Annotated in this window: 89 protein-coding genes; 38 read left to right on the top strand and 51 right to left on the bottom strand. The window is 60.5% G+C overall.

Features of this window, described 5'->3' with window-relative positions; translation table 11 throughout:
- Window positions 1-524 precede the first annotated feature (524 nt).
- The 13 genes from VSR72_RS34455 to VSR72_RS34395 form a co-directional block, all read right to left on the bottom strand.
- Complete coding sequence (locus VSR72_RS34455) at window positions 525-2,084, bottom strand: tripartite tricarboxylate transporter permease (protein WP_342956726.1); 1,560 nt, start codon at window positions 2,082-2,084, stop codon at window positions 525-527.
- Entirely contained in the window at window positions 2,081-2,563 is a 483-nt protein-coding gene (locus VSR72_RS34450; protein ID WP_342956725.1) for a tripartite tricarboxylate transporter TctB family protein, read from the bottom strand. The genes VSR72_RS34455 and VSR72_RS34450 overlap by 4 nt, the downstream gene beginning before the upstream one ends.
- Before the next feature lie 261 nt (window positions 2,564-2,824).
- Entirely contained in the window at window positions 2,825-3,979 is a 1,155-nt protein-coding gene (locus VSR72_RS34445; RefSeq protein WP_342956724.1) for a tripartite tricarboxylate transporter substrate binding protein, read from the bottom strand.
- Window positions 3,980-4,561: 582 nt separating this feature from the next.
- Window positions 4,562-5,701 (bottom strand): porin, encoded by a 1,140-nt coding sequence (locus VSR72_RS34440; RefSeq protein WP_342956723.1) that lies wholly within the window; start codon window positions 5,699-5,701, stop codon window positions 4,562-4,564.
- Between the two features lie 1,183 nt (window positions 5,702-6,884).
- Window positions 6,885-8,240 carry an MFS transporter gene (locus tag VSR72_RS34435; protein WP_342956722.1) on the bottom strand — a complete coding sequence of 452 codons (1,356 nt, stop codon included), beginning with the start codon at window positions 8,238-8,240 and terminating at the stop codon, window positions 6,885-6,887.
- Window positions 8,241-8,381: 141 nt separating this feature from the next.
- Complete coding sequence (locus VSR72_RS34430) at window positions 8,382-9,179, bottom strand: carboxymuconolactone decarboxylase family protein (RefSeq protein WP_342956721.1); 798 nt, start codon at window positions 9,177-9,179, stop codon at window positions 8,382-8,384.
- 196 nt (window positions 9,180-9,375) lie between these two features.
- Window positions 9,376-9,798 (bottom strand): cupin domain-containing protein, encoded by a 423-nt coding sequence (locus VSR72_RS34425; RefSeq protein WP_342956729.1) that lies wholly within the window; start codon window positions 9,796-9,798, stop codon window positions 9,376-9,378.
- Between the two features lie 91 nt (window positions 9,799-9,889).
- Window positions 9,890-10,438, bottom strand: coding sequence for a carboxymuconolactone decarboxylase family protein (locus VSR72_RS34420; protein WP_342956720.1), 549 nt, complete (start codon window positions 10,436-10,438; stop codon window positions 9,890-9,892).
- Window positions 10,439-10,449: 11 nt separating this feature from the next.
- Entirely contained in the window at window positions 10,450-11,343 is an 894-nt protein-coding gene (locus tag VSR72_RS34415) for an oxaloacetate decarboxylase (protein WP_342956719.1), read from the bottom strand.
- A gap of 17 nt (window positions 11,344-11,360) precedes the next feature.
- A complete protein-coding gene (locus VSR72_RS34410; protein WP_342956718.1) occupies window positions 11,361-13,136 on the bottom strand; it encodes an NAD(P)/FAD-dependent oxidoreductase in 1,776 nt (591 codons plus the stop codon).
- A gap of 677 nt (window positions 13,137-13,813) precedes the next feature.
- Complete coding sequence (locus tag VSR72_RS34405) at window positions 13,814-15,436, bottom strand: GMC family oxidoreductase N-terminal domain-containing protein (RefSeq protein WP_342956717.1); 1,623 nt, start codon at window positions 15,434-15,436, stop codon at window positions 13,814-13,816.
- A 693-nt stretch (window positions 15,437-16,129) separates the two neighbouring features.
- Entirely contained in the window at window positions 16,130-16,591 is a 462-nt protein-coding gene (locus tag VSR72_RS34400; RefSeq protein ID WP_342956716.1) for a hypothetical protein, read from the bottom strand.
- 132 nt (window positions 16,592-16,723) lie between these two features.
- Window positions 16,724-18,901 carry a malate synthase G gene (locus VSR72_RS34395; protein ID WP_342956715.1) on the bottom strand — a complete coding sequence of 726 codons (2,178 nt, stop codon included), beginning with the start codon at window positions 18,899-18,901 and terminating at the stop codon, window positions 16,724-16,726.
- A 296-nt stretch (window positions 18,902-19,197) separates the two neighbouring features.
- Between VSR72_RS34395 and VSR72_RS34390 the strand changes: the two genes are divergently transcribed.
- Together VSR72_RS34390 and VSR72_RS34385 are read left to right on the top strand one after the other, a co-directional pair.
- Window positions 19,198-20,535, top strand: coding sequence for an MFS transporter (locus VSR72_RS34390; protein WP_342956714.1), 1,338 nt, complete (start codon window positions 19,198-19,200; stop codon window positions 20,533-20,535).
- A gap of 243 nt (window positions 20,536-20,778) precedes the next feature.
- On the top strand, window positions 20,779-21,993 hold the full coding sequence (locus VSR72_RS34385) for a multidrug effflux MFS transporter (RefSeq protein ID WP_342956713.1): 1,215 nt from the start codon (window positions 20,779-20,781) through the stop codon (window positions 21,991-21,993).
- Window positions 21,994-22,281: 288 nt separating this feature from the next.
- Here the strand turns inward: VSR72_RS34385 and VSR72_RS34380 are convergent, their stop codons facing one another.
- From VSR72_RS34380 to VSR72_RS34370, 3 genes are all read right to left on the bottom strand, one after another.
- Window positions 22,282-23,190: a LysR family transcriptional regulator gene (locus VSR72_RS34380; RefSeq protein ID WP_342956712.1), complete on the bottom strand. Its 909-nt coding sequence runs from the start codon at window positions 23,188-23,190 to the stop codon at window positions 22,282-22,284.
- 570 nt (window positions 23,191-23,760) lie between these two features.
- Window positions 23,761-24,603 (bottom strand): SDR family oxidoreductase, encoded by an 843-nt coding sequence (locus VSR72_RS34375; RefSeq protein WP_342956711.1) that lies wholly within the window; start codon window positions 24,601-24,603, stop codon window positions 23,761-23,763.
- A 69-nt stretch (window positions 24,604-24,672) separates the two neighbouring features.
- Window positions 24,673-26,493, bottom strand: a complete 1,821-nt coding sequence (locus tag VSR72_RS34370; protein ID WP_342956710.1) for an NAD(P)/FAD-dependent oxidoreductase — start codon at window positions 26,491-26,493, stop codon at window positions 24,673-24,675.
- Window positions 26,494-27,033: 540 nt separating this feature from the next.
- Here VSR72_RS34370 and VSR72_RS34365 point away from each other — a divergent pair.
- Window positions 27,034-27,267, top strand: a complete 234-nt coding sequence (locus VSR72_RS34365) for a hypothetical protein (protein ID WP_342956709.1) — start codon at window positions 27,034-27,036, stop codon at window positions 27,265-27,267.
- 413 nt (window positions 27,268-27,680) lie between these two features.
- Window positions 27,681-29,018: an MFS transporter gene (locus VSR72_RS34360; RefSeq protein WP_342956708.1), complete on the top strand. Its 1,338-nt coding sequence runs from the start codon at window positions 27,681-27,683 to the stop codon at window positions 29,016-29,018.
- Between the two features lie 365 nt (window positions 29,019-29,383).
- Here the strand turns inward: VSR72_RS34360 and VSR72_RS34355 are convergent, their stop codons facing one another.
- The 4 genes from VSR72_RS34355 to VSR72_RS34340 form a co-directional block, all read right to left on the bottom strand.
- Entirely contained in the window at window positions 29,384-29,773 is a 390-nt protein-coding gene (locus VSR72_RS34355; RefSeq protein ID WP_342956707.1) for a carboxymuconolactone decarboxylase family protein, read from the bottom strand.
- Window positions 29,774-30,382: 609 nt separating this feature from the next.
- Window positions 30,383-30,886 (bottom strand): H-NS family nucleoid-associated regulatory protein, encoded by a 504-nt coding sequence (locus VSR72_RS34350; RefSeq protein ID WP_342956706.1) that lies wholly within the window; start codon window positions 30,884-30,886, stop codon window positions 30,383-30,385.
- Between the two features lie 384 nt (window positions 30,887-31,270).
- Complete coding sequence (locus VSR72_RS34345) at window positions 31,271-31,555, bottom strand: H-NS histone family protein (protein WP_342956705.1); 285 nt, start codon at window positions 31,553-31,555, stop codon at window positions 31,271-31,273.
- A 272-nt stretch (window positions 31,556-31,827) separates the two neighbouring features.
- Window positions 31,828-33,327, bottom strand: coding sequence for a G1 family glutamic endopeptidase (locus VSR72_RS34340; protein WP_342956704.1), 1,500 nt, complete (start codon window positions 33,325-33,327; stop codon window positions 31,828-31,830).
- Window positions 33,328-34,333: 1,006 nt separating this feature from the next.
- Between VSR72_RS34340 and VSR72_RS34335 the strand changes: the two genes are divergently transcribed.
- Window positions 34,334-36,754, top strand: a complete 2,421-nt coding sequence (locus tag VSR72_RS34335) for a hypothetical protein (protein WP_342956703.1) — start codon at window positions 34,334-34,336, stop codon at window positions 36,752-36,754.
- Window positions 36,755-37,067: 313 nt separating this feature from the next.
- On the opposite strand, the gene VSR72_RS34330 is transcribed toward VSR72_RS34335, so the two are convergent.
- Entirely contained in the window at window positions 37,068-37,943 is an 876-nt protein-coding gene (locus VSR72_RS34330) for an HAD domain-containing protein (protein ID WP_342956702.1), read from the bottom strand.
- A gap of 52 nt (window positions 37,944-37,995) precedes the next feature.
- Window positions 37,996-38,325, bottom strand: coding sequence for a hypothetical protein (locus VSR72_RS34325; protein ID WP_342956701.1), 330 nt, complete (start codon window positions 38,323-38,325; stop codon window positions 37,996-37,998).
- Window positions 38,326-40,695: 2,370 nt separating this feature from the next.
- Between VSR72_RS34325 and VSR72_RS34320 the strand changes: the two genes are divergently transcribed.
- The 13 genes from VSR72_RS34320 to VSR72_RS34260 all read left to right on the top strand — a co-directional run bounded on the left by VSR72_RS34320 (window position 40,696) and on the right by VSR72_RS34260 (window position 58,185).
- Window positions 40,696-41,988 (top strand): hypothetical protein, encoded by a 1,293-nt coding sequence (locus VSR72_RS34320; protein ID WP_342956700.1) that lies wholly within the window; start codon window positions 40,696-40,698, stop codon window positions 41,986-41,988.
- A gap of 221 nt (window positions 41,989-42,209) precedes the next feature.
- Window positions 42,210-43,004, top strand: coding sequence for a hypothetical protein (locus VSR72_RS34315; RefSeq protein ID WP_342956699.1), 795 nt, complete (start codon window positions 42,210-42,212; stop codon window positions 43,002-43,004).
- Window positions 43,001-45,349, top strand: a complete 2,349-nt coding sequence (locus VSR72_RS34310; protein WP_342956698.1) for a hypothetical protein — start codon at window positions 43,001-43,003, stop codon at window positions 45,347-45,349. Before VSR72_RS34315 ends, VSR72_RS34310 begins: the two co-directional genes overlap by 4 nt.
- A 1,111-nt stretch (window positions 45,350-46,460) precedes the next feature.
- Window positions 46,461-47,795, top strand: coding sequence for a hypothetical protein (locus VSR72_RS34305; protein ID WP_342956697.1), 1,335 nt, complete (start codon window positions 46,461-46,463; stop codon window positions 47,793-47,795).
- A 118-nt stretch (window positions 47,796-47,913) separates the two neighbouring features.
- Window positions 47,914-49,506, top strand: a complete 1,593-nt coding sequence (locus VSR72_RS34300) for a hypothetical protein (protein ID WP_342956696.1) — start codon at window positions 47,914-47,916, stop codon at window positions 49,504-49,506.
- A complete protein-coding gene (locus VSR72_RS34295; RefSeq protein ID WP_342956695.1) occupies window positions 49,503-50,300 on the top strand; it encodes a hypothetical protein in 798 nt (265 codons plus the stop codon). Before VSR72_RS34300 ends, VSR72_RS34295 begins: the two co-directional genes overlap by 4 nt.
- The gene (locus VSR72_RS34290; protein WP_342956694.1) at window positions 50,293-52,710 is read left to right on the top strand and encodes a hypothetical protein; all 2,418 of its coding nucleotides are present in this window, start codon (window positions 50,293-50,295) and stop codon (window positions 52,708-52,710) included. The genes VSR72_RS34295 and VSR72_RS34290 overlap by 8 nt, the downstream gene beginning before the upstream one ends.
- A 175-nt stretch (window positions 52,711-52,885) precedes the next feature.
- Window positions 52,886-53,836 carry a LysR family transcriptional regulator gene (locus tag VSR72_RS34285; protein WP_342956693.1) on the top strand — a complete coding sequence of 317 codons (951 nt, stop codon included), beginning with the start codon at window positions 52,886-52,888 and terminating at the stop codon, window positions 53,834-53,836.
- Between the two features lie 116 nt (window positions 53,837-53,952).
- Window positions 53,953-54,474 carry a 2,4'-dihydroxyacetophenone dioxygenase family protein gene (locus tag VSR72_RS34280; RefSeq protein ID WP_133181145.1) on the top strand — a complete coding sequence of 174 codons (522 nt, stop codon included), beginning with the start codon at window positions 53,953-53,955 and terminating at the stop codon, window positions 54,472-54,474.
- Complete coding sequence (locus VSR72_RS34275; RefSeq protein ID WP_342956692.1) at window positions 54,471-55,208, top strand: SDR family NAD(P)-dependent oxidoreductase; 738 nt, start codon at window positions 54,471-54,473, stop codon at window positions 55,206-55,208. Before VSR72_RS34280 ends, VSR72_RS34275 begins: the two co-directional genes overlap by 4 nt.
- Before the next feature lie 49 nt (window positions 55,209-55,257).
- On the top strand, window positions 55,258-56,559 hold the full coding sequence (locus VSR72_RS34270) for an MFS transporter (RefSeq protein ID WP_342956691.1): 1,302 nt from the start codon (window positions 55,258-55,260) through the stop codon (window positions 56,557-56,559).
- A gap of 27 nt (window positions 56,560-56,586) precedes the next feature.
- Window positions 56,587-57,315, top strand: coding sequence for an SDR family oxidoreductase (locus tag VSR72_RS34265; RefSeq protein WP_342956690.1), 729 nt, complete (start codon window positions 56,587-56,589; stop codon window positions 57,313-57,315).
- Between the two features lie 54 nt (window positions 57,316-57,369).
- The gene (locus VSR72_RS34260) at window positions 57,370-58,185 is read left to right on the top strand and encodes an IclR family transcriptional regulator (RefSeq protein ID WP_342956689.1); all 816 of its coding nucleotides are present in this window, start codon (window positions 57,370-57,372) and stop codon (window positions 58,183-58,185) included.
- A 12-nt stretch (window positions 58,186-58,197) separates the two neighbouring features.
- Here the strand turns inward: VSR72_RS34260 and VSR72_RS34255 are convergent, their stop codons facing one another.
- The 4 genes from VSR72_RS34255 to VSR72_RS34240 all read right to left on the bottom strand — a co-directional run bounded on the left by VSR72_RS34255 (window position 58,198) and on the right by VSR72_RS34240 (window position 60,563).
- Window positions 58,198-58,632 (bottom strand): phosphate-starvation-inducible PsiE family protein, encoded by a 435-nt coding sequence (locus VSR72_RS34255; RefSeq protein WP_342956688.1) that lies wholly within the window; start codon window positions 58,630-58,632, stop codon window positions 58,198-58,200.
- A 103-nt stretch (window positions 58,633-58,735) separates the two neighbouring features.
- A complete protein-coding gene (locus tag VSR72_RS34250) occupies window positions 58,736-59,614 on the bottom strand; it encodes a 4-hydroxy-tetrahydrodipicolinate synthase (RefSeq protein ID WP_342956687.1) in 879 nt (292 codons plus the stop codon).
- A gap of 1 nt (window position 59,615) precedes the next feature.
- Window positions 59,616-59,948 (bottom strand): hypothetical protein, encoded by a 333-nt coding sequence (locus VSR72_RS34245; protein ID WP_342956686.1) that lies wholly within the window; start codon window positions 59,946-59,948, stop codon window positions 59,616-59,618.
- A gap of 99 nt (window positions 59,949-60,047) precedes the next feature.
- Window positions 60,048-60,563 carry a hypothetical protein gene (locus tag VSR72_RS34240; RefSeq protein ID WP_342956685.1) on the bottom strand — a complete coding sequence of 172 codons (516 nt, stop codon included), beginning with the start codon at window positions 60,561-60,563 and terminating at the stop codon, window positions 60,048-60,050.
- A 171-nt stretch (window positions 60,564-60,734) separates the two neighbouring features.
- Between VSR72_RS34240 and VSR72_RS34235 the strand changes: the two genes are divergently transcribed.
- The 3 genes from VSR72_RS34235 (at window position 60,735) to VSR72_RS34225 (ending at window position 63,151) form a co-directional block, all read left to right on the top strand.
- A complete protein-coding gene (locus VSR72_RS34235) occupies window positions 60,735-61,139 on the top strand; it encodes a hypothetical protein (RefSeq protein WP_342956684.1) in 405 nt (134 codons plus the stop codon).
- Between the two features lie 299 nt (window positions 61,140-61,438).
- Window positions 61,439-62,722: a diguanylate cyclase gene (locus tag VSR72_RS34230; RefSeq protein WP_342956683.1), complete on the top strand. Its 1,284-nt coding sequence runs from the start codon at window positions 61,439-61,441 to the stop codon at window positions 62,720-62,722.
- A 42-nt stretch (window positions 62,723-62,764) separates the two neighbouring features.
- Entirely contained in the window at window positions 62,765-63,151 is a 387-nt protein-coding gene (locus VSR72_RS34225) for an MAPEG family protein (protein WP_342956682.1), read from the top strand.
- 29 nt (window positions 63,152-63,180) lie between these two features.
- Here VSR72_RS34225 and VSR72_RS34220 read toward each other — a convergent pair whose 3' ends face one another.
- The gene (locus VSR72_RS34220; protein ID WP_342956681.1) at window positions 63,181-64,539 is read right to left on the bottom strand and encodes a pyridoxal-dependent decarboxylase; all 1,359 of its coding nucleotides are present in this window, start codon (window positions 64,537-64,539) and stop codon (window positions 63,181-63,183) included.
- A gap of 45 nt (window positions 64,540-64,584) precedes the next feature.
- On the bottom strand, window positions 64,585-65,766 hold the full coding sequence (locus VSR72_RS34215; protein ID WP_342956728.1) for an MFS transporter: 1,182 nt from the start codon (window positions 65,764-65,766) through the stop codon (window positions 64,585-64,587).
- Between the two features lie 184 nt (window positions 65,767-65,950).
- On the opposite strand from VSR72_RS34215, the gene VSR72_RS34210 reads away from it, so the two are divergent.
- Window positions 65,951-66,397 carry a helix-turn-helix domain-containing protein gene (locus tag VSR72_RS34210; protein ID WP_342956680.1) on the top strand — a complete coding sequence of 149 codons (447 nt, stop codon included), beginning with the start codon at window positions 65,951-65,953 and terminating at the stop codon, window positions 66,395-66,397.
- 58 nt (window positions 66,398-66,455) lie between these two features.
- Here VSR72_RS34210 and VSR72_RS34205 read toward each other — a convergent pair whose 3' ends face one another.
- The 5 genes from VSR72_RS34205 to VSR72_RS34185 form a co-directional block, all read right to left on the bottom strand.
- Window positions 66,456-67,856 carry an amidase family protein gene (locus VSR72_RS34205; RefSeq protein WP_342956679.1) on the bottom strand — a complete coding sequence of 467 codons (1,401 nt, stop codon included), beginning with the start codon at window positions 67,854-67,856 and terminating at the stop codon, window positions 66,456-66,458.
- 44 nt (window positions 67,857-67,900) lie between these two features.
- Window positions 67,901-69,091, bottom strand: a complete 1,191-nt coding sequence (locus VSR72_RS34200) for an MFS transporter (RefSeq protein ID WP_342956678.1) — start codon at window positions 69,089-69,091, stop codon at window positions 67,901-67,903.
- A gap of 149 nt (window positions 69,092-69,240) precedes the next feature.
- Window positions 69,241-70,029: an alpha/beta hydrolase gene (locus tag VSR72_RS34195; RefSeq protein ID WP_342956677.1), complete on the bottom strand. Its 789-nt coding sequence runs from the start codon at window positions 70,027-70,029 to the stop codon at window positions 69,241-69,243.
- A gap of 48 nt (window positions 70,030-70,077) precedes the next feature.
- Window positions 70,078-70,434 (bottom strand): DUF4148 domain-containing protein, encoded by a 357-nt coding sequence (locus VSR72_RS34190; RefSeq protein WP_342956676.1) that lies wholly within the window; start codon window positions 70,432-70,434, stop codon window positions 70,078-70,080.
- A 284-nt stretch (window positions 70,435-70,718) separates the two neighbouring features.
- On the bottom strand, window positions 70,719-72,605 hold the full coding sequence (locus tag VSR72_RS34185; RefSeq protein ID WP_342956675.1) for a cytochrome c biogenesis protein DipZ: 1,887 nt from the start codon (window positions 72,603-72,605) through the stop codon (window positions 70,719-70,721).
- A gap of 434 nt (window positions 72,606-73,039) precedes the next feature.
- On the opposite strand from VSR72_RS34185, the gene VSR72_RS34180 reads away from it, so the two are divergent.
- The 4 genes from VSR72_RS34180 to VSR72_RS34165 all read left to right on the top strand — a co-directional run bounded on the left by VSR72_RS34180 (window position 73,040) and on the right by VSR72_RS34165 (window position 75,725).
- The gene (locus VSR72_RS34180; RefSeq protein WP_342956674.1) at window positions 73,040-74,020 is read left to right on the top strand and encodes a hypothetical protein; all 981 of its coding nucleotides are present in this window, start codon (window positions 73,040-73,042) and stop codon (window positions 74,018-74,020) included.
- A 5-nt stretch (window positions 74,021-74,025) separates the two neighbouring features.
- Window positions 74,026-74,412 (top strand): hypothetical protein, encoded by a 387-nt coding sequence (locus VSR72_RS34175; RefSeq protein WP_342956673.1) that lies wholly within the window; start codon window positions 74,026-74,028, stop codon window positions 74,410-74,412.
- Between the two features lie 225 nt (window positions 74,413-74,637).
- Window positions 74,638-75,201, top strand: coding sequence for a thioredoxin family protein (locus VSR72_RS34170; RefSeq protein ID WP_342956672.1), 564 nt, complete (start codon window positions 74,638-74,640; stop codon window positions 75,199-75,201).
- 101 nt (window positions 75,202-75,302) lie between these two features.
- Entirely contained in the window at window positions 75,303-75,725 is a 423-nt protein-coding gene (locus tag VSR72_RS34165; RefSeq protein WP_342956671.1) for a GFA family protein, read from the top strand.
- A 5-nt stretch (window positions 75,726-75,730) separates the two neighbouring features.
- On the opposite strand, the gene VSR72_RS34160 is transcribed toward VSR72_RS34165, so the two are convergent.
- The 3 genes from VSR72_RS34160 to VSR72_RS34150 form a co-directional block, all read right to left on the bottom strand.
- A complete protein-coding gene (locus VSR72_RS34160) occupies window positions 75,731-76,138 on the bottom strand; it encodes a GFA family protein (RefSeq protein ID WP_342956670.1) in 408 nt (135 codons plus the stop codon).
- 74 nt (window positions 76,139-76,212) lie between these two features.
- Window positions 76,213-76,740, bottom strand: a complete 528-nt coding sequence (locus VSR72_RS34155) for a cytochrome P460 family protein (RefSeq protein WP_342956669.1) — start codon at window positions 76,738-76,740, stop codon at window positions 76,213-76,215.
- Between the two features lie 11 nt (window positions 76,741-76,751).
- Window positions 76,752-77,795 carry an alpha/beta hydrolase gene (locus VSR72_RS34150; RefSeq protein ID WP_342956668.1) on the bottom strand — a complete coding sequence of 348 codons (1,044 nt, stop codon included), beginning with the start codon at window positions 77,793-77,795 and terminating at the stop codon, window positions 76,752-76,754.
- Between the two features lie 424 nt (window positions 77,796-78,219).
- Between VSR72_RS34150 and VSR72_RS34145 the strand changes: the two genes are divergently transcribed.
- Both VSR72_RS34145 and VSR72_RS34140 read left to right on the top strand, forming a co-directional pair.
- The gene (locus tag VSR72_RS34145; RefSeq protein WP_342956667.1) at window positions 78,220-78,468 is read left to right on the top strand and encodes a DUF4148 domain-containing protein; all 249 of its coding nucleotides are present in this window, start codon (window positions 78,220-78,222) and stop codon (window positions 78,466-78,468) included.
- A gap of 40 nt (window positions 78,469-78,508) precedes the next feature.
- Window positions 78,509-78,931, top strand: coding sequence for an organic hydroperoxide resistance protein (locus VSR72_RS34140; protein WP_342956666.1), 423 nt, complete (start codon window positions 78,509-78,511; stop codon window positions 78,929-78,931).
- 94 nt (window positions 78,932-79,025) lie between these two features.
- Here the strand turns inward: VSR72_RS34140 and VSR72_RS34135 are convergent, their stop codons facing one another.
- A complete protein-coding gene (locus VSR72_RS34135) occupies window positions 79,026-80,060 on the bottom strand; it encodes a 2-hydroxyacid dehydrogenase (RefSeq protein ID WP_342956665.1) in 1,035 nt (344 codons plus the stop codon).
- A 245-nt stretch (window positions 80,061-80,305) separates the two neighbouring features.
- Entirely contained in the window at window positions 80,306-80,668 is a 363-nt protein-coding gene (locus VSR72_RS34130) for a DUF4148 domain-containing protein (RefSeq protein WP_342956664.1), read from the bottom strand.
- Window positions 80,669-80,976: 308 nt separating this feature from the next.
- On the opposite strand from VSR72_RS34130, the gene VSR72_RS34125 reads away from it, so the two are divergent.
- A complete protein-coding gene (locus tag VSR72_RS34125) occupies window positions 80,977-81,102 on the top strand; it encodes a hypothetical protein (RefSeq protein ID WP_266232470.1) in 126 nt (41 codons plus the stop codon).
- Between the two features lie 80 nt (window positions 81,103-81,182).
- Here the strand turns inward: VSR72_RS34125 and VSR72_RS34120 are convergent, their stop codons facing one another.
- Genes VSR72_RS34120 through VSR72_RS34105 form a run of 4 tightly spaced genes read right to left on the bottom strand, consistent with a single transcriptional unit; the run spans window position 81,183 to window position 85,891 of the window.
- The gene (locus VSR72_RS34120; RefSeq protein WP_342956663.1) at window positions 81,183-82,103 is read right to left on the bottom strand and encodes a flagellin N-methylase; all 921 of its coding nucleotides are present in this window, start codon (window positions 82,101-82,103) and stop codon (window positions 81,183-81,185) included.
- The gene (locus VSR72_RS34115; protein WP_342956727.1) at window positions 82,097-82,831 is read right to left on the bottom strand and encodes a MetQ/NlpA family lipoprotein; all 735 of its coding nucleotides are present in this window, start codon (window positions 82,829-82,831) and stop codon (window positions 82,097-82,099) included. The genes VSR72_RS34120 and VSR72_RS34115 overlap by 7 nt, the downstream gene beginning before the upstream one ends.
- Before the next feature lie 53 nt (window positions 82,832-82,884).
- Window positions 82,885-83,931, bottom strand: a complete 1,047-nt coding sequence (locus VSR72_RS34110) for a formylglycine-generating enzyme family protein (protein ID WP_342956662.1) — start codon at window positions 83,929-83,931, stop codon at window positions 82,885-82,887.
- A 10-nt stretch (window positions 83,932-83,941) separates the two neighbouring features.
- Window positions 83,942-85,891: an arylsulfatase gene (locus VSR72_RS34105; protein ID WP_342956661.1), complete on the bottom strand. Its 1,950-nt coding sequence runs from the start codon at window positions 85,889-85,891 to the stop codon at window positions 83,942-83,944.
- 268 nt (window positions 85,892-86,159) lie between these two features.
- Here VSR72_RS34105 and VSR72_RS34100 point away from each other — a divergent pair, with 268 nt between their 5' ends.
- From VSR72_RS34100 to VSR72_RS34080, 5 genes are all read left to right on the top strand, one after another.
- Window positions 86,160-87,686 (top strand): nodulation protein NfeD, encoded by a 1,527-nt coding sequence (locus VSR72_RS34100; RefSeq protein ID WP_342956660.1) that lies wholly within the window; start codon window positions 86,160-86,162, stop codon window positions 87,684-87,686.
- Complete coding sequence (locus VSR72_RS34095) at window positions 87,683-88,456, top strand: slipin family protein (protein ID WP_342956659.1); 774 nt, start codon at window positions 87,683-87,685, stop codon at window positions 88,454-88,456. Before VSR72_RS34100 ends, VSR72_RS34095 begins: the two co-directional genes overlap by 4 nt.
- 197 nt (window positions 88,457-88,653) lie before the next feature.
- Window positions 88,654-90,702: an elongation factor G gene (gene fusA / locus VSR72_RS34090; RefSeq protein WP_342956658.1), complete on the top strand. Its 2,049-nt coding sequence runs from the start codon at window positions 88,654-88,656 to the stop codon at window positions 90,700-90,702.
- 119 nt (window positions 90,703-90,821) lie between these two features.
- Window positions 90,822-91,379, top strand: coding sequence for a TetR/AcrR family transcriptional regulator (locus VSR72_RS34085; protein ID WP_342956657.1), 558 nt, complete (start codon window positions 90,822-90,824; stop codon window positions 91,377-91,379).
- 74 nt (window positions 91,380-91,453) lie between these two features.
- Window positions 91,454-92,374: an alpha/beta hydrolase gene (locus VSR72_RS34080; protein WP_342956656.1), complete on the top strand. Its 921-nt coding sequence runs from the start codon at window positions 91,454-91,456 to the stop codon at window positions 92,372-92,374.
- Window positions 92,375-92,386: 12 nt separating this feature from the next.
- Here VSR72_RS34080 and VSR72_RS34075 read toward each other — a convergent pair whose 3' ends face one another.
- The 3 genes from VSR72_RS34075 to VSR72_RS34065 are packed head-to-tail and all read right to left on the bottom strand — an operon-like array spanning window position 92,387 to window position 93,638.
- Window positions 92,387-93,130, bottom strand: a complete 744-nt coding sequence (locus tag VSR72_RS34075; protein WP_342956655.1) for a response regulator — start codon at window positions 93,128-93,130, stop codon at window positions 92,387-92,389.
- Window positions 93,127-93,258, bottom strand: a complete 132-nt coding sequence (locus VSR72_RS34070) for a hypothetical protein (protein ID WP_268960617.1) — start codon at window positions 93,256-93,258, stop codon at window positions 93,127-93,129. The genes VSR72_RS34075 and VSR72_RS34070 overlap by 4 nt, the downstream gene beginning before the upstream one ends.
- The gene (locus VSR72_RS34065) at window positions 93,255-93,638 is read right to left on the bottom strand and encodes a GFA family protein (RefSeq protein WP_342956654.1); all 384 of its coding nucleotides are present in this window, start codon (window positions 93,636-93,638) and stop codon (window positions 93,255-93,257) included. Before VSR72_RS34065 ends, VSR72_RS34070 begins: the two co-directional genes overlap by 4 nt.
- 314 nt (window positions 93,639-93,952) lie before the next feature.
- Between VSR72_RS34065 and VSR72_RS34060 the strand changes: the two genes are divergently transcribed.
- A complete protein-coding gene (locus tag VSR72_RS34060; RefSeq protein WP_342956653.1) occupies window positions 93,953-94,321 on the top strand; it encodes a cupin domain-containing protein in 369 nt (122 codons plus the stop codon).
- A 30-nt stretch (window positions 94,322-94,351) separates the two neighbouring features.
- Here VSR72_RS34060 and VSR72_RS34055 read toward each other — a convergent pair whose 3' ends face one another.
- Window positions 94,352-95,668, bottom strand: coding sequence for an ATP-binding protein (locus VSR72_RS34055; protein WP_342956652.1), 1,317 nt, complete (start codon window positions 95,666-95,668; stop codon window positions 94,352-94,354).
- Between the two features lie 188 nt (window positions 95,669-95,856).
- Window positions 95,857-96,816, bottom strand: a complete 960-nt coding sequence (locus VSR72_RS34050) for a LysR family transcriptional regulator (protein WP_342956651.1) — start codon at window positions 96,814-96,816, stop codon at window positions 95,857-95,859.
- Between the two features lie 139 nt (window positions 96,817-96,955).
- Here VSR72_RS34050 and VSR72_RS34045 point away from each other — a divergent pair, with 139 nt between their 5' ends.
- Window positions 96,956-97,939: an aldo/keto reductase gene (locus VSR72_RS34045; RefSeq protein WP_342956650.1), complete on the top strand. Its 984-nt coding sequence runs from the start codon at window positions 96,956-96,958 to the stop codon at window positions 97,937-97,939.
- A gap of 69 nt (window positions 97,940-98,008) precedes the next feature.
- Here VSR72_RS34045 and VSR72_RS34040 read toward each other — a convergent pair whose 3' ends face one another.
- On the bottom strand, window positions 98,009-98,752 hold the full coding sequence (locus tag VSR72_RS34040; protein ID WP_342956649.1) for an SDR family oxidoreductase: 744 nt from the start codon (window positions 98,750-98,752) through the stop codon (window positions 98,009-98,011).
- Between the two features lie 99 nt (window positions 98,753-98,851).
- Between VSR72_RS34040 and VSR72_RS34035 the strand changes: the two genes are divergently transcribed.
- A complete protein-coding gene (locus VSR72_RS34035; RefSeq protein ID WP_342956648.1) occupies window positions 98,852-99,757 on the top strand; it encodes an AraC family transcriptional regulator in 906 nt (301 codons plus the stop codon).
- A 21-nt stretch (window positions 99,758-99,778) separates the two neighbouring features.
- On the opposite strand, the gene VSR72_RS34030 is transcribed toward VSR72_RS34035, so the two are convergent.
- From VSR72_RS34030 to VSR72_RS34020, 3 genes are all read right to left on the bottom strand, one after another.
- Window positions 99,779-101,233, bottom strand: a complete 1,455-nt coding sequence (locus tag VSR72_RS34030) for an MFS transporter (protein ID WP_342956647.1) — start codon at window positions 101,231-101,233, stop codon at window positions 99,779-99,781.
- Window positions 101,234-101,280: 47 nt separating this feature from the next.
- Complete coding sequence (locus VSR72_RS34025) at window positions 101,281-103,239, bottom strand: aconitase family protein (RefSeq protein ID WP_342956646.1); 1,959 nt, start codon at window positions 103,237-103,239, stop codon at window positions 101,281-101,283.
- A 94-nt stretch (window positions 103,240-103,333) separates the two neighbouring features.
- Window positions 103,334-104,227 (bottom strand): LysR family transcriptional regulator, encoded by an 894-nt coding sequence (locus VSR72_RS34020; protein WP_342956645.1) that lies wholly within the window; start codon window positions 104,225-104,227, stop codon window positions 103,334-103,336.
- A gap of 643 nt (window positions 104,228-104,870) precedes the next feature.
- Here VSR72_RS34020 and VSR72_RS34015 point away from each other — a divergent pair.
- Window positions 104,871-106,778 (top strand): hypothetical protein, encoded by a 1,908-nt coding sequence (locus VSR72_RS34015; RefSeq protein WP_342956644.1) that lies wholly within the window; start codon window positions 104,871-104,873, stop codon window positions 106,776-106,778.
- The last annotated feature ends 93 nt before the right edge of the window (window positions 106,779-106,871 follow it).

The following is a 106,871-nucleotide window of genomic DNA, read 5'->3' as shown; positions in this document are numbered from 1 at the left end:
AGGACATCCTCACGCGTCTGCCCACGCACAGGGCCAGCGACATTGCCGCGTTGTTGCCGCATCACTGGCAGCCGATACCGACAATCGCCTAACTTCGTCTGTCAAGACGGGATCGCTGGCCGCTTACCTTCATCGCGCATGGCACTGCCACGATAGCGGAGCACACCTGAGAGGACGCTTCGGTGCTCGAGCCTGGCTCCTCGAGCACTTTATGGATGCGCGGCGGTATTGGGAGATACCGCGTACGCATCGTCGGCGCGTACGCGTCAGAGTGAGTCACTTTGGAGCGCGGCGTTGGCGCGAAGCTGGCGCCGCTTGGCTTGTGCGAGCAGATCGGCAATCCATAGCGAGTCGTCGAATTCTGCCTTTGGTCCGGTGCCGTTTCGGGGCCAACGCCGAACCTATTTGCACGAGGCTATCCGTTCAATTGCCTATTCCCCATTCTCAGCAGTTCACTTAAGTCGTATAGCCAGATACCGAACGTCCGTTAAATGTTCCACGCGCCTCATCCGGCACGCCTATCCCTAGTCGTCTATTGCAGCAGCTCCCGACACCTGTGGATACTCCTCAGCACGCACAACCTTCTTACGATTGCGTCGGGAGGCTCGCCATGCAAAGTACAACTGCGCTGCGACAAGAACGAGGCACGCATATGTGAAAAATGCACTGATTGGTCTCTGGACGAAGATCGCCAAGTCGCCATGTGACAGCAGTAGCGAGCGCCGGAAGTTTTCCTCCACCATAGGTCCGAGTACAAATCCAAGGAGGATAGTCGCCACAGGAAACTCAAGCTTAAGCAACACTGCGCCAATAATGCCAAAGACCAGTACTTCCCCTACTTCGAATAGACTGTTGTTGGTGCTGAACACGCCTATCGCTATGAAAAAAAGCGCTGAGGGATACATATAGCGGTACGGCACACGGAGCACTTTCACCCACAGGCCAATCATCGGAACGTTGAGAATTACAAGCAGGACGTTGCCGATCCAGAAGCTCGCAATAAGCCCCCAGAACAGGTCAGCGTGCTCCGTAATCAGCGCGGGACCGGGTTGGTATCCTTGGATCAGTAGCGCACCAAGTAATAGTGCCATCACCGCGTCACCAGGAATACCTAAACTCATGGTTGGGATGAAATCCACCTGCGTCTTCGCGTGCGTCGAAGCCTCGGGGCTAGCGACGCCCTCGATGGCGCCATTGCCGAACCGCTCCGGTGTTTTGGAGATCTTGCGCTCGAGCGCATAAGCGAGGAATGTCGTGATGGTGGGGCCTGTGCCGGGAATTGCACCGAACAGCGTGCCAACCAGAGTGCCGCGCACCATTGGGAAGAAAGATTGTTTCAGTTCGCCTTTCGAAGGCCACATATCGCGGAGTCGCACTTTCGTCGCCATCCCGATAAAGTGCACTCGATTAACGTTGGCGATAAAGTCGGCCACACCGAAAAGTCCCATCGCGAGGGCTACGATCTCTATGTTGTTATAAAGTTCCACAAAGCCAAATGTAAAGCGCGACGTACCACTGTTCACGTCCGTGCCGACGATGCCGAGCAGCAGGCCAAACGTGGTCATTGCAATGCCTTTAAGAGGCGAACCACGCGCCATTGTCGAGCCGGCAAGCAAGCCTAGCAACATGATCGAAAAGATCTCAGTCGGACCGAAATCAAACGCGATCTGCACTAGCAGTGGCGAAGCCACAATCATCACTACGATTCCGAAGGAAGCGGCAAAGAATGACGCAATCATCGTAATACCAAGGGCCGTGCCTCCTTTGCCCTGTTTAGTCAATGGATATCCATCAATACACGTGACCGCATGCGGTGGATGAGATGGCAGATTGAGGAGAATAGCGCCCAAGGCACCACCGTACTGGGAACCATAGAAGATGCCTGCTAGCATAAGCAGCGCAGGGACTGCGTGCATTGTGTAGGTCAGTGGCAACAGCATGGCGATCGCGGACAGGGCGCCCATTCCAGGCAAGACGCCGATGAGATTTCCGATCAGCACACCGAAGAACGACCACAGCAGATTTTGCGGCAGCAGTGCAACGCTGAACCCATACCAAAGATCGTGCAGCGTCTGGCCAATCATGCGAACCCCCACCTGAAAAGCGGCATCTGAATTTTCAACGCCCACCAAAACACGACCACGGCTACTACGACCATGGCTGCGCCTAACAAAGCTGCACTGCGCCACGTGTTCTCTCGATCTCCGAGCGCCGAGATGAACACGACAGCGAACGTCGCAACGACAAGTCCTAAATACTTCGCCGATATCACAAATGCGACGATGCCCAGGCAAATTAGTGTCCACGCCTTCCACTCAGGCGCGAGTTGACTCTTCTCCTGCCTTACATCGGAGTCTACTGACGCTGAATGGTAGCCCTTGGCCGCAAGAGTGATACCCACCACGGCAAGGATGATACCCAAGGCTAACGGGAAGAATCCTGGACCCATTCGGCTGAGTGAACCGATATTGAACGAGGTCGAGTGTAATGCGACCGATATTCCACAGACGAACATTAGAGCGCCACCGACGACGTCTTTGTTCACTTTACGCACGATTGTCATGCGACCTCCCGACTTGAACCTTAGCTGTGTAAAGCTTTATAGCTGTACCTGTATGTCTCATCGCGATTTTCATCTACGGCCGAAACGACCCGCCAGACACCTCGGTTAGGCACCGCAACCACTGACCACCTTTCCTTTCTGCGTACGCGCAGGGTATCCCAACCATAGTTCGCAAAGATGGTACATCAGACGTGATGACCGCTTTGCATCCCGGTGGAGTGGGATATCCGGCTGCGCCAAGGTAGTTGCCCGGTAAAGTCCCTACTGAATCTTTATCTTTACCTTGTTCTGGATTGCACCGTAGGTGTTGTAGTCCTGGGTAAGCGCGCTCCTTAAGTCGGTTGCTGAGCCAGACCACGATGTGAGTCCAACGGTGTTCAATTTCTGCTGGATCTCTGGCTCCGCCATTACTTTCTGGAAGTCGGAACTAAGTCGATCTGCGGCCTCTTTCGCCGTACCAGCTGGCGCGAAAATGCCGACCCATGTCCTAAGTTCCATATTGGGTCCACCAGACTCCATTACAGTAGGAACGTCGGGATATGTCGGGTATCTATGTGGCGCGGCAATCGCGAGAAACTTCAGCTTTTTTGCTTGATACAGCGCGTTCGCCGTAGATGCGGTCGCGAACGACCAATCAATTCTCCCGCCGATAATATCGGTGAAAATTTGCATTGTGTCTTTATAAGGAACGTGCGTCATCTTCACACCGGTCATAGATTCCAGCATTGCGCCACCGAGATGGTATTGACTGCCTACACCGGATGATCCGTACGTCATGTGCCCATCTTCAGCTTTCGCAGCTACGAGCAAATCTTTGACGCTTTTCCATGGTGAGTCTGCCTTAACGACCATGAAATAGTTCGTAGAAAACACTGGAGCTATGGCGACAAAGTCCTTGAATGGATCGTAAGGTAGGTTCTGGTAAAGATGAGGCTGAAGGCAAAACAAAGCCGCATCCACCATAAGAAGGGTATAACCATCCGGCGGTGCAAGTTTGACTGTATTGATGCCTATCCAGCCGTTGCCACCGGGTCTGTTGTCGACTATCACCGGTTGCCCCCACATTTTCGAAAGTCGTTCGCCAACGATCCTCATGACATTGTCAGGGCCGCCCCCGGGAGGGTACGGCAATACAATTCGGACTGGCCTATCAGGGAAAGCTTGCGCGTTGCTTGCGACAGGCAGCATTGCAGCCATTACCAGCGCAAGTGCACAGAGTTGTCTAATGAATTTCAAGGATGTCTCCATATTTTTTGGAACAACACTACCAACAGACCACTCTGTTTGATGCGCTCCTAGTGCGTCGAACAGACCAAGAATCGAACAGCATTCAGACGGAGCGATACGTGGTCTGGGCATTACGCTGAGTAATATGCTCGCTGCAATGCGGCGCAATTCAACGCGGAGGAAATCCATCGAGCAGATTTTCAACGCTTCCTACTACCTCGGGCGCCTGCGCTGTGCCTCATCCTAGCGCTCGCCGCACCGACGGTACAAAAATATGAGTAGGCGGAGTATTACTGTCAAAAATATACTAACGTGAGCTCTTTACCGAGTTGAAGTTTATGGTTTCCCCAATATGACGCCTGGTTATAGCGTTGGGATGACGATGAGTTGACTCTCCTCCCAGGCGCTGTCGCGCCATCTCGCGCACGCGGCGCCGAGATTCGCTACCTCTTGTACGAGCACCAGAAGGTTACAGATTCCCATCCAGTAGGCTTGCAAATTCACGACACTGATGCTTCTTTGATATCGCAGAGACCCAACGCACGCCTGGACTGATGGCACAGGCGCTGCTGTGGATCGTCCCCCTGCATACGATGGGGGCGCGAATCTTGCGTCAATTAAATGCCCGGTCAGCTGCATACCTAGCCACCTACGCTGACCAGACGCGACAGTTGCTCGCAACGCTTACTGCCGCCTCTAGGTCGTGGTCACTGAGTAAACACAGGATTAAATGGGGACGCCGTGGAAATTTTGTATCTTTTAGGTGTCGATTTAAAATTTCTGGCGAAGACCGATTACCCCAATTACTTGGCTGCGCGAAGTCGAGGGTGCGCTGGCAAGCTCGATCCACGGCTGCAGGTGCTTTGATGTTGTTTGATAGACCGCGTTAACGTACACATCGGTTCGTTTGGAGATGAAATATTCTAGACCTGCGTTCGTCTGCCAGTAATTTCCGGAGCCATCTCCCTGTGTCGCGTGAGTATATGTTTCTCCGATTGAACCGACCAGGAATGGCGTGAAATAAAAGCGGAAACTTCCGTCGATATTCTGGAACCGTACAGAGCCGCTCCCCCCTCCACTTCCGGTCGCCCCCGAGAATAGCGACCCGGTGGTCGGGTTCGCAAACAATGAGTTAGTGTAGAGCAAGCCGAATACCGCCCTTCCAGCCGAATATGTGCCACCAGCAGCCCACTGTTGAACCGTTTGAGCGGTAGCGAGAAATGGCGTTGTCGTGTAGCTGTAGAAATTGTCAGATGCGACAGCGCCCGTGGTGTCTTTGTTGAATGCCGGTCCGTTCAATCGTACATATGCGGCAGCCAGCGATAGCGAGCCGCCCGAGTAACTCGCGCCTACGCTGTACGCGCGATTGGTTGCGAAGTTCGTCGAGTTCGAGAACCCGTACATTGCTTCGGCCTGGAATCCGCCATACATAGGCGTCGTATACTTAACAGCGTTGTTTGTACGATATGTCGCCAAAATCGCATCATTATCCATTGGATGGACGGCATAAGCCGTCATCGACACGGTGATCTGCAATGGATCAATGACATCTACAAGCGGGGTGTACTGTCGGCCAAATGTCACCGTTCCGAATTTGTCAGAAGCCATCGCAACCCACGCCTGCCGGCCGAACATACGGCCACCCTGTCCGAGAGTGCCGTTTACCAAGCTAAATCCATTTTCCAGTTGGAAGATCGTTTTCAGTCCGCCGCCTAGGTCCTCAACACCACGAAATCCCCATCGAGATCCCGATTCATTCCCACTTGTCAACTGCCAAGACGAATGGCCGCCGTTGTTGCTGGTGTACACGAGACCGGTATCGACGATACCGAAGATAGTGACACTGCTTTGTGCATGTACAACGCCGGAAAATGTGCTCAGCGCTGCGACCAGAAAAACCGCTTTCTTCATCGACGTATCTCCGTTTATTTATAGTACTACTATTGATTTCGACGACATCATGGTTCAACAACGACGTATAGAGCGGTGTCTTCTAGTGAAGGAAACCGTGTTGCATCGCATACGTCACGTGGTAAAACATACAGCCTCATTTGCTTCGGCCGCCGATCTCCCGATAGGGCGAAGTTCGAGCAGAAATCGGTTGCCTAGGTCAGTGCGATTAGGTATCCAGTCGCCTCAAAAATGGCATACAATCCACTGACATCTGAGACGTTACTTATAAGGATGTGTGGGAGGACCTTGCACTGGTTTGTCTAAGTGAACGATTTCGATGCCGAACTCGAGAAGTACCGCGATGATTGCGCCAAATTTGCTCGTACAGATCTGGTGGCATTGGAGCCGTGCGAATCGATGGCGCTCCAAACTAGCCCTTCCGATTGAGCCTCCAGTACGCAATATCGAGGTAGTGGCCGATTCGACCGTCCGGGATAGTTCCCTCTTTCGCACACGGACGCGTCTTTCAACGCGAAGCGCTTTTGGGAGACGTTATCGCGGAGTCGGAAGCGCCGACAAACCGCCCGTACCCGCCCAAAAGTCGGCGCGTCGTTGTTGGACACGTCGTCGTCGGCCGGCGGAACAGTCTGCGTCGCGTCACCAATCGCGCATGTCGCCCATCGCTCATGACTGTGCTTTCGTCGCCTCGGTCGTGGTCACTTCCCCCTCCGTTGCTCAGCTGCTAGATATTGAGATTTGCTTTGTCCGACATCAGTCTAGGGAACGCTGAGATGGATAACTAGCTTAGGGGCGAATCGGATATGCGCTGTGGTTATAATCTCCTGGCGTGTATCTTGACGCCCAACTGCGTCCACAACACCACCCGCACGACCCGTCGAGTGCCACAATTGAGCGATTTATATTTATATTATTTCTATGTAATACAAAATTAATACTAATAACACGACGGAAGCGAGACCTTCAATCAGGAGGAGCGTGGGAGGGGAAAGAATTGAGCAATCGAGCGGGGGCTGCGATGTGCGTGCACAAGAGGCGCCCCGCACGAACCAGAATCCGGGATCCCGGATCCGCATGAGCGGACCACTCATGGCGTTAGCATGAAAACGGAGTCGCAGTGGATTTCACCATGCAACTCCGGAGTGAGGACTGCCTTTTGGAGCTACGATTCGGGCGAAATCGGTCAGGCCAGATGTGACTCGTGTTCTTTCAGACTGGACAAAGCTAACACGATGGCCACCGCAAGTACGTCCATGATCGCGAGAAAGTAGAGGCCACCGGAGAAACTACCGGTCGCGTCTTTTACGAGACCCATGACCCAGGGACCAGCGAACCCACCCAAAGCGCCAATACAGCTAATAATGGCAATGGCTCCGGCAACCGCTGCCCCGCTAAGGAAGGTCGATGGAAGTGTCCAGAACGCCGAAACACAACCGTATGCGCCGAACGCCACAAAGCTGAAGGCGATCATTTTGACTTCGAGCGTCTGCGTCGACGCAGCGACAATCAGAGCAACTGCGGCAATGAGCAACGGCAAGGCTGTATGCAACCGACGTTCTTTCGTCGCGTCGGACCGGCGGCCGAGCCAAATAATGCCAACGCATCCGGCGATATATGGGATTGAGGAAACCAGCCCAGTCTGCACGTTGCTCAGACCGAAGCCCTTCACGATCTGTGGAAGGAAGAAACCAACGCCGTACACGCTCAGAACGATGTTGAAATGGACAAGCGCCATAAGAAGAACACGCGGCTCAACCATCGCCTGGAGTACAGAGTACTCGCGAACATCTGTCCGTTGCTTTTCCTCGCCGGCAAGCGTCATAGTAAGCCAATCGCGCTCATCCGATGAGAGCCACTTCGCGCTTTTTGGGTTGTCTGACAGCAGGAAAAGGACGAGTCCAGAAAGAAGGATCGCCGGCGCGGCTTCGAGTATGAACATCCACTGCCAACCGCGCATCCCGAAATATCCATCGAAACCAAGAAGCGCGCTTGAGATTGGGGCGCCCAAGAGGAATGACATAGGCCCGGCGACCTGTAGATAGCTAATGGCCCGCGCCCGATAGGCGGCCGGAAACCAAGTCGTCAGGTAGAAGACCATCGCGGGAAAGAACCCGGCTTCCGCTACCCCTAGAAGTGCCCGCATCGTGTAAAAGCCACTCGCACCTTTTACGAAAGCCATCCCCGCTGCCACGACTCCCCATGTGAGCATAATGCGCGCTACCCACCGACGGACGCCGAAGCGCGTCATCAGAATATTTGAGGGGACTTCCATCGAAAAATACATGAGGAAGAATAGCCCTGCACCAAATCCGAATTGCGACGCCGTAATCCCGATGTCTTTGTTCATCTGAAGCGCTGCAATACCTATATTTGTTCGGTCAAGGTACGCAACGAAATAGCACAGGAGCACGAACGGAACGAGCCGTTTTGTCGCTTTACTGATCGTTCGCCGTTCAACGGCACGTGAGTCGGAGTTTCCAATGGCGCTGACGGCTTTAACGCCTTCAACGCTCGCGCTGCCTTGCTCGAGCGCCTGCATAAATCTGTCTCCTGAACGAAATCAAGACCACTTCGCCACGGGCTACTGGCAGCAAAGACGCTTGTCGGCGAACCCAACTTCACGACATAGCCGTTGTCGGGTTCTTAGGGCAAGTTGGACTTAGCTAGTGGCTGCGCGGAATCAGCTTGCAGGCGACTCGAACAAAGCCTCAGCACTGAGAATGTAACCCTCAAGTCCGATCACCGAAGCGAGCTTGAATACGTCCAGGATTTCGCTCGCACTCGCGCCTTCCTTGAGCGCGTTTCGGATGTGGATACGAAGACCCGGCTCGAAGGTATGCGTCACGGTACAGTCAATCGCGACGCAGATAAGCTCCCGTTCCTTGCGTGTCAACGAGCCATCTTTCCATGACACAGTCGAGATCTGCGACAGTTCAGCAAAGTACTCAGGCATCATTCGCGCGAGCAAGTCGCGTTGTTCATTCCAGAAACCACGTTCTCGAATGAAGGCGTCCTTGATCGACTGGGTCGCCGGGGTCAACGGTGGGACTTCGGCGTCCGGGTGCCCGAATTCTTTCAGCTCCCCGAGCAACACAGGCATCGCAAAGTAGAGGGCGTGATTAGCCGCACTTACAATGGTGGTCAATACGTCCACGACGTCCAACGCGCTTGCTCCTGCTGCAATAGCGCGACGTACATGCCGATGGACCGCCTCCGAGTCTAGCGCTGTCACGGTCCCGTGAAGCGCGACAAGGACGAGTTCTTTCATCCGGGGCGAGAGCGCACTTGGTTTGAACGCCATACTCCAGAAATCGGAAGCCGCTGCATGAAGGCTTGGCGCGTTGCGTCGAAGCCCTTTTGGTATCTCGGGAGACTTGAAAACTGCGTCAAGCTCTGCGAGACGGCGGCTTGTCTCATCGTCTAAAGATGTGTCGCTCTGCACTTTCTGATCGGTCGTCATAACAGGATTGGATTTCACCAAAACTCAGTAGAATGTTGATTGTCGTTTGAGCGGAAACTGCCGCCAATAGGTATAGGCCCCCGCTGCAGCAGCGGCAAAAGGCGGTGCACAAGCTATCTTTGCGTGGAGTGGGAAGAACCTTTGCGTGAAGTCGAAAGTCTCAACCATTGCTCCGTGTTCGGCGCGGAACCGGGATGACTCCGCGCCGGATCCCTTAGCTCTTGCTCCAACGAGCTGGCGCAGGAGCCGGGCAAGGGCCGTCCACTCCGACGCTAGAGAAGTCAGCCGGACCGACAATCTCGAGATATTCCATATCCGGCGAATAGTCGAACAAGAAGTGCCGGATTCCGGGTCGCTGGTGAACGCAATCACCTGCCGAAACCAACGTCTCCTGCCCTTCGTACATGAACTTCGCCCAGCCCTTTAGCATGTAAACGATATGAAATTGGGCGTCGTGAACATGCCAGCCCGTTCCTACTTCGGGTTCAGCATTGGCACGGACGAGATGTGCTACCACCTTTCCTTCCGTCGCCTTCGCGATCCCAAGGTCGCGATAAACAAAGAAGTCGCGCAGGCCACCACTCTCGAACGCTGTATCGCTCGGCTTGACATGAGAAAAGTGAGTTGTCGCAGTCATTTTCGTACAGATAGAGTAAGGAAAACTTTGTCTGACCGGCGTGAACCTCGGCCGGAACAGTGTGCTCAAGAGGTACGGATTCCCATATCCGTTACCTACGCTCATCTTCCGGCGTTACGCCTAGCGCCACAAGGAAGCGGGCAACCATGTTGTACGTTGCAATCGACGCCGTAATTTCCACGAGTTCTTGGGTATCGAAACGCTCCTGAAGAAGGACGAACAGAGCATCATCGACTTGTACGTTGCGCGTCATCTGCTCCGCATACCGAACAACCAACGCTTCGTCGTTACCTATCCCTTGGAGCGCATCGTTGTTGTGCGACTCGAGATACGTCTTTAGTGCATCCAGCTCTGCCTGCTTGCCACCGGCCGCCAGAAAGTCTGGAGCATGGTGGTGATACTCGTAACGCGCGCCCGTAATTAACGCCACGGTGCAGATGCCCAACTCGCGAAGCTTTCGACTCACCCCTAGCCCTGTGCGCACGCCTTTCAAATAAACGTTCCAGGCGCGTGCCAGCGGTTCGCTCCAAAGGAGGGCGCGGTCAAGGTCTATCAACTTGCCGCCGCGGCGCTCGAGAATCGCCTCGACGAGTTCCGTTGGCTGTGGCTTTTGTTCCGGTGTCCATTTTGAGATACGCATATGATCAATTCTCAGTTTCGAAATGCTGTCGCTGAAGCAGGTACACCGTATCGCTTTTCAACCTCTTGCAACTCCTTGAGGCCACCGAGCGCGGTGAACTCCTTGAAGGTTGCGCAGCGATCCACCACGCCAGCTACGGTGCCGGTCGACTTGATCTCGGTCAGCACTTCTCTCATCGCTTTAATCGCGGCGAGCGTGGTGAAGTTCGGCAGAAGCATCAGCTTATATCCCAGTTCACTGACCTCATCCACAGACAGTATCGGCGTCTTTCCACTCGATGACATGTTAAATACGTGCTTTCCCGGCAAGCGCCGCGGGATTTCTGCGATCTCGTCTATCGAGCGCGGAGATTCGACGAAGAGCATGTCAGCTCCAGCTTCCAGATAGGCCTCGCCGCGACGCACCACTTCATCCATCCCATCGACGGTGAGCGCGTCACAGCGTGCGATGATCAAAAAGTCTGGACTGGAGCGTGCGTCCACTGCTGCACGAATCTTCTGAACGGCCTCCTCAATGGGTATGAGGCTCTTCCCTTCCATATGACCGCACCTTTTCGGGAAGACCTGATCTTCGAGGTGGATAGCACTGACGCCAGCGCGCTCGTACTCTTGTACGGTACGCTGCACGTTCAGTTGATTGCCGAATCCGGTGTCGGCGTCGGCAATCACTGGCACCGTTACAGACCGGGCGATAGCCGCGGCGTTGTCGGCCATCTCGGTCAAGGTCATAAGACCGAGGTCAGCGTAGCCCGCCCGCGCGAGCGCAGTCCCACCGCCCGCCATGTAGACCGCCTCGAACCCGGCCTGCTCTGCGATTTTGGCGGGCATTGGACCAAACACGCCGGCGCTCAAAAGGGCACCTTCGCGGCTCAATAGCTCGCGCAACGTCTTACTGGGCTGTTTCATATGTCCGCTCGCCGAGTTCAAGACACGAGACCAGCTTCACGTGCCTTGATCTGCAGGGCGACGTAGAGCGACCACACACGACCCTGGGCGAAGCCTCCACCCGTGAACCACAGGCCTTTCTGCGGAGTCGGCTTGTACATGTTGGCCATCTCACCAGTGCTGTCCGTACCCCAGACCGGACCAATCTTCTGGACAACCTCCTCGCCCAGGAGCTCCCGCACCACGTCCGTTGGCGGGTGATAACCCGTCGCTGCCACCACCAGGTCCGCCTTCTCGATGTGCCCGTCCTTCATCAGCGCGCCTTCCGGCACAAAGCGGTCGAGGTCCTCGTAGTGAATTAGACCCACGTCGCCGCTGATAATGAGGTCCGAGCACCCCACGTTCAGGTAGTAGCCGCCGTGGTTCCTGCGCACCTTCATCTGGTGGCCGCCATTCTCCGGGCCAAAGTCCAGCTTGAACCCCCGCGCCTGCAGTCCTTCAATCAGGTCCTTGTCGATTTCAATCATGCGCTGTGTGGCCAGCTTGTACCCGCGCAGCAGCACCTCCGCCGTGTTGCTGGTCGCGATCAGGTCGCAGTCCTCCAGCGGCAGGTTCTCGTTGTAGTAGATCGCATGGTTGATACTGGCCGCCTTCACGCTGAACACCGTCAGCGAGCCGCGCTGGATCATCTTCACGTTCGCGCCGTGACCGTGAAGGTCCTGAGCAATATCGTGTGCACTGTTGCCCACGCCGAGCACCAGCACGTTCTTGCCCTTCCACGGCGCACCGCTCTCGAAGCCCTGCGCGTGGATCACCTTGCCCGCGAAGTCCTTCAGCCCTGGCACCTCAGGCATCTTCGGCTCGCCGACCACTCCGTTGGCGAACACAATGTGACGCGGATGCAGCACGCGCTCGGTGCCGTCCGCACGACGCACCCGCGCCGTCCACTCGCCGCGCGCTTCATCGTAGCGGCCCTGCACAAATGTGGTGTTGGTCCAGACGTTGCATTCCATCGCGACGGCATACGCCTCCAGCCAGTCACCCAGCATGTCCTTGGGCAGGTACTTCGGCCAGCTCGACGGAAACGGCATGTACGGCATGTGGTTCAGGTAAATCTCGTTGTGCAGCGCGAGCGCACTGTAGCGCTTGCGCCAGACATCACCGACCTTCGGCAGCCGCTCGACCACCAGCGCATCCACGCCCAGCAGACGCAGGCGAGCGGCAATCGCCAGACCATTGTGCCCGCCACCGACAATCAGCACCGCCGGCTCGCGGTCGGTGTACTCCTGCTCCTGCGCGCGCCGCTCACCCCACGCCTGACCTCCGAAGGTGCGCTTGCTAGCGCCATCCGGACGCTTCTTGTCCACCGGCTCCTCGAAGCCCTTCAGTTCACGCAACGTGGTGCTGATGATCCACGCCTTCTGCGTCTCGACGATCGGCAGCCGGAGCACGCCCAAACCACGCCCCACCGCCGTCTCGAACTGGAAAATGGCCTCGATGATCTCCACGCCGGCGCGTTTCACACGCCGTGGTGGGGTGTGACCCTCGGCGATCTTGAACTCCTTGGCCTGCACGCGCGGCTGCTCGTGCAGAAACGTCGATACGACAACCTCACGCGAATCCGACGGCGTCACATTCCACGTGAACGCAATCAGGTCCCGCCAGTGCGAGTCCTCAATGAACAACCGCTCCAGCCCGGAACGGTCACCCGTGATCAGCGCTTTTTCAAAAGACCCCAGCCACAGCGTCACGCTTTCCGCAGGCGTCAGTGCACGTGTTTCCTCGAGCTGCGTTTCGGTCGTCGTTTCGTACATTTTCGATTGTCTCCAAGTTTCCTAACGAAGCTTCCGTGGCGATTCGCATGAAGCTTCCTGACAAAACCAATTCTAAAAATCCACCTCCTGTTGAACTAGACATGTTCGCGCCAAGGATCATTGCCCTCTAAGCAAAGATTCCAGCACTGACCTTAGGAATGAGCCAAACAGCTGGTCAAGCTGCCGTTCGTCCACTCCAACAAGCGACTGGTGTTCAGGAATATCTCCGGTACGGATCGCCTCCGGAAGCCGTGCACGCCCCGCGGAGTGCCTTCTGGATTGGTGTCTTTAAATCTTTGCGCGAACAATCTGGTTCTATTACTTTTGCAAAAAAAACCGCCACACTCTCGCGAAATGTGGCGGTCAAAACATTCGGCGGCCCAGGACATCCGCCGAACAGACGCAACCTGGTATTTGAATTGCACTGAATCAGGCGCGCAGTATTGGATGCACGAGCAGACTTCTTGCAGAACGGCGACGCAGGCCGGGACGAGAGACGCTACCTGTAAAACAACGGCACCTTATCGAATGTGGAAGAAAGTGAATGTTTGCAACGCACGCCCTCTTGTCATTAGAAGCTTGCCTGCCGAACGTCACCATCTCCCCGGTCGTGACCTGGCGATAGAAACATCAGTACACCCTCAGGGCTCTCGATAACAGTGCGCCCCCGGGGTCGCTCAATCGTGAATGACGCGTCTGGACACAGCATCTTCCCTGATCATTGCTGCTCCCTTCGCTCCAATCATGATTGATGGCGCGTTGGTATTACCTGACGTAACGTGCGGCATAATCGACGCATCAACCACTCTCAACCCGTCGATTCCCCTGACGCGCAGTCTCTCATCAACGACTGACATTGCATCATTGCCCATTTTGCATGTGCTCGTCTGGTGCGAGGCGGTGTTCCCAGTTTTCGCCATGAAGTCAATCCATTGGGCATCCGTTTGAATCGCCTTCCCGGGCAACTGCTCGTCTATGATCCGCGAGGCAATCGGGTCCATCTCCATAATCGAACGAATCTGCTTCAGGCCACTGATCATCGCTCGCACATCGTCCTCATCCGTCAGGAAATTTGGTGTGAGGACCGGCGCATCAGCAGCATCTCTTGAGCGCAAGCTAACCTTTCCCGTCGTTTTCGGCCGCAGGATGAAAACCGATACGCCGACGCCCGGGTCTTTGTCCACCTCTACGTGCCCATCCGGATGGAAGTTGAAAGTCATCGGCCGAAAGCAGATTTGCAGATCGGCATAATCAACCTCCGGTCTGCTTTTCACGAATGCGGCCACCTGAGATGTGCCCAACGCCAGATACCCTCCTCTCGTCATCAGATAGCGTGCGCCCTCAAGGTATTTCCCAAACCCGCTGATTCTGTTGTTGTAAGAACTGGATCTGGTAGTTCGATACGCGGTGTGTACGTAGAAGTGATCTTGCAAGTGGGCGCCAACGCCAGGAAGATCGACAATCTGCCCGATACCATGCCGTTTAAGCTCCTCCCCGGGGCCAATTCCGGACAACATGAGGAGTTGAGGTGAATTCAGCGATCCGGCAGAAAGAATCACCTCTCTCGCCGCAGAAATGATGTGCTTTTGTCCGTCAAAAGTAGCTTCGACTCCTGTTGCCCGTCTGTTCTCGAAAACAATCCGCTCTACCCGGCAACCGGTTCGCACCTGAAGGTTGCTTCGATGCATAACGGGCTTCAGAAAAGCGAAATAAGCCGATTGGCGCTGCCCATCACGTATGGTGTGCTGCATAAAGCCTACGCCGTCATGCAGTTTACCGTTGATGTCGTCTGTCACTGGAATGCCGAATCTCTTCGACGCTTCGATGAAGTCGAAGGAACTCGCTTCCTTTACGGCAGGGTCGCTAATCCACAGCGGACCTCCAACTGCGCGGTAGGCGTCCGCGCCTCGCTCATTGTGTTCGACTTCTTTAAAGAAGGGCAAGACATCCTCGTACCCCCACCCTGGACATCCCAACCTTTTCCAGTTGTCGAAGTCCCTCTGGTGACCTCGGATGTATATCATCCCGTTTATCGAACTCGACCCGCCCAGTCCCTTTCCCCGAGGCCAGTACATTTTTCGGCCGCCCAGTGCGGGCATCGACTCGGTGAAATAGTTCCAATTTAGCTCTTTATCGTAGTACAGCTTTGCGACACCCGCCGGCGTACGGACCCAAAATCTGTCGGAATCTGGACCAACCTCGAGAAGCAACACCCTTGTGCCGGGGTCCTCGGAAAGACGGTTTGCCAGTACGCAGCCAGAAGAACCTGCGCCAATGATGATGTAGTCGAATGTCTCCATAACTCGCGAAATTGGTTAGTTTTCTGGAATGGCGTCCGGTCTCCGTTGCGCAACGAGACGGCCGTTGAATTTACCGGACGGGGTGAGTCGGCCTGCTCCCCCTGGAATTACTTCGAGGTTGATCTCCAGCTGGTAGCTGAGATCCGACGCGCTGGCAAGGCATCTTGCGTGAAGTAATGGGGAACGGCGGGCGAGGATGCCGCCCCGCGAAATGATTCCGATTACCGCGGCTCACTCCTATCCCGGCCTGGCTTAGAGATTTAGCACGCGTTCTGTCTCCCTCTCTTATTACCACCACTAACGACAGTGCCACTACATGTCTCTCGGGCTCGTACAGTTCGATGTGCGCGATCGCTGCAACAGTCATTTACGCGGCGAAATAAAAGTGACTGGATTTAGACCACCGCCGAAGCGAGTCACCGCAAAATTCAGTCTAATAAGGTGCAAGGCTTGCGGGCAGCTGGTACGGCGCAAAGCATCATTGCGCTACACGCAAAGATGGGGCTTCGACTTTCTACAACCGATCTATTGCATTCGGCCGTCGCGCCGACGACACTCGCCATAGAACTGCGTTGACTGCGCGGGAATTAGGTCTACGCGCCGCAGCATGAAGCGGGTTCAGCTGCTTCAGTTCTCTACGTTCAATCCCGCATATCAGTCAAGGCGCAGAGCTCGACGATCAACAATTGGGATTTAGCCGACTCTCTGTTTTTTCCTATACCGTTGCACTAGTGCCTGTATCGACAGACGCCACTGTGGTGGAGCCGCGAAGTTTTCGATTGCTCGTTGGTGTCCCTCCACCAAGTCACGCAGAGGCGTGGTCTGCAATTGTTCATCGTAGAGCGCGAGAAGACGGGCCGTAGGCGCGATCGCGGATGAGCAAAGACTCCATGGAGAGTCAAGCTTTGGCATTTCTCTCTGGCTAAGGCTCTCATCTGCTGCCAGGAAGATCGAAACATCGCCCTTACCAAACCCAGCGTCGAAGATGAAGAACGAAGAGAACATTGTTTTGACAATCATCCCCATATGCACCGCTTTTCCGTGCTCCGAGCGCAGGGCGGCAAGACATAGGTGGTTTCGTAACGACAGGTCGATAAGTTTCGAGGTGGGAAGCCACGTAACATTCGCCCACGGAGTGTTGCGGTCAAGTGCCATATGAATATATCGAGCTGAGAGTCTCACAGCGTGTCCAAGGCTGCTTCGAGATCGATGTCCAAGCAGCTGAAGGTACAGGTCTAGTTGTCGCCCTCGCTGCCAAACGGAGCGCTCAAACGAGGGCGACATTCCTCATAGAGACTGCTTGGCGGCTAACCGGAATTTGTGGAGCAGCGGTTCCGTGTAGCCACTGGGCTGCGCACGCCCTTCGAACACCAACGCGCAGGCGGCTTTAAAGGCGAGTGATGTTTCAAACGCGGGCGCCATCGGACGATATTGTGGATCGGCATTGTTCTGCTCGTCGACCACCGCTGCCATGCGTTCAAATGTCTCGCGAACCTGCTCTTCAGTGACGATACCGTGGTGCAGCCAGTTTGCAATGTGTTGACTGGAAATGCGCAACGTCGCGCGGTCCTCCATCAAACCAACATTGCGAATGTCCGGCACCTTCGAGCAACCCACACCCTGATCAACCCATCGCACAACATAACCGAGGATGCCTTGTGCATTGTTCTCAAGCTCATTCTTGATGTCTTCTTTTGACCACGACGGCTGGCCTACGACCGGAATCGTTAGCACGCCATCAAGCAGCTTGTCTTCCTGACCTTCATAGATGTCGCTCTCCAGCTCGTCTTGCACCTGTTGCACATCCACCTGGTGATAGTGCAGTGCGTGCAGGACCGCCGCGGTTGGCGACGGGACCCATGCTGTGTTCGCGCCGGCTTTCGGATGAGAGATCTTTTGCTCGAGCATAGCGCGCATCATATCGGGCATTGCCCACATCCCCTTGCCGATCTGCGCACGTCCGCGCAACCCAGTGACCAAGCCGACGAGCACATTATTGCGCTCGTACGCACTGATCCACGCGGACGATTTCATCCCGCCCTTACGCAGCATAGGCCCCGCTTCCATCGAAGTATGCATCTCGTCGCCGGTGCGATCCAGGAAGCCCGTATTAATAAACGCGACGCGCGCCTCCGCGGCAGCGATGCATGCCTTCAGGTTCACGCTCGTGCGGCGTTCCTCATCCATGATGCCCATCTTTATCGTGTGACGCGGCAGGCCAAACAGATCCTCAACGCGCGAGAAGAGTTCATCAGCGAACGCGACCTCGGCCGGGCCGTGCATCTTCGGCTTCACGATGTAGATCGATCCGGTGCGCGAATTGCCCCTGCTCTCCAGGTCGTGCAACGCACCGAGGGTAGTCATCACCGCGTCTAGTATGCCTTCGGGAATCTCGTTGCCGTCCCGGTCGACTACGGCTGAGTTAGTCATCAGATGACCAACATTTCGGATGAAAAGGAGCGATCGACCGTGCAGGGTGAGTCTGGAGCCATCCGGCGCAACGTATTCGCGGTCCGGCCTCATGGTCCGAGTGAAAGACTTGCCGTTCTTCGTCACCTGCTCTGACAAATTGCCCTGCATCAGGCCGAGCCAGTTTCGGTAGAGTTGCGTCTTGTCGGACGCATCAACGGCTGCGACAGAGTCCTCACAGTCGATAATCGTGCTCACCGCTGCCTCCATCAGCACGTCCTTTACATGCGCTGCATCGAACTTGCCTATAGGGTCTTCCCGGTCAATCTGGATCTCGAAGTGCAGATCGTTGTGCTCAAGCAAAACGGCCGAAGGCTCAGCCGCTTCGCCCTGGTAACCAGCGAACTGTCGAGGTACCTTCAGGCTGCTTTTGCCGCCATCCTTTAGGGCGACGACAAGCTTCCCGTGCTCGATGTAGTACTTGGTCGCGTCGGTGTGCGAACCGCTCATAAGCGGGGCGTTGGCGTCGAGGAACATCCTCGCGTAGGCGATCACTTTTTCGCCGCGCTTGGGATTGAACTCGACTGTACGCGCCGCACCATCACTTTCGTCGATAGCGTCAGTGCCATAGAGCGCATCATAGAGGCTACCCCAGCGCGCGTTGGCCGCGTTCAGTGCATAGCGCATGTTGGACAGCGGCACGACGAGTTGTGGCCCAGCCTGCTCGGCGATCTCACGGTCGACATTGGCGGTCGTCGCCTGAACGCGCGTCGGCGCGGGCACAATGTAACCGATACCCTCCAGAAACTCGCGATACGCGCGCAGGTCCTTTACCGGCCCTGGGTTGCTGCGATGCCACGCATCCAGTTGGGCTTGCAAACGCTCGCGTTCGGCCAACAGAGCTCGGTTCTTCGGAGCAAGGTCGTGGACCAACGAGTCGAACCCACTCCAGAAAGCCGCGGTATCCACGCCCGTGCCAGGAATAGCCTCCTCCTCAACGAACCTGACAAGATTCGCGTCGACCTTCAGGCCTTGCTTTTGGGACATTTCGTTCATGAACACTCCAACTCAGTGTGCTGCTCGGCACAGGGGATTTGCGATGGACTCTATGGTAGCGGGCCCATCGGTCGGGCGACCAGCCCTCCGGCTTTGCGCTGTAAGCAATGGTGCTTACCGCCGAGCCACCTAGTGGGCGCGCCGACCGATTCCTAAAATGGGACCGTCGCTTTCCGCGTCTGCTGACGCCAGCGAAAGCGTCGGCCTGCGGGCAAGGTAGCTGACAAAGGGCCGCAAGTGAGCAGTTCGTTGACGAAGAAGAAGCCGGCGCGATAGATCAATACAGGAGACAGTCTGTGAGTTCGAATAGCGCTCGGCGCAAGATTGGTGCAGTTTCGATCGGAAATTTAGGCGAGATCTACGACTTCACGGTCTTTGGATTTTCCGTCCCGTTCATCGCAGCACACTTCTTTCCGTCCGGGAGCTCCACAGCCGCCCTTCTCAGTACGTTTGCTGTCTACGCGGTCGCCTTCGTGGCCCGCCCCGTTGGAGGCATCGCATTCGGGTACCTGATGGATCGTATCGGGCGTGTCAGGGTGCTTGTCATCACTATCTGGTTGATGGCTCTCGGTACCGCGGCCATCGGGGCACTTCCGACGTATGAACAGATCGGCATTGCAGCACCCGTCCTACTTGTTCTTAGCCGATTCGTCCAAGGGCTTGCAATGGGTGGTGAATTCACCGGCAGCATGATTTACATCATGGAGTCGGCGCCGAAAGGAAAGCGAGGCCGTTGGGTCGGCATCGCCTTCACGTTCGCAACCCTTCCGTTGTTCCTCGTCACAGTCATTCTGCTGGGATTTCAGACCCTTACCGGGAAGGAAATATACGCAGACTGGGGATGGCGCATTCCGTTCCTCATCGGGGGCTTGATCGGCATCGTCGGCGTCCAGATGCGGAAGAATCTCGAGGACCCCGAAGAATATAAACAGGCCGTTCGCAAAGCGGAGTTCAATGACGCACTTCGCAGCGTTTCTCGATCCGCACGTAAATCGATGCTCTACGTAGCGATGCTGATGCCCGTGCAGGCTATCACCGCGTACCTGCTTCTCGGCTTCATGTACACATTCCTCGTCAAGCAGGTTGGATTGGACTCCAAGACCGCGTTGCTTGCAAACGGCGCTGGCATCTTTGTTTATTCCGCACTTGGTTCCGTAGCCGGGACACTGAGCGATCGCTTTGGGCGCAAGGCTTTGCTGTCTGCAGGTTCATTGTGGATCGCGCTTTTCGCGTATTTGTCCATCTGGCTGGCCGCTAACGGTTCGCTGTTTCAAGTCGTGTTGGGCCAAATTGCGTTGGGTATCGGCATTGGCCTGTATGGAGCCACGTGCACCGTCACGAGTACCGAGCTTTTTCCCACCCATTCGCGCGCAACATCACACGCCATCGCCTATCAAATCACTGTGGCCATCCTCGGCGGCACGACTCCTCTCGTATGCGCGTGGCTAGTAAGTGCACTGAACTCGCCAATGGCGCCTGGATGGTACGTCACAGCGTTCGCCGTTTTAAATTTTCTTATGGTTCAGTTCTTGCCTGAGACTAAAGACGTCGAACTCCACTCGTCTGTGCAAGAGCCTGAGACCGGTGAGCCGACTCAGATCGTTTCCGAGCAGCGACCGACAGGAAACGCCTGACGTTGATAGCAGAGGCATTCGACGGTGCATTCTTCTTGACACTTTGTCTGTATCTGCAGTCGCTGCGGCCGCAGATAGACGACTGAGGCGGCCCTTATCCATCCGCGCGCTTGTGCTTGAGAGACTTTTTTCCGGCATCGGCACCAGCTTGATGACGCACCGACGTACCATCGAAATAAGCGACGCCAATCTCGCACTCAGGCAGCATTTCCTCATGGCGTTTCGATCGAGGAAGCATTTTCAATGAAATCGAGCACGAGAGCACCCTTATGGCTGCTCGTATTGATTACCATCAGCGGCACCTTGGCCATGCATATGTTTGTTCCGGCATTGCCGGATGCTGCCAACGCTTTTGGTGTCGGCAGCGCTGCTATGCAGTCGACGATTAGCGTGTACATCGCGGGCCTCGCAGTCGGACAGCTGGTGTACGGACCATTGTCGGACGCTGTTGGGCGACGCCCCCTTGTAGTTATGGGACTTGCGCTTTATACCGTTGCAGGCTTGGCTGCAGCGATCGCGTCAGGACTGCATACCCTCGTCGTCGCACGCCTCTTTCAAGCGTTCGGAGGAGGCGCCGGGCTGGCACTTGGGCGCGCGATCGTGCGTGACTCCGCGCAGACGGATGACGTCGTAGGAAAACTTGCGCTGCTGAACCTCATGATGACGGTCGGACCAGGGCTAGCACCGTTGCTTGGGGCAGAGCTCGCCGGGACGTTGGGGTGGCGGTCGATTTTTCTGCTGCTCGCCGCACTGGGCGGTGTCACGCTGCTGTTTACGTGGCGCTTGCTTCCAGAAACCGCCCGGCCAACCGGCAGCATCAAGATTACTGCGTTAGCGCGCGATTACATGCAGCTGCTGAGGTCGCCATCGTTCCTCGGATTTGCACTGGGGGGTGGCTGCGCGACAACTTCGATCTATGCGTTTATCGCCGCGTCGCCATTTATTGTCTCCACGCAGTTGCATCGCCCTCTGCACGAAGTTGGACTTTACCTCGGCTTGATCATCGTGGGCGTATCGCTAGGGAATACTTGCGCCCGCCATCTGATCCGCAGAATCTCCCTTGAACGCCTGTTGTTAGCTGGAAGCGCATTGGGTGTTCTATCGGCATTCACGCTTTTGATTATCGTACTGGCAGGCGGACTGACGGTGTTTTCGGCAATTGGTTTGATGTTCCTTTTTGCCTCGGGAGTCGGGATCGCAAGTCCTTTGGCCTTGACGAAAGCGCTCAGCACCAACGCAACCGTCGTCGGATCGGCGGCCGGACTTTACGGGTTCGTGCAGATGGCAGTGGGCGCACTTTGCACTTACGCGGTCGGAATTGGGCAAAACCCAGCATTGGCTGCTGCCGCCGTACTGACAGTGGCAGCGGCCCTCGGAATGGCCGGGTTTTGGTCCGCCCTGAGTTGGGATCGGGCGCGCAGACGGTTGGCCAACCTGTATGCAGGTGGCACATCGTGAGCCGGACGCGTCTCCGAGCCAATTCAACACAATCCCCTCGTCCGCAGGTCCAGTCGCATTAACGCGCGGGAGTAGAACTCGAGGCCAAGGAAAGCGCGTTGACCACACTATGAAAAGGCATTGGAGGCAAGGTGTTCCTCCATTCCAAACTGTCCGCCACGCTTGAGAAACTCACCTATCAAAGCGCGGAAATCTGCAAGCGCTCATGCGGATCTGCGTCAATAAACTAGGGCAAAACCGCGGCAACTCCCGGTCGACGCCACTCCCCCAATTTTCAAACGCCTGCGCCTATTTAACGTCGTTGAACGCTTCGACCAGGAAGTCTACGAATGCTCGAATCTTGCGAGACATGCCGCGACTGCTGGCGTAAACCGCACAGAGGTCCGCAAGTGTCGGGTGCGGGCTGACAGTAAAATCACTCAATACTCGCAGCATCGTGCCGTCCGCAAGTTCGCGGCGGACCATCCACTCCGGGAGTATCGCCAGACCAAGCCCGTCTTTTGCCATCGACCGAAGAACTAGTCCATTATCGCTAATCAAGCTGCCCTTCACCTCAACTTCGCGATACTCGCCGTCTTTCTGGAAGCCCCATTTGTTGTCGTAATTAGGCGCCAGAAAAAGAAGGCAACTGTGATGGCGCAAGTCCTCCGGTGTGAGAGGGGCGGAGTGCTGCTCGAAATATGAAGCGGAGCCGCAGACAATTCGACGGGTCGGGCAGAGGCGCTTGGCAATGAGATCGGTGTCCGCCATGGGACTCAACCAAACCGCGACGTCGATATTGTTGGCGATCAGATCCTTGCGCTCATCGGTCAGCGTAACCTCGACGGTAAGCTCCGGGTAGCGTGCGAGGAATTTGGGGAGCGCAGGGACGACGATTGCCGCGCCAGCAACCACTCGAAGCGAGACACGGAGATGACCTTTGACCTCCTCCTGAATCGACTTCAGCTCTGCCTGGACGATGTCGAATTCGCTCAAGAGCTTCGTCGAACTTTCGTAAAGCCGCCGCCCAGCCTCAGTTAGAGACACATGCCGGGTATTGCGATTTAGCAGTCGCGTTCCCAGCTCGTCTTCAAGTGAACGCACCTGTCGCGCAACGGAACTGACCGAATGAAGAGCAGAGATCTCACGCGCTGCCGCCGTGAAACTGCCAGTCTGCGCTACCCTGATAAATGTCCTGATTCGTTTAAATTCTTCCATGGTGGGCTTGCCTAATTTGGCTGAACGTCAAAGCCCGCAGAGCACAATGACCAGTCGTCGCGTACGTTGTCAATCGACCGACGACCGTGGCTCACAACGGTAAAGGTGATGGCGGTGAGCAACTGGCCTACGCGTCATTAGCCTTTATCCGAAATGTACCTGCCAAGCATGATCTTGCACGGATAGGAGTGCCCGTGTGGACTGTTTCTTATATTACGCCCGGCCGCGGTGCCGCTCAATAAGAGTAATCGCTATGCCCAACCAGATAGCGGACCAGTTGATAACTGGTCTTTATGAAGACTGCAATGCGACAACCGGCCGAATCCAATTGGATCTAAGGCCGAAAATCTTCGCTTCAGGAGCTTTGCGTCGGGCGCAAATCACGTTTGCGCCGAAGAACAGGAGTCGATGACAGTGAGATTGGGCTCAAGGGCCGCGTTGGCACTTATTGCCAGTCAATCCGGGCGGATTGGTAAATGTGCAGGGGAATCCTCTATTGCTGTCTTCTTTGGAGCCAATCGAAGCAACCGCGATGCACTAGTCATGCAGCACATCGCAGTTGCACATGACTCATGCCGTGACTTCACCATTGTGACGAGACGCGGTTACGCCGCCATCGACGATGAGTTTCGTTGCAGTGATATACCCAGATTCATCGCTGGCAAGAAATAATGTTGCATTGGCAACGTCCCACGCCTCACCCATCCGCCCCATCGGAACCAGCGAGTTTCGCTTTGCTGCCAGCGCGTCCGCGTCGCTGACACCAAGCTGTTGCGTCAGTCGCTTTGCAACAAGAGGTGTCGCCATCATTCCCACGACGACAGAATTTACGCGGATACCCTTTTTAACATAGCAGATGGCCGTCGCGCGGCTGAATGCTTCGACGCCAGCCTTGGAGGCCGCATAGGCAACATGGACGCGCCCGCCTACCTGAAAGCTGGTACTCGCAATGCTGGAGATATTGACGATCGCGCCACCTTTACCCTCGGTTTCAAACTGTTTTTCCATCACTGGGATAACGTGCTTGCAGCCGAGGAACGCGGTTTTGAGGTTCCGCTCCATCTGACCGTCCCATTGCTCAACCGTCAATGAGACCGGATCACCAGGCTGGCTGCCACCAATATTGTTGACCAGGATGTCGATACGACCATAGCGCTTCATACACTCCTTGACAGCACGTTCGACGTCTTCGTTGGCTGTCATGTCCGCCCTACAGGGCGTCCAGCTATTGCCAAGCTCCTCTCTATTCATCGCGTTCGTAGTGCCAATAAGCGCGTCGTCGCTGTAATCGGTGCCAAAGACCTTGGCGCCCTGCCGCGCAAACAGCACAGCTGTCGCGCGACCGTTTCCCCAGCCTTCGGCGACCGAGCCTGCGCCAGCGACGAATGCGACCTTACCAGTTAAATCGAGCATAATTCTCCCCCACTAAAAAATTGATTCCCCATGGTGCTATCGTGAGTAGCGCCTTCCATGGAAATGGACTCAGTCGACGATTCCAGCTTCGCGTGCCTTGATCTGGATAGCCAGATGGTGTGACCAGATCCGGCCCTGAGCAAATCCGCCGCCGATGAACCACAGTCCTTTCTGTGCCGTAGGCTTGTACATGTTGTTCAGTTCACCATCGGGGCCGAGCCCCCAGACAGGCCCAATCTTCTCCATGATTTCGCGCCCTAGCATTTCTTCGATGACCTCCTCAGGGGCGTGGTAACCGGTTGCCATGACGATCAAATCTGCCTGCACGATGGTGCCACTCTTCAGAACCGCCCCCTCTTTGCCGTAGGTAACGATCTCCTCCGCGGGGATCAGCCCGACTTCGCCGCTGACAATCAGATCCGAGCAACCGACATTGATACTGTAGCCACCGTGACGCTCGCGCACTTTCATCTGATGGCCACCGCCATCAGTGCCGATGTCAGTCTTGAATCCGCGGGCTGCTAGACCAGCAAGAAGGTCTTTGTCCATCTCCAGCATCTTCTGGGTGTTGATCTTGTAACCGCGGAGCGCCAGATCGAATGGCGTGCTGGTAATGATCAAATCGGCGTCTTCCGTCGGCAGGTTCTCGGTATAGTGCACACCGTGGTTGAGGCTGGCAGCTTTCACGCTGAACACTGTGACCGAACCACGCTGAACCATCTTTACATCGGCGCCCCACCCGTGGAGATCCTGTGCGACGTCATGTGCCGTATTCCCCGCGCCGACCACGAGGACGCTCTTGCCTTTCCACGCCTCACCGGACTTATAATCGTGCGAGTGCATGACCTGACCGCGATACTCCTCTAGTCCCGGCAGGTCGGGAATCAGTGGTTTGCCAAGAACACCATTCGCAAACAACAGATGGCGCGGGCGGAATACTCGCTCGGACCCATCCTTGCGGCGCACTCGCGCACTCCAACTCTGCGCTGCCTCGTCCCAACGCCCCTCGACGAATTCGGTACTCGTCCAGGTATTGCACTCCATCGCGGTCGCGTAAGATTCGATCCATTCCGCCAACATGTCCTTGGTCGGGAAGGTGGGCCAACTTGCCGGGAACGGAATGTAAGGCATGTCGTTCAGCGGGATTTTGTTGTGCAGTGCCAAAGACTCATAGCGCTGACGCCACACATCCCCCGCCTTTGGAAATCGCTCAATGACCAGCGCGTCGACCCCAAGTAGTCGCAGCCGCGCGGCCATGCAAATTCCATTGTGGCCGCCGCCAACAATCAGCACCGTGGGTTCACGATCAGAATATTCCTGTTCTCGCGCGCGCCGTGCGGCCCAGGATGGCCCGCCGAAAACGCGGCCCGCAGCATCTTCCCGGCGGCGCTTCCCAACGGGCTCTTCGAAGCCGCGAAGTTCTCTCACGTTTGTCGAAATGACCCATGCCTTTTGAGGATCCGCAACGAGGAGACGAACGATACCCAACCCACGGCCGTAGGACGTATTAAACTGGAAGATCGCTTCAACAACCTGTTCGCCGGTGCGGGTGACTCGGCGTGGGGGCGTACGGCCATCGGCGATTCTAAAGTCACGGGCCTGTACGCGCGGCTGCTCATTGATGAAGATCTGGGCGATGGATTTATTTCCCCGACTCGGCGTGAGATTCCACGTGAATGCAAAAAGATCACGCAGAAAGGAGTCGTCGATAAAAAGATCCTCGATAGCCGATTTCTCACGGGCAGTCAAAGCTTTCTCAAACGCACCAAGCCAATTGGAAATGTGGTCTGCATCGCTCAATTGTGCCTTAGGGGATTTTCTAACTGCTAGCTCGATCGTGCCCGCTCCAGAGTTCAGTTTGCAATCGTGATCCAGTGTCTGCTGTTCCATATCCTTCACCCTTATTTACGAAGAGATTTATTAGGTACGCGTTGGCAATGGTAGATCTCAGATGGCGTGCGGAACAGTCGCTTTATCCGGCAATCATTATTGCGTCTGACGCAAAGTAGGTATGTCCAGCTAACAATGGCGCCAGTGCGTCGAATGCTCGCGACGAACGATCTTCTAGCGTTGCACACGCTGGCCAATCAGCATGCTCGGGCAGTCATTTCGGGAAACGGCGATGGCCGTGTCCTTGAAGCAGTCCGTTTCAGAAGCGTCTCGAGCCTTTTGGCGCTACAAATACGTCTGCGTAACAAGTGGACTGCATTTGATCAGATTGAATGCCACGCCGCGAGTTGCGGCGCGCGGCGCGTAGCTACGTGTGCAGTTTCCGAGACTGCGTGCCGCAAAGCGGCGATCGAGTCTGCCGCGCGGCCCGCGCCGGCGGCCACGCATGACAGAATGACGATGCATGAACGCAAAGGGTCGCAATGGCTATTAGGCAAAGGAGAGATGCGCCACCGGACTGGACGATCCGGACGCCGGCGTATGACGACGATTGAGGTAGAAGTGATTTATTCGGGCGAAGAGGGGGAAAGGGAAAAAATCAATGCCCGCAATCCGCTGGCTTCAGGAAACTGGCTGAACGCATTGGTCGGCGCCCATCCCGTCGCGATGAGCTTGCGGACCGCGATCTGCCGCTCACTTCACGCGCCGTGCTCCTCCACTATGGCGCAACTCGCAATAGCACAGGTCTCGCGGCATCAGCCGCGAAGTCTGTGAGCGCATATGCGGAGGGACTCAGTCAATGGGGACGCATCGGTCAGATCGAGTTCCCCTATAGCCTGAATCGTGACGCCTGCCCCAAACGAGTCCCCAGCGTTGTCCAACAGTTTGCTCGACGCCTCCCAAAACTTGGGATTTGCCAGGTCCCAAGTTGAGAGATTGGGAGTTATGGAGCGTTGATGCACTCCACCTTTGTGCTTGACTGCGCTCAGGTATGCGCCGATGACTACCAATCGTACTGAGCTCTGCACCAAATGACGCGCTTTTGCTTTTGCGCCAGATGCAAATCTGTTTGCCGTTGACCGATATGGTGGGCGTGATCCTCCGTTTCTAGAATGAAATCCGACGCATTTTGGCCGGCATGAGTACAAACAGAATCGAAAACCTAATACTAGAACAGGAGACAAACCATGACCTCAAACGGTGCTAGACGGAAGATTGGCGCAATCTCAATAGGAAACCTCGGTGAAATCTACGACTTCACGGTCTTTGCCTTTTCTATTCCATGGATCGCCATGCACTTTTTCCCATCCGGGAACTCATCGGCTGCGCTCCTGAGCACATTCGCCGTGTACGCGGTGGCGTTCGTGGCACGACCGGTAGGAGGGGTTACCTTTGGCTATCTGATGGACAGGATAGGTCGCGTGAAAGTGCTTGCCGTCACGATCTGGCTCATGGCGTTCGGAACCGCAGCCATAGGAGTATTGCCAACATATCAGCAGATCGGCATTACTGCTCCGGTCCTACTTGTGCTTTGCAGATTCGCCCAAGGGCTCGCACTGGGTGGTGAATTCACAGGCGGCATAATTTACATTATGGAGTCCGCTCCAAAAAACAAACGAGGTCGTTGGGTCGGCATTGCATTCACGTTCGCGACCCTGCCCTTGTTTCTCGTGACCGTGATCCTTCTCGGATTTCAGACTGTCATCAGCAAGGAGATTTACGCGGACTGGGGATGGCGGATTCCGTTCCTCCTAGGCGGTTTCATCGGTGTCGTCGGTTTCCAGATGAGAAAGAACTTGGAGGATCCGGACGAATACAAGAGGGCAGTTCGCCATGCGGAGTTCAGCAGCGTGCTTCGGAGCGTTTCCCGCCCTGCTCGCAAATCGATGCTCCAAGTCGCGATGTTGATGCCGGTTCAGGCTGTTACTGCATACCTACTTCTCGGCTTCATGTATACCTTTCTCGTGAAGCACGTGGGCATGGATTCCAGGACGGCTTTGCTCGCAAATGGTGCAGGGATCTTTGCTTACGCGATACTCGGTGCGGTGAGTGGCACTCTGAGCGACCGGTTCGGCCGGAGGGCACTGCTGTCTGCGGGCGCGCTTTGGATTACAGCCTTTGGGTATCTTTCCGTTTGGCTAGCAGCGCATGGGTCTCTGTTAGAAGTCGTCCTAGGGCAAGTCGCGCTCGGTGTTGGTATTGGCCTATATGGTGCAACATGCACAGTCACCAGTACCGAGCTTTTTCCGACCCATTCCCGAGCGATGTCTCACGCCATCGCATATCAAATCACGGTCGCCCTACTTGGAGGGACTACGCCATTAGTGTGCGCCTGGCTCGTTAGTGCGCTGGATTCGCCATTGGCGCCGGGTTGGTACGTCACAGCGTTTGCGGCTATCAACTTCCTTATGGTCCAGTTCTTGCCCGAAACAAAGGATGTTGACCTCCATACATCGGTGCTGGATCCTGAGCCATCAGAATCGACGCAGGTTATTACCGAGTCACGCGGCGCAGGAAGTGTCTGAATTTTCCCCTCGGCAATGACTCGGAGGTGAGTCGTGTAAAGCCCCTGACGCACCTCCAGTAGTAAAACACGAACGAACGCGCCCTGAGAACAAGAAGTGTCGTTACTTTGCGTCAGAATACTGCTTACCAGGGCGACATGGAGGAGCCGCCAACATTAGCTCAAAAAGGGGCTTATCTCCACGACGGCCCCTGGTCAGCAAAGATTGACAGGGTAGGCGCACTTCCCAAAGAGCGCGCCATGCTTCTTTAGCGTCTTCGTGTAGAGCTGCTCAATGGAGAAAGCGGGAATAGTCGTACGCGTTGCGCGATCATTGCAGTGGGGCCTTCCGCCATCAAGACAAACTAAGACCCAACGCAGCAGCACCTATTCCGGGATGTCCAAACCAAGCGCGTCGATAACCTCGCGGGCGTTGCGAAACGCGTCCACAGCGGCCGGTGCCCCGGCATATATCGCGCTATGAAGCAAGACCTCGCGGATTTCAACGACGGACGCTCCATTGTTGATTGCGCCTCGGATATGACCTTTGAGCTCGGTACCCCTTCCGAGAGCTGCCAGCATCGCACAGGTGCAGAGGCTCCGGGTTTTAAGGTCGAGCCCGTCACGCAACCACGTGCTTCCCCATGCATGTTCGTTGACCCAGTCCTGCAGGGGACGTGAAAATCCGTCCGCCGAATTCATGGCGTGCTCCACGAACTCAGCTCCCATCACCTGGGTGCGACGTGCCTTTCCTGCTCCCCGGCTGTCATTGCTCATTTTGCTTCTCCTCGGTAGCTCCAATCGCAAATCTCTCGTCCGACAGCTAGCACTCACCTATGGGCGCGCAAAGAACAACGTCGCCCCGTTCGCTCTCGGGAATGGGGTTTGAGTTCTCCGTCGTGACAATCTGACAATATGCAGCACGGGCAAACGAAGGTCTTGGCGAGAGCCAAGTATCGCGATCCAAAGACCGGCACGACTTGGTCACGCCGAGGTTGGGCGCCCACAAAACTCAAGGATGCCAACGGCAGAAATCGAAGAGCTGCCCAAATAGACCTCCCTCTTCACATCGACACGATGTGTGAGTAGCCGTTCACACCATCCAAACGACCCACGGCCCAGCTGTACTCGGCCGGTTGGACAGCAGCAGCGTTCGTATTAGCCGCACCACCAGCAGCCATTTCGGGAATGACAGACTTGGGCGTGCGCTTCTCGGACGCCTGCGCTCCGACAGATGACCTACTCTCCGCCAGCTTCTTCACCACAGTTTCGCCCAGTGATGCGGCGTTCTTGGCATAGCCTTTTTCGCTGCACCCACTTTCCTGAGACCTGCTTTACAGCCGCACCGCGTCGCCTCGTTGTAGGCTTCCTAGCAGCCGCGGTAACTTACTTTTTGGCGATCAGGAATTTAGACTGATCCTTGCCCCCCGCAATCCACGCCGGAGCGCGACCGCGGCCACTCCAAGTAGCACCAGTCTTTGGGTCCTGATATTTCGGGGGCTGCGGACCCCGCACGTAGTTGCCTGGCTTCGCAGCCTTCTTTGCAGGAGCGCCGGCCTTGGACGATGCATCGCTGACAAGGAACTTGGTCCGATCCTTCGCACTGGCAATCCATGCCGGCGCGCGGCCACGGCCAGACCAGGTTGCACCTGATTTCGGGTCACGATACTTGGCGGCTGCCGCACTCTGACTGGCTTTGGCGCTCGCTCCCGGCTTGCGACCAAGTCGTTTTCCACCGACGTACGACTCGATATCCGCGATCGTGACTCCATGCTTCGCCATGAGATCCCGAATCTTCGCGAGAACATTGGACGATTGCTTCTTCTCAACTGCTTCCGCCTGCGACTGAAGCTTCGCAATCCTAGCTTGTATGCTTTCAAGAGTAGCCATGGCCTTTCCTTGGTGTGTTGGATGCATGCCACTATGCCAGAATGCACACAGGAAGGGCACGAAATGCGTCCGAAATAGGAGTTTTCTTCGAGGATTGGTGCTGCCGCGCTGCCGAATCAAAGGAAATTCCAGAGAACGGCGTTGAGAACACGTAAATTGACGGACAGCAAAGGAACGCATTGGCACATGCGGGACACTGGCGAGGAACAGAATCCGAGCGCTTTCGAAAACCGATATGGATAGCCTGAGGCGACTGTGCAACCCGATAGCATAGCGATTGCTGGAGTTGCGAACGGCCACGAACAATATGAAAAGATGCGCGACCGGCAGGTCGCTCATGCAAAGGGAACTTACCCGAGTGACTTGTTAGAAAAAGACAGGGGCTCAAGCAGGAATAAGGTACTTCGTGCGATCTGCCACGTCTTTGATCCAGTTTGGTGGCTTGCCCCGCCCGGACCACTCCCGCCCCGACACGGGGTCTCGATACTTTGGTGCGGCTTTCGGTGCTGCGGCCGGCGCTGGGCCCCGTATCTCGTCCAGAGTGATTCGATGAAGCTTCATCTTCCGAATGACCTCATCAAGCACATTTATTCGTTCTTCTTGAAAAGCGGCGGCGAGCTGTGCCTCGAGTTGTTCGCGCTGAGCAAGCAATTCTTTCAGGTCGGACATCGTTGATTTCTCGGGTTGACATGGAAAACGAACTGTCAGTTTACCCTACCCCCCGCCCACCGTTGCATCTACCACCGGCGAACGTATTCACCGAGCGCACTCAAGCCAGCTCCGGCGCCATCGCCGCGCAATTGTAGATTCGTGTCAGCCATCTCCCGTAGCTCCAAAGAGCGCCTCTGGTGAGCGGTAGAACGACAATGTCCCGATCAGCAGATTGCCCGGAAGGGAGTCTTCCAATCGGGACGCCATAAATCGAAGCGCCCGAACCGCGCTTACTGGAAATTCATCCAAAAGAATTGAATAGCCTGCGCATCCGAGAGGTTGTTCGGATCAGGCATTGAGAATGGGAACGCCAACAACGTGTTGTTGTTGTTCGGATCGACCATGTTGAGATAGCTAAGTTGCCCGTCGAAAGGTTGCGAACCGTCATCCGCGCCGAGTGGAAACATGTGGTACTCGCCATACTGGGCGTCGGCATACCAGCAGTTCCACATGAGTGCAGGTTGCAGAAAGAACGCGAGAGGTGCCGGATTGTAGTTGTATGACGGCCGCTCGAGGATGAATTCGGCTGTCGTGCCTGTGAATCCCGTGCTCCTCTCGCCACCCCCAGATTCGGGAGCGGTGGGATACGTGCCCATGAAACTGGCGCCGTTGGTCGCGTTGGTCAAATAGAACCAGACGTTGTTGTCCTGGGGCGTGAGGCCACCCCAGTCTCCGTCCTGATAAAAGGTTGTACCGTATGGGTCGGCTACCCAGATGTCGACGGAGATCTGGTCGCCTGGACTTACAGGAAATCCAGGAACCACCCACCAACTCCACGGCAATGATTCCATCCACATGTAGTAGGTGGTGATTTCCCAGAAGAACAGGTTGTAACACTCAGAGCCCGTACCGGCTTGATAGAGGTCTCCGGCGCCATTGTCGAGACCGACCCACTCTGAAAGAGCAGAGAAAGGCGGCCCGTTGTCGAGCGTGAAGACCAGCGGCGTGTTCCATTCCGCCTGGATTGCCGCAAACTGATTGATCGGGTTCTGGTACCAGGCACCTGTCCAGTTTGGGGAGTTGGCGTTGGCTTGCGAAGCTGCCGCCTGTGCTAAGGAACGTTTTGCCGTGGCGCGTTCACTATCCGGCACCTTGATCCCTTCCGGCGCCCGCAGAAATTTCGACCGACTGTGCTCGGGGTGCGCCACTCGGCGCGTGTCGATCCTAGTGAACGAGCGCAGAACGTTCCTTAACCACCGCGAATATTGGGTGGGCGACCGCTGCGGATCGGGTCTCGGCGGGTAGCCCTTTGCCAGTAGTTCAGCATTCGTTGGCGCCAACGGGTCACCCTCGAGAGGCCCTCGGACATCACCCAGGACGACGGCCGCGGAAGTCAATTCCGGCGCACTCAGCGACTGCGTGTACCGGATCTCCGTCCCAAGCGACACAACGTGCAATTCGGCGTGGCCAGCGCAATGGCATTCAAGGTGGAACTCGGTCGGTGCGGCACCTTTGAGCGCACGCGCGTAAAAGCGGACGATGCCCCGGCTGTCGGCATCAAGTTGAATACGGCGTTCCGGCGCCTCAGGATGGTAGAAATAACAGATAGATTCGGGCTTGACACCGACCGTAACCAGGGTGGCCTGCGCTGGAGGAACTAGCCGCTCAAAACGCTTGCCGGCAGCGATCGGCCCCCGCGTCGCGCCAAGATCGGATCCCGAATCAACAGGCGGTGGCAGCGGTAGTGTGGGCGACGCCTTTGCGGAATTTTCGCTTCGCATCTTGCTCATGTTTACCTCCGGTAACGGACGCTCGAAATCTGGTATTGGACCGCGCACGTTGGCGCGGACGGGAGTCGCACCAGAGTTGGACTGCTGGCGCGCGGCCGCCGCCGACACAGGGCCACTCGCAAAGATTTCGCCGTTGCGTCGATAGCGTCCCGCTGAGTTTCTGACCTGAATTCAGGCAACACCATGGAGGCAAAGTGAAGAAGACCTGAATTCTTTGCACAACCCGCAGACGTTACTGTGACCTAGTGCGAGATATCGTTTCAAGGCACGCAAGACGCATAGAATGGTCAACAAGTTCTCAAATAAATCAGGACGATCAATTCCAAATCACCTGTGACGCCGCAGGATTTCCTTTAAGTCACGTTTAGGTGAACATGAGTTCAAATATGCGCGCGCGGCACTCCGGTCGCGCTTCCGAGAAGTTGATATGCATGAAGCGCTCGTCTCGCTCCTGCCGCCCCGTTTGTGGGCACGACATACACCTGCCCGTCAATAGTGAAATGTGTCCGGACGCACATTTCTCAGCGAAATCCCCGTCACATCGAGATACCTGTCCTAATATGCAAGAGCCGTTTGTTCGAATTTCAATGCCTTGCGCGCCTTCATCAAGGCTCCTCGAATTGGCCCGACGTTGAAACTACCGACCTGCGGACGATTCAGTATGGATGGATCGCATTCTGCCCCTTCGGTGTTGCAGTTGAGACCGTAACGGCGTAAGCATGCTCGCAGCGCTGGCGCGCGAGGCACCGGGTTACGTGTAGCTTTCGAAAGCCAACAACTCTTTGCCGGAGACGCACATGTCCACAGGTATTCAAGCTCGGTCCCCAGCGGACGAATTGCTTGACGCAGCCAAGCAGGCGGCGGAAGACCTCGGAATTCCCGGAGCTGTGGTCAGGAAGATAAGAATCGAACTCTCAACGACTACAGGACCAGTCTGTCCACCCCCGACCAAACCTGTGTTGAGAGGACGAGTTGAATCAGATGGAACCATAGTGTACGAGTACGTATGCGAGTAGTGAGCCTGTTCGTATCTGAGCATTGGTTCTCCATCGTTGTCGCTGGAGCGGTGCTTTGCGTGCTGTACGCCTCTGTACAGTTCATTGCGCTCAGACGTCGGGGCCCCAAAGATGCGACCGGCAATGGCATCATCGTCGGGAACGCGAAAGCCTTCGATAACCGCTCGCTTCAGCTGCGGATAGAACGATTGAGCGCCAGCCTTTCTGCGCTAAAGACAGTCAATCAAAATATCACCGATAGCCTGTCTTTGATGCAAGGCGATACTTCCTCGGACACGCTTCACTCACTCGCAGTTGGACTCAACGCTAAAGAGACAGCTGAGCACACCGAAACATCTTCCAAAACCTCCTCCAAGAGCTCGAAAGAGAAGCAGGAAACGAAGCCAGAATCCCGCAATTCTGAGCCAAACGAAGACAAGAAGATCGACGTCGGCCTGGCGGCAAGCGACCTATTGGGTAGTCAGCTTAACCTCGCCTCGCAGATCATGAATCTCGAGTTGCTGTACGAGCGTTCTCTGACGGACCGTATGTTTGACAATGGCACCCGGATTCAAACGGTCCTCGGCTTTCAAGTTTCAGTCAATCCTCAAGCAGGAGATGAGAACTGCGTTGCGATCGTCGAGGTTGGCGTGCGAGTGCCAGAAAACAACGATTCAATCTCTTTGGTTGCGCTGATCCCACAGGAAAGGACCTACAACACGCTACTTGTGAACACCAAGACCTACTCACTGGGCGGTTCAGCCGTAGCGAAGCTGTTGAAAATTGGTGCGGGTAGCAGGCACAGATTTCGGCAACTACATGTTCATCGTGACTCGGATACGATAGCGTTTGAACGTGGACAGGACACTGTGCCGCGCTTTTTTCCTCCACATCAACCGTCCTCAATCTTCGGCTGGGAGTTTCGGCCGGTCCTGGGCGCGAGTTGCGTTACAGCCGGAATCCGGCAAATGTTAGCCGTAGTAGCAATCCCGAAAAAGGATGTGACCCAACCCGGTGAAGTTCTCCTGCAGATCCGCACACGCACCTATTGGCGTCGGTATAACCGACGGACCTTGGCGTCCCGGCCTAGGTGGCGATTTTTGCCATGGAAGGTCGATGATTCGAAGGTTGTCCTTGGTGAACCACAAAATCTCGCCATTCCTAATACCGCGAAGACACAATCCAACCTCGCGCCAACGATCAACAAAATCCGGTGGGTACACTCAGGACCAGACCAGGCTACAGTGATCGTGGAGGGAACAAACTTCTTCTCTGGCACGAAAGTCACAGTTGGTGGAAAGACGTTCAGCGAAGAACAGAGTACGCTTACACTGAAGTCGGAACAGGCGCTGGAGTTCACCACTGCCATCGCTTCACTTTCTATCGGAGATGCCGTCTTGAATGGGCGTTTCGGTCCATCATTCAGACTGGAAGTGCCACCGGGAAGCAGGCCGATGCAAGGCTTCTATATTGCAAGAGCATCAATCAGACCAAGTCGATACACTAGAAAATTCCGTGTCGCAATTGATGTGAAATGCCCAAATACCGATGCCGATGGCCAACCTGTCGATCTCACAACAAAACTATTTGTAAATATGCCCGACCCCATGCTACTTGTTGGGGACGAAACTGTCCCGCCACCCTATGACTATGAAAATCTAACTTCGGAAACCGACCCAGCCAATCCGAACCAGCCAATCAGCACAGGGAAATTCATAAGGGTGGGTGCATGGATCAGCGCCAAAACACTGGCAATCAACCCATCTATTACTTTCACGGCGCCTTTTTGTGGGTCCGAATTCATCGCATCGTTCCCGTTGAGTTTTTCAGAGCCTTCGGTTTCGAGGCTCGGAGGCGATGAAATGAAGTCTGTCTTTAGGATTGCGCACCCACTGGGTTTCGCTACTTCAATCAGCGTCGACCTTGACAAGACCTATACGACGGAACCAGAACTAAAGAAATCCAGTGCGGTAGATTATCGATTTGAAATCGATACCGCTATTGCCAGAAAATATCAGAACATAATCATTCGCATTGGGACTGCTGAACCCTACCTGCTTCCGATGCCGATAGAACCAACGCCTCCGCTACATCCGGTCATTGTCAACGACTTCAAGCCACCTCGAATAATCAGTCTCAGTCGCGGTCCCGTGGAATGGTCGGGAACAGATCTCAACGGAATCGTCAGTGTAGCGCTTTACCCCCCAGATTCGCAATCCGCGCAACCGGCCATGGCAGGCCAAGATTTACCCGGTGGAATACCAGCCGACTTTGCTGTCTATGACCTCAACAAACGGATCGAGGTCTTTTTCAGTGAGAGAAGCACCGCAAATCCCGGTAAAGCGACAGTCGCGTTCACTACCGCTTCAGGCACAGTAATCAAAGTGCCCATGCACGTATTGCCTGACGACTCGCCGAAAAAATCGGCATGATTGTGCCAGGCGGTCGCGCGGCGACGAATCGTCGACTGAGTGAAGGGGGCCTAGGCGCGTACTCCAATCTCTCTCGACCGGGAGCATGGAGAACTGAGACCGCCCGCCCTTCCCTGATGTGTAGCGCGCCTAGTTGCGCTCTAGGCTAAGCAGTAGCGCGCCTTCTTCCTCCACGTTGAAGGCGAGAAATGCGTTCAGCGTCGACCGCACGGATTTGCTCATCGAACGACAGCACAACTGCGGGCACTTTGCAGATTGCTTTCCGTCGCCCCGTCGGCCGGCAACGTCGAAGAACTCCACTGCATGTGGCATATCAGGCCTGGCGTGGCGCGTGAACGTCCGCCAGCCATTCCTGGATGCGCCGTTGAGCGCTAACGTCGCTGATACCTTGCAACCCATCGAGCAAAAGGAAGTGGTCCACAAGTGAACCCGGCTCTGGTCCGAAATGATAGGCGCCATGCGCCGCGTCATCGATAGCTAACCAGTGCCGCAGCCCCTTACCAAGGGCGAAGCTGCTAATGACGTACGTCCGGTCCGTCCCATCCAACACGTAGCTCAAGCGCGGCTTGACGTCTCTCGTTGAACCTACGACCCTGCGCGCCAACGTGGCTGGGAGGTACGAGGCTACTACGTCTACCGGCAGAGTTTTTACCCACGAGGTGGTCAAGACAATTTCGACAGCAGGATATGGCTCGAGAAGATTGGCAAGGAACGGAGCGAACTCCAACAGCGGACGCCCCGTATCAAGGGTTATCTCGCCGTCGTCGCTCAGATAGGAATGTCCGATATGCAGCGTTCCGTCGAAGTCCAGAAACAGCGTCGGCGTGATGTTATGGAGCACCAACGGTGGCGCCTTCATACGCCGGACGACAGAGGATACCGGCTGCGCCTTCCAAACCGGCTCGTAGGTATGGCCAACGGCTGCCATCGCTGTAACTGCATCATCTTTTGGCAAAACAAGCACCGCAAGGCCAAAATCGTTGAGCACTTTGAATAGCTGCACCGTCTCGACAGACTGCCCGTCCTCAAGGCGACTTAACGCTCCGACTGGAACGTCGACTAACTCGGAGGCGTAGAGGAGATCGAACTCCCAAGCCTGCCGCCTGCTACGAATCAGTTGTCCGATTCCCTTAAGGTCTGTCGCCAACGGGCATGCCTTCGAATCCGGCTTTGATGAGGCAGGCGACATGGCTTCCCCCTTCCCAAGTACGAAGCGGCGATCTTGTGCAGGTTGCGCGGCCTTACCACGCGAGCAGGACGCGCAGACGATTTACCAACCAACCCAGTTCGTCTTCGGACAGCCAGCACTTGCGAGCCAGGGCAGCCTGGAAGCGCTCGAGGACCTCTTCGCTCGATTCCTGAGGATGTTTGGCAGCGTCCTTCATAGCAACTGGCAGAAGTTGCCTCGCCAGATCCTCGCAGAGCAGCCAACGTTGGTGCCGCACGGCAGGACCCTCGCCCTCGACGTACACACCATCGCAAAGGACCGCACAGACCTTCGGCCGGGCACCGGGCACGATACCTACGGCCTTCTGCCAAGGGAAATCGGTTGGTGCCAATTCCGCGTCCATAGTCGTCCGCCAGCGGTACCGCTCGCCCAAAGCGAAAACTCGGCACCGACAAAACCGTCACTAAAGTCACGGTTTCATTCTAGACAGTAGTTGCAGGTTTGCAAGGCCTCGTAGCAGCGAAGAGTTCAGGCATCGCCAGTTGCGACGCCACTCTCCGCGGCAGAGGCGAGGACATGGAAATCAATGTAGCGGTCGAGGCTCGAACTCCGCAGCACCGTCACACACTGAAGAAAAAGGGTAAGGGAGAATGTCCCCGAGGCCAGATGCGAACCGAGAGTCTTCTCGGTCGTCGTCACCCCGATTGACGCCAACCGTCTAACCAACTCAGAGACCGTAACCCAGGGCTGCTCCGAGAGTTCTACAGCCATAACCTCGCGCGCACGCGCCTCCCAAGTGCCGGTCATTGCAAGGGGCGCCATCCAGAGGCGCGGCGCGCCCGCTTCCGTCGCGTGAAGAATCTGAAGGAGAAGCGTGAACCGGGCAGAACCACGAGCTACTCGAGCGATAAGCGCGCGCTCAGTATCCTCGATTCCCAGTGAATTTAGGATTACAGCTAGATCGCCATAACTGCAATCCGCCCGAGCCAAAGCGACGCGAATAACTCGCGCAGCCAAGTTGGCCCAAGACGTGGGCACTTCACCCATCAATCCTTCTTGCGTTTTCTGCATTTCCGCCTAAAGTGAAGGAATCTCGCCGACGAAATCGTGACATTCGTATCGATCTCGTTAACATTCACTAACACGCGCACATGTACCGATACGACGCCAAATGTCTAATCCTACAACAAGGGGCAGACGTGGATTCGAGATGTTAACAAACACTAGAGAAAATAATAGCCAGTATCCGGAGGCACCGGAACACACAACACTGATGCACAACGAGTAACACGCCGGAGCACAACTCACACAACCATGGAGAGAGGTATACGGTGTCGATTCGATGAGCGAATAGCTCTCGTCTTCCACGATGAGTCAACGCTGGGCTATTCAAGCCCTTAGACAAGATCCCGACCAGCGACACGCCCTACCCGCTCAGCCCTAGATCCACACCAATTCACTCTCTCAATATACGCCAAGCGCGATCCATCCTTGCATCGACCATATCGGAACGCAACATCCGTGTTCCGCAAACGCTACTGCATCGAATCCATCTACGTCCCATCCGCCACGACGATTGACTCACCTTCGAGGAGTTCGGCCCGATGTATCTCCGGCCGGAACGCCATTCGAGTTGAGGTGGCCATCATGTTCAGAACTTTATACGCACCAGTTCCCTACGAAACACCGTTCAGCCTGCTCGCGGCGCTCGCATCAACAACACTCTCGAGGGACGTCCGTGTACTCGCTTTGGACGCGGTTCGCCGCCGTACGCCGCAATTGCTTGAGACCACGCCATGTCGGCTGTCAAGGTTCTGCGCGCTGACCGAGGGATTCTATGGATCGCCCAGGGAAGTTCTGATGGGACGCACACTATTCCCCCTTCATCGCTGCTGCATGTGCGAACCAGTCGCAACTTATGTCGAGTCGGCTGTTTGCGACGGAGGTCGACGCCGACTACCAGGCCCGAGACTGCCGCCATCGCTCCGCTCCGTCAATCGATATGGCCTTGAATGTCCGGAGTGCAGCGCGCTAACGCGCCCCCAAACGGGGAGAAGATGCTCGCTGTCGTTCCACTGCATCCCCTTGCAAACTCGTTGCCCGCTGCACGAATGCCGCTACCGATTGGTCGATGAGCGCAGCGAGGAGGAAGTCCCCGTACTCACGGTCTGCAACACGGAATCTAAGCTTAATAGCATGCGGTTGAGTACAGCGTTGTTTCGGATGCTAAGTCAGTCGGACTACCGATTCTATGTAACAAAGCTCGAAAGCGCGTTGCGCACAAGGGGATACGTGGCAGAGAACGGCCGCACCAGGATTAACAGTCTGAAGCGTGATTTTGCTGCCTTTTACTCCAATGGCTTCGAGGATCCGAGACTAAATGTCTGGCTGGCTAGCGGCCGCATCCTGCTCCACACGATTCGTTGCCTACCGCGCTTGAACACATCTCCACATCCGATCGGGGTGGCCATGCTAAACACCGCGCTCGACGAAATTGAGTACGCACGGCGTACTACGCGAGGGAACCGGCTATTACCAAGGCGCACGGAAAGCCCGGGCCTTTAGGCCGCGCATAAAGAGCGCATCTGGCTCGAAGTGGTTGTCTGCCTGATGTTCTGGAAGGAAGGGTGGAAGATTTGCGGAGATTGAGGCGGAGGACGTCGCCCGGATTCGAAGCTTCAACCAGGACAAGAACCCGCAAAGCCGTATATACCGTGTCCACTTCAAGGGCGCGCAACATCTGCTGCATAGCTGCATCTCGGAGGGAATGAGCATGAGCCGAGCTCTACGAACATCTGGCCTCACAGACGTCATCACTACCCGCGAGGACAAGGACAATCCTTTCCTCGCGAACGTGCCACCTGTGCCAACCCTGACGGAAGCCATGCACCTCACGGAAGCGCACAGATCGGACGACACCACGGGCTGGTCCGTTCACGAACGGATCGTGCACCACGCTGCCGACGTGCACATTACCGACGCCACTCGCGCGAGCATTCTCATCAACATTATTGGGCAAGTTCGGAGTTCCTACCGAGACCGGGACCTGAGAACCCAGGCATACCGCGACCACGCCATAAGAGCCCAACATTTTCTGCACGGCAGTCGTGGCAGGCACGCGCGCACGCTCCCAATCCGGTTTGCCGTTGCGCCGAGGGCAAAGCCCCGAGGCATAGTGGTCGCCACTCCAATCGCCATGGGTAGGAAGCAACTGGTGGACCGGATAATGCTTTCCATCGGAGACGAGCCCAAGGTTGTCCGGGTCACCACCGCCACGGGCTTTACCGAGTACCTACAACTCCCAGCCCTGCGGGCGACCTGGCCGCTTGACGGCAAGCTGCCCGGACTTGCGCAAGGGATCATCGGAGCGTTCGACGCGGCGTTTCACACAGCGTACGCGTACAGCACCCATACACCGCTATTTCGCGAGCGTGACATCCTCCCCGCGATATGTGCACTCGGCGTTGCGTCCAACCTCGGCCTCCTTGTGGTTGAGCGGATAAATATCCAGGATACTGGCACAGGTGCTGCCGACAGCACATGGAACGCCCTCGCGCAGTTCACACGTTTGACCGGCATCCCGGTTCTATGCCTCCCCACACCTGGTGCGGCTGCCGTCAGCCTCTCGAGATTGCCTGGCGCGAGGGCTGACTTGACGGCGGGAGGTCTCATTGAGATTGCTCCTGCTCATGGCCCCTACGAAGCGCACTGGATTGCAATGTGCAACGCCATCTTCGACACAACGGTCCGCCTTGCGGGAATTCCGTCCATGCCGGCAGGGCTTCCGGATACGGCATACGAGCTAACGCTGGGCTATCCCGGTCTTCTTGCGAAAGTCCTCACGGCCGTCGCGCTCCATCTCGTCGCGCTGAAAACTCCCGCCTTCAGCGCCGAAGTCCTCACGAAGTACGGCATGCGCGCGCTCAAGCTTGACCAGCCTCATATCGACGCGATCCGAATCATTCGACAGGGAGGAAAATTCACATCATCAAGCCTCATCCGTTACGGCGACTGGCTTTCGTTTAGTCAGCTTGCGCCGACGCACGTGATGCCCGAGCTTCAATGAACCGTCGCTTGCCAAATATCGGGCGCCCCCGCGGGTTCAGGGGGACCCGAGATGTGTGAAGCGACGTCGCTCCAGCAAAAGTACGGCGTGGATCGAGCCCACGCCGGACCCGGACAGTCAGTTGTGATGCCCGCCTGCTGGTCGCAAAACCGGGACGATCAGAACCGCAAATCCAAGCATTGTTGAATCAATCACGCTTCCTGCATGTGGAGGAAGAGAGAATGAAGATCCTTGAACTACCCGCACCGTATGTAACGCCCCGACACGTCGTTCTGCCGCGGCGTGATGCATACGGCGTCCTTCATGGCGCGCAGTATGTACCACTATGCGATCCCGCAGAAATAAACATCGCAACCCGTGCAAGCTTCGCGGGCGTGAAAGTGCAGCGTGTTCATGAAGCGCGTTCACTCAACGAAATGCGGGCGATTTATGCATTCAGTTTCAATCCGTACGTCATCGATATCAGAGAGCAGTACCCTGTGTACAAGCAGGAGGCCTATAACCGCGCAAAGCTCGCCGGCTTCCGTATGCATAAGTCACAGATCATGAGATACGACGTTGTACTGACGTTGGTGCTTCCGCCAGATTCCCACCTCCATTACCACGGCGTCTCCATTAAGGACGGTAACGAGAGATTTGGTTCGAGGGTTATCAAGCGACATCAGCGCGAGAGCGAGAATTTCGCCGCTCGCGGCTGGACGTGGGAATCATTACTCGGAAGCCAACTGACCAAGCTGGCGTATGGAAACCACGCGCTAATGCAAACCTGGATTGCAAACGCAGACATCCGGAACCTCTACGACGAGGCCAGCATTCTGGCCACGCGCATGCAGACACGATCCCTGCGTGGAACGCTTCACGATATTCTCGAGAGGCACGCCCGGCATCTTGGCATATCACTGGACCACGCATTCGAGCTTTTCGCCGTCGCAGTCAGTTTCGGATTCCTATGGATCGACCATAACCAATACCTGCGTGTTGACCGGCCGTTGAGTCTTCAAAGGTGGATGCCATGACCTCCGCTCTCACGCCCAAGGAAGTGCGCCCAATCGCTGGCGATGTCAGGTTGGTCGCGCAACTACGAGAACTGCATCTCGCGACCTGGCCTGCGGGCCTAAGCCGCTTCGCGCCGTTTTCTCTGTCGGGTGACGCGGAAAACGCTTACATTGCCGTCGCCTGGGATCCTATGTCGCGAACCTTGCACGTGCAGCACACCCACCTGAACGAATCGCCTCCGGTCTCCCGGCTCCCGACACCCATGTCCGTCGATGCCGAAGGCTGGCTCGCAAGTGTGTCGCCAATTCCAGGGCCTTTGCGACCGGAATACATGAACAAGCCCCTTTCTGAACTACCGGATAGCATGTTCAAGGGGCTTAACGAGCGCAGCATGCTCATCACCGCAATGATCATGGTGGATATGGTCGGAGACGGCAACCCATCGGACTACATCCTGAACGACTACATTTTCTCCGACGCAGATTGCCGCAACGAACGCATCAAGGAAATTGGACTGGCCCTTCAAAGGGGAAGCGGATTCAAGCCTTACATGGTCAAGCTGCTGACAAGGTTCATATGGTACGGCGGCGATCAACGAGCGTTACTCGCCAGGACGCCGGCGCGTGGCGGCCCAGATAAAGAACGGCTGACGCCTGGCAGAAAACCAGGCCCATTGTCGAGCTATGAGAAGCTGCAAAGGACCCGCGCAGCCGCAAGAGGAAAGAGCTTCTCGCGACGCGCCCGACGTATCGACTGCGACGACATTGCAAACATAAGAAACGCCCTCACGATCGACTGGGCGGATGAGAAAGTTAGCCTCGCCACGACTGTGCGGCGCATGATAGCGAGAGACTACAAAGACTGTGGTCCAGCGGATACGCCGACCTACCGCCAGGTGTACTACCGGTACCGCAAGATCGTGGCCGACGAGGGGTTGCTGGCGCACAGATACGGGGATCGCGCGACCGCGCAATACCTTGACCCCCGGCCCGGGACGGCGAGCGAGATCACGCAGGGCGTCCTTGAAATTCTCGATATTGACGGCTTTCGCCCCAAGGTACCCGTCGGCGCCATCGTGAATGGAGAACTCCAGCCGATGGAGGTCTGGATCATCATCGCAGTATCCAGACTGTCTCGCGCCTTCCGCGGCTACGCGATGTGCACTGAAGGAGAACGAGCGGAGGGCTATCGGCTATGCTGCGTCAGCGCCCTGCTTCCATTGGACGACCACATCGCATCTCTCGGCCTGCCACCCCTTCCCGGCATCGTGCACGGCAATTTCGATGGCGTATTTGTCGATAATGGCGCGGGAAAATCTAAATCTGTTCGCGGAGCGGTCACCCAGTCGCTTGGCGGCATCATGTTCAACCCACCGGGCGCACGACCGGATCTCAACCCGATCATTGAGCGTCTGAACGAGACGATGATCCAGATCATCTCGGAAGAGACCCCGCAAGGCTACACGCGGGCGAATAACGTTCTTGAGAAAACCAAGCGCCGCGAGAGACGCAAGCTGCCACCTGTGGAGCCCGACAAACTCGAGAAGCTGTTTCTTTGTGCCTGTAACCGCCTGAACCTAACCGCTGACTGTCCACATCTACGCACGAAAGAGATGAGAAGCGCTGGCTATGGCACATCCCCTGCAGAAATCCACCAGTACTATCAGTCGTTGCGGGTGGGGAATGCTGCTCGGGTGCGCAGCCCCGAGGAAGTGTATGACATCTTTCTGCCTTGGGAACCCGCCACCTGCAGGAGAGGACGGATTCTCTACGAGCAGGCTCGTTACACGTCACAGCGGCTGAAGGATGTTGCAACCGACTACTCCAGGATACCCGGCAAAAAGCCACCGTTGCCAGTCTGGGTAAAGCGTGTTTCGCGTCGTTCAATGACGCTGATTTGCAGAACGAAGGATTGTGCAGTCTTTGAGATTGCGATGATAGCCGAGGATCGCCGCCGCTTTGGCGAGGGTGCGAGCTGGCTGGACCTGCAATTTTCCAGGTTTGACGAGCGCGTCATCGGGAAAATCAAGGCGGCTGGGCGCACCCAGTCCCGAAGCAGACTGCCAGTCGAACAGCAGAAGAACATCGACGATATCGAAATGGCTCGGGGCAACCCGTTCGCCGGCGCGATAGGAAAAACATTGAGGGATGCCAGGCGAAACAGCACAGCGCATCGGGAAAGCGAACTGGCTAAGAAGCAACGAGCTGCCTACGGGCTGCCGCCCGAGAATCCGCCTGGTTCTGGAGCGCAAGCGGGGGCATCGGAAACGCCGGAGGGCTTCGCTGACGATCCGCTAGCCGCAGCAACCCGTCAGGTCGAAGAGGCTTTCCGCAAATCTGCCAAGCAGCCAAATACGCCTGACTAACGGCGAGGCAATCCACCTTCCCCGGCTCGAGTGGCCGGGGAAAGACATAGACGCTATCTCGACGAGCAGTTCAAGGCCGACACCGGAAGAAAAGCATCTCGTTATTGAAAACAACGACTATCGGTGGCTTCCATTGGCTCTCAGCATCCCCTTGACCTTTGGCATGTCAGGTTGCGCCGTTGCGATGTGCGGAGAGTCTCAGAACTGTCGAGATGAGCCGCGCCCAAAGCAATCGTTCAAAGTGAGCTTCCCGACGGCACTGGTGCCGTGTAATACCTGAGCACACACCGAAAATCAGCAAGTCGCGACCGCACGTGGGTGACAGGCAGACGAAATAAGCGGACGACTCGCCGGCGATCCTTTGAGAAGTATCAAAAGACCGAGGGTATAGGTGACACCAAGGAGTCGAGCAGCGGAATCTGTGCAGATGGAGGATGTTTCCCGTTCCGGACTCTTACGCATTCATTTTCGTATACACAACGAATGCAATGGGGGCGAAAAGCAGATGTTCACACGGGAAGTCAATCGATGAGCTTGCAAGAATACCCAATTTTAGGGTACGCTAAGCTAATATACCTCGATAGTACTCCGAAATACCACTTTTGTCAAGCGTGCCGGGCGGCGAAATTCACGCTACCCCAGATCCCATTTCAACCGACAAGGAGATTCTTAACGAAGAGAAAGCCGCGAGGTAGACCCTCGCAAAAACTAACGGCGTATCAGAGTTCGCACCTCTGATACGCCGCCCTCACGGTGCCCTCAAAAAAAGGCCTCGCGCGCCAACACACGCGCGTAAGGTCTCACAACGAGGGTGCCTTGTCAATACACGTATGTACGAAACGCGTTTTGCACAAGGATACCCAATGAAGAAGAAAGCCCAACGGCAGGATTCTCCTCCTACTGCAAGCTACAGCCTGGCCGGGAAACCGCCTCCCGTGCCCCTACCGCGAACGGGATCAACGTCCCTCCCAACAGCTGACCGCCCTCACGCCCCCAGTCGGAGCCACATGCCCGGCAAAGACCGAAGACACCGCGATCCCTACTTCGGCCTTGCAATACTGCGCGTAGCGGAGGAGATCAGGGCCGCGCTTGCCAAGCGGGAGGATGCCGAATGAGCACGAGCGAACAAGAGCCCCGCCGTAACAGTATTGCTCCGCCCGCGAAGGCCATTCAAGTTCGGGGCAATCCCCTCCTGGCGAGCATCAGAGGCATCCCTACGCTTCCTGAAGCGATGGAACTAACGACGGTAACCCCTCCTGACGCGTCCAAAGACAGATCCAAACAGGAACTGATCGCGGCGGGCGCTGCCGATACATTGGTCAGCAACGCGACGATCGGTCGTGTCCTCACAAAGGTCATCACGTTTGTCAGAGATTCATATCACGACAGGGACCTTCGCAATCCCCATTACCGCGACTACGCAGCGAACGCAGCCTCGTTCCTTCACAGGAAGCGCAACACGTCGGGGCACGTCCTCCCTTCCCGGTTCGGCATCGCCCCACGCGCAAAGCCCCGCGGAATGATCGTCGCAGTGCCTGTGCGCATGGGAAGACGGTTGCTTGCGCAGGCCATTCATTCCGCGATCGGCAGTCAGGCGCTAGCGGTTCGCGTGCCGGAGTCAAACGGATTCACTGACTACCTTCAGCTTCCATGCCTCAGGTTGCTCTGGCCCATAGACGGAAAACTAGGTTCGTTTGCGCAAGGATTTTTCGGGGCTTTTGACGCCGCCATGCAGACCGAATACGCATTGAACACGAGGTCGCCGCTCTTCCGCGAACGGGACATCGTGCCGTCTATGTGTGCGTTGTCGGTGGCGGCCAACCTCGGCGTTCTGATTGTCGAGCGCATCAATACCGAGGACGCATCGGCCAACGCGGCGTCAGCTACCTGGAACGCCATCGGACAATTCACCCGGACGACGGGTATCCCGGTCCTCTGCCTTTCGACTCCCGGTGCGGCTGTACTCGGTCCCGGGCGTCTGCCGGGCGTCCTTGGCGACCTGACGGCGACCGCCCCCATTGAACTCCTCCCGCCTCCCAGTTCGCGCGACATACGCTGGATCGCGATATGCCGGGCACTCTTCGACAGAACGCTTCGCATTGCCGGTATCGAGTCGATGCCGTTCTGGCTTCCGTCGGTCGCATATCAACTGACGGCAGGCTACCCAGGGTTGCTGGCCATCGTGCTCAAGAGCATCGCGCTTTCGCTTGCTGCACTGAAGGCACCGACGCTCTCGAGGGAAGTATTCATAACCTACGGCATGCAAGCGCTCAGGTTGCATGCCCCTCATATCGATGCAGTGAAATCGATCCGCAGGAAAAAGATCATCACCCCTCCCACGCTGGTTCGGTACAGCGACTGGCTGTCGATTGCAAAGCTTGGCGCTGTGTTCTCCGTGCCGGAACTGCTGATCCCAAGCGACGACGCAGAGGACGTGCCGGGGTAGACCGCAAGGCCTGCCACTAGCAGGCGGCGTGACTAATCCGGCGCGATGAACCTGCGCTTGACACAGGAGGAGCTTCAAGGCTCGTCCTGTCCTCGAACGTTTACGGAGACCCATTCACATGGACGGTGAAACACTTTTCCAGCACAAGCTCTTCCAGCTCTCAACCATTTGTCCGGGCGAGCCCTATGGCGGCTTCCTTGCCCGACAACGCGACAGTTCAGCAATTGGACTCCTTGAACAACTCACTGGGCACGGCAATATCCCGTGGATTCTTCCCACGCGGCTCGAGGAACACCTACTTGCTCTCAGCGAGTACACCGGGTCTGTCGAGAAGGTTCTGAACTACCACACTCTGTTAGCGGGATTCAACCGCTTCCTGTCACACAAAGACGCGCTACGCCTGCGCGCGCACCATCTCGGGCGATACTCCGCATCTGTCGTCTCTATCATCGGGTTAAGCAAGAACGGCAGGCACGGTCATGCCTGGAGCCCGGCGATCTGCCTCGAATGTCTCGAGAAGGACATTGCTCCAGGCGGAAAAAAGTTCTGGCGCATGGATCTTCTCCTTTCCCACATACGCTTTTGCCCGCGACACGGCACCAGAATCTATACACATTGCAATACCTGCGTGCATGGGCACCGCGGATCTTACGCTGTCACGTCACCAGATAGCAGTTGCATATGTGGCAAACACCTCAAAGTCCGCGACCATGTCTCAAGTCACCGCGTCGAGCATCTCGAACTGGATATTGCCCGTGGCTGGTCAAGACTGCTCGATCCCGAGTTCGCACCGCACATGCAAGGTCCGGAATTCCTCGATCTCGTCAGTCGAAAGGCGAGAAGCCTTGGGTTAGTGAACGACCAAGGTGTGCATTGGAACAATTTTTACGAGATGTTCAATGCACCCGCCTTGGCTGCACTAGGAGACAGCCTGGCCTTTCCTTTCCGCAATGGCTCGGTTCGACGGGCATTGCGAGGCCAGGTAATGCTTCGAAATCCAATTCAGGCAATTTTTCTTTTGATTGCACTTTTTGGCACCTGGGACGATGTGGAAGCGGCGATTAGTGATCCGTTTCTGATACCTGCCCCGCAACTGGACCACAAGCCGGTTGTATCGACAAGTAAGCAACGGCCCGGCCAGTACGAGAGCATCAAGGCGGCGAGGTTCGAAAAATCTATGTCTCTCATGCCGGAGACCATCGAGCTATACCGCCAGATGCGTGACGCGAATCCGCATCTTCCGCACAGCACGATCGTAATGGCTCTGCCCTCCGCGAACCAGTTCGGACTTAATGCCGACATCCTTCGCGCGCACGGACTGACGGACATGCCATTACGAACCGGCAAGGCAAATGCGGCCGAGTTGGACGCATCGGGGGCGGCTTATATCGAGCGACGTCACAAGGAACTCGTTCGAAGCGGCGCCCGCTTCAGATTCACGACGGCCCGACTTCTCGACGGTCATGCTATTCGCTTCGGATGGAATTTCGTGCTCGGACGCGAGAACTATCCATTAACGGCCGCTGCACTCGACAAATACTACGAGCCAGTCATGACGCGCACGCGCAGGGTCCTTCGCATGGACATCCTTGAAGGGAAGTTTCCCCGATATGGAAAGGCTGACGCAGAGCGTATTGCCGGGATGACTGACCATCAGGTCAAGCTGCTCTGGAAAAGTTGCCACAGAAGATCCCGGGCGAAGCCGCGATGAATATTTTCGAACTTCCTTTTCCCTTCGAGACACCTCGGCAGATTCGCCGCCCGCTTCGTGACCCTTACGGCAACGCGCATGGAGACAGCTACACGCCGTCTCGTACAGCGGCGACCATGAACCTCGCGACCCGCTCAACGTGGCCCGGGGTCAAGGTACTTCGCAACCACGAAGCGCTGTCCATGCAGAAGCTGAGAGCAATTCTGCATTTCAGCTTTTCCCCGTACGTCGTTGATATCCGCGAGGAGTACCCACTGTGCAGCCGCGAATCATATCTCCGCGCGAAGAGGCGTGGCGTGTCCGTGCCGGAGTCCGAACGCACGATCTGCAATATCAACCTGACTCTCGTGCTTCAACCGGATTCCCGCCTGCACTACCACACAGTATCCCTTGGAAACAAACCGGGCGAGTCGAATATGCCCTCATCTCCTCGGGACAGGCGAGAGCACGCAATGAGCCTGGAGCGCGGGTGGACGTGGCAGAAGGTAAATGGCGACCGTTTCACCAAGAAGGAATATGGAAACAACCTGCTGATGAGCCGCTGGATCAGCCAGGTAAACATCTGGAAGCATCACGATGCCGCTCGTGTCCTGGCTGCCCGGGTTGCAACGAGATCACTTCGGGGAACACTGTCGCACGTCCTCGAACGACATGCGCGGCATATGGGTATCTCAGTCGACCACGCGTTCGAATTGTTCGCAGTCGCGGTGTCATTCGGCTTTCTGTACATCGACCACACGGAATACCTGCGGGTCGACATGCCTCTGATCCTTCGCGGAGGATTCGATGAATAGGCCAACCATCGATCCGGCCATACATCGGGCGGTTAGCCCAGAGATTAGGCCGCCGATCGCTGATGACATCCTCCTCTCGCATCTACGCCTGCTCCATGAAGTGGAGTGGCCGGCGAATCTCTACCGTTATGCAGCTTACACTTTGTCAGAAGACAAGGCGGACGTTGCATACGTTGCGGTTGCTTGGGATCCGTCCTGCAGAATGCTGTATGCACAGACGGTCGACGTGGGCAAAGCTCCCCCGCCTTCGCGCCTGCCGCACCTGGTCAAGGTTGACGCCGATGACTGGATATCGCGAGTCCGGCCGATAGCGGGTGCCATCCGCCCAGAGTACATGAATACGCCCGTGGCCACAGTGCCTCCAAGCATGTTGGCGGGATGCGACCGGCGCATGGCATTGGTTAGCGCACTGATCATGGTCGATCCCGTTGGCGACGGCCAGCCCTCGGACTGGATCGTCAACGACTTCATCTTTTTCGACAAAACCCTGCGAAATCGACGCATCAAGGCGATGCGGGAAGCGCTTGGCGGCGGCGCCGGTTTCAGGACGTATATCGTCAAGCTGCTTACGAGGTTCCTCTGGTACGGAGCAGACTACAACGCCCTTTTCTCTCGGACACCGGAGCGCGGGGGCCCCGGTAAGGAACGCACAAACCCGGCGGCGAAGCCCGGACCCTTAACCGCAAAGGAAACGCTGGCCAAGGCCCGAGCGAACTCGCGAGGCAAGGTCTATGTCCGACGCGCACGGCGCATTGGCCTTGACGATATCCGCAACATGGAGGAAGGCCTCACCGTTGACTGGGCAGATGACAAGGCGAGCCTGGCGACAACCCATAGACGAATGGTCTATCGGCACTATGGGCGAACCAACATTGATGAGATTCCGTCCTACCGCGCGTTGAAATACAGATATGGGAAGATCGTCCAAAAGAAGCGCCTGCGGGAGCGGAGAAATGGACGTGATCTAACAATCAAACATATCGCTCCGCGGCCAGGCACTTCCAGCGAACTCACCCAAGGCGTTCTCGAGATTCTCGATATCGATGGCTTTCGCCCAAAAATCGCGACAGCAGCGCTGGTAGGAAACAAAATTGTTGCGGCAGACATCGTGGTCATCTTCGCAGTGTCTCGCCTGACGGGCGCACTTCGCGGGTATGCGGTCTGCACGGAAGGCGAGCGCGCGGATGGCTATCTACGGTGTCTCATTTCGACGCTTTTACCTCTGGACTACTACCTCGAAGAGCTGGGTGAGGATCCGCTGCCGGGTCTCGTGCAGGGAAATTTCGACGGCGTCTTTGTTGACAATGGAGCCGGCAAGGCGAAAGCGGTCCGCAAGGCTACGACGCAGTCCTACGGCGGCATCATGTTCAACCCACCTGGAGCACGTCCGGATCTGAAATCCGTGGTCGAGCGCTTCAACGAAATCATAATCGACATCGTTTCGGAAGAAACGGAGCAGGGATTTACGCGGGCGAATGATCCACTGGAGAAGAAGAAACGTCGCGAACGATCCAAACTAGCGCCGATCCTGCCTCGTCCTCTCGAGAGAGTTGTTCTTCGTGCCATCGACATTTATAACCGCACAAGCGACCAGTCGAACCTTCGTACGGCGAAAATGCGACTGAAAGGCACGGACATATCGCCCATCGACCTCCATGAGTATCATCAAGAAATAAGGCGAGGAAAATCAGGAAGAATCCGTTCCACCGCCGAGGTTTTTGACATCTTTCTTCCATGGAAACGCGTGCGGTCCGCAAGGGGCCGCATTATCTTCAAGAAGGCGCGCTATTCGTCGAACGAGCTGAAAGCTGTGGCGGAGGCGCACTCGCGCCTGCCTGGAAAAAAGACACTTTGGGTTGAGGTGAAGAGCCCTTTCCGCGGTGCCCAACATCTTCTGTGTCGTGTCCCGGACGGCACGGTCTTTGAGATCGAGATGATCGACGAGGACAAGATCCGCTTTGGAGAGGACTTGACGTGGCTGGAGTTCGAGTTCGCGAAAATTGACGAGCGGGTTCGCCAACAAAAGAAGGCTCATGAGAAGGCGACGTCGACTTCGCCCCGTAAGCGCCGGCCCTCCGGATCAACTCACAACAAGGCGCAGGAGCATGCGGATGGCACCGAAGACTTCCACCCCGATGACTTAGCCGGCGCAATCGGCGCGACCAAGGCCGACGCCAAGCGCAACAGTGCGGCCTTTCGGGCCGGAACGTTGTGGAAACAGCAGAAGGCCGCGTATTCCGCCAAGCAGAAGGATTCGGCGGAAATCGAGGATGATTTGGCCCCATTTGAGATGTACCGGGAGACGGGCGACGATGATTCCTGCCTCAGCGATGATCCGCTAGCCGAAGCGGCTCGCCGCGCCGAGGAGGACTATCTCGGCGAAACTGGCGGCGAAGAGTTTCCGGAATAGCCCTCCTGGACTGCCGTCGATGAGTGATTCGGGCTGTTGTATCCGCTTCTATTGCAGAAACGCGGTGTGATCGTCGTGATGCGCAAATTCATTGAGATACACGGTCAATCGGGGCGATTTGTCACAGCCGCCGCGCCTTGCCTGGCAAGGCATTCAGGCGTTGTATCCGAATCTAATGCGCGGTTGTATCCGAATCTATTGGATATTGACAATCATCTCCCGTCTTCATGTGAAGCAACTCCGGCTGTTGATCGCCCTGGGCGATCACGGCTCGCTGCTCAAGGCCGCGCAGCAGGTCGCGCTCACGCAGCCCGGCGCAAGCAAGGCGCTGCAGGAAATCGAAACGACGTTTGGCACACCGCTCTTCAACCGCACCAATCGAGGTCTCGAGCCCACCGAAGCGGGACACTGCGCGATTCGCTACGCGCGCTTGATCCATACCGATCTCACGCATTTGCGCGAAGAGCTGGTCGGCCTCTCGCGCGGGCGTGGCGGACGCGTGGCAGTTGGGGTCATCATGGGCGCAGTGCCGCTGCTGACCGACGCGATTTCCACGCTGATCGCGGCGCACCCGGAAATGTCGGTGGAGATCGTGGAAGACACGAGCGCGGCGCTCCTGAGCCAGATCGATGCGGGCAGGCTCGATCTCGCCATCTGCCGCACCACGGTCAGCCAGACGCCACAGCACTACGAGAGCATCAAGCTTCAGGACGAAACGCTCGCCGTGATCGCCAACGTGCGGCATCCGCTGCGCCGCGCGAAGAAGCTCGCGCTCAAGGACATGGAGAAGTATCGCTGGGTGGTCTACCGGGCCAACATGCCCATGCGGCTGTTGCTCGAACGCGAGTTTCGCGAGGCCGAAATCCGCTTTCCCATGCATCTGCTCGAAACGACCTCCGCGTTCGCCACGCTCGCGCTGCTGCAAGGCAATCCAGCGCTCGTCGCGCTGGTGTCCATCGACGTTGCGCAGTTCTTTGCCAGCCAGGAAATGGCCTGCATCCTCCCGCTGCGCCTCGCCTCCCGGAGCGAACCTTATGAACTGGTCACGCGCAAAGGCGCACCGCTCGCGCCCGCCGCGCGGCTTCTCATCGAGGCGCTGCGCGACAAGCAGGGCATCGAATGCTGAGCGCCTGGCGACCGAACCCGGGGAAACCCTGGCATTGACCTAAATCAAATCCCTCCCGCACAATGAACCATATCGTGGACTTAACGTCCATATTATGGACAAAACGAGAGCAACTGATGACGGACAAAACCTATTCCCCCATGACGCCGTATCAGCTTCCGTTCCCCAAGGAAGCGCAGCAGGAAATCGTCATTCCCCACGCCATCCCCACCGACGAGCGCGTGTGGGTGCCCCAGGCCGAAAACGTGTGGTTCCGCCCGCTGTGCCTGAACACGGCACAGGGCTACTGGATGAATTTGCTGCGCGTTCGTAAGTCAGGTGTCCTGAGCAGGCACCGGCATCCACAGGCCGTTCACGGCATGGTGCTCAAGGGCCGCTGGCGCTATCTGGAGCACGACTGGGAAGCGACCGAAGGCAGCTACGTGTTCGAGCCGCCCGGCGAAACGCACACGCTCTACGTGCCGGAAGACGTCGAAGAGATGATCACCTACTTCCAGGTGAACGGCGTGATGTTCTATTGCGATCCGTGGGGCAACTACACGGGTTATGAAGACGTGTTCACGAAGATCGACATGTGCCGCAAGCATTACGCGGCGGTGGGTCTTGGCGAGGATTACGTGGACCAGTTCATCCGATGAGCCGCGCCCAGTATGATTTCGCGGGGCGCGTAGCTGTCGTGACCGGCGCGGCGGGCGGCATTGGCCGCGCGATCTGCAACGCGTTCGCGCGTGGCGGCGCACTCACGGTCAACTGGGACCGCGTGCCCGGCGCGCTCGATACACAAGACGCTCCGCGTCACATCGAAGCGGACGTCACGCGCCCCGAGACGATCGAAGCGGCGCTGGCCGCGACGCTCGCCGAATTCGGGCGCATCGACTATCTCGTGAACAACGCGGGCTTCGCCGGCTCGACCGTTCCCCTCGACGCCTACGATCCCGCCGAATGGCAACGCATTGTCGACGTCAATCTGGTGGGCACCTATCACGTTTGCCGCTATGTGGTGCCCGCCATGCGCCGCGCGGGTTCGGGGCGCATCGTCAATGTGGCGTCGCTCGCGGGCAAGGAGGGCACGCCGAACGCGTCCGCCTACAGCGCGGCGAAGGCCGGCGTGATCGCGCTCACCAAATCGCTTGGCAAGGAACTCGCGCAAACGGGCATTCTCGTCAACGGCATTGCGCCCGCTGCCGTGGAAACGCCGCTGCTCGCGCAGATGTCGCCCGCCCACGTACAGACGATGATCGACAAAAGCCCGCTCGGGCGTCTCGGCACCGTCGATGAAGTAGCCGATCTCGCGCTATGGCTTTGTTCGGATTCCTGCGCATTCAGCACTGGCGCGATATTCGATCTTTCCGGCGGCCGCGCCACGTACTAGAACACGAACCGCTGGAATCCGGACACACACAACCACAAGGAGACGACCCGTGATCAAAAAACCGCAAAGGCTTAAACGCACACAGACGATAGCCATCGCCTTTCTGACGATTGCAGGCATTGTGAACTATCTGGACCGCAGCACGCTTTCCATCGCCAATCATTCGGTGGCGGAGGAACTGCATCTGAACGCTTCACAAATGGGCTTGCTGCTTTCGGCGTTCTCGCTCGCCTATGCGTTCGCGCAATTGCCCGTGGGCGCGATGCTCGATCGTTTCGGCTCGCGCGTGATGCTCGGGCTCGGCATGCTGGTGTGGTCGCTTGCGCAGGTCACGGGCGGCTTCATTCAGACGCTCAATCATTTTCTGGTCGCGCGCGTGGTGCTGGGCGTAGCCGAAGCGCCGCTCTTCCCAGCAGGCGCCAAGGTCATTCACGAATGGTTCGCCGTGCGCGAACGCGGCGCGCCAACCGGGACGTTCGTTTCCTCGTCGACCATCGCGCCGATGATCGCGCCGCCGCTCCTCACCGTGCTGATGCTCGCGTTCGGCTGGCGCCCGATGTTCATCATCATGGGCGTGCTGGGCGTGCTCGTTTCGGTCGGCTGGTATATGGTCTATCGCAACCGCGATCAGGTCATGCTCACGGCGGAAGAAACGGCATGGCTCGAAGACGGCGCGACCGAAGCACCGAAAAAGAGCGCGCTGAGCTTCGCCGAATGGGGCATGCTGCTCAAGCAGCGCAACACGTGGGGCATGATCTTCGGCTTCATGGGCGTAATCTACATGGTGTGGCTCTATCTCACCTGGCTGCCCGGCTATCTGGAGAAGGAGCGCCACATTTCCATCGCGCATACGGGCTGGCTCGTTGCCATTCCCTATGTGTTCGGCACGATTGGCATGGCCAGCAGCGGCTTTATTTCCGACTACCTGCTCAATCGCGGCATGGCGCCCATCCGCAGCCGCAAGTGGCCGCTGTGCGTTGGCCTGATCGGCGCAGCCGCGTTCACCGTGCCGGCCGCCTACACGCCGAGCACCGCGCTCGCCATTACCTATGTTTCCGTTGCGATGTTCTTCGTGAACATGTCGAGCGGCGCGGCCTGGGCGCTCGTGAGCGTGGCGGCCCCGCGCCATCTCGTAGCTTCGCTCGGCAGCATGCAGAACTTCGGCGGCTATCTTGGCGGCTCGTTTGCGCCGGTCATCACCGGGATCGTGGTAGATCAGACGCATTCGTTCGTGAACGCCCTGCTCATTAGTGCAGCCGTTGCGTTCGCCGCCGCGTTCGTCTATCTCTTCGTCGTCAGGGAAGTCGCGCCTGAAGGCGCGCGCCGGGCGGCAGCCACCCAACTCACCTGATTCATCCATTCATTCGCACTACGCATCATGACATTCAAGGATAACTTTCTCGCAGGCAAGGTCGCACTCGTGACCGGCGGCCACTCCGGCATCGGCGCGGCCATCGCCAACCGGCTCGCGCAACTCGGCGCACGCACGACGGCCGCGGGCCTGCCGCCTCCCGAGGGCACGCCCGACGCGCTCGATGCCAGCGTGCAGCGCGCCTCGCTCGACGTGCGTTCGACTGATGACGTCACGCGGCTAGTCAATGGCTTCGAACGGCTCGATATCGTCGTGAACTGCGCGGGCGTGATCAGCCGCGGCGACGAGCATCAAATCGAGGCGTTCGAGCGCGTGCTCGACATCAATCTCAACGGCACCATGCGCGTATGTACTAGCGCGCGCGAACTGCTCAAGGCATCGTCGGGCTGCATCGTCAATACGGCTTCCATGCTGAGCTTTTTCGGCGGCGGCCTCGTGCCGGCCTATAGCGCCAGCAAGGGCGGCGTGGCGCAGCTCACGCGCTCGCTCGCCATTGCCTATGCACCCGACAATATCCGCGTGAATGCGCTCGCGCCCGGCTGGATCGCGACACCCCTCACCCAGGCGCTGCAGGACGACGGCGGCCGCTCGCAGGGCATACTCGAGCGCACGCCGATGAAGCGCTGGGGGCAACCCGAGGAAGTCGCGAACGTGGCCGCGTTTCTCTGCTCGCCCGCCGCTTCGTTCATGACGGGCGCGATCGTGCCCGTGGACGGCGGCTATCTGTGCGCCTGATCGCCTGGAATTGCGGGCATAATGGCGCCACACATGGTGCCCGCAAGCTTTCCGATGTCGACCACTGATTCCCCTGCCTCCTCCCAACCCGGCGACGCCAAAGGCGTTGCCGGCACGGCCGCCTTTTCGAAGTTCATCGCCGTGCTGCAGCTCATTGCCGACGCGAGCACGCCGCCGAATATCGCGAAGCTCGTGGCCGCGAGCGGCTATCCGCGACCGACCGTGCATCGCATCGTTGCCGCGCTGCAGGCCGAAGGGCTCGTCGCGGCGGTGGGCGGCTGCAACACGTTCGCGCTCGGGCCGCGTCTCGTGAATCTCGCGAGCCGCAGCTGGGAGCGCTCCGACCTGCGCATCGCCGCCGTCGACGCCCTCATGGAACTGCGCAACACCACTTCGGAAACGGTGCACCTCGCCGTGCCCAGCGACGGCGCGATGGTGTACATCGAAAAGCTCGAAAGCCCGCACGCTGTGCGCATGGCCTCGCGTATCGGCACGCGCGTGACGCTCACGTCGAGCTCGGTCGGCAAAGCGTGGCTCGCCACGCTCACGCCGGCCGAGCGCGAGCCCTTGCTTGCGCAAGCGCCGCGCGTGCGCTTCACCGAGCATACGATGACCGACCTCGGCGCGATCCGCGACGAGATCGAACTCACGGCACAACGCGGTTATGCGGAAGACCGCGAAGAAAACGAGCAATCGATCTGGTGTTACGGCGCGGCAATTCTCGGCGCCGATGGCCACGCCGTGGGCTGTGTGAGCGTCAGCATGCCGATGTTTCGCCGCCAGGCGGACGCGCAGCGCAGCTACATCGAACCCTTGCTCGCCGCGTGCCGCACGATTGCCGCGCGGCTCGGCCCGGTTTCCGCGCGATAGCGGAACTGCGGTCTACTTCGCCTCTTCCGCGCGCCGTTCGTCGGTGTAGCTCGGATATTTCGCCTGCCCGAAGCGGATGATCAGCACGCCCAGCGCGATCAGCACGATCGCGCCCGCAGAAGCGAGCAAATGCAGCTCCGTGTTCGCGCCCGCGCGCAGGATGAGGTCCCGCGCAATCGACACCATGGCGATGTAGAGCGGAAAGCGCACCGGCAATTGGCCCGCCTTCAGATACTGCCCGACCATCGCGAAGATCTCGAGATAGAGAAACATCAGCAGCAAGTCGGTCAGCGTCACGCCGTCCGACTGCACCATTCGCCATATCAGCACGCCCATCGCCGCCACGGTGCCAATGCCGATGATCAACAAGCCGAACAGTTCGGCCAGTTCCATGGCGCGCTCGAGGCGCCCCTTGATCGCTCGTTGCAGAGCGTTCTCGTACTTCATCTTCGCGATTTCCCCATGTGACGGAATGGGGATAGTAGCGCGACAAGATGAAAGTTCGAAAATGCGGAAAAAAATCCGCGCAGGAGCGCCTGTGGGGCGGGAATCAGGCCGATGGCGCGACGGCGCGCAGGTCGTCGAGCACGGCGCGCGCGAATTCGAGTTGCGTGACCAGCGCGGGCGAAGCCGGCAGAATCGGCATACGCGTTTCGGGTGAGATGGCGCCGTCGAGGGCCAACATGGCCTTGATCGCACTGGGGTTCGGCGCGGCAAACAACAGGCGCAGCACGCCCTTGAAGCGTGCGAAAAGCCGGCTCGCCGCCTTGCCGTAACCCGCCTTCACGAGCGAGCGCACATCGTGCAGCAAGTCCGGACAAATGTGCGCGCTCGCGAGGATGCCGCCGGTGGCGCCCGCTTCGAGACATTCCAGAAACGCTTCATCCGTCCCGCAGAGCAGCGCGATGGGCAACTCGCCCAGCGCCTTGAAGCGCTCGCTCGCGCATGCCTTGATCGCCACGATATTGTCGATTTCCGCCAGTTCACGCACCGTTTCGACTTCGATCGACACGCCTGTGCGATGCGGAACGTCGTAGAGCACCACCGGCTTCGACGTGGCGCGCGCGATCTGCCCGAAGTGCCACGCGAGCCCCGCCTGGTCCGGGCAGACATACGACGGCGGTGGAGCGAGAAAGCCCGCCACGTCCCACTTTTCCAGCGCGCGCAGGTCCTGCACGAACGTATGGGTATCGCTGCCGCCCAGGCCCGCGATCACGGGCACGCGGCCCGCTGCCACCTCGGTGATGACCTGCAGCACGGTCACGCGTTCTACATCGCTCAAGAGTGCCGCCTCACCGGTCGTGCTGAGCGCGACGATGCCGGCGATGCCGTCACTCGCGTATTCGTCGGTGAGACGCTCCAACGCCTCGATATCCACTGCGCCGTCGCGCAGCGGCGTGACGATGGGCAACCAGATCCCTTCGAACATATCAGGCCCCCTTGTTGCCGGTGCGCGGGCGCAACGCGCCGATCGTGGCCTCGGGCACGCTCGATATCAGCGTATGCATCGTGAAGTCGATGTCTTCGGGCGCGATATCGAGTTGCACGCGCATGGCGCCACGCACGAAGGCAGTTTGCGCAACGTAGACGCCGAGCGGGGAATGAAGCAGCGCCGCGAGATGAGCGCGCGCGCCTTCTTCGGTGTTCGCGCTCAGCATGACTTCGAGCCAGGCACGCGGGGCCCGCAACGGAACGACCTTTGCACGCGGACGCTCGAGCGGCGCCACGATCTCGTAACGGGGGCTGGGATTTGCGCAAGCCATGAGATTTGAATTGTTATTCGCAGGTTGTGAACACCACTTCAGCGTATTACCGAACGCGTAAAACCGGTGTTAAAAATTGCGGTGCCGGTTGTGTAAATTTCAAATGCTTTGTGCGAGCTGGGGATTCAACTCGAGATGCAGCACGACGAGCCAGCGTCGTGGGCACGCGTTGGCAATTTCGGTTTGCGCTTCCTGCCTACCGCCGGTCTGCGCAGTTCCGATGAATCCCTGCTTCTTTGCCACAGCCCACGCTGCCCGCGCATCGGTCACCAGCCAGTTGCTCACGAGAAAGCACGTAACGCAGCTGAAGATCACCGTCTCGAAGTCCGAAATGCCCGGATCGATTTGTTGGGTGACGTAACCAAACACGGCGGTCAGTATCTGGTCCACGGAAAACGTGAGAAGCGCGAGCTTCAGCCAGCCTCGAAAGCGCATCGGCATGATCAACGCAGCAACGTAAGATTGAACGACGGATAGCAAAACATGACACTTCCTCGGGCGGATTCGACGCACAAGTGTAGGCGTGGCGTTCTTCCTCGCACAAGAAAAAATGCCGTAAATAACGGCGTATTTATGCGTGCCTGGCCAATCTTTTACGACTTCTTTACGCGCCATTCGCTACGCTCCTTCCGATCCGCAAACTCTCCGGCCATTTCGTGCTGAAACTCCTCATTCCCGTCATAGACCGGCACGGCGCAGCCGAAGCCGCACGCCACAGCGGATGCTCGCAAGGCTCAGACGCCTTTGCAGCGTGCCCGTGACGTTGTTGCATTAACGACGCTCGGCATGCATCACATGCGAAATGTCATCTCGCCAATCCGCCGCACATTGAACGCGGCTCGCGCCATCAGTCCGCAAAAGCGCGCGTTGCTTCGCGTGTGCGCGTTGATTCTGCTGATCAGTCCCATCCTCACTTCGGCGTTTGCATTTTTCGCGTTTTCGAATCACCCCGATTTCGCGCTGGGGCTCACCGCATTCTTCTGCTTCATGTGCTGTACGCTGCTCGCCGTCTGGATACGGTCCGATGCACGGCATGCATGGTCGCGAGCGCGAGAGTCGGGCTTCGTGCCGCCGGGCGCGATTCGCCCTGGCCGCGCAGTGCGCGTGGCAAGCGCCTGCCCTTCGCGGTGGCTCGTCGTACTGCATGTGGAATTGCACGGAGGCATCGTCGCCGCGCGCGCCCTTCGCTGACTCGCGGCCGCCGGGTTGTACGCGTCCATGTTCTGCGCCGCGCACCGGTACTGCTGGTCCGCAATGCTGTACTGCTAGCGTTCCCGGCTGCATCGGGCGCTCGACGAGCGCGTCTGGCATCGCCGTCAAGAGGATTCGTAACGAGTATGCGCAGCTTCGGTCATATAGCGCACAGAAGAGCACAGAGGGCGCGCTAGCCCGCACGTTCGAAAACGTTTGGGGCCACATTACGCTGCCGCACCACGCAATGCGGGCTACTATATTGTCAGTGTATTGGGCAACCTCGAAAAGGAGGCTCGATGGCCGACTGGTCGAACATGATTCGGGAATTCGTCGAAGAAATCGCGGCGAGCGTGGCCATGATCGGCCGCGACGAGCGGGGACAGTTCGTCGTCTCGGCCTGCAACGATCATTTCATGCGGATGACGGGCGGCAGGCGCAGCGCGATCAAGTCGTTCCCGGCATCGTTCGACTCGCTGATTCCCAACTACGCCCGAACCGAATTCCGCCAGAAGCTGACCTCGTGCTTCGAATCCGGCGTTGCCCGGGAACTCGAGCAGGCCTACGACCTGAGGGACGGAACGCACTGGTGGCGCTTGTCGTTGAAGCCGATACGGCACGCCGAAGGCGGCGTACCCGTGCTCGAAATCATGGTGACGGGCCTGGAAATCACCACGAAAATGCTGCTGACGCACGAACTGGAAGTCAGCACTTCGCGCTTTCGATCGGTTGTGGATGCGGCGTACGACGCGATCATCACGATCGACCAGCAGCATTGCATCACGCTATTCAACCGCGCCGCTGAAAACCTGTTCGGCTACTCCGCCTCGGAAATGCTCGGGCAGCCCATTACGGACCTTCTGCCCGAGCGCTACCGCGCCAATCATTCGCAATACGTCCACCAGTTCGCGCGCTCGCCCGTGCGCTCGCGACAAATGGACGAGCGTAACCGCGTGTATGGGCTGCATCGTGATGGTTCGCTATTGCCCGTTGAAATCGCGATTTCGAAAATCAACGTTGGCGGGCTGATCGAATTCACCGCTGTGATTCGCGATATTGCCGATCGCGTGCAATTGATGGACTTGCTTCAGAAGCAGGCCGTGACCGACGAACTGACCGGCCTGCCAAACCGCCGCGAGTTTGCCGATACCGTTGAAAAGCTTCTGGAAGCGGATAAAGCGCTTTCCGTCTTCATTCTCGATATCGATTACTTCAAGAAGATCAACGACAGCTACGGGCACGACATCGGCGATGAAGTGCTGCGGGTGCTCGCCAAGGTCGTGATGAACGCCGACAGGCGCATTGGCGTGTTTGCCCGCTGGGGCGGCGAAGAGTTCGTCGCCGCACTGCCTGACTTCGATATCGGGCAGGCGACGGCCGTGGCCGAGGAATTGCGCCTCACCATCGAGCAGCAGGATTTCGAGCACAAGTGGCGACTGGGTAAGCCGGTTCCGTTTACGGTCAGCATCGGTGTGACCGAGCGCCTGCCGGGCGAGCATGACGTCGGTGCGATCGTCAAGCGCGCGGACGTGGCGCTCTATCGGGCCAAGGACAGCGGACGCAACCGCGTGGAAGTTGGCTAGCGCACGCCGCAGTCGCATCGCTCTTTCGCCAAGGAGCCTCTAATGGACAGAATCGCGCTGGCCTGTGTGGCCGTGCTGGGTCTTTTGCTGTTTGGCCTCGGCGTGTCCATTTCCATGCTTCGCTTTCGCGAAGGCACGCTCTCGGGTTGCGCGCCGGACCCGGCCAGCCTGCTGCACAAGTTCGTCCGCGCGCATGCGAACACGGCCGAATACGTGCCCTTCCTCGCCGTGCTGTTCCTCTATCTGGGCGCACGCTCGCCCTCGCCCGCAACGCTCGCGCTGATCGTGGCAGCGACCCTCTGCCGGTGCCTGCTCGTCGTGGGGCTGATCGCCTTTCCCTCGATGGCGAAGCCCAATCCCGCGCGTTTTCTCGGTGCGCTCGGCACTTACGCGGCTGGCATTGCGTTGAGTCTTGCGTTGCTGCGTTGAGGCGATGGAGTGAGCCGTCTAGTCGATGTTCACGATGGCGCGCGCAAATCGCCGCGCAGCGACGCCAGCAGTTGCACGAGCGCCTCGACGTCCTCGTCCCGCGTGCGCCACGACGACACGCTGATGCGCAACGCGGGCCGCCCTTGCCACATCGTGCCGCCGAACCACGTCTCGCCGGAGGCCTGCACGGCGCTGCGCAGCGCCTGCGTTTGCGCGTCTGTTTCGCAGCGGAACAGCACCTGATTCAGCACGACCCGGTTGAGCACCTCGTAGCCCAGCCGCGCGAGTTCCGCGCCAATGCGCTGCGCCTGCGCGTGATGGCGCTCGACCATGGCCGCGACGCCGCCGCGGCCCAGCGTGCGCAGCGCCGCCCACACGGGAATGCCGCGCGCGCGGCGCGAGAATTCCAGCGTGAGATTCTTCTGCGCGTCCGCGCTCGCGGACAAATAGGCCGCGTCGCTGTTCATCGCCTCGGCCAGCGCCTGTGCGTCGCGGCAAATAACCATCGCGCAGTCGTACGGCGTATTCAGCCACTTGTGCGCATCGGTCGTCCAGCTATCGGCGCCCTCGATACCTTCGGTCAGCACGGCCAACGACGAGGTTCGGGCCCACAAGCCAAACGCGCCATCGACATGCACCCACGCGCCGGCCTCCCTCGCACGCGCGATGATCGGCGCGAAGGGATCGAATTCGCCGGTGTTCACTTCCCCCGCCTGCAAGCACAGGATCGTGCGGTCGTCGAGCGGCGGGAGTCTCGCCGCATCCACACAGCCGTGCACGTCGACTGGCGCGTAGACGATGCGATCGAGCCCGAAGCCCAGAATGCGCAGCGCCTTCTTCACCGTGATGTGCGCGAGCTCCGAGACCACGACCTTGATCTCCGGCGCACCCATCAGCCCCTGGCGGTCGAAGTCCCAGCCTTGCCGTGCAAGCAGCGCGCGCCGGGCGGTAGCGAGCGCGCCGAGCGTGCACGCCGTGGCGCTGGTGCCGAAGCCCACGGCGCTTTCGCGCGGCAAGTCGAGCGCTTCCAGCACCCAGCGGCCCGCGACGCGTTCCACCGTGGCCGCGACCGGCGAGTTGTCGAACGTCGAGGCGCATTGATCCCACGCCAGCATGAGCCGTTCTACCGCGGCCGCCGCAGGCAGCGCCGCACCGATCACAAAGCCGAAATAGCGCGGGCCGTTCGAAGCCGTGGTCGCCGGCGAACCGACACGGTCGAGCAAAGACAGCGTGTCGTCAGCGGGCAATCCGCTTGAGGGCAGCGGTTCGTCGAACGCATCGAGCGCTGCAATGGCTTCGCTCGACGGGAAAACCCGCCGCGTGGCGTTTCCTTCCACGTAGCGCAGGCCGCGTGCGTCGGCATCCGCCAGCAGTTTCAGTTCATTCATCCATGCCTCCCGGTTCGGTTTTCCATTCAGGTATCCGTTCAACGTTCAGGCGCGCGAGGCCGCGCGCGGCATGCTACGCACCGTGATGGCCCAGAACACCAGCGCCAGCAGACTCACGGCCGCACCCAGCGTACAGACGCCATGCCAGCCCGCCACGGCATACGTCGCCGTCGTGCCGATCGCGCCGAGCCCGCTGCCAATCGCATAGAACAGCATGTAAAGGCTCACGAGCCGGCTATGCAACTGCGCGTTGCTGCGAAAAATCAGGCTTTGATTGGTCACGTGCAGCGCCTGGCCGCCAAGATCGAGCAGCACGATGCCAACCAGCAGCATCCATAGCGAGTGCTCGAGCATCGAGAGCGGCCACCACGCCAGCAACAATAGCGCCAGCGCGGCGGCGCTGGTGCGCTGGCCCCAACCCCGGTCGGCCCATTGCCCGGCGCGAGCGGCGGCGAGCGCACCCGCCGCGCCGGCTATGCCGAAGGCCCCAATCGCGGTGTGAGAAAAATTGTAGGGCGGCGCGCTCAACGGCAGCACCAACGCGCTCCAGAAGATATTGAAGGTCGCGAACATCAGCAGCGCGAGCACGCCACGAATCTGCAGCATGCGATCCGAGCGCAACAACGCGAACATCGAAACGATCAGTTCTGCATAGCTCATCGTACCTGGCTCGACGCGCGCAAGTTTCGGTAGCCAACGCCGCAGCGGTACGGCAAGCGCGAGCATGACGGCGGCGGAACAGCCATATACGCCGCGCCAACCGGCAAGATCGCTCACGCCGCCCGAGTACACGCGAGCCAGCAGCAGGCCAATGAACACGCCACTGCCCGCTGCGCCCACCACTCGCCCGCGCTCGTCGGGCGCGGCGGCGGCGGCCGCGTAGGCGATCAATCCCTGCGTCATGGCCGTGCCCAGCATACCCACACCGAGCATGCCAGCCAGCAGCACCGCGACGGATCGCGCGAAACAGACGACACTCAGCGCGCCCACCAGCGCCAGCAATTGCACGACCATCAGGCGGCGGCGCTCCATCCTGTCGCCCAGCGGCACGAGCAGCAGCAACGCCAGCGCGCAACCGGCCTGCGTCGCCGTGACCACGCCGCCAACGGCGGCGCGGGTAATGCCGAAATCGCGCGCCAATGCGTCCAGCAAGGGCTGAGCATAGTAGACATTGGCGACGCTCAGGCCGCTGGCCGCAGCGAATAGCAGTACGAGCCCGCGCGGCATCGGTGCCCGCTGCGGGGCTCCAGCGTCGCGCACCGGCGGCGCTAGCGCAATGGGATCGGCGTCCATGACCTTCAATCCAGTTTCAAAACAAAACTGATTGAATGGTATGCCGACTAGTTTTAAAATGCAACTACGTGAGGCGTACGCATTTCATCGGCGCGTACCAGCAAAAAAGGAAATCGCCATGGCAAGCCGCAAATCCATGCAGACGGAGACCTGCCCCGTCGCGCGCTCGGTGGACGTGATCGGCGACCGGTGGTCGCTGATGATCCTGCGCGATGTCTTCGACGGCATTCACCGCTTCGGCGACATTCAGCGCAATCTGGGCGTGGCGCGCAATATCCTGTCCGGCCGGTTGAGCCATCTCGTCGAGGCCGGCATTCTCGAAACACGGCCTGCCTCCGACGGTACGACTTATCAGGAGTACGTGCTAACGAAGAAAGGGGAAAGCCTCTTCCCCGTGATCGTCGCGCTTCAGCAGTGGGGTGAGCGGCATTTGTTCGAACGCGGCGAGCGGCATTCGTGGCTGATCGACAAGGCAACGGGCAAGCCGCTGCTGTCCATGTTTCCGCAGACGCGCGAAGGGCACGCGCTCGCCCCTCACGACACCGTGGTCAAGAAGCCCGCATGAGGGCCTTTTCGTGCAGTGAATGACGGCGCGGCCTCCGGAGAGGCCGCGCCAGCCAGGCTTACATGGCCGGGTCGATAGGCGAAGGCGGCGCGCCGCGTTCTTCGATGGCCTTGCCGGCCAGCAGGCACAGGTCTTCGCGGAAGTGCCCGGCGACGATCTGCACGCCGACCGGCACGTCCTTCACCATGCCCGTCGAGACGACGAGACCCGGCAAGCCCATCGCGGGCAATGCACGCATGGTGAGCTGTGCATCCCACACGCGCTGGAATCCCGCCTGGCCCTGCATGTCGAGGTTATCGGGGAACGGCAGTTCGCCCGACACCGGCAGCAGCAGCACGGGATATTCCGAAAGGAACAAGCGCCATGCGCGCGTGAGCGTCGTGCGGCGCACCAGCGACGGCACCACCACGTTCTCGGGCATCGCCGCGACCTTGGCGCGCACGCCGTCCACCACCGCCTGCGCGCCCGGGTCGCCGTCGCGCGCCACGGCGTCGGCGAGCGCCGGGAAGCCGTCGCCGAGCCACAGACGCTCCTGCACTTCGCCCGCGTCACGCAAGAGCGGCACGTCGTCGATCTGCTCGACCGTCCAGCCCGCGTCGGCGAGCCGGCGGCCCGCGTCGAGCAACGCTTCCTCCACTTCCTTCGTGATGCTCATGCCGCCCGGACGCAGGCAGAGCGCCACGCGCCGCGGCACGTCCGGCCCGATGAGCGGGGCCGGCGCCCACCAGGGGTCGCGCAGGTCGGGCGCAGCCAGCGCCGCGAGCGCCACGCGCAGGTCTTCGACCGTGCGCGCCATCGGACCCGCGCCCGACATCATCTGCGCGCCGATCGGCCGTTCGGGCGACGACGCGTTGAACGCAGGCACCCGCCCGATGCTGGGCCGCAAGCCATGCACGCCGCACGCATACGCCGGGTAGCGCACCGAGCCGCCAATGTCGGTGCCGAGCGCGATATGCCCGATGCCGGCCGTGACCGCCGCCGCCGCGCCGCCGCTGGAACCGCCCGGCGTGAGCGACGCATTGCGCGGGTTCTTCGTATGTCCGTGGACCTGGTTGCTCGTGAACCAGCGCAGCGCGAAGGTCGGCGAATTGGTGCGGCCGAGCAGCACGGCGCCCGCACGCACGAGGTTTTCGACGGCGGGGCTGTTCACCTGCGCGATCAGATCCTTCTGCAGACGCGTGCCGTTGGTCGTCGCGAAGCCCGCCTGGTCGATATTGATTTTCGTGGTGACGGGCACGCCCGCGAGCGGCCCCGGGTCTTCGCCGCGGGCGATCGCCGCGTCAATCTTGTCGGCCTGATCGAAGACCCACTCGGGCCGATAGTCGATCACCGCGTTGATGAGCGGATTGACGGCCTCGAGGCGCTCGAGCGCGGCCTTCGCGGCCTCGCGTGCGGACACCTCGCGCGCGCGAACCTGCTTTGCGAGTTCAGTTGCGGTTAAACGCCATAGTTCAGTCACGATCCCTCCGGTTCGTTAGCAAATTGCGAATGGCGAGCGCCGGTTCAGGCACTCGCCGATAAGGTCTCGACACGCTGCCGGTCACGCAGGACAGCCAGCGCGAGCGCCGCGAGTCCGCACGCCGCAATGAGCGCGAGCAGCGCGGCCCGTCCGCCGTGCACCAGCACCCAGCCGCCGACGGTCGGAAACCCGAACGCGCCGACGAAGTAAGCCGCCACGAACCACGTGAGCGCGGCGCGGCGGTGCGCGGCCACGGAGTCGTTGACGGCCTGGAGCTGGACGATCGGGTAAGCGAGCCCGTACCCGGTACCCAGCAGCACGGCAGCCGCCGATTGAAACAGCACATGAAACGGCACGACGAACATCGCCGCGCTGCCCATCACCATCATGGTGAGCAGCACTTTCGTCGCGGTTTCGGAGCGCATCTTGATGACCACGCGCGAGAGCAGCCAGCGCGTGGCGATGACCGTCACCGTGTAGACGCTGAAGAAGGTGGTCGCTTTCGCCTCGGTGCCTTGCACGAGCGACATCTGGAACGTCATGAGCCCCGAGAACACGCAGCCGCCCAGCGCGATGATGACGATGGGATACACCGCGCGCGTGCGGGCGATCGCCCCCACTTTCAGGAGCCACGGGTCCGGCGAGGTCGGCTCCTGCGTCGCGGACGCGGAGCGCACATGCGGCGCGAGCCGGCCGAAGAGTTCGAGCAGGACGGCCGCCAGCACGCACAGGCCGCCGATCGCGTAGAGCACGCCGCCAAGCGGCATGCGCCAGAAGCGGATCGCAAACCCCGCAATCGCCGGACTGCCGCCGATGCCCGTCATTTGCATGGTGGCGAAGCGCAGGAACCAGAGGCCGCGTTCGGCGTCGTTGGTGCGCTCGGCGAGCGCCATGGGGGCGGCGAGACAGAACGCGCCCCAGCCGAAGCCCACGAGGAAGCCGGGCACGATGTCGAAGCTGCTCACGTGCTCGACGAGCGCGAAGCTCACCACGCCCGCGCCCACGCACAGCGCCGCGAGCGCGGACATGCGCGCCGCGCCCACATGCTGGGCAACCCAGCCCGTGAGCGAGACGCCCACGAAAGTGCCGAGCGCGGCGCCCGCGAGCGCCACGCCGGTGTTGATGTCGTTCCCGCCGATGGCGTGCACGTGCATGGAGAACAGGAACGTTGCGCCATAGCCTGCCGATGCGAGCAGGACGCCGACGAGCATGATGAGGGCACTGAATGGGCGCACAGCGGGCCTTCCGGACGATGACGGAAGTGTGCAGATTATCAGTCCCTGTACCCAGCGCTGCATTCAGGTGCTCCTCGGGGTGCGATGTCGGTGAGATGCGCGAGGCCGGGCAGTGGAAGCGCTTCCACCGCCCGGCTGCCATGATCAAGTTACTTTGCGTCCTGCTGCGTGTGCTCCGCCGCGTCGATGATCGCGTCGGCCACTGCCTTCGGCTGGCTCAGCATCGAAACGTGGCTGCCGTTCACGCGCGTCACCTTCGCGCCGATATGCTTGGCCATCGACTCCTGCAGCGCGGGGTCGATCATGCGGTCGCGCGCCGTCACGACGAAATACGAAGGCTTGTCATGCCATGCGGCCTGCGTGACCTTCTGCGAGAGTGCGCCGCTGAACCACGGGCCCTGGGTAGCCGCCACGACGCGCTGCTGCGCAGGCGGCAGATCGGGCGCGAAGTCCTGGCGAATCGCCTTGTCGGAGAGCGTCAGGTAGCCCGCCGAGTCCTTCTGCAACTCGCTCGCCCATGGCGCGGGCGGCTGGCCCTGCGTGATATCGGCGATCGACTGGCCGTTGTCGGGCGCGAAGGCCGCCACGTACACGAGCGACTTCACCTTTTCGTCGTTGCCCGCTTCGCTGATCACGACGCCCGCCCACGAGTGGCCGACCAGCACCACGGGGCCCTTCTGCTGCTCGATCACGCGTTTGGTCGCGGCCGCATCGTCGGCGAGCGAACTGAGCTGGTTCTGAACGGCGACCACATGCAGACCGCGCGCTTCGAGCAGCGGGATCACCCGGCTCCAGCTGGAACCGTCGGCGAACGCGCCATGCACCAGCACGACGTTGGTGCCTTTGAGGTCCTGCGGCGGCGCGGCGTGCGCCGCTTGCAGCGCGAAGAGGCCGCCCAGGAGGGCTGCGGAAGTCAAAATCTTCTTCATCGAAACCATCGTTCTCTCGTCTCTTTTTGGGTCGTTCGGTTGGTCGGGACAGACGTTTTACGAATGCGCGTAGATCGGGCCGAGGCCGGGGATGTCGGCTTGCGGGGCGTTCGCGTCGCTCGTGCCGCTCGTGGCGCGATGCGGCGCGCCCGAAGCGTTCGAAGCGCCCGCCACGCCGCCGTACGACGACGAAGCGGCTTGCTGTGCGACCTGCGAGGCGTCTACGCGCGCCTGCGCTGCCTGGATGTTGCGCGGATACTGGGTTTCGTCGGCGGCGGGGTTGTAGCCGGCCTTTTGCAACTGGACCAGTTCGGCGCGCACCTGCGCACGGGTGACGGGCTCGTTCGACTGCGCGAACGAAAGAACCGGGGCGGCGGCGAGAGCAGCAAGGGCGAGGAGCTTGAGGGCTTTCATGACGTTCTCCAAAGATGAATGAGGTAGACAGCGTTCCGGGGCAGTTCAGCGCGAGTGGTGTATCGAGCTGGTGTAGGTGTATTTGAACGCCCGGATGTATCTGCCGTGTTTCCATTTGGGGCACGGTTTGCGTATCAACGTGTCCGAATTGCGCGCAGATACATTGCGCTACAAAAAGGCCCGTCCCCCGAAGCGCGGCGCAGCGCGGCCCGTCATGCAAAGCGCCGCCGGGCCCTCGCAGGCACGGCGGCGTTTGCGCGAGATGCAGCGGCAGCTACGCCGGCTCAGCCGAACGTGAAGCTGTACACGTGCGCGCCCGGGTCGAGAAAGCGGATCTCGAAGGTGTGATCCTCGATGCGGCCGGACTGGCGCACGAGCTGATACAAGCGCGCGCTGGTGGCGACGCCGGTGCCGTCCGCCGCGACATCGGCGCCGTGCGCGGCGCCCGGAGGCGCGCCGTCGATGCTGATGCGAAAGCGCACGGGCTTGCCGTCGGCGGTGGGCGCGATCACCAGATGCAGGTCGCGCGCATGGAAGCGAAAGGCAATGCTCGCCTGCGGCGCGCCCGCCACCGCGGACTCGGCTCCCACGTTCCACTGCCCGCCGAACGCCCACTGGTTCAAGCCGAGCTGCCCAGGCAACGTGTAGGCCGCAGCGGTATCGGCCTGCACGCGCTCAGCGTTCGCATTGCCCTGCGCCTCGCGATATCCCACATACGTTTCGCCCGAGCCGATGTCACGCTGATCGGACAGGGCCAGCGCGCCGCTCGCCTGCGGTGCCTTCGGCGTGGCTGTGGACGTGGCGCGGCCGTTGTCGGCCAGCAGTTGCTGGATCGCCTGCTCGGCCTGCGCGTAGTCGCCTTCGCCGAAGTGGTGATAGCGGACCCGGCCCTGCGCGTCGATGAGATAGAACGCCGGCCAGTACTGGTTGCCGAAAGCGTTCCAGATGCGGTAGTCGCTGTCCACGGCAACGGGATAGCCGATGTTCAGGTTGGCCAACGCCCGCTTGATGTTGCCCGTGTCATGCTCGAAACCGAACTCCGGCGTGTGCACGCCGATCACGACGAGCCCGTCGTTGCGGTAGCGCTCGGCCCACGTCTTCAGATACGGCAGGGTTCGCAGGCAATTGATGCACGAGTAGGTCCAGAAGTTGACCAGCACGACCTTGCCGCGCAGCGCTTCGGGTGTGAGTGGCGCGGAATTGAGCCACGCGGTGGCGCCGTCGAGCGTTGCCAGGCGGCCTTCCACCGGCAGATCGACAGCGGGCGCTGCGGCCGGCAGCGACACGCGCACGATATGCGCAGACAGATCGGCCGACTGGCGCACCCACTGCGGGACCAGGCGCGGCGTCGGGCTTGATTGCGCGTCGCGCTCCACACGAGGCGCCGGTTCCGCGCGCTTCTCGTGATTCGCCTGGCTCAATTGATTCGTTTGATTCGCTGCAGCGGGGCCCGCAAGCAAATCGACGAGGCGCGCTTCCACGCCATTGGTCGGCGCACTCGGCACCAGCGCGAGCAGGCGCGTATCCAGGCCCAGCGCGATCGCGCCGACCGTGAAGAGCACGAGCGCGCCCATTGCGCGGCGCACATGCTCGCCCACGCCGAGCGAGCGCTTGAGCGCGGCCATGGCGCGATGGCCGAGACCCGCCACCACTGCGAGCGAACCGGCGGCGCCGACGGCGTAGGCCGTGAGCGCCGCCCACGTCTGCCAGGTCACGCCGTGACGCGCCGCACCGGTGATGATGAGGCCGAGAACCGGCCCGGCGCACGGCGCCCACAGCAAGCCCGTGGCCGCGCCGAGCAGTACGGCGGAGCCGATGCGGCGCGACGCGCCATCGTCCTGCGAGTGCGCCATGAGGCGGTCGGCGAGCGCCGTGAGCGGGCCGGAGAGGCGCGTGGCGAGCGCGGGAAAGAGCAGCGCCGCGCCGAACAGCGCAAAGAGCCCGAGCGCGAACCAGCGCCCGTACTCGCTCAACTGCGCCGCGCCGTTCAGGCCCGCGGCGCCGAGACCCGTGAGCAGCGCGAACGTGAGCGCGAGGCCGAGCAGCATGGGCAGCCTGCCGGTCAGGAAAGGTTCGTCGGAACGCGCGAACACGAACGGCACGACCGGCAGAATGCAGGGGCTCAGGACGGTGAACGCACCGCCCACGAATGCGATGACGATGAGTAACATAAGTTCGTTCTCCAGACGAATGTCGGCGGACTTGCCATGTGCCGTATTTCAGCGCGAGCATGTATCCGGGGAATGTCTGGAACGCGTGGGTCGTGCATCGTCATGTATCGCGCAAGCGGTTTGATACATGCGGATACAAACGGGCAGCGATGCAGGGCGTCTCGGCCAAACCTCTATGATTGCCGGCCATTTCAGGACAACGCGCTCAAAAATCCCCCTTCGACGCCTCCCAAGAAAGGCACTTTTCGGACGCCGTTTCGCACGATCTCGCGAGGCGCGGCAGACTTGGACATTCCGCCAACCATTGGGCTATGCACAGGCCGGCTAGCCTTCCTTTTGCAGTTGGCATCGATTGCACAAACGTTTATCCATCGCAAAGTCCGTCGTCGCGCTTCGTGCTAGGTATAAGGATTTCGGAATGACGCGGAGGAGACATGTCGCTTCCCGAATGGGGGTATTCGTACAACGCGCTATATGTGTCATTGACGAGCGACTGGCAATGCTCACTCGTCCCAGCGCGAGACGTTGAGGACCTTGATCGCTGGTGGAAGCTTTCTTACGAGGAGCGCCAGAAAGCGCGCAAGGAGCGCGAAGAACAGATAGAACAGGACCGGAACGACTTCGACCGGCTGTTCCGGGTTCACACTAGCCGGCGCACCGCTCGCGCCTGTAGCGATTTCAGCGCCTATACCGCATTTATCAGGGACCACCTGCGGATCACGGGCCTGTCTGCCCCGGTCGATGGCGAGGGCGTGACGCGTATCCTTCGCAACGCGGTACGCGATGGCCGGTTCATTCCCGCTATTGACCGGGCGTGGCGTGGGAGCCGGCGAGTGGGCCGGTCCTATTCGCCGCAAAGCTGGCCGAAGCGGGCACCCGACCCAAAGCCGACAATTTACTCGTTTCGCAACGGCCAGCTTGAACGGCTTGGCGCGGATGGGGGATTTATCGATCGCACGCCATATGCGCCGATTTCAGCAAGGGGAGTCGCGACCGTAAGCGAGACCGCCGGTTTCCACGGTCGGGATTATCGGCCTGGCGCAGTTGAGGAGGCGGCGGTGGATGTGCTCGGTGACGATGGCGAATCAAACGTTGCCGCAGCACACGGGGATTCCTTCGATGACGGTGATTCTGGCTCGACGCTACTGGGCAATGCACGCCCGTTTGGGTATGTCGAAGATATGCCAGTTGGCGACGCAGAGCAAATCGCGGGTATGCCCTTCCGCGGTGAGCCTGGAACGTGGATATCGAGTATGCCCGGCACGATGCCCCAAATGCGCCAATACGGCAAGAATGGCACGCCTCTGACAGATTTTGATCTCGAGGCACATCACGGCAACCCCAACCCGCACGCGCATAACTGGAACGGCTACGATCGTGATGAAGGTGCGCCGGTTTCCCTGCTTCCTTGGTGAATAAGATGACGAATAATGTATTGGCGGCGTGGGATCACTTCCACGACTGGTATCTGGACAGTTTGATATTCGGGCCGAATGTGGAGCCCCGAACTCTGACGCTCGGCCTATACCTTGGCGAAAGGCGCGTAGCAGTGACATTCGAAGGCGTTACGTGTGTTTCCGTTGAGCGTGTCGGTTTGCTGAACATCGTCTATGGCATTCACGTTATACCCCCGACCGATGCGAAGTACGCACGGGCCAGTGATGTGTTGGAGCGGGGTGAACGGCTCACCCAGCGGAGAGCCGCCTTGCTCATGTTCGTTTATTCGACGCTCGGCGCTGAACTTGCTATTGAGTGCGACTCCCTAACGGTACAGAAAGCTGACCGCGAGTCGGAAGCATCAATCTGACTGCGGGACTGATTGGCTTATTGTGGTCGAGGAGGCAGCGCGGGCTGAGCTCTCTGAGTACGAATCGGACAGAGACAACGGCGCGGCACGCAGTGGACGATTTGTATCTCTACGTATCGCGCCCCGGCGGCGACACACTACGTTTCAACAGTGCCGCAACGGCGACACGAGCCAGATACGTGGGAGCGTTCCAATACGCTCGTCGTCCACACAAGGAGAACCCTCATGATCTCTCGTCTCAAGATTGCCGCTGTCGCTATCGGCCTCGCCGCCACCGCCGGGCTCGCCGCGTATGCCTCCAGTGAAGAGCAGTCGGGCGGCTCGGCCGCGCTGCAAACCGGCGCGCAGGCGCCCAACTTCACCGGCATCAACACCTGGCTCAACAGCCCGCCGCTCGACCTCAAGCAGTTGCATGGCAAGGTCGTGCTCGTCGACTTCTGGACCTTCGACTGCATCAACTGCATACACACCATCCCGCACGTCAAGGACCTGGACGCGCGCTATCGCGACAAGGGACTCGTGGTGATCGGCGTGCACACGCCCGAGTATTCGTTCGAGCGCGACACCGGCAACCTGAAGAAGGCGATCAAGCAATACGGCATTACGTACCCTGTCGCGCAGGACAACGCTTACGCGACGTGGAATGCCTACGGCAACCAGTACTGGCCGGCGGAATACCTCATCGACCAGAACGGCAAGCTCGTTTATACGCACTTCGGCGAAGGCGATTACGCGCAGACCGAGCAGAAGATTCGCGATCTGCTCGGCATTCACGACAAGCAAGGATGATCGGCTTGCGCCGCCGCTCGCGGTCCTGGGGCGGCGGCGATGCGTACCCTCAGCGCGTACTATTCGATATTCCGTGTGCACCCGAAGAAGGGAGAAGACCGATGTCGAATGTCTGGAAAGCGGCCTGGATAGGCCGCTGCCTGTGTGGCGCGGTGCAATACCGCGCTCAGGGCGCCGCGCTGGCGCAGCTCATTTGTCACTGCCGCGATTGCCAGCGCGCTTCGGGATCGGCTGGTTTGCCGGTCGTTGTCGTGAGCGCGGCTGAGTTCTCATTCGAAGGCGAAATCCGGCCGTACACGATAACCGGCGGCAGCGGCATGCCAACCACGCGAAATTCCTGTGCGCATTGCGGCAGCCTGCTCTTCGGCACGCCGCAGCATGCACCGGATATCGTGACGATTTACGCGGGTACGCTCGATGAACCCTCACGGTTCCAGGCCGAATTCGTTCAGTTCACGTCGGATCGGCATCGGCTGGACGCGCGCGAGCCCGGCATTGCTCAATATACGGGACGAGCGCCCTGAGGCACTCAAAGATGCCGCGTTTCCCGAGGCGGATTGCCCCAGTCGTTCGCGAGACCATTGGCATAGGAAATCGGCGCATTCAAGGCTTCGTTCAAATCGAAGTCGTCGATGCACATGATATTCACGTTGATATACGGGTAGCCCGTTCCGTTCGGCATATCGATGCGATCGAACACGTGCACGCCGCAGTGTTTGCAAAACGGATGATGGGCGACAGGGTTTTTCCCTTCGTAGTGCGTCAATTCACTTTCGCCGCAAAGTAGAACGAAGGCTTCCGGGCGCACCTGCACGAGCCAGAGGCGGAGTTTCCCGCAGAAGCTGCAATTGCATTTGCCCGTGCCCTTGCTGAAATCGATCAGGGCTTCGAACTTCACCGACTGGCAATGGCAACTTCCACGGTATGTCCGCTGCATGGGGCGCTCCGATCAGTTTGGCGACTAATGCGGGATTATGTCACCGATCCTGAAGCAAGCGCCCCCGCCTCCCATCAAGGCGCAAATCGCGTAAACACGTAATCGCGGTCCTTCACCTTCGAAGCGTGGCACGCAAAACAGGTTTGATGCTGCGCCAGGTCGGCCGGCACGCCATTGATGAAACGCCCGTACCCCCAGCCGCCCGTCGACGCATAGCGGCGCGAGTCCTTCACCATGACCTGCACGGTCGTGGGCTGGCCCGGCACCGTGGCCGGTGCGAAATCATCGGACTGCTTACGCTTGTACGCAAGCTTCACGAGGATCGTGCCGTCGGGATAAGGCAGTGTCGAATTCTCGATGGCCTTGATCGCAACCGGATTGCCGAGCACCACGCGCAGTTCGTCGAGCGGCGCGGCCTCTTCGGCCGGCGCGATCATTTCCCACTTGCGGTAGCCCGGCGGAATCGTCACGCCGTAGATGGGCGAAGCGGCCTGCCCCGGCGCTTGCGCACTTTGCTGGGCCCATGCGGCTGGGCCCTGCGCGAGACCCGCGAGCAGCGCGGCCGCGAGGAGCGCGCGATGCCTGAAGTAACGTGCTTGCATCGGCGCCCCCATCACAGATGCGTGACTTGCAGGATGGCCTGTGCGAATTCCTTGGGCGCTTCCTGCGGGAGATTGTGGCCAATGCCGCCATCGATATTGCGGTGCAGGTACTTGCCCGTGAACTTCTTCGCGTAAGCAGCCGGTGCGGGGTGCGGCGCGCCGTTGGCGTCGCCTTCGAGCGTGATGGTCGGCACGGTGATGGCCGGCGCGGCGGCGAGACGCTGCTCGAGGCTGTCGTACTTCGATTCGCCCTGCACGAGGCCGAGGCGCCAGCGGTAGTTGGAGATCACGATCGCCACGTGGTCCGGATTCTGGAACGACGCTGCACTGCGTTCGTAGGTCGCGTCGTCGAAATTCCACTTCGGCGAGGCCAGTTGCCAGATCAGCTTGTTGAAGGCGTCGCGATTCGCGGCGTAGCCCTGCGCACCGCGCTCGGTCGAGAAGTAGAACTGGTACCACCACTGCAGCTCGGCTTGCGGCGGCAACGGCTTGCGGTTCGCCTCCTGGCTGCCGATCAGGTATCCGCTCACGGAGACCATCCCCTTCACGCGCTCAGGCCACAGCGCCGCGACGATATTCGCCGTGCGCGCACCCCAGTCGTAGCCGCCCAGAATGGCCTGATCGATCTTCAGGGCGTCCATGAACGCGATGAGATCGACGGCGGTGACGGCTTGCTGGCCGTTGCGCGGCGTGTCGTCCGCGAGAATGCGCGTGCTGCCGTAGCCGCGCAGATACGGCACGATCACGCGATAGCCCTGCGCGGCCAGCATCGGCGCGACCTCGACATAGCTATGAATGTCATATGGCCAGCCGTGCAGAAGAATAACGACCGGGCCGTGCTTCGGTCCCGCTTCGGCGTAGCCCACATTGAGCAGGCCAGCGTTGACCTGCTTGATCGGGCCGAACGATACGCCGTTGCCCGTGCGCGTGTTGCCTTCCGTGCCGCCAGCCGACTGTGCGTGCGCGAGACCGCCGAATGCAAAGTCCGCGAGCGTGAGGCCGGCAAGCGAGGTGCCGAGCAGGCGACGGCGCCGGACGTTGACGGGATCTGACATGACCACTTCTCCTTGATGTGTATGCATGCAGGCCGCGCCCGAACGGCTCGGCCTCGTTGATTAGCGCGCGGCAGCAGATCGCTTGAATCGCTTGATTCGATCAATCGCGCTCGCGGCGGCAGGCAAAACGCCCCGGTGAATTTATAACCGGGCAGGAAAAGCGCCATGTATCCCAATGTGTCTGATTCGAGCGTGTACACAAAACGAATCAAAAAACGTTGGACGGCAGGATCGATCGCAATGCGGGCGGAGTTGTGCGAACGGCGAGTTTGTATCGCAATGTATAAGCACCGATTGCAGACACATACCCTTGCAAAACACGGCGTTCATGAAACACGGCAGATACGTCCGGCGGTTGTAATGCATCAACGCCGGAACTTGCTGATGACCGGACGGATTTCCCAACCCATCCCAGGAGAAAGTCATGAACGTATCGAAGCTCGCCCTCGCCTTTGCCGCCAGCGCCGCAGTTCTCTCAGCCGCTCCGGTCTTCGCCGCCATGCCCGCCCAGTCGAGCGCTGCCCAACCCACGGTTTCGCAAAGCCAGGCATGGGCGCCCGCCAGCAATGCGGCGAACGTAAAGGTCACGCGTGCACAGGTTCGCCAGGAGCTGGTTCAGGCGCAGCACGACGGACAGCTCGCAGCAATCCAGCAGTTGTATCGCGGTAGCTAAACCATTGCCATCACTACACCCACCTCAGGAGATAGACACCATGACGCAGGCAGAAAAAGTGCTGTACACCGGCAAGACCCACACCACCGGCGGCCGTGATGGCGCGGCCCGCAGCGACGACGGACGTCTGGACGTGAAGCTCTCGCCGCCCGGTTCGAGCGCACCGGGCACGAACCCGGAGCAGATGTTCGCGGCGGGCTGGTCGGCGTGCTTCATCGGCGCGATGGGCCGCGCTGCCGGCAAGCTCGGCACGACGCTGCCGCGCGACGTGGCGGTCGACGCCGAGATCGACCTCGTCAACGCCGACGACGCATTCAAGCTGCGCGGCCGCCTGAACGTGACGCTGCCCGGCGTCGATCGCGAGACGGCGCAGCGCATCGTCGAAACGGCACACCAGATCTGCCCGTATTCGAAGGCGACGCGCGGCAACATCGACGTCACGCTCAACGTGGTCGAAGCGTGATCGAGACGTGATCGCGTAGCAATAGAAAGTAAAAAAGCGGGGGGGCTCGTGTGCGCCCCGCTTTGCTTTTGCGTGTTGCTGTGTGCGTTGCGCGCTAGCCGTGCGGCGCGTCCACGAGATTAGCCGGCGAGCCGTTGCGCCAGGCCTCCACGTTGCGCAACGTCGTTTGCGCGATCTCGCTCATGGCCTCGCGCGTGAAGAACGCCTGGTGCGACGTGACGATCACGTTCAGAAACATCAGCAAGCGCGCGAGCACGTCGTCCTGCAGCGGCGCATCGGAGTGATCCTCGAAAAAGATGCCGCCTTCTTCCTCGTACACGTCGAGGCCGAGATTGCCCAACTGGCCGCTCTTGAGCGCATCCACGAGCGCGCTGCTTTCCACGAGCCCGCCTCGCCCGGTATTGATGAGCATGGCGCCGCGCTTCATCTTCGCGAGCGCTTGACGATCGATCAGGTGACGCGTTGCGGGCACGAGCGGGCAATGCAGGCTCACCACGTCCGACTGCGCAAGCAGCGTGTCGAGCGGCACGTAGCGCGCGCCGAGCGCCAGCAAGTCGGCAGCCGGCGTGCCCGGGTCGTGGGCGAGCACCTGCATGCCGAAGCCCGCCATGATGCGCGCAAAACATCGGCCGATAATGCCGGTGCCGACCACACCGGCCGTCTTCCCATGCAGGTCGAAACCGAGCAGCCCGGCAAGCGAGAAGTCGCCTTCGCGCGTGCGCGACACGGCGCGCGGCAGCTTGCGGTTCAACGCGAGGATCAGCCCGACCGCATGTTCGGCCACCGCGTGCGGCGAATACGCGGGCACTCTTGCGACTGTAATGCCGAGCCGTTGCGCCGCCGCCAGATCGACGTGATTGAAGCCCGCCGAGCGCAACGCAACGAAACGCGTGCCGCCCTTGCGAAGGCGCTCGAGCGTGGCGGCGTCGACCGTATCGTTCACGAACGGGCACACCACGTCATAGCCGTCGGCGATCACCGCGGTATCGGCGTCGAGATGCGATTCCTGGTAGTGCAATTCGTACTGGAAAGCGGTGTTCGCCTCGGTGAACGTATCGACGTCGTACTGGCGCGCGCTGAACAGGATCATGCGTGGGCGAGCGGAAGTGGGGATCTGGGTTCCCGGCATGTTGACCTCGTGCGAGCTTCGGGGGTATGCGCGAATTGCGCCTTGAACTCGAACGTCGAGCGTTCGCGTGTGCCGCGTGGGGACGCCAGGACATGGTACCAGCAGCAAGGCGAGCGATCAGGAGCCAGCAGACACGAGCACGAACAAGCGTGCCGGGGATAGACGCGACAAAGCCGCGAAGCCTGCCGTTGTGCGGCCAGCTTCGCGGCTCGATGCGCGGCGTAGTGCCGCGTGAATTGCGTGCATTACGAGTGGGCGTAGATCGGACCGAGGCCAACAACGTCCTGGTCGACTGCATTCGCACCGGGGACATTCGATGCGGCGCGAGCATGCGTGCGGCTGCCTGCTGCGGACTCGCCCCCGGCCACGCCACCGAACGCCTGCGCCGCTGCGCCATTCCCGGCGCTCACACGCGAGAGCGCGGCTTGCAGGTTCGCGGGGTATTGCGTGTTGTCGCTGGCGGGGTTGTAGCCGGCCCTCTGGAGTTGCACGAGTTCGGCCTTCACTTCGGCGCGGGTCACTGGTTGGCTCGATTGCGCGAACGAGAGCGCGGGAACGGCGACGAGGGCAGCAAGAGCGGCGGCGGCGAGCGATTGTGCGAGCTTCATGGTGTATCTCCTGACGTTGGGTGATGGGTTGCGCACTGTTGTGTATCAACCTTGCGTAGGAGACATTTGAACGCCGCGATGTATCTGGCTTGTTTGCGCGCGCGGGCGTTTTTGCAAGCGCACTTGTCGGACAGGCGGCCAGACACAGTGCGATACAAGAAGCCACCCTGCCCGCTAGCACGCCAATAAGGGGCGAATCAAAAGTGTTGCTGCACTGCACACTTAGCGCGTTCGAGCCTTGCATTCTGCCCCTGAGAACTCTATACTAGGGTTATCCCTTAGGCATTAACCCTAGCGAAGAGGAAATCATGGGTGCAATCGTCGAAAAAGTGACTCAAGTCCTGGCTGCACTGCGTCGTCTTGGCGCTGAAGCGCTGAACCGCCACCTCGAATACTGCGAACTGCTCGCAGAAGCTCAGCGCCGCTGGTACTAATCCGCGCCTGACTGCAGCAAGCGTCCCTGCCGTAAAGATGCGGGACGAGTAGCAACACGCGGCCGCATCGAGCGGTCGTTTTATGCGGCGCCCAGCCAGGCCTCGATTTCAGGGGCATCCGCGCGCGCCACATCGGGCCGCCAGCCCGGCGCCGCCAAACGTTCGCGCGCGCCGGCGTAGGCCTGCGCAAAGCCACGCAGCTCACGCGTGACCGGCCGGTCGTCCAGACGCCGCCGGGCTAGGGCCGTTTCCACGGTGCGCTCGATCAGCGCAATCTGGTTGTCGATATACGCCACGCAAAGCTCGCGGCAGCGCGCCGACACACGCGCCGCCGCCATGAGCGCGGGCACGAGCGAAACCGTGAGATGGCCGCCCGCGCCAAGACGGGCAAGCGCGCCGCGCAGGTCCGCGGCTGCCTCGTTGAGCGAGGCGAACACGGCGTCGCGCCAGATGCCGCGCTCAAACGCGAGCGCGCCGCGAAAGCGCGCCAGCGCCTCGGCATCCACCACCCTGCCTTCGAGCACCAGCGGTGAGGCGCCCGCCGTCGCCGTCGTGCGGATGCAATCCGCACCGAGCCATTGCGCACTCGCGCGCCTTCCTTCCAGCACCAGCGCTTGCAGACGATCCGGCAACAGCGGATCGAGCGGCACCGCCGCGCACATCGCGGGCTTGCCGGTTTCGTGCAACGTACATCGACCGTCGTCGGCCAGCGCTGCGCAACGGCCCAGCGAAGGGTAGTCGTAGCCTTGCAGCGTCAGGACGATCCAGTCGCTGCCGAATGCGGCGCTGCGGTGAAAAAGCGTCTGCGAGAGGTCGTGGATCGCAGCGGTGTCGGCGGCGTCCAGCGCGCGCTCGTCCGCCCGGCGTACCGGCTGGCGCGCGATGGCGAGGCATCCGACAAAGCGCTCCCCATGCTGCAGCAACTCCGCCAGCGACATCGTCGGCGGGCTGTTGCAACATTTCCCGCACGCGGTGCAGGCGAGCGCGTAGTGCCCTACCATGGCCGCCGCACCGAATCCTGGTAGCGCGTGAGGATGAAATGCGCGACCTCGTTCGAGTGGTACGCGGCCACCAGCTCGCGCGCCCAGGGCTGCGTCCGGTCCGCGTCGCGCACGGCGAGCACGTCGGCGTAGGGCGAGCGCGCGTCTTCGATGCCGATGCTGTCGCGCGCGGGCTGAAGCCCCGCGCGCGCCGCGTCGCCGCTCTCCATCGCCACGAAGGCCGCAGTGTCGAGCGCATGCGCAAGCCGTGCGTGCAGCAGGCGGACGATCTTTAGATTCAGCCGGTTGCCCGTGATGTCCGCCGTCGTGGCGTGCAGGCCGGCGCTTTCGCGCAGTGTCACCAGCGTGTAGTTCTGCAGCAGGATCAACGCGCGGGCCATGCCGCGCGCGTCGTCGGGAATCGCGATCGTCGCGCCCGGCCGCAGTTGGTTGAGGCTCAGCAGTTTGCGCGAATAGAGCGCCATCGGCAGCGTGACCGTGGGCGCAATGGCCGCGATCGCGTAGCCATGCGCGCTGTGCGCGGCGGCCACGTCCTGTTCGTCCTCGAAGCTCGCCGCGTCGATGCGGCCTGCGGCCAGCGCGCCGTCGATTTTCGCGGCATCCTCGAACACCACGACGTCCAGCGTCAGGCCGCGCGCTTGTGCGACGCGTCGCACCTCATCCATGATCTCGGCGTGCGCGCCGCGCGTCACACCCACCCGTATGGGTTCGGGCGCGGCGTGGGCCATGCTGCCGAGCGCCGCGCACAGCACTAACGCGGCCAGCAAACGCCTTCGAAGCTTCATGACGCATCCCTCACAATCGTGCGAAAGCCGATATGCGATGCCGCGAGATCGGCCTCCTGCTGCTCCCGCGACGACGCCCGATACCGCACGCAATAGTCGCGCGCGCACAGGAACGAGCCGCCCTTGATGACCATGAGCGTGTCGTGGCGCCGTCCTGCGGGCGCCACCGCCGCGGTGTCGCCATTGGTGTGCGGTTGATGCGGGCCCGAGTACGCGTCGCGCGTCCATTCCCACGCATTGCCGATCATGTCGTAGAGGCGAAACGCATTGGCCGCGTAGCAGCCCACGGGAGCGAGGCCCGCATGGCCGTCCTCGGCGGTGTTGAGCACCGGAAACACGCCCTGCCAGTAGTTCGCCGTGGGCTTGCCGTTGGCGTCGGTGGGCGCGGTGTCGAGATCCGCTCCCTCGCGCCCTGCCTTGCCCGCGTATTCCCACTCGGCCTCGGTCGGCAGGTCGCGGCCCAGCCAGTGCGCATAGGCGAGCGCGTCGCGCAGCGTCACGAGCGTGACGGGCAGATTGCCCTGGCCATCCACGCCGCTGCCCGGCCCCTGCGGATGCCGCCACGACGCGCCCGGCACCCACATCCACCACGCGAGGTCGCGCGCGTTCATCTGCTCGGCGGTAGGCACGCGAAACACTGCCGCCCCGCCTTGGCGCTCCGCTTCGGTTACGTAATGCGTGGCCTCGACGAACGCGGCGAACTGCGCCACCGTCACATCGGTCTGGTCGATCCAGAAACCCGCCACGCGCGTTTTCCCGCCGCCGGGCGCGGGGCGCTCGTCGGGGTAGCCCGCCGTGCTGCCGAACACGAACGAGCCGCCTTGCAGATGTACCATGCCCGCCTTGCGATCGCTGCCCCAGTTCGCGGGCAGCCCCGAATAGCGCTCGCACTGCCGCTCGTTGCCGAGCGGCGCGAGCGGGCGGCCCTGGTTGAGCGAATCGAAGCCGTCGGCGGTTGAGGTCGCGGTTGAGGCGCTCGTTGCCGCGAACGCCGCCGCGAACACCGTCACCGCCAGCGCCGCGAGTGTCAGTCGATACCGCATGGCCGCGCCCTCAGTAATAACCTTGCGGACGCAACGGTTCGACGCCGCCCACGTTGCTCATATACGTGTTCCACTGGTTCACGAGGCTCTGGATCACCGAGGGATTCTGTGCCGAAACATCCGTGGTTTCGCCACGATCCGTCGTGACGTCGTAAAGCTGCCAGTGCCCGTCCGTGGGACCGAGCGGCGGCTCCGTCCACAACGCCTTCCATCGGCCGTCCGCGCTGCGCAGATAGGCGCGGCCATAGGCTTCGTCGCCGAATGCTTCGGTATGCGCTGGCGCCGTCGACGTGCCATTCAGTTGCGCAAGCAACGACTTGCCGGTCACCGGATACACATAGCGGTTGTTGTAGACCACCTTGCCCTTGTTCTGATCCACGCCCGTGAGCGCGTTGATGAGCGCGGGCGCGGCCTGGTTCGGCGGCGTGACGCCGGCCACGTCGAGGAAGGTGGCCGTGTCGTCGGTTACGTGCGTGAAGATGCTGAGCGTCGGCAACTCGGTGGTTTGCCCCGGCAAATGGACGATGGCCGGAACCGACACGCCGCCTTCCGCCGAATACCCCTTCGTGAGGCGCAATGGCGTGGCGCTCACCTCGGCCCAGCGCAGCCCGTATTGCAGGCGCTTCGCGTTCTGCAACCCGTTGTCCGTGCCGAGCGACGAATACACGGGCTCCTGGGCGTTCGCCGTATCCGTGGCGGTGGGGTCGGCGCCCGAGTCGATCGGCCAGCCCTCCGCGCCGTTGTCGGACTGGAACATGATGAACGTGTTGTCGTATTCGCCGATGTCCTTCAAATGCTGGATCAGGAGTCCGATGTTGTAGTCGAGATTCTCGACCATGCCCGCGTAGATTTCCATGTAGCGCGCCTGCGCCTTGCGCTCGTCTGCGGAAAGGCTGGCCCACGCCTTGTCGACGTTGCCCTGGCCATAGTCGACGTAACCCTCCGAAGCCGGATGCACGGCGCTGATGTATTTCGCGTTCGCCGTGCCGTTGTTGGCCGTGGCGAGCGAGCGCGTGAGCGTTTCGGGCAGGCCGTCGAACGGCGTGAAGTCGGCGGGAATGAGGCCGAGCGCTTTCTGCCGCGCAATGCGCGCGTTGCGGATCGCGTCGTAGCCCGCGTCGTACACGCCAGCGTATTTGTGCAGCCACGGGTCCGGCACCTGCAACGGCCAGTGCGGCGACGTATACGCCGCGTAGGCGAAGAACGGCTTGCCGTCAGCCTTGTTCGAATCGATGTACGAAATGAGCTTCTGCGTGTAGAAGTTCGTCGAGTAGAACACGGCCGGATTGCCGCCCGCGCCGCCGGGCTGGCCCGGTTGTCCGGGCTGCACGTACTGGCCGTCTTCGGTGTAGTTCTTCGAGCCCGCGAGTTCGTGCGCAAAGTGATTGGTCGCCGCACCGCCCAGCAGCGCGTAGCTGTGCTCGAAGCCCCACTGGTCCGGCGTTTGTCCGCTACCCGTAGCACTCCCAACAATACCCGAGCCAAGATGCCACTTGCCTGCCATATAGGTGTGATATCCGGCGTCCTTGAGCAATTGCGCGACCGACAGCGCGCGGTCGTTGAGATAGCCTTCGTAGCCGGGCAGGCCGCGCCGTTCGTCGGTGGGCACGCCCATGGTGCCCTCGCCCACGAGGTGATGGTCCGTGCCAGAAATCAGCATGGAGCGCGTGATCGCGCACACGGTGCCCGCGTGATGGTTCGAGAGGATGCGGCCCGACTGCACGAGCGCGTCGAGATTCGGCGTGTTGATTTCGCCGCCGAACGCATGAATGTCCGAGTAGCCCAGATCGTCCGCCATGATGTAGAGGATGTTGGGCTGCTTGTGCGTGACGGCGGCGCTCGCCACGGGCGAGCCGTTGCTGTTGGTGCCGCCGCACGAGACCAGCGCGACGGCGCTCGCGACGATGGCGCAGGTGATGCGGATGTGGGGAACTTGCGTCGACCGGTTGGCTTTTTTCATTGTTCTCGTGCGCTCCTGTAAGGGAGTGCAATGTTAGCCACGAAGCCCGGTGCGCCAAATCTCGATTCCTCCATTGCTTCTGGAGCCTCGGAATAAGTGTGCAGCGCAACGTTCGGCGCCCGTTCGAGCCGCGCGGATCGAACGGACCATTCGAGGCATTCGGGCCGGTTCGCGCTTTGGGCGGAAAGCGCCTAATCTTGAGGTATCGGCTCTTGCCCCATCTGTGAACCGGAACGCGCGCCAGCGTGCGCCACTTTCCGGACGCCCGATGCGCGATCATCGCCCCTCGCATGCCGCGGTGCACGACGCACCGCCCGCTCACCCGCACCATCCGCTCACGGCGCGGCTTGCCCGTGTCGTCGCGTTCGTCGCCCTGCTTGTCACGTGGGCTGTTCTCGCGGCCGCGTTCGCGGCGGCGAGCCCGCCCATTGTCGTCATGACAGTGAACGGTGCGATCGGGCCCGCCAGCGCCGATTTCATCGTCCGCTCGCTGGAACACGCCGCGCTCGAACGCGCACCGCTTGCGATCATCGAGCTGGATACGCCCGGCGGCCTCGACACGTCGATGCGGCAGATCATCAAGGCAATCCTGGCCTCCCCAGTGCCAGTCGCGGCGTTCGTCGCGCCCGGCGGCGCACGCGCCGCGAGCGCGGGCACCTATATTGTCTACGCAAGCCATTTCGCGGCCATGGCGCCGGGCACCAATCTCGGCGCGGCGTCGCCGGTGCAGCTCGGCGTGGGCGGCGGGGGTGGTCCTGCAGGCGGCCCCGCAGGGAATCCCGCAGGTGGCCCATTTGGCGCCCCTGAGACCGCCTCAGGCGCATCGGCCCCGCACGCCGACGACAACGCATCGACGGAAGCCCGCAAGGTCATGCACGACTCCGCCGCCTACATTCGCGGCCTCGCGCAACTGCGCGGGCGTAACGCGGCATGGGGCGAGCGCGCGGTGCGCGAGGCCGTGAGCCTTTCGGACGAAGAAGCGCGCGACCAGCACGTGATCGACCTGATCGCGCAGGACCCCGCCGATCTCGCGCGTCAGCTCGACGGCCGCACCGCCACGACCACGGCGGGCACGCTGCGTCTCGCCACCGCGCACGCTCCGCTCGAAGTCGTCGCGCCCGACTGGCGCAACCGCTTTCTCTCGATCATCGCCGACCCGAACGTCGCGCTGATTTTGCTGACCCTCGGCGTGTACGGGCTCTTCTTCGAGTTCGCGAACCCCGGCTTCGTGCTGCCCGGCGTAGCGGGCGCGATCTGCCTGCTCGTGGGCCTCTTCGCCATGCAGTTGCTGCCGGTGAACTATGCGGGCCTCGGGCTCGTGCTCCTCGGGCTCGCGTGCCTCGTCGCGGAGGCCTTTCTGCCGACGTTTGGCGTGCTGGGCTTCGGCGGCATCGTGGCGTTCGCCATTGGCGCGCTCATGCTGATGGACACCAGCGCGCCCGGCTACGGCATCCCTGTATCGCTCGTCGCGGGGCTGGCGCTGGGCGGCGCGGCGTTTGTCGCCACCGTGTCCAGCGTGGCGCTGCGCGCGCGTCGGCGGCCCGTGGTGACCGGCGCGGAGGCCATGGTGGGCGCCACGGGCGAAGTGATCGACGAGGGCCTGCACCCCGATCCGCGGCCTGGCCACGCGGCGTTTTCCACAGGCTGGGCGCGCGTGCACGGCGAGCGCTGGCATGTGGCGTGCGAGACGCCGCTCGCCGCCGGCAGCCGCGTGCGCGTGAGTTCGCGCAACGGCCTCACGCTCACCGTCACCCCGTTGCACGGCGCTGCACACGATAAGGGAGAACATTCATGATCGGCTTCACGTTCGGCTTCACGGGTCTTCTGATTGCGCTATTGCTGCTGATCGCCTTATCGTCGATCCGCATCTTCAAGGAGTACGAACGCGGCGTCGTGTTCATGCTGGGGCGCTTCTGGAAGGTCAAGGGGCCGGGCCTCGTGCTCATCATTCCCGTCGTGCAGGTGGCGGTGCGCATCGACCTGAGAACGGTGGTGTTCGACGTGCCTTCGCAGGACGTCATCACGCGCGACAACGTTTCGGTGAAGGTGAACGCCGTGGTCTATTTTCGCGTGGTGGACCCCGAAAAGGCCGTGATTCAGGTCGCGCGCTACATGGACGCAACGAGCCAGCTCGCGCAAACCACACTGCGCGCCGTGCTCGGCAAACACGAACTCGACGCCCTGCTCGCCGAGCGCGAGCAACTGAACGCCGATATCCAGAAGGTGCTGGACGCGCAAACGGACGCGTGGGGCATCAAGGTGTCGAACGTCGAGATCAAGCACGTGGACCTCAACGAAACGATGATCCGCGCGATTGCCCGCCAGGCCGAAGCCGAACGCGAGCGCCGGGCGAAGGTGATTCACGCGGAAGGCGAATTGCAGGCTTCCGAAAAGTTGCTGCTGGCCGCGCAATGTCTCGCAAAGCAGCCACAGGCCATGCAGCTGCGCTATCTGCAGACGCTCACCACCATCGCCGCCGACAAGAATTCGACCATCGTCTTCCCGCTGCCGATCGAACTGCTCAACGCGCTGATCGACCGGTTGAGTACGCCGCGTGATCTTTGAGTGATCCGTCCCCTCAGTTTTAAGCCGCTTGCGACTTCTGCGGAGCTTCGACAGTTCAACTGAATATTGCAGCGCAGCGAATTTTCCCGCTCTGCGCAACGTGCGTGTTCGTCCACGCTTCTTTTCAGCCTGCAATTGGCAGAGCGCGGAAATATCGCCAATAATTGCCGAACATCCACTCACGGACGACGGCGGCCATGGACTACACACCCGAAGCCATCCGCACGATCGCTCTGGTCGGCCATGCCGGCTGCGGCAAGACCTCGCTTGCCGAAGCGCTCCTGCACCAGGGCGGCGCGCTGCACGCGCCAGGCAGCGTGAATCGCGGCACCGCCCTCTGCGATTTCGATCCCCTCGAACGCAAGTATCACCACTCCCTCAACTCCGCCATCGCTCACTTAGACTACCTGGACACCCGCATCTACCTGCTCGACACGCCCGGCTACCCCGACTTCGCAGGCATGTCGATGAGCGCGCTGCCCGCGGTGGAAACCGCGGCCATCGTCATCAATGCGCGCACCGGCATCGAAATGACGACGACCCGCATGATGGCGTACGCGCAGCAGCGCAAGCTGTGCCGGATGATCATCGTGAACGGCATCGACGCGGAAAAGGTCGATTTGCCGGGACTGCTCGCGCAGATCCAGGAGACCTTCGGCAAGAACTGTTTGCCGATCAATCTGCCAGCGCAAGGCGGAAGTGAAGTGGTGGACTGTTTTTTCAACCCTGCAGGCGAGGCCGATTTTTACTCCGTCGATGCGGCGCACAATGCGCTCATCGACCAGGTGATCGAACTCGATCCCGAGTTGATGGAGCTTTACCTCGAGCAAGGCGAAGCCATCAGCCCCGAGCAGTTGCACGAGCCGTTCGAGCGCGCCTTGCGCGAAGGGCATCTCGTGCCGGTGTGCTTCACTTCTACGGCGACGGGCGCGGGCATCGCGCAACTGCTCGACGTGTTCGTGAAGCTGCTTCCCAATGTGACCGAAGGCAATCCGCCGCTGTTCTACCGCGAGGTTGACGGCAAGATCGAATCGATCCGCGCCGAACCGGACGCCGACAAGCACGTGCTCGCGCATGTGTTCAAGATCGTGATCGACCCGTACATCGGCAAGGTTGCCGTGTTTCGTATTCATCAGGGTACGGTTACGCGTGACAGCCTGCTTTATATCGGCAACGCGCGGCAGCCGTTCAAAGTGGCGCATCTGCTGATGCTGCAGGGCAAGGAGCATACGGAGGTGCAGCGCGCCGGGCCCGGCAATATCTGCGCGGTGGCGAAGGCCGACGATATCGGCTTCGACGCCGTGCTGCACGATGCGCCCGAAGACGGCAACATTCACCTCACGCCGCCTGCGTTTCCGAATCCGATTTATGGTCTTGCTATTGAGCCGGCGCGGCCTGGCAATGAGCAACGCGTGTGGGAGGTGCTGCAAAAGCTCGCGGCGGAAGATCCTTGTCTTCAGATCGATCATCCCGAAGGCACCAACGAGACTGTTGTGCGCGGGCTGGGCGAACTGCATTTGCGTTACATGCTGGAGCGGTTAACCGATCAGTACAAACTCGAAGTGGTGACGCGGCCGCCTACGATTGCGTGGCGCGAAACGATTGGCGGCAAAGCCGAAGGACATTGCCGTCATAAGAAGCAGACGGGCGGCGCGGGTCAGTTTGGTGAAGTCATGCTGCGTGTTGAGCCCTTGCCGCGCGGTGCGGGTTTCGAGTTCGTGGACGCCGTGAAAGGCGGCGCGATTCCTTCGCAGTTCATGCCAGCGGTGGAAAAAGGAATTTTGCAGGTGATCGATAGTGGGCCGCTCGCGGGCTTTCCCATGCAGGACGTGCGTGTGATCGTGTACGACGGCAAGCACCATCCCGTGGATTCGAAGGAAGTGGCGTTTGTTACGGCGGGGCGCAAGGCGTTTATCGATGCGGTTTTGAAAGCGCAGCCTATTGTGCTCGAACCGATTGTCGATATCGAAGTCATGACGCCGGAAGCCGCGATGGGGGATATCATCGGCGATCTTTCCTCGCGGCGCGGGCAGGTGCATGGCACGCGCACGATGGGCGGCCAGGCAATGGTCATTGCAGGGAAGGTCCCGCTTGCCGAGCTTAACGATTATCAGTCGCGGCTGAATTCGCTCGCGGGTGGGCATGGGAACTACAGCATTCAGCTTAGCCACTATGATCCGGTGCCGCCGACGCATCAGGAAAGGCTGGCGGCGCAGCATAAGGGGCGGGGGGAGAGTGTGGAGTGAGGGTGTTTGAAGCGAGGCTATTGATTAGGAAATGAACATTTCCTATAATGCCCCTCATGTCACCCGAGCACCCATCCCAATTGCCGGCCCGCCCCCCCGGCCGCCCCCGCGAATTCGACATGGAAACCGTCGTGGACGGCGCCGTGCGCATATTCCGCGAACGTGGCTACCACGCCACCTCGGTAGGCGATCTCAGCGAAGCGACGGGCCTGACCGCAGGCAGCCTCTACAAAGCCTTCGGCGACAAACGCGGCGTGTTCCTGGCCGCGTTCGACCACTACGTCACCACGCGCAACACCGAATTGCGCCATCGCATCGACAAGCAGTCCAAAGCAAGCGAAAAGATTCGCGTCATCCTGCTCTTCTACGCCGACTCGTCCCACGGCAGCGAGGGCCGTCGCGGGTGCCTCGTCATTTCCAGCGCGACGGCGCTCGCCACCTTCGACGACGAAATCGCCACGCGCATCGAAACCACCATGCGGCGCACCGAAGAGATGCTGCGCGAACTCCTCCAGCAAGGGCAGAAAGACGGCTCTATTGCGCCGGAGATCCACGTCCCGGCCATGGCGCGTACGTTGCTCGCCGTGCTCCATGGTTTTCGTTTGATCGGCAAATCCGGTCGCACGCAGCGCGACATGCTCGCCGCTGCTGAAGAAGCCATGCGTTTGCTACGTTGAATTTTTTTGGCTAATTTGGAAATGATTATTTCCAATATATGCGCACGATCCCACATCCATTGGAGCTTAACGTCATGAGCACGGCCCCCCACATCATCGACCACGGTCCAGCGTCGCTGCCCGACACAATGCTTCCCGGCTTCGAGCATCGCTTCGCGACTGTCCAAGGCACGCGGCTCCACTACGTCATCGGTGGACAAGCAGAAGGGGAAACCGCGGTACTGCTAGCCGGCTATCCGGAGAGCTGGTTCGCGTGGCGCAAAGTCATGCCGCTGCTGGCGCAGCATTACCGCGTGATCGTCCCCGACCTGCCCGGCCAAGGCGACTCCGACCGCCCGCAAGGCGGCTACGACACGCAATCGCTCGCAACCTCGCTGCACGTGTTGCTGGAAAAACTCGGAGCACGCCGCTACCACCTCGCCGCCCACGACGTAGGCGCGTGGGTCGCCTACCCCTACGCGGCGCTTTTCGGTAATGAAGTGTCGAAGCTCGCATTGCTCGACGCCGGCATTCCCGGCATCACGCTGCCGGAGGCATTGCCCGTCGCGCCCGAGCGCGCGTGGCGCACCTGGCACTTCGCCTTCCATGCGATTGCCGATCTGCCGGAGTTGCTGATAGCGGGCAAGGAGCGCGCGTACCTGGACTGGTTTCTGCGCCGCAAGACGGCGAATCCGCAAACCTTCACGGATGCCGATATCGACGAATATCTGCGTGTATTCACGAAGGAAGGCGGATTGCGCGCGGGCCTCGCCTACTACCGCGCGGCCGATGTTTCGGCGCGCCAGAATCGCGAGTTGAGCGCTCGCGGCAAGCTTGGAATGCCCGTTCTCGCGCTAAGCGCCGATCAGGGTTCGATTCCCGACATGGCCGGCCCGCTGCGCAATTACGCCGATGAGGTGCAAGGCGCGACGATCGCCCACTGCGGTCACTTCCTGCCGGAGGAGCAACCCGCAGCGGTGGCCGAAGAACTGATGCGCTTCTTCGGCAACCGCTGATCGAAGCCGCCCTTACTCCGGCGCCTCGACCGTAGTCACCGCTGAGGAAAACACATACCCCTCGCTGCGCAGCGTCTTGATGTAACGCGGCTCGCGCGCCTCGTCGCGCAGGCGCTGGCGCAGCCGGCTTACCAGCAGGTCGATCGAGCGGTCGAACGCATCGGCCTGGCGGCCTTGCGTGAGGCTCAGCAACTGATCGCGCGTGAGCACGCGCTGCGGATGGTCGAGAAACACGCGCAACAGCCGGTATTCCGCGCCGCTCAGCGCGACGATCGTGCCTTCGGCGTCAAGCAGATGCCGCGCCGTGGTATCGAGCCGCCAGTCGCCGAACGCGAGCAGTTGCGCCGATTCGCTCACTTCCATGCCCGGCGGCAGCATGCGTGTGCGGCGCAGCACCGAACGGATGCGCGCGAACAGTTCGCGCACGGCAAAGGGCTTGGGCAGGTAGTCGTCGGCGCCCATTTCGAGGCCCACGATGCGATCCGTCTCCTCGTTGCGCGCGGTGAGCATCACCACGGGCACGGCGCGGAACTTGCCCGCGCGCAGCTCGCGGCACAGCACGAGACCGTCGTCGCCGGGCATCATGAGGTCGAGCACGATCAGGTCGGGCGCACCGCCTTCCAGCACCGAGCGCATCTCGCGCCCGTTCGCGGCCAGCGACACGCGCATGCCGTTCTTTTCGAGGTAAGCCCCGACCAGTTCACGTATGCCGCGGTCGTCATCGACGATCAGGACGTGATCGATCTTTTCCGTCATTGGTTCTTTTTCTCCTTGCGCGCGAGGCGTGAACGGGTTTCTGCGATGCACGAACAGTACACCGGATGCGCAATCTCCGCAGCCAGGCCGCTCGCCGCGAAGAACAAAATGGCGAGCAGGCGTTTCATGCGTCCTCCACGATGGAAAGGCTGGCACCGTCGGCAACCGACGCTTCGAGCGCGTAGACATCCACGCCCTCCAGGCAGCCGAGATTGACGCGCCAGCGCGCCGGGTCCCTGCGCGTCTGGTGAAACGGATAAATACCGCAGTGCTTGCAGAAATAATGCTTCGCCACGCGCGTATTGAACTGGTACAGCGTGAGCGCGTCCTCGCCCTCGACGATCGTCAGTTCGCGGGCTTCGAACGGCGGGCTCATCAGCGCGCCCTTGCGGCGGCACAGGCTGCAGTTGCATCGCCCGGCCGGCTCGATTGCCGTGCTGACTTCGAACTTTACCGCACCGCAATGACAGGAACCCTTCCAGCTAGTCGTGTTCGTCGACGTGCTCATATTGCTCTCCGCTCGATTGATTTCGTTGGCTGATTGATAACGCAAAGCGCGGGCGTCGCTGTATCGCCGGGTGTCCGCCGCGCGCGCAGACACAACACATTGCACTGCACACACAACTCGCTACGCACCGTGTACAAACCGGAACCGCCCCATCCGATTCGGGACGACAATGTGCGCTGGCGCAGATTCGGCGCGCCGCTCATCGACCCGAATCGACCCGATATGACCGCAGCCGGGCCAGCAATAAACCGGCATTGTTTATGCTCGTAAGCTGCAAGCGGGCAAAACGGAGAGAACGGCTCCAGGAGGTCCCCATGAAATGTCTGCGCATCTATGCCGACGCCCAGGGCGAGTCCCATTTCGAGGACATCGATATTCCGCTCACGCCGCTCGAGCTCTTTCCCAACATCCCGCCCATTTATCTCTCGACATGGGAGCAGGCAAAGGCGGTGCGCTTCGGCTGGGTGCCGGCGGGCCTCAAGGAGGCGGACTGGCACACCACGCCGGTTCGTCAGTTCGTGATCTGGATGACCGGCTGGGTCGAATTCGAAACGAGCGACGGCGACACGCGCCACTGCGAGCCGGGCACGGTCGTGCTGTGCGAAGACACCGTGGGCAAGGGCCATCGCTCGCGCCACCCCGAGGAAGGCCAGTTCAACGTGTTCATTCCGCTCGCTGATTGACATGGACGAGCGCGCACGGCGCGCCGCCTCTCACGCCTGTGCGCCGCCAAGCACGAGCCGCCCTTCCAGCCCGCCTTCGGGCCGGTTGCGCAGCGTGAGCTGCGCGCCCATCGCCACGGCAAGCTGGCGCGAGATTGCGAGGCCGAGACCCGTGCCGCCCGTGCCGCGATTGCGCGACGTTTCGAGCCGATAGAACGGCTCGAACACCTTTTCGAGCGCTTCTTCGGGAATGCCGGGGCCGCTGTCGAGCACCGAGATCGTCACGGTCTTGTCCTGCGGCGACGCGCTCACCTCGATGGCCGCCGTGCTGCCGTACTTCAGCGCGTTATCCACGAGATTGCCGACGATGCGCCGCAGCGCCTGCACGCGCGTGACGATCGCGACGTTCAGGCGACGCTCGAAGGTCACGGGCGAGCCCGCATCCACGTAATCGCACACCAGGCTGTCGAGCAGCGCGTCGAGATCGACGCGCGCGGGCGCCTCCCCGGTGCCGTGCAGCGTGCGCGCGTAGGCCACGCCTTCCTTCACCAGCTGCTCCATCTCGTGCAGGTCCTGCGCGAGTTTGCCCGCTTGCGCTTCGTCGTCCATCTGGTCCACACGCAGCCGCATGCGCGTGATCGGCGTCTGCAAATCGTGAGAGATGGCCGCGAGAATCTGCATGCGCTCGGCCACGTGCGCCGAGATGCGCTGCTGCATCGCGTTGAACGCGCGCGCCGCGCGCGCCACTTCGGAGGGCCCTTCTTCCTCGAGACGCTCCGCCTTCAGGTCCGGGCCGAGCGCGTCGGCCACGCGGGCGAGTTCGTGCAGCGGCCGCGTGGCCGTGCGCACCGCAACCCAGCAGCATGCCGCCAGCACGATGAGCTGGGCGATCAGCACAGCCGGCAGCCAGCTCGACAAGGGCAGCGCAGGCCCCGGACGGTAGTCGATCGTGAGCGGCGAGCCGTCCGAAAGCCGCAGATGGATCTGCAGGCGTTCGCCGTTGCCGGGCACCGAATTGGTCGTGAGCGCGTACTTGCTGGCAAGGCCCGCCGCGATGGCCGAGGCCACGCTCTTCGAGCGGCTCGCGTCGGGCGGCTCGCCTGGCGTGCCCGGACCGAGGATGAAGCTATACGTGCGGCGCGCGAGCTGCGGCAGCCACGCCGCGCGTTCGGCCGCGGGCAGATGGTCGAGCAGCGCCACGGAAATGGCGACTTCGCGCGAGATGTAGTCGGTCATCATGGTCGCGGTGGCGTCGTTGCGCTCGGTCATCGTGAGCTTGAACGACAGCAACTGCGCGAGCGCGAGGCCGACGCAAAGGATCAGGGCGAGGCGCGCGAACAGCGTGCGCGGCCAGTGCAGCGCGCTCATGGCCGCACCGCGCGCAAAACCAGCGCTGCGCGGCGGTGGGCCGCAAATCCATCGGCGTACATGTTCGGACTCCGTGTGCAGGGAATGGTGGGTTTATACCGCATGCCGCGAGAGGCTTTGTATCTCACTGTATCGGCGCGGGCGCGGGACACAATACATTGCAGGCCTGTTCAATTCATCGCGTTGTTTCACCGCGGTTGCGTCTTGCGCTGCGTTGCGGCATCGGCCTTGTCGGTCCCGTCGGCCTTGCGGGACGCATCGGCCCACTCGCGCACGGCCTGCGCGAAAAGGCGCAGCGCCGCGGGCGGATGACGGTTGGCCGGATAGTAAAGGCAGAGCCCCGAAAACACCGGCCCCCACTCGGGCAGCAGGTGCACGAGCCGCCCGGCGGCCACATGCTCGGCCACGAGCGAGTCCGGCACCCAGGCCACACCCACCCCGGCGAGCGCCGCCTCGACCATCAGGTTGAGATTGCCGAGCGTGAGCGGCCCGTCCACGTCGATGCTCGCGCTGTTGCCGCGGCGCGCGAAGTCCCAGCGGAACAGCGCCCCGCTCTCGAAGCGAAAGCGGATGCAGCGATGCTGCTCGAGGTCGTGCGGCGCGCGCGGCGGCGCGTGCTGCGCCAGATACGCGGGCGATGCCACCGCGCCAAAGCGCATGTCCTGTGTGAAGCGCACGGCGATCATGTCGCGCGGCACGTCTTCGAGCACGCGCACGCCGGCGTCGAATCCGCCAGCCACGATGTCCACGAGCCGCGAATCGACCACGAATTCCACGCGGATATCCGGATAGCGGGCGAGGAACCCCGGCAGCACATGACGGATGAGCGGACGCGCTCCCGACTCCGACGCGCTGATGCGGATCGATCCCGACGGCCGGTTGCTCGCGGTCGCGACGTCGTTCACGGCGTCTTCGAGGTCGGCCATGGCGGGCCGTACGCGGTTGAGCAGTTGCTCGCCTGCCTCGGTCAGCGCCACGGAGCGCGTGGTGCGGTTCAGCAGGCGCACGCCGAGTTTCGCCTCCAGGTTGCGCACGGTGTGGCTGAGCGCGGAAGGCGAAACGCCCAGCACGCGCGCCGCGCCGCTGAAGCTGTGCTGCTCGGCGATCGTCACGAAGGCCGTTAGTTCGGATAAGCCGGTGCGCACCATTTATGAATTTTCCTCAATACCCCATGCAAGTTTAGCGGGATTGTTGAGCGGCATGCAGCAACCTACACTCATTCGGGTAGAAGGCGGCGCCTGCGTGAACACCAGGGCCGCTCGTCCAATCGCTTTCAAGGAGCAAGACATGCAAAAGCGCACACTCGGCAAGAACGGTCTCGAAGTTTCCGCGTTGGGCCTCGGCTGCATGGGGCTGAGCTTCGGCTACGGGCCCGCCACCGAAAAGAACGATGCGATCCGCGTGATCCGCACGGCGTTCGAGCGCGGCGTCACGTTCTTCGACACGGCCGAAGTCTATGGGCCCTTCGTCAACGAGGAACTGGTTGGCGAGGCGCTCGCGCCGATTCGCGACCAGGTGGTGATCGCCACGAAGTTCGGCTTCCAGGACGGCGACTCGAAGAAGCCCATGGACAGCCGCCCCGAGCGCATCCGCGCCGTGGCTGAAGCGTCGCTCAAGCGCCTGAAGACCGACCGCATCGACCTGTTCTACCAGCACCGCGTCGATCCGAACGTGCCAATGGAAGACGTGGCGGGCACAGTCAAGGATCTGATCCGCGAAGGCAAGGTGAAGCACTTCGGCCTTTCCGAAGCGGGCGAGCAATCCATTCGCCGCGCCCACGCCGTGCAGCCCGTGGCCGCGCTGCAAAGCGAATACTCGCTCTGGTGGCGCGAGCCCGAGCACAAGGTGATGCCGGTTCTGGAAGAACTGGGCATTGGCTTCGTGCCGTTCAGCCCGCTCGGCAAGGGCTTTCTGACCGGCGCGATCGACGAGCGCACGTCGTTCGGGCAGAACGATTTCCGCAGCATCGTGCCGCGCTTTACGGAAGAGAACCGCAAGGCCAACGCGGGGCTCGTGGACGTGCTGGGGCGTCTCGCCGACGGCCGGGGCGCTACACGCGCGCAGATCGCGCTAGCGTGGCTGCTCGCGCAAAAGCCGTGGATCGTGCCGATTCCTGGTACCACGAAGCTTTCGCGGCTCGACGAGAACGTGGGCGCGGCCAGCATCGAGTTGAGCGCTGGCGACCTCGCCGCCATCGAAGCGGCGCTCAAGGAGATCCAGGTGGTGGGCGAGCGCTATCCGGCGCAAATGCAGCAGCGCGTGGATCGCTAAAGCAGGTACGGCGCGAGACCCCCGGCATCCGGGCGCTCGCACCGGCTTAAGCATTGGCGTTCGCGGAAATCACTGCGCCGCGGCCACCGCCAGCGCATCCGCGCCAGCGACAATGCGCGCGGGCGCGGCCCCATCGTTCGCCGCGCGCCAAACCGCTTCGGCTACATCCTGCGAGCGCGTGATCTCGGTGGACTGCGCCCACTGCTCGAACACGCGCCGCCCCAGTTCCGCATAAGGCTCGGGAATGCTGCCGTCCATGCGCGACTGCGCGTTCTCGCCGAAGCGTGTGTCGGGCGCGCGGCCCGGCAGCACGACGCACGCGCGCACATTGAACGGCGCAAGTTCGTGCGCGAGCGACTCCGTAAATGCATTGACCGCCGCCTTGCTCGCTGAATAAACCGCGAGCAACGGCAACGGCCGCAGCGTCACGCTCGACGTGACGTTCACCACGACCCCGCTCCTGCGCTGCCGGAACTGCGGCAGAACGGCCTGCGTGAGCGCGATGGTGCCGAGCGTGTTCGTCTCGAACACGTCGCGCGCAGTCTCCATCGAAATACCTTCGAGCGCGCCCAGCACGCCAATGCCCGCATTGTTGACGAGCACGTCGATCGGCCCGGCGGCCTCCACGGCCTCGCGGATGCTCTGCGCATTCGTGACATCGAGCGCGAGCACGCGCAGGCGCGGCGAACGCGGCAGCACATCTTCGCGCGGCGTGCGCATCGTCGCGATCACGTTCCAGTCGCGTTCGAGAAAGTGGCGGGCAATTTCGAGGCCGAAACCGGACGAGCATCCGGTGATCAAGACGGTTTTCATGCAGGCTCCTGCAAGTGGTTGGCAGTAACGGCACGATAAGCCGCCGCAGCAGGACTTGCTACAATCAGAAGTCCATGTTTCATTTGCAGGAGTCCGGCCATGATCGACCCGCTCGCAGAAGTGGTCACGCTGCTCCAGCCGGCGGCCTCGCTCTCGAAAAGGGTGAGCGGCGCCGGCGCCTGGCGTATTCGCCGCACGGATGTCGGGCAGCCCTTCTACTGCGCGATCCTGGAAGGTTCATGCCGCCTCGAGGTGGATGGGCAAGAACCCGTCACGCTGGCGCCCGACGATTTCGTCCTGATCCCGGAGGCCCACGGCTTCACGATGTCGAGCCTCGCTCCAACGGCGACGCAAACCACCGACACCACGCCCGTCGCGCAGCTCAGCGGCGAATACCGGCTCGGCAACCAGGACGGGCCGCCCGACGTGCTGATGCTCGTGGGTTACTGCGTGTTCGGCTCGCCCGATGCGGCCTTGCTCGTCTCGCTGCTCCCGCAGCTCGTCCATGTTCGCGGCGAGAAGCGGCTCGCCACGCTCGTGCAACTCGTGCGCGACGAGTCGCGCGCGCAGCGGCCCGCACGCGATGTCATCCTCGCGCGACTGCTGGAGGTCCTGCTGATCGAAGCGCTGCGCTCGACGGCGGACGCCTCGGCTACGCCGGGCCTGCTGCGCGGACTGAGCGACCCGCGCCTCGCGCCCGCGCTGCGGCGCATGCATGAAAGCCCCACCCTGCCCTGGACCGTTGCACAGCTCGCGAAGGAAGCGGCGCTTTCGCGCTCGGCGTTCTTCGAGCGTTTCCGGCGGGCGGTGGGCGTCGCGCCGATGGAGTATCTGCTCGGCTGGCGCATGGCCATTGCGAGAAACCTGCTGCGCCGGGAAGCGCAAGGCGTGGCGGAGGTCGCGCTGCGGGTTGGCTACAGCTCGGCCAGCACGTTCAGCGTGGCGTTCACGCGGCATGTGGGCATGCCCCCGGCGCAGTATGCGCGGGAGCAGGCGGCCGGTTGATGTGGCGACGGCACATGCCGCTCAGTGCGAAATACTCTCCAGCGACTTGCCTAGCGTGCGCGGCCCCATCAGGCCGATGGACATCATCACGAGCGCCATCGCACCCGCTATGAAAACAAACACGCCTGTCACGCCGAACTCCTTGAGCGTGAACGCGATCACGAAGGAACTGAACACCGCCGAGAGCCGGCTCCACGAATAGACGAAACCCACGGCACGCGCGCGGATGGCCGTGGGGTAAAGCTCCTGCTGGTAGGTGTGATAGGTGAACGAAATGATATTGCCGGCGAGCGTCAACAACACGCCGAGCGTCACGATCGCGACCGCCGCCGACGCCTGGCTGAACAACAAACCGCTCACGATATTGATCGCCGCCATGCCGACGATCACATGCTTGCGCTCGAAGCGGTCGGCAATCCAGTAGCCGAGCAGCGGCCCCAGCGGCGCGGCGAGGCCGATCACCGTGGTGTACATCAGGCTCGACGTGACGGTAATGCCTTGCTTCACGAGCAGCGTGGGCACCCAGTTCGCGAAGCCGTAAAACCCCACCGTCTGGAAGATATGGAAGACGATGAGCATGACGGTGCGTTTGCCGTATGGCGGCTTCCACATGTCCGCAAATCCTGCTTTTCGCGGCACCGGGTCGGCGGGTCCAGGAGCCGGCAGCGGCGCGCCGTATTGCCGCGTAACCTTTTCTTCGAGGTCCGCCAGCACCGCGGCGGCCTCTTCGGTGCGGCCTTTGCCTGCAAGCCAGCGCGGACTTTCGGGCAGATTGCGCCGGAAGTACCAGACAAAGAGCGCGCTAATGCCGCCCAGCAGCACAACCCAGCGCCATCCATCGAGCCCCAGCGGTGCACGCGGCACGAGCAACCAGGAGAGAAACGCCACGACGGGCACCGCCGAAAAACCGATCGCCTGGCATACGGCGAACGCTCTGCCGCGCAGGTGTTTCGGTGCAAGCTCGGAGAGGTACGTGCCGATGGTCACCAACTCGACGCCTATGCCCACGCCCGAAACGAACCGCCAGAAGTTCAGGCCGCTCGCCGTATCCTGGAACGCCATGACCGTGTTCGCCGCGACGTACCACAGCAGCGACCACGTGAAGATGGCGCGCCGGCCAAAGCGGTCCGCGAGAAAACCGCACGCGGCGGTGCCGATAAAAAGACCGCAGAACAATGCGGCAATGAAGCTCGCCACGCCCGATGTGCCGAACAGGCCTGGCGTGGTCGAAGTGAGAATTCCGCTTTTCACGAGACCCGGCGCGACATAACCCGTGAAGAGCAGATCGTAGAGTTCGAAGAAGAATCCGAGGCTGAGCAGCAGGATCAGCTTCCATACCGCGCGCGTGGCAGGAAGCCTGTCGAGACGGGCCGATATCTCGCCGTACTGCGCGCTGCCTTCGGCTAGCGCGTTTTCGCCCGCGGGTGTCCCATGGTCAGCGGCGCGCAGGTTCGCTGCGCCCTCGAGTATGGCCATGTCTGTCTCCAATGTAGTAGTTCGAATCAATTATTCGCGTGTCCGGCTTACGGATACCGCTCTTTCAATTCATCGAATGAAGCGATCTCGCCTGCGAGCGCGCTCGCAACGACTGTCGGCGGGCTCGCGAGCCATACGCGGCCAGGCCCGGAGCGCCCCGGGAAATTGCGGTTAATCGCGCTGATCGTGACCTGGCCCGCATCGACGGAAGAACCCGGTCCGCAATTGGCGCACGCGCCGCATGAGGGCTGCAGGAGAATTGCGCCCACCTGCTCGAAGGCCTCGATGTAGCCACGCTGCACGCAATAGTCGCGCACGTCGGACGTGCCGAATTGCAGATAGAGCTTAACTTCCGCAGGTACGCGTATGCCGCGCGCCGCCGCCCACGCCAGCACTTCGTGGTAGTGATCGAAGTCCTCGCGCTTGCCCGCAGTACACGAGCCGCCGTAGGCGATGTCGATGCGCGGCCTCGCTTCGAGCGCATAGAGCGCGACGCCGTTGCCTGGGTCGCCGGGCGCGGCGAGCATGGGCGAGAGGCGCGCGCAGTCGATGTCGATGACTTCGGCATACGTGGCGTCCGGGTCGCTGCACATCCACGGCTCGATCGCAAATTCGACGCCTCGACGCTCCCGCAAAAAACGCACCGTTTCTTCGTCGGGCGCGACGATGCCTGTGAAGCCGCCGAGTTCCGCCGTCATGTTCGTGAGCGTCGTACGCTCGTCGGTGCTCAATTGCGCGATCGCGGAACCCGCGAACTCGAACACTTTGCCTACGCCCGCACCGGCGCGTATCCTGGGCTGTGCGAGCAGGTGCAGCACGAGGTCTTTTGCCGTCACGCCTGCGGGAATGGGGCCGTGGAAATTCACGCGCAGCGACTGCGGCACCGTCATGCGCACCGCGCCCGTCACGAACGCATTCGCCATGTCGGTCGTGCCCACACCGAACGCGAGGCACCCGAGCGCGCCGCTATGCGGGGTATGCGAATCCGTCCCGACAACGATCTGCCCCGGCAGCGCATAGCGTTCGGCCATCATCGCGTGGGAAATGCCCTCGGAGCCTTCGCTGATGCCACCGCTGAGCTCGCTTAAATAGCCGTGATTGCGCAAACCGTAGTCGCGCGCGAATTGCCGGTGCGCAGCCGAAAGCTCGCGTACGTCGGGCAGCAGTCCATTGCTTACGTGCAGTTCGCTCTTGTGCGAATACGAAAGATGATCTTCGAACGCGAGCATGGTCTCCGGCGCATGCAGCGAAAGCGGCTTGCCGAACGTGGCGTGCAGCATGTGCGTTGCCATACCCGTGTAGTACTCGTGGATAAAACGCCAGTCCGCGCGAACGAAAACGCCCGCACCCGGCGCAAGCGATTCGCCCGTGTGCTCGGTGCGCAACACATGGCGTTCGAGAATTTTCTGCGCGAACGTGCGCGGCGCGTTCTGCTCGCGATACGCGCCATGCTCGATCTGCCGCATGTAGCGCGCGCCATATTTCAGCAAGCCGCCGCTGCGCAGAATCGAGGCCGCCAGAGCGTCGCGCGAGGCAACCAGTTCTTCGATGTCGATGCGCTCGCCACGCTGGATGCGCTCGATCAGCCCGAAGTCCGTCGACGTGAAGAGGCCTATATTGTCGGCGTTCTGTCGATAGATGCGCTCGAAACTGCGAGCGATGACGATCCGGATGCCCGCGCGGTATTCCGCCAGCGGGCTGTGCTCGCGCGACGAACCTTTGCCGTAGCGATTCCCGGCAACCGTCACGCTGAATCCGCCATTTCGTATGGAATCCATATTAATCGGACAGCGCCCGCCTGCCTGAAATCCAACGTACGGCACGCGGCCCAGCCGCTCGTCGAAGCGCGTGAGCACGCTCATGGGCGTGATCTCGTCGGTCGAAACGTCGTCCCTCAATGCGTCGGGCGTGACGCCCTCCAGATCGGCGCCATTCAGCTGCCGCTCGACCTGCTTCGGGTCATTGCAAAGAAACAACACGCGGCCAGTCAATTCCAGAGTTGCCATCCAATTTCTCCTTGAGGGGAAATCTAGACGGCAGCGAGCGGCGCGACGAAGTGCTCGATCGGCAAAGGGGGCATCGCCGTTCGCGATGTCCTCGTTAACCCGCGCGCTGAATGAGCGTATCGATCAAGGCCTGCACGGCCCGCAGGCGCGAGGACTTGCGCAACGCGTGCAAACGCAGGCTGCGGCTCGTCGCCCAGGGCTCGTCGAGTTGACGGCGCACGAACCCCTGCGAACCCGCAAACGCCGACGCCGCGCTGGTCGGCACGATGCCGATGCCGAGGCCTGCTTCGACCATGCGGCATTGGGCGTCGAAGCTGTTGACCGTCACCGGAATATTGAGCGGCACGCGCGCCGCGGCGGCACGCTCCTTGAGTATCTGATCGAGCGAGCCCCCCGCCTGCAGCGCCACGAGCGGAAAACGCAGCACGTCGTTGAACGTGAGCGCCTGCATGGCCGCAAGTTCATGTTCGGGCGGCAGCACGACCATGAGCGGGTCGTTGGCGAAGTGCCATGAATCCAGCGCGCCGGGAATCCTGCCGCTCGCGGAAATTCCCACGTCGGCGCGATCTTCCATGCAGGCCCGCACAACCTCGTCGCTGATCTGTTCGGTGAGGGCGATCTGCACGAGGGGGTAGCGCGCCTGAAAGACCTTGAGCCGCTCCGGCAGAAAACCCACGATCGCCGAGGCATTCGCGAACAGGCGCACCACGCCCGCCACCTCGCCGCTGAGCGACTGGACTTCGCGCGCGAGCGACTGCAACTGGTCATGCACGGCCACGGCGCGGGAAAAGGCGTGGCGGCCCGCCTCGGTCAATTCGACGCCCGAAGGGGAGCGGATGAGCAAAGGCAGCCCCATCGCCGCTTCCAGATCCGCCATGCGGCGGCTGAGTGCCGAAGGCGCAATGTGATTGCGGCTGGCCGCGCGGGCAATGGAACCCTCCTCCACGACCGAAATGAAAAGCTCGAGGCTATAGGGATCGATTCGCATGCCCGCAATAATATCAGCAGAGTCAAATAACGTCCGACCCGAATTAAAATAGAAAGCAATTTAAAAGGGAAATATAGAACAAAGAATTAATTACATCCGCGCACTTCAGACCGCCCAAAAACTGCCGATATAGCCGGCAATAGCAGGCGAAACACGCAATTTATGCAGTAAGCATTACCGTCTTCTTTTGAGGTAATTAATACCTTGCTATTGGCGGAAATTGCCTAAGTCTCGGTAATTGAAACTCGAGGCAATTCGTGTGACATTTTGTTACGTCTGATTTTCACATGCCAGGGGGAATTATCGGTAATATCCGCCGCGCGTCTGACTTTAAGCAGTGACTTCGTAATCTCGTCCGAAAAAATTGCGCACGTCTCCCCTCCTTCAGGGATCCAGCGCAGGGCCGAAATTCCCGACGGGGCAGCTGTCGCGAGGGGGCAATATTTACCCGCGCGAAAGCACAAGGACAGATACGCACGTTCGCGCAATAGCGCGAGCCGCGCGGCGCACGTAGCGGGCGCTGGGCTCATCGAGCCGATGTGCAGCGTCCGCTAGAACCCATTCTTCAGACCTTAGCCAGCATCTGAGCGCGCTTCGCGCGCCGTCGCCGGCTGGGCGTCGTTTTGTCTTTTTTCTTCAATCGATGAAACTCTTCTATCTCTTGCTGTCGTCGTCGCTCTTCCTCGCGGCGTGCGGCGGTGGCAGCTCCGGAAGCTCCGCAACGGATGCGACCAACGCCTCGGCCAACACGAGCGACGCGAACGCCGCTGCGAATGCGGCCACGACCACGCGTGCCACGCTGCACTGCGGGTCCGCCGTGAAATCGAGCGCTAGCGCGAGCGGCGATCTGGTGAGCGTCGATACCCCGACCACGCAAAGCGGCCGTATCTTCGCCTCGGGTACGTCGTTTCCCCTTGCGTTCACCACCAATGCGCCCGCAGCCGACACGCTGAACTGGTCGATCAGCGACCACCTCGGCAAGGCGGTCGCGAGCGGCAGCCTGCGCGTGGGCGCAGGCGCGCAGACGACCACGCTCACCTGCTCATCGACGCTCGCCGGATACTTCTCCGTGACCGCCACGCTCGCGACCGCAGGCGGTCAACTGCCGTCGCTCGGCACCCGTCCGGCCGGCACCGCGACCTTCGGCGTGCTGCCCAATCTGACCGGCATCATCCCCACCGTCACTTACCCGCATCAGGACCTGCATCGCTTCGGCATGCAAGGCGAGGACGACAACACTTCCGTGCTCTCCTCGCTCGGCATCTCGTGGACGTACGACCACCGCGAGCTGTACAACATGGAGCCGAACGGCCCCAACACCTTCAACCCGAACGCCAACAACCTCGATCCGTTCTACACCTCGGGCAACGTGATGCGGCTCGTTCGCCTCGACGGCATTCCCGCCTGGGCGAGCCCGACCGGTGCGTTCGAAGACGAAGCGCTGCCGCCGAGCAACCTTTCGTACTACCAGGACTACATGGCCCGGATCGGTACGGAATCGAACATCATTCGGACGACTTATTTTCCGAATCAGTCGGCCAACTACTACCAGCTCACCTGGGAACCGGATGCGCAATGGCAGGGCACGAACACGCAATTCGTGCAGCTCTACCAGGCCGTCTATCAGGGCATCCACTCGACCGATCCCCACGCCGTGGTGATGGGCCCGACCGATACGGCGCCGGCCGGCACCGCCGACCACCTCAAGGCGCTCGCGCCGCTCGGCTACGCGCAGGCCATCGACGGCGTGACGACGCATGGCTACTACGACATCAACGGCACCTCGCCTTCGTATGCGCCGGAACGTCTCGCCACCGATCCCGCCAACGCATCGGGCTCGCTGATCGGGCAAATGCGCGCGCTGCGCAGCGAAATGGCCGCCGACTACAAGCCGGGCATGAAGCTGTTCAGCACGGAGCTCGGCATCAGCTATGACAATGGCTCGTCGTACGGCCCGAACTACCCGACCGGCAATATCCTGTACGCGCAAGGCGCACTGGTCGCCCGCAGCCACCTGATCATTCTGGGCGAAGGCGCCGATCAGACCTGGATCTTCTATGGCGCGGACTACCCGGGCCAGACGGGTTACGGCACGTTCTTCGATCTCGCCGACGCCCAGGGTCAATTCGGTGCGCAGAACATCAGCCCGAAACCCGCGGCAATGTCAGTTGCGGCGATGACGCGCATTCTCGACGGCACCAACACGCTCGGCCCGGTGAAGAGCACGCCCTCGGGCGTCTACGCCTACGCGTTCCGTCAGCTGAACAACGGCGCGGTCATCACGGCCCTCTGGACGCACAACAACAGCGTGTGGAGCGCGAGCAGCGGCTATAGCTCGACGTATAGCGTGGGCTACAGCCTCGCGGTCGATGCACCCGGCACGAGCGGCACGGTCACTGTGCTCGACGAAATGGGCAACTCCACGACCAAGAGCTACACCAATGGCAAGGTTGCGCTGAGCCTGACCGAATCGCCGGTGTATGTGGTTTCGCAGAACGCTACGGTGGCAAGCGCGAATACGACGCTTCCCACGGGCTACGTGCCGAACTAAGCGAACTGAGCAAATTGAGCGGCCACGCAGCCGCTCGACCACGCTGGACCCCTGAGGCGCCCGGCCCGCGGGCCCGGTTGCGCGGGCCGGGCG

Source organism: Paraburkholderia sp. JHI869 (assembly GCF_038900775.1).
Taxonomy (GTDB): domain Bacteria; phylum Pseudomonadota; class Gammaproteobacteria; order Burkholderiales; family Burkholderiaceae; genus Paraburkholderia.
The sequence above is the reverse complement of the archived record's forward strand: the minus strand, read 5'-3'. Positions and strand labels throughout refer to the sequence as shown.

What these genes read in the sequence shown, in the direction of transcription:
- VSR72_RS34280 (WP_133181145.1), top strand. Translation starts at nt 53,953, where the DNA reads ATGACGGACAAAACCTATTCCCCCATGACGCCGTATCAGCTTCCGTTC.
- VSR72_RS34440 (WP_342956723.1), bottom strand. Translation starts at nt 5,701, where the DNA reads ATGAAGAAAGCGGTTTTTCTGGTCGCAGCGCTGAGCACATTTTCCGGC.
- VSR72_RS34305 (WP_342956697.1), top strand. Translation starts at nt 46,461, where the DNA reads ATGAGCACGAGCGAACAAGAGCCCCGCCGTAACAGTATTGCTCCGCCC.
- VSR72_RS34335 (WP_342956703.1), top strand. Translation starts at nt 34,334, where the DNA reads ATGCGAGTAGTGAGCCTGTTCGTATCTGAGCATTGGTTCTCCATCGTT.
- VSR72_RS34340 (WP_342956704.1), bottom strand. Translation starts at nt 33,327, where the DNA reads ATGAGCAAGATGCGAAGCGAAAATTCCGCAAAGGCGTCGCCCACACTA.
- VSR72_RS34235 (WP_342956684.1), top strand. Translation starts at nt 60,735, where the DNA reads ATGCATCACATGCGAAATGTCATCTCGCCAATCCGCCGCACATTGAAC.
- VSR72_RS34145 (WP_342956667.1), top strand. Translation starts at nt 78,220, where the DNA reads ATGAACGTATCGAAGCTCGCCCTCGCCTTTGCCGCCAGCGCCGCAGTT.
- VSR72_RS34250 (WP_342956687.1), bottom strand. Translation starts at nt 59,614, where the DNA reads ATGTTCGAAGGGATCTGGTTGCCCATCGTCACGCCGCTGCGCGACGGC.
- VSR72_RS34330 (WP_342956702.1), bottom strand. Translation starts at nt 37,943, where the DNA reads ATGTCGCCTGCCTCATCAAAGCCGGATTCGAAGGCATGCCCGTTGGCG.
- VSR72_RS34100 (WP_342956660.1), top strand. Translation starts at nt 86,160, where the DNA reads ATGCGCGATCATCGCCCCTCGCATGCCGCGGTGCACGACGCACCGCCC.
- VSR72_RS34345 (WP_342956705.1), bottom strand. Translation starts at nt 31,555, where the DNA reads ATGTCCGACCTGAAAGAATTGCTTGCTCAGCGCGAACAACTCGAGGCA.
- VSR72_RS34025 (WP_342956646.1), bottom strand. Translation starts at nt 103,239, where the DNA reads ATGGCAACTCTGGAATTGACTGGCCGCGTGTTGTTTCTTTGCAATGAC.
- VSR72_RS34065 (WP_342956654.1), bottom strand. Translation starts at nt 93,638, where the DNA reads ATGAGCACGTCGACGAACACGACTAGCTGGAAGGGTTCCTGTCATTGC.
- VSR72_RS34095 (WP_342956659.1), top strand. Translation starts at nt 87,683, where the DNA reads ATGATCGGCTTCACGTTCGGCTTCACGGGTCTTCTGATTGCGCTATTG.
- VSR72_RS34120 (WP_342956663.1), bottom strand. Translation starts at nt 82,103, where the DNA reads ATGGTAGGGCACTACGCGCTCGCCTGCACCGCGTGCGGGAAATGTTGC.
- VSR72_RS34445 (WP_342956724.1), bottom strand. Translation starts at nt 3,979, where the DNA reads ATGGATTTCCTCCGCGTTGAATTGCGCCGCATTGCAGCGAGCATATTA.
- VSR72_RS34315 (WP_342956699.1), top strand. Translation starts at nt 42,210, where the DNA reads ATGAAGATCCTTGAACTACCCGCACCGTATGTAACGCCCCGACACGTC.
- VSR72_RS34370 (WP_342956710.1), bottom strand. Translation starts at nt 26,493, where the DNA reads ATGGAACAGCAGACACTGGATCACGATTGCAAACTGAACTCTGGAGCG.
- VSR72_RS34365 (WP_342956709.1), top strand. Translation starts at nt 27,034, where the DNA reads ATGACGACGATTGAGGTAGAAGTGATTTATTCGGGCGAAGAGGGGGAA.
- VSR72_RS34150 (WP_342956668.1), bottom strand. Translation starts at nt 77,795, where the DNA reads ATGTCAGATCCCGTCAACGTCCGGCGCCGTCGCCTGCTCGGCACCTCG.
- VSR72_RS34300 (WP_342956696.1), top strand. Translation starts at nt 47,914, where the DNA reads ATGGACGGTGAAACACTTTTCCAGCACAAGCTCTTCCAGCTCTCAACC.
- VSR72_RS34260 (WP_342956689.1), top strand. Translation starts at nt 57,370, where the DNA reads ATGTCGACCACTGATTCCCCTGCCTCCTCCCAACCCGGCGACGCCAAA.
- VSR72_RS34400 (WP_342956716.1), bottom strand. Translation starts at nt 16,591, where the DNA reads ATGGCACTTGACCGCAACACTCCGTGGGCGAATGTTACGTGGCTTCCC.
- VSR72_RS34285 (WP_342956693.1), top strand. Translation starts at nt 52,886, where the DNA reads ATGCGCGGTTGTATCCGAATCTATTGGATATTGACAATCATCTCCCGT.
- VSR72_RS34190 (WP_342956676.1), bottom strand. Translation starts at nt 70,434, where the DNA reads ATGAAAGCCCTCAAGCTCCTCGCCCTTGCTGCTCTCGCCGCCGCCCCG.
- VSR72_RS34015 (WP_342956644.1), top strand. Translation starts at nt 104,871, where the DNA reads ATGAAACTCTTCTATCTCTTGCTGTCGTCGTCGCTCTTCCTCGCGGCG.
- VSR72_RS34040 (WP_342956649.1), bottom strand. Translation starts at nt 98,752, where the DNA reads ATGAAAACCGTCTTGATCACCGGATGCTCGTCCGGTTTCGGCCTCGAA.
- VSR72_RS34435 (WP_342956722.1), bottom strand. Translation starts at nt 8,240, where the DNA reads ATGCAGGCGCTCGAGCAAGGCAGCGCGAGCGTTGAAGGCGTTAAAGCC.
- VSR72_RS34185 (WP_342956675.1), bottom strand. Translation starts at nt 72,605, where the DNA reads ATGTTACTCATCGTCATCGCATTCGTGGGCGGTGCGTTCACCGTCCTG.
- VSR72_RS34320 (WP_342956700.1), top strand. Translation starts at nt 40,696, where the DNA reads ATGAGCCGAGCTCTACGAACATCTGGCCTCACAGACGTCATCACTACC.
- VSR72_RS34020 (WP_342956645.1), bottom strand. Translation starts at nt 104,227, where the DNA reads ATGCGAATCGATCCCTATAGCCTCGAGCTTTTCATTTCGGTCGTGGAG.
- VSR72_RS34060 (WP_342956653.1), top strand. Translation starts at nt 93,953, where the DNA reads ATGAAATGTCTGCGCATCTATGCCGACGCCCAGGGCGAGTCCCATTTC.
- VSR72_RS34165 (WP_342956671.1), top strand. Translation starts at nt 75,303, where the DNA reads ATGTCGAATGTCTGGAAAGCGGCCTGGATAGGCCGCTGCCTGTGTGGC.
- VSR72_RS34110 (WP_342956662.1), bottom strand. Translation starts at nt 83,931, where the DNA reads ATGCGGTATCGACTGACACTCGCGGCGCTGGCGGTGACGGTGTTCGCG.
- VSR72_RS34125 (WP_266232470.1), top strand. Translation starts at nt 80,977, where the DNA reads ATGGGTGCAATCGTCGAAAAAGTGACTCAAGTCCTGGCTGCACTGCGT.
- VSR72_RS34395 (WP_342956715.1), bottom strand. Translation starts at nt 18,901, where the DNA reads ATGAACGAAATGTCCCAAAAGCAAGGCCTGAAGGTCGACGCGAATCTT.
- VSR72_RS34245 (WP_342956686.1), bottom strand. Translation starts at nt 59,948, where the DNA reads ATGGCTTGCGCAAATCCCAGCCCCCGTTACGAGATCGTGGCGCCGCTC.
- VSR72_RS34420 (WP_342956720.1), bottom strand. Translation starts at nt 10,438, where the DNA reads ATGCGTATCTCAAAATGGACACCGGAACAAAAGCCACAGCCAACGGAA.
- VSR72_RS34035 (WP_342956648.1), top strand. Translation starts at nt 98,852, where the DNA reads ATGATCGACCCGCTCGCAGAAGTGGTCACGCTGCTCCAGCCGGCGGCC.
- VSR72_RS34225 (WP_342956682.1), top strand. Translation starts at nt 62,765, where the DNA reads ATGGACAGAATCGCGCTGGCCTGTGTGGCCGTGCTGGGTCTTTTGCTG.
- VSR72_RS34425 (WP_342956729.1), bottom strand. Translation starts at nt 9,798, where the DNA reads ATGACTGCGACAACTCACTTTTCTCATGTCAAGCCGAGCGATACAGCG.
- VSR72_RS34255 (WP_342956688.1), bottom strand. Translation starts at nt 58,632, where the DNA reads ATGAAGTACGAGAACGCTCTGCAACGAGCGATCAAGGGGCGCCTCGAG.
- VSR72_RS34070 (WP_268960617.1), bottom strand. Translation starts at nt 93,258, where the DNA reads ATGAAACGCCTGCTCGCCATTTTGTTCTTCGCGGCGAGCGGCCTGGCT.
- VSR72_RS34130 (WP_342956664.1), bottom strand. Translation starts at nt 80,668, where the DNA reads ATGAAGCTCGCACAATCGCTCGCCGCCGCCGCTCTTGCTGCCCTCGTC.
- VSR72_RS34180 (WP_342956674.1), top strand. Translation starts at nt 73,040, where the DNA reads ATGTCGCTTCCCGAATGGGGGTATTCGTACAACGCGCTATATGTGTCA.
- VSR72_RS34175 (WP_342956673.1), top strand. Translation starts at nt 74,026, where the DNA reads ATGACGAATAATGTATTGGCGGCGTGGGATCACTTCCACGACTGGTAT.
- VSR72_RS34355 (WP_342956707.1), bottom strand. Translation starts at nt 29,773, where the DNA reads ATGAGCAATGACAGCCGGGGAGCAGGAAAGGCACGTCGCACCCAGGTG.
- VSR72_RS34405 (WP_342956717.1), bottom strand. Translation starts at nt 15,436, where the DNA reads ATGGAGACATTCGACTACATCATCATTGGCGCAGGTTCTTCTGGCTGC.
- VSR72_RS34325 (WP_342956701.1), bottom strand. Translation starts at nt 38,325, where the DNA reads ATGGACGCGGAATTGGCACCAACCGATTTCCCTTGGCAGAAGGCCGTA.
- VSR72_RS34160 (WP_342956670.1), bottom strand. Translation starts at nt 76,138, where the DNA reads ATGCAGCGGACATACCGTGGAAGTTGCCATTGCCAGTCGGTGAAGTTC.
- VSR72_RS34085 (WP_342956657.1), top strand. Translation starts at nt 90,822, where the DNA reads ATGGAAACCGTCGTGGACGGCGCCGTGCGCATATTCCGCGAACGTGGC.
- VSR72_RS34410 (WP_342956718.1), bottom strand. Translation starts at nt 13,136, where the DNA reads ATGTACGAAACGACGACCGAAACGCAGCTCGAGGAAACACGTGCACTG.
- VSR72_RS34075 (WP_342956655.1), bottom strand. Translation starts at nt 93,130, where the DNA reads ATGACGGAAAAGATCGATCACGTCCTGATCGTCGATGACGACCGCGGC.
- VSR72_RS34415 (WP_342956719.1), bottom strand. Translation starts at nt 11,343, where the DNA reads ATGAAACAGCCCAGTAAGACGTTGCGCGAGCTATTGAGCCGCGAAGGT.
- VSR72_RS34135 (WP_342956665.1), bottom strand. Translation starts at nt 80,060, where the DNA reads ATGCCGGGAACCCAGATCCCCACTTCCGCTCGCCCACGCATGATCCTG.
- VSR72_RS34350 (WP_342956706.1), bottom strand. Translation starts at nt 30,886, where the DNA reads ATGGCTACTCTTGAAAGCATACAAGCTAGGATTGCGAAGCTTCAGTCG.
- VSR72_RS34265 (WP_342956690.1), top strand. Translation starts at nt 56,587, where the DNA reads ATGACATTCAAGGATAACTTTCTCGCAGGCAAGGTCGCACTCGTGACC.
- VSR72_RS34030 (WP_342956647.1), bottom strand. Translation starts at nt 101,233, where the DNA reads ATGGCCATACTCGAGGGCGCAGCGAACCTGCGCGCCGCTGACCATGGG.
- VSR72_RS34380 (WP_342956712.1), bottom strand. Translation starts at nt 23,190, where the DNA reads ATGGAAGAATTTAAACGAATCAGGACATTTATCAGGGTAGCGCAGACT.
- VSR72_RS34055 (WP_342956652.1), bottom strand. Translation starts at nt 95,668, where the DNA reads ATGAGCGCGCTGCACTGGCCGCGCACGCTGTTCGCGCGCCTCGCCCTG.
- VSR72_RS34155 (WP_342956669.1), bottom strand. Translation starts at nt 76,740, where the DNA reads ATGCAAGCACGTTACTTCAGGCATCGCGCGCTCCTCGCGGCCGCGCTG.
- VSR72_RS34360 (WP_342956708.1), top strand. Translation starts at nt 27,681, where the DNA reads ATGACCTCAAACGGTGCTAGACGGAAGATTGGCGCAATCTCAATAGGA.
- VSR72_RS34045 (WP_342956650.1), top strand. Translation starts at nt 96,956, where the DNA reads ATGCAAAAGCGCACACTCGGCAAGAACGGTCTCGAAGTTTCCGCGTTG.
- VSR72_RS34240 (WP_342956685.1), bottom strand. Translation starts at nt 60,563, where the DNA reads ATGGCGCGTAAAGAAGTCGTAAAAGATTGGCCAGGCACGCATAAATAC.
- VSR72_RS34290 (WP_342956694.1), top strand. Translation starts at nt 50,293, where the DNA reads ATGAATAGGCCAACCATCGATCCGGCCATACATCGGGCGGTTAGCCCA.
- VSR72_RS34220 (WP_342956681.1), bottom strand. Translation starts at nt 64,539, where the DNA reads ATGAATGAACTGAAACTGCTGGCGGATGCCGACGCACGCGGCCTGCGC.
- VSR72_RS34295 (WP_342956695.1), top strand. Translation starts at nt 49,503, where the DNA reads ATGAATATTTTCGAACTTCCTTTTCCCTTCGAGACACCTCGGCAGATT.
- VSR72_RS34195 (WP_342956677.1), bottom strand. Translation starts at nt 70,029, where the DNA reads ATGGTTTCGATGAAGAAGATTTTGACTTCCGCAGCCCTCCTGGGCGGC.
- VSR72_RS34455 (WP_342956726.1), bottom strand. Translation starts at nt 2,084, where the DNA reads ATGATTGGCCAGACGCTGCACGATCTTTGGTATGGGTTCAGCGTTGCA.
- VSR72_RS34170 (WP_342956672.1), top strand. Translation starts at nt 74,638, where the DNA reads ATGATCTCTCGTCTCAAGATTGCCGCTGTCGCTATCGGCCTCGCCGCC.
- VSR72_RS34050 (WP_342956651.1), bottom strand. Translation starts at nt 96,816, where the DNA reads ATGGTGCGCACCGGCTTATCCGAACTAACGGCCTTCGTGACGATCGCC.
- VSR72_RS34230 (WP_342956683.1), top strand. Translation starts at nt 61,439, where the DNA reads ATGGCCGACTGGTCGAACATGATTCGGGAATTCGTCGAAGAAATCGCG.
- VSR72_RS34375 (WP_342956711.1), bottom strand. Translation starts at nt 24,603, where the DNA reads ATGCTCGATTTAACTGGTAAGGTCGCATTCGTCGCTGGCGCAGGCTCG.
- VSR72_RS34140 (WP_342956666.1), top strand. Translation starts at nt 78,509, where the DNA reads ATGACGCAGGCAGAAAAAGTGCTGTACACCGGCAAGACCCACACCACC.
- VSR72_RS34080 (WP_342956656.1), top strand. Translation starts at nt 91,454, where the DNA reads ATGAGCACGGCCCCCCACATCATCGACCACGGTCCAGCGTCGCTGCCC.
- VSR72_RS34310 (WP_342956698.1), top strand. Translation starts at nt 43,001, where the DNA reads ATGACCTCCGCTCTCACGCCCAAGGAAGTGCGCCCAATCGCTGGCGAT.
- VSR72_RS34215 (WP_342956728.1), bottom strand. Translation starts at nt 65,766, where the DNA reads ATGCCGCGCGGGCTCGTACTGCTATTCGCTGCGGCCAGCGGCCTGAGC.
- VSR72_RS34105 (WP_342956661.1), bottom strand. Translation starts at nt 85,891, where the DNA reads ATGAAAAAAGCCAACCGGTCGACGCAAGTTCCCCACATCCGCATCACC.
- fusA (WP_342956658.1), top strand. Translation starts at nt 88,654, where the DNA reads ATGGACTACACACCCGAAGCCATCCGCACGATCGCTCTGGTCGGCCAT.
- VSR72_RS34115 (WP_342956727.1), bottom strand. Translation starts at nt 82,831, where the DNA reads ATGGCCCACGCCGCGCCCGAACCCATACGGGTGGGTGTGACGCGCGGC.
- VSR72_RS34385 (WP_342956713.1), top strand. Translation starts at nt 20,779, where the DNA reads ATGAAATCGAGCACGAGAGCACCCTTATGGCTGCTCGTATTGATTACC.
- VSR72_RS34275 (WP_342956692.1), top strand. Translation starts at nt 54,471, where the DNA reads ATGAGCCGCGCCCAGTATGATTTCGCGGGGCGCGTAGCTGTCGTGACC.
- VSR72_RS34450 (WP_342956725.1), bottom strand. Translation starts at nt 2,563, where the DNA reads ATGACAATCGTGCGTAAAGTGAACAAAGACGTCGTCGGTGGCGCTCTA.
- VSR72_RS34210 (WP_342956680.1), top strand. Translation starts at nt 65,951, where the DNA reads ATGGCAAGCCGCAAATCCATGCAGACGGAGACCTGCCCCGTCGCGCGC.